Raw genomic sequence first — 112,920 nt, 5'->3', positions numbered from 1 at the left:
GGTGACACAGCCAGCAAACACGCGCACGTCCGTCGTGAAGTTGATGACGGCGCTGCGTGTGGCGATGACATTGTCGAGTGTGGTGGACGGCCTGAAAGGCGCAAGGATCGCGAGGCCGTCTTCGAAACGCACGCCCATGGGCGCGATGTGCGGCCGGCCATCGCTATTCGCTGTCGTGACGATGGTCTCGTAGATCATGGCGGCGCGCGTCGTTCGGTTGTTCATAACCGCACGGGCGAGCCGCATCGTTCTTTGAACTTCGAGCGATGCAGCGCCGTGCGGGTTCATCCGCCTTTAGCGGGTGGCGATATACATCGTGATTTCAAAACCAAAACGCATATCGGTGAAGCTGGGCGTGGTCCATTGCATAGTCGATCCTCCAATAATGACGGTGGTTGCCTCGCTTGCACGTCTGACGGATGCATTCGTCAGACAGCCGGGAGACGCCGGCGCGAACGATTCACGCAAGCGTCATGCCATCCGCGCCGTGACGCCGGCAAATAGCACGGCCGGGCGGCAAAAGGCATTGCAAGCCGGCACTGTGACAAAAACGCAGCAAAGTGTTCCATCGGCGTGGCGAGGCTTCGCGAACGGGACAGTAGATAAGGGATTGCTTAGCCTCGTGCAAGTTAATCGTGAATTCCTTTCTGAAAGCCGCGAGCCTACTCTGCATTCACAGCAGGCGAACACAACAGCGCGGCGGGCGCCATCGAGCGAACGTCCTCTCATCTCCACTGTCGAGGAAACGGAATGAACGACTTCAACAAGGCTGCTGTAGAGGCAGCGCGCAATCCGTCCGATCCGCGCTCGCGTTATGCGGCCGGCGTCATGAAGTATCGCGAGATGGGTTACTGGCAGCCCGATTACGTGCCGAAGGATACGGATGTCATCGCGCTCTTTCGCATCACACCGCAAGCGGGTGTCGATCCTGAAGAAGCCGCGGCAGCCGTTGCGGGCGAATCGTCGACGGCGACGTGGACGGTGGTCTGGACCGACCGTCTCACCGCTTGCGACATGTACCGCGCAAAGGCGTATCGCGTGGAACCCGTGCCCAATGCACGCGCCGACGATCCGCAATACTTCGCGTATATCGCTTACGACCTCGATCTGTTCGAGGAGGGGTCCGTGGCGAATCTCACGGCATCGATCATCGGCAACGTCTTTGGCTTCAAGCCTTTGAAGGCGCTGCGGCTCGAAGACATGCGCATTCCGGTTGCGTATCTGAAGACGTTTCAAGGGCCGCCGACGGGCATCGTCGTCGAGCGTGAACGGCTCGACAAATACGGACGCCCGTTGCTTGGCGCGACCGTCAAGCCCAAGCTCGGCCTCTCGGGCAAGAACTATGGACGCGTGGTCTATGAAGGTCTGAAGGGCGGCCTGGACTTTCTGAAAGACGACGAGAACATCAACTCGCAAGCCTTCATGCACTGGCGCGACCGCTACCTCTTCGCAATGGAAGCCGTGGCGCGCGCACAAGCCGAGACCGGCGAAGTGAAGGGCCACTATCTCAATGTCACCGCGGGCACGATGGAAGACATGTACGAACGCGCGGAGTTCGCCAAGGAACTCGGCTCGTGCATCGTGATGATCGATCTCGTGATCGGCTGGACCGCCATTCAATCGATGTCGAAATGGGCGCGCAGAAACGACATGATTCTGCATCTGCATCGCGCGGGGCATGGCACTTATACGCGGCAACGCAATCACGGCATCTCGTTTCGCGTAATCGCGAAATGGTTGCGCATGGCGGGCGTCGATCATGCGCATGCGGGCACGGCGGTCGGCAAGCTCGAAGGCGATCCGCTCTCCGTGCAGGGCTATTACAACGTGCTGCGCGAGTCGCGTAACGAGGTGGACTTGTCGCGCGGCATCTTCTTCGATCAACCGTGGGCCGGTTTGCGCAAGGTCATGCCGGTGGCGTCGGGCGGCATTCATGCGGGACAGATGCATCAGCTGCTCGACCTCTTCGGCGACGACGCCATTCTGCAGTTCGGCGGCGGGACCATCGGGCATCCGCAAGGCATACAGGCGGGCGCCGTGGCGAATCGCGTGGCGCTCGAAGCGATGGTCAAGGCGCGCAATGAAGGGCGCGACATCGTCAACGAGGGCATGGACATTCTCGAAGCCGCGGCGCGCTGGTGCACGCCGCTCAAGGCCGCGCTCGATACGTGGCGCGACGTGACCTTCAACTATGCATCCACCGATACGCCCGACTACGCGGTGTCGGCGACGCCTGCCTGACGCATCTCATCTTCAAGGGAATCAGACCATGAAACTGACTCAGGGAACGTTCTCGTTTCTTCCTCCGCTGACCGATGAAGAAATCTCCTCGCAGATCAACTACGCGCTCGATCAGGGCTGGGCCTGTTCGGTGGAGTACACCGACGACCCGCATCCGCGCAATACGTACTGGGAGATGTGGGGCTTGCCCATGTTCGACCTGCACGATGCAGCAGGCGTGATGATGGAAGTCAACGCCTGCAGGAAGACGTATCCGCAGCAGTACATCAAGGTCAATGCGTTCGATTCGGTGCGCGGCTTCGAGACCATGCGGCTTTCGTTCATCGTCAACCGGCCATCCGACGAGAAGGGCTTCCGGCTCGAACGTCAGGACGTGCATGGCCGCGTGCAGCGCTATTCGATCCGCACGTATGCCACCGACAGACCCGCGGGCGATCGCTATTGAGCGGGGAGGCAGTCACCATGAGCGCAGAAGCCACGCTCGAAGAACCGTTGAACCTCGAAGCGCAGCCGCAGCCCGGCGCCGACCTCATGGCGCTGTATCGCGAATCGCGCATCGGCGAAGTGCTGGCGGAGCTGGATCGCGACCTCATTGGCCTCGCGCCCGTGAAGACGCGCATCCGCGAGATTGCGGCGCATCTGCTAGTGGAGCGTGCGCGCGAAACGTTAGGCATCGCGTCCGGTGCGCCCACGCTGCATATGTGCTTCTCGGGTAATCCCGGCACGGGGAAGACGACCGTTGCCATGCGCATGGCGCAGGTCTTGCACAGACTCGGTTATATCCGCCGCAATCACCTGGTTTCGGTGACGCGCGACGATCTGGTCGGTCAATACATAGGACATACCGCGCCGAAGACGCGCGAAGTGCTCAAGCGCGCGATGGGTGGCGTGCTGTTCATCGATGAAGCGTATTACCTTTATCGCCCGGAGAACGAGCGCGATTACGGGCAGGAAGCGATCGAGATTCTGCTGCAGACCATGGAGAACCAGCGCGACGATCTCGTCGTGATTCTCGCGGGTTACGAAGGACGCATGGAGACGTTCTTTCAAAGCAATCCCGGCTTTCGTTCGCGCATTGCGCATCACATTGCGTTTCCCGACTATGCGCCCGACGAGCTGTTGCAGATCGCCGAGCACATGCTTTCGTCGATGCATTACCGCTTCGACGGCGACGCGCGCCGCGCCTTCGAAGACTATCTTTCGCGCAGGATCGCGCTGCCGAATTTCGCCAACGCGCGTTCGGTACGCAATGCGCTCGACCGCGCGCGTCTGCGTCAGGCGAATCGCTTGTTTGCCGCTGCCGAACGCGGCAGCGGTCCCGCCGACGCTCATGCACTGATGCAGCTCGACGCGAGCGATATCCGCGCGAGCCGCGTGTTTGCCGAATCCCAACCCTAGAAGGAGAGCGCGATGCAGGACGGACGCACGACCTTATCGAAGTTTCTGATTGACACGCTCGACCGCAAGCCTGGCCCCGATGCCGCAAGCGGGCTCTCGGCCTTGCTGATCGACGTCGCTGCATCCATCAAGACGATCGCGGCAGCGCTCACGCGCGGGGCGCTCGGCGGGCAGCACGGATCGGCGTCGAGCATCAACCTGCATGGCGAAGAGCAGAAGAAGCTCGACCTCGTGACCAACGACATCTTCCTGCAGCATTGCGAATGGGACGGTCTGCTCGCGGGTATGGTGTCGGAGGAAATGGACGGTGTTTATGCAATTCCCGAAACGTATCCGCGCGGCGAATATCTGCTGGCCTTCGATCCGCTCGATGGCTCGTCGAACATCGATATCAATGGCGTGGTCGGTTCCATCTTCTCCGTGTTGAGAAAGAACAGCGCCGACAACGTCATCACCGATGAAGCCGCGTTCCTGCAACCCGGCCGCGAGCAAGTTGCGGCAGGCTACGCGATCTACGGTCCGGCGACCATGCTCGTGATCTCCGTCGGCAATGGCACGCACGGTTTCACGCTTGAGCGCGACGTCGGCAACTTCGTGCTCACGCATTCCGAGATCCGCATTCCCGAGGATTCATGCGAGTTCGCGATCAACGCATCGAACGAACGCTTCTGGGAGCCGCCGGTGCGCCGTTACGTGCAGGAATGCAAGGACGGCAGAACGGGCTGTCGCGGCCAGGACTTCAACATGCGCTGGATTGCGTCGATGGTCGCGGAGGTGCATCGCATTCTCATGCGCGGCGGCGTGTTCATGTATCCGCGCGACTTCAAGACGCCTGCAATGGAAGGCCGGTTGCGTCTGCTCTATGAAGCGAACCCGATGAGTTTTCTGATCGAACAGGCGGGTGGACTATCGACCACGGGTCGCGAGCGCATTCTCGATCTCACGCCGCGCGCGCTGCATCAACGCGTGCCGGTCATTCTGGGATCGCGCAATGAAGTCGCGCGCATTCATCGCTACCACGGCGAGCACGACCGGGGCGAAGACAAGCCGTTTTCGTCACCACTTTTCAACGAGCGCTCGCTGTTTCTGCCGGAGACGCCCGCGTAAAACCGGTTGCAAGCGCACAGAACACATGGATGGCTCGGCTATACATAAGACCGGAGCAGGCGCTTCGATGTGCGCTTCGGTCAACAGGGAGGCAAGCGCATGTCAACCAAACATCCGATCGTCGCCGTGACCGGTTCGAGCGGCGCCGGCACGACCACTGTCATGAAGAGCTTCACGCATATCTTCAGACGCGAGCGCATCAACGCGCAGATCGTCGAGGGCGATGCGTTTCATCGTTACGATCGCCTCGGCATGCGCGAAGCCTTGAAGCAAAGCGAGCGCGACGGTCTGCAGAACTTCAGTCATTTCGGACCCGAAGCCAACCTGCTCGAAGAACTGCAGCAGTTGTTCGCGACCTATGGTGAAACGGGCGGCGGCAAGTTTCGCCGCTACATCCACGACGACGCCGAAGCCGCGCGCTTCAAACAGGACGCGGGCACCTTCACGCCCTGGGAAGACGTCACGGCGGATACCGATCTGATGTTCTACGAAGGGCTGCATGGCGGCGTGGTGACCGACAAGGTGGATGTCGCGCGTCACGCCGATCTTCTGGTGGGCGTGGTGCCCATCATCAATCTCGAATGGATTCAAAAGCTGCATCGCGATCAGAACCTGCGTGGCTATTCGCACGAAGCCGTGGTCGATACGATCCTGCGCCGCATGCCCGATTACGTGAACTACATTTGTCCGCAATTTTCGCATACGCACGTGAACTTCCAGCGCGTGCCGACCGTGGATACATCGAATCCGTTCACGGCACGCGAGATTCCGCAGGCCGACGAGAGCTTCGTCGTGATTCGCTTCGCGCGGCCCAAGGGCATCGACTTCCCTTATCTGCTGACCATGCTGCACGACTCTTTCATGTCGCGGCCCAACGTGATCGTCGTGCCGGGAGGCAAGATGGGACTCGCCATGCAACTCATCTTCACGCCGATGATTCTGCAGCTGCGCGACCGACGCGCGCGCGCTTAAAGATTTCCCACCATTGCATCGAAGGAGGCCGCTCATGAGCGCCGTCGCTGAAGCTTTGCCCAAAGCGCGTCACACACCCGACATTCGACAGATGGCCAACGCGCTGCGCATGCTCGCGGTCGATGCGGTCCAGCAAGCGAACTCGGGACATCCCGGCATGCCGATGGGCATGGCGGAGATTGCCGTCGCGCTGTGGGGCCGTCATCTGAAGCACAATCCCGCGGACCCCGACTGGCCGGATCGCGACCGCTTCGTTTTATCGAACGGTCATGGTTCCATGCTGCTTTATGCGCTCCTGCATCTCACCGGCTACGACTTGCCGATAGAAGAACTGAAACGCTTCCGGCAGATGGGCAGCAAGACGCCGGGACATCCGGAAGTGGGCGTGACGCCCGGTGTCGAAACCACGACGGGACCACTCGGGCAAGGACTCGCAAATGCGGTCGGCATGGCGCTCGCCGAGGCTTTGCTTGCGCGCGAGTTCAATCGGCCGGGGCATGAGATCGTCGATCATCGCACGTATGTTTTCGCGGGCGATGGCTGTCTAATGGAAGGCATTTCGCACGAAGCGGCATCGCTTGCGGGCACATTGGGTCTGAACAAGCTCGTCGTGCTGTACGACGACAACGGCATCTCCATCGACGGTCATGTGCAGGGCTGGTTCACCGACGACACCCCGCAACGCTTCGCCGCTTACGGATGGAACGTGCTGCGCGTAGTCGATGGCCACGACGCCGATGCGGTCTCGCATGCGCTGCAACAGGCGCGCGTATCGACGAAGCCGACGCTCATCTGTTGCAAGACCGTGATCGGCAAGGGCTCCCCGGCGATGTCCGGCACGCACGATGTCCACGGCGCGCCGCTCGGCACGCTAGAAGTCGAAGCGACGCGGCGCGCGCTCGACTGGCCGCATGCGCCATTCGAAATTCCCGCTTCGATACGCGAACGCTGGAATGCACGCGAAGCGGGCGCGGCGGCGCAAGAGAATTGGAACGCGCGTCTGCAGGCTTATCGCCGCGTGTATCCGGATGAAGCGGCGGAGTTTGAACGCCGTGCGCGCGGCGCGTTGCCCGCGAATTGGCGCGATTCGGCGCATGCACTCGTACGCGATGCCGACCGCGCCGGTCAGACGGTCGCGACGCGCAAGGCATCGCAGATAGCCATCGAAGGACTCGCGCGCGCGCTGCCTGAACTGCTCGGCGGATCGGCGGATCTGACGGGCTCCAATCTCACGCGATGGAAGGACGCGAAAGACGTCGTATCGAACGGTGAAGATGGCATTGCGGGCAACTATATCCATTTCGGGGTGCGCGAATTCGGCATGAGCGCGGTGCTGAACGGCGTGGCGCTGCATAAAGGCTATCTGCCGTTCGGCGGCACGTTCCTCACGTTCTCCGACTACTCGCGTAACGCCTTGCGCATGGCCGCGTTGATGAAGACGCGCGCGGTGTTCGTCTTTACGCACGATTCGATCGGCCTTGGCGAGGACGGCCCGACGCATCAGCCTATCGAGCACGCCGCCACGTTGCGCATGATTCCCGGTCTCGATGTCTGGCGCCCGTGCGATACGGTCGAGACGGCGCAAGCGTGGATCAGCGCGGTCGAGCGCGACCGGCCTTCGTGTCTCTTGCTGTCGCGGCAGAACCTGCCTTTCGTGCCGCGCGATGAAGCGCAGATCGATGGTATAGAGCGCGGCGGTTATGTGCTCGTTGACTGGCCACCGACGAGCGAACGCGATGCGCGCCGCGTCGTGTTGATGGCGACCGGTTCGGAGGTGTCGCTGGCGCTCGCGGCGGTCGAGCCGCTGAAGGCGCAAGGCATCTTGGCGCGTGTGGTGTCGATGCCGTCCACCACCGTGTTCGACCGGCAGTGTCAGGTGTGGCGCGAGCGCGTGCTGCCCGAGGGCGTGCCGCGCGTGGCAATAGAAGCGGGCGTGACCGGATTCTGGCGGCAGTACGTCGGTTTGCAGGGCGGTGTGATCGGCATCGACCGGTTCGGCGAGTCCGCACCTGCGAGCGAACTGTTCGCGCATTTCGGTGTGACGACGGAAGCGCTAGTCGATGAAGCGAAGCGCGTCGCTGCCTGATTTCTATTCCCGCCAACGGAGACATGACGATGGCTTTTATCGCATTGAGACAATTGCTCGACCACGCGGCCGAGCACGATTACGGCGTGCCTGCGTTCAACGTCAACAACATGGAGCAGGTGCACGCGATCATGCAGGCCGCCGAGGCGACGCAAAGCCCGGTGATCCTGCAGGCGTCGGCGGGCGCGCGCAAGTATGCGGGCGAGACGTATCTGCGGCATCTGGTGCTGGCGGCCATCGAGGCGCATCCGGAGCTTCCGGTGGTGCTGCACCAGGATCACGGCGCGAGCCCTTCGGTGTGTCAGCAGGCGATCCGTTCCGGCTTCACGTCCGTGATGATGGACGGCTCGCTCATGCCGGACCAGAAGACGCCTGCGGACTACGACTACAACGTCGAGGTCAGCCGGCGCGTGGTGGATGCGGCGCATTCGGTCGGCGTATCGGTGGAAGGGGAACTGGGCTGCCTGGGTTCGCTCGAAACCGGCCTTGCGGGCGAAGAGGACGGCGTGGGCGCAAAGGGCGCGCTCAGTCACGACCGCTTGCTCACCGATCCCGATGAAGCGCGCGCCTTCGTCGAAGCGACGGGCATCGATGCGCTGGCGATTGCCATTGGCACGTCGCACGGCGCTTACAAGTTCAGCCGTCAGCCGACGGGCGATATTCTCGCGATAGACCGCATCGCCGAGATACACGCGCGCATTCCGGATACGCATCTCGTGATGCATGGCTCGTCTTCGGTGCCGCAGGAGTGGCTGACGGTGATACGCGAGCACGGCGGCGAGATTGGTTCGACGTTCGGCGTGCCGGTCGAGGAGATACGGCGCGGGATTGCGAATGGCGTGCGCAAGGTCAATATCGACACGGACATTCGCCTTGCGATGACGGGCGCGATGCGTCGCGCGATGGCATCGGCGCGCTCGGAGTTCGATCCGCGTCACGCTTTGAAGGCGGCGACGGCGGCGGCGAGGGACTTATGTATCGAACGGTTCGAGGCGTTCGGGTGCGCGGGGCAGGCGGCGAGGATCAGGCCGATGGCGTTGGAGGCTATGGCGAGGCGGTATCACTGAGGGGCTGGTCAGTTGCGTGAATAGTCTCTGCTTTGGCTCTCAACCAAAGCAGAGACCGATCAAACGACGGTGACGCAGTCGTGGTACGGCGAGAGAAGTCGATCGGAGGTAATCAATCGCAGAAGCTCGCTCGCAGCTTGCGCGACCAGCAGACGATCAAAGGGATCGTAGTGAAAAAGCGGTAGGTCACGTACTGCAAGCGCATGCATATGACTCACGGTAAGTTCGGCATAAGCAAGGTCATCCACTCCGTTGAGGATTTGCTGCACACGCGGTTCAAGCTTGCCGCGAGCGGCTTTGATAGCCAGTTCCCAGATGCTTGCGGAACTGACGTAGATTTCAGTTGCATCTTCGATCAGACTGCGTGCCTTCTTTGGAAGCCGTCGGTCTTCGGTCACGGACCAGACATAGATGTGCGTATCGAGCAACAGTCGCATTACCGGCCCTCGAACGCGGCGAGTATGTCGTCGGGCAGCGGCGCAAGCAACGCTTCGGTTATCGCATCGACCTCTTCTTGCGAGATGAGTCCCTTCGCGATGCCAATCCTCCTGCCCTTGACTCGACGAATGCAGCTGAGCGTAAAGGACGGGCCCGAGTCGTCTTGTATTTCAACCCTTTCCCCCTTTAGCGCCAGCTCAATAAGTTGCGAAAAGTTAGCTTTAGCATATTCAATGCTGACGGTGTGCATCATGTTGTGCTCCGGATAACTAAGTTAGCGTTTCAACATGCTAGACGGTTTGAAACGCCTCGTCGATATGCCGAACAGCCAATTGGGAGCAACCTCATGCCGACCGAATCTCCGCCGGGCGAACCGGGCGCGGATGCTGCGACTTTTGCGCTCATCGCCACCGACGGCACGACCCGCACGCTCGACAGTCTCAAGGGCGAGCGCGGCCTCGTCATCGTGTTCATGTGCAATCACTGCCCGTATGTGAAAGCTGCGTTGCCAGGCCTCATCCGCGACGCCATCCAGCTACGTGAAACAGGCGTGAACGTCGTCGGCATCAACTCGAACGATGCAAGCGTCTACACCGACGACGATTTCGACGCCATGGTGCGCCTCGCCGAAGATCAACGCCTGCCGTTCCCGTATCTCTTCGATGAAACGCAGCAAGTCGCGCAGGCTTATGGCGCCGTCTGCACGCCGGAATGCTTCGGTTTCGACCATGAGCTGAAGCTGCGCTATCGCGGCAGAATCGATGCATCGCGCAAGGAACCGTTGCCCGATGCGCGCCGCGATCTCTACGAAGCCATGCGCGACATCGCGGTCCATGGCACCACACAGGCTCTGCAGCTCCCCGCGCTCGGCTGCTCGATCAAATGGAAAGCGTCGTGACTCAGCGTTTTCTGGTGGGCCCGGGCGCATGCCACGCGCTCAAGTCCTCTTCGGGCCGATCCACCTCGCATCCCCAATCGAGCGGCTGATCCTGATCGAAGCGCTTGCCGAGTTGCCACGCGATCTCGGCCCGCGCGAGTTGCACGCCCATGTAGAACGCGTGTCCGCCGTCGGCTTCGAGCTTGAGATCGGGATAAAGCGCGAACGGATCGATTGCAAGGCGATGCCCGTCGCGGTTGTAGACGTGAATGCCATCGGCGGAAACCTGCACGCGAAAGTTGGGGTCGCGCACCGCCGCCGCGAGCGCGCCGATCTCCTCGGCGTTATAAGGAAACGGCCGCTTCGAATGCAGCGCCGACAAGTCGCTCGATATGCCCTTCGGCAAGGTCTGTGTCTCACGCGCCGCATGCATCACGCGCCGCGCGACATCGGCTTCACGCACGGCGCGGCGGGCATGCAGACTCACGGAAGTGGTCAGCACGGCCGCGACGCGCAACTCCGCCGCCATGCCGAACAGCACGGCGTTGATGCCGCTCGTGTCCGCCTCGGTCAACTCGGTCACGTTGCCGACGCCCATCATGATCGGCACATCGGCGTAGCGTTCTCGCAGGCCTACATAGCGCGCAATGGATGCCGCGAGCCCGAACGGGATCGGATCGAGAATCGGATCGGCGAGAAACGGACGACCGCGTTGCTGCATGATGTCGATGGCCGCATCGAGCGATGTCACGTCGAGCGGTTCGCGCGGCACGAGTATCGGCGTCGATGCCACTTCGTCGGCGACCCACAACGTATCCACATTCAGGCTCATCACGTAATCGGCGCCCGCGTGTCCGCCGCGCACGAGTTCATCGGTAAGCATGGAATCGACACTTACGCGAAAACCGCGTTCCTTGAGCATCGTCACCGCATCTTCCAGATGCGGAAACGGCGTAGCGGGCAGGCAACCGATATCGATTACATTCGCGCCCTGAGCCTGATAGTCAAGCGCGCGTGCCGCGATGCCAGCGAGATCGAGACGCGGCGCATCGACGATCTCCGCGAAAATTTCCGTCTCGTAACGCGAGAGATCCACCTTTCGCGCCTCGCGGCCGAAGAACTGCGGCAAGTCCTTGACTTCTTCGGGACCGCGCTCGACCTTCACGCCGAAATGCGCGGAGAGCATGTCGAGGTCGCCACGGCATCGGCCGGGCACGATCACGCGGTGCGTGCCTTCGGTGAGCGGTGGCACCACGCGCCGGCGGATCATGTCGGCCGTCATCAGCCCCGCGACCTGCAAGCCGATTTCGCGCACTTCCCACGAAAATGGCGAGTCCTGATTCGAAGTCGGTGCGATGCCTTCCAGCACTTGATGAAGACTGCGTTCGGCGAGCCGCCCGGTCAGGAAGACGATGTGTTCCATGCGAGCTTCAGTTCGGATAGCCGTTGATCGAGAGCGTGGCGCAAGTCGTCGAGCGTGCGCGCGACCGTCGTGAGTTCGAAGCGCGCAAGCCGTTCGACGTTGTCGAATTCGATGGCGCGCGGCCGCAGTTCGACCCATTGACGCGGCGCATGCGTGATGACGCTCGGTTCCGTATCGCATGCATACACGATGCCCGGCACACACTGCTTACCGGCCTGCGCGAAGAGATTGGTCGGGAGCGTATCGGAGATGCCGAACGCGCACTTGGCGACGGTGTTGCTCGTTGCGGGCGCGATCACGACGGTGTGATAGTCGCCCTGATATAGCATGCCGACGGGCACGCTGCTCGCGCTGTTATCGCGAAACACGCGAAAGCGTTCGCGCAGTTTTGCGAGGGTCCAGCCGTAGAGGGGCAGCACTTCCTCGCCCGCGGACGACAAGAACATGTCGACGCCCGGCAAGCGCAGCGCAAGCTCGATGGATTCCTCGAGCATATGACCGGATCCCGTGACGCACCACGCAAAGCGCGCGTCAGCTTTGAATTCGTCGAGCCGGCGCGCGGGCGTGGGTTCGCTGGACCGTTCCGTCATGCGTCGGCTTGATCCGCTGCGTTGGGCGAGTCGTGCGACAACCTGATATGCAGACGATGCATCTTCCGGTACAACGTGTTGCGGCTGATGCCGAGCACCTTCGCCACGTTGCTCACGTTCCAGCGATGTTCGTCGAGCAATTGCAGCACGGTCTCGCGCTCACGCAACTGAATGGCGTTGAGCGTGGACGTATCGGCGTCTTCGGTGAGATGCGCGAACGTAGCGGCGACATTCGGCGTGCGCGGCGCGCTTTGCGTCGCGGTCTGCGCCGACACGCCGTTGACGATTTCCGGCGGCAGATGCGCGCAGCGAATCTCGGGACCGTCGCACAACGCAATCGCCATTTGCAGCACATGCCGCAACTGCCGGATGTTGCCGGGCCACGCATAACTCAGCAGCGCCTGCCGCGCTTCGACGCTCAATGAAGGCGGCTCGGACGTTTCCGTTTCGAGGATATGGCAGATGAGCGCGAGCGCATCGGCCCGTTCGCGCAACGGCGGCAGATTGATCTCGATCCCGTTCAGCCGATAGTACAAGTCTTCGCGAAAGAGGCCGGTCTGCACGAGTTCGATCAAGTTTCTATGGCTCGCGCTGATGAGCTGAAAGTCCACCTTCACGGTGGTTTCAGCACCGAGCGGCGTCACCTCGTGCTCTTCCAGCACACGCAAGAGACGCGCTTGCAGAGCGAGCGGCATGTCGCCGATTTCATCCAGAAACAGCGTGCCGCCATTGGCCTGCACGATCTTGCCGCGCCGGCCTTCGCGCTGCGCGCCGGTGAAAGCGCCCGCGCGATACCCGAACAACTCGCTCTCGATGAGATTCTCCGGCAACGATGCACAGTTCACCGCGACGAACGCACCCGACCCGTTCGGGCTGATGCTGTGCAGCGCATTGGCGAACACTTCCTTGCCGGTGCCGGTCTGGCCGCGCAGGATGATCGGAATCTTGCGCTGGATCACGCGCGCCGCAAGCTGAATCTGCGAAGCCATGCGCGGATCGCCGAATTCCAGATGCGAGAGTTTGTCGAGGCGGCCCGCGCCGGTGCTCGCGCCATCACGAACGTCGCGGACGTCCTGGGCATCGCGTTTCGGCGCTCTTACGCGCGATCCCGGCGCGGAAGAATCGCGCGTGACGGGATCGTTCAGGAGAATGCGGCTCGTGTCGCGCATGCCTTCGCGCGGCGTCTGCGCGGTCAGGAAAAAGCGCGTGTTGGCCTTCGCGCTGTACACGGTCACCGGATGAAACGAGCCGCGAATGCTGCGCGCGATCATGTCTTCGAGCGATGCGTTGAACGCTTCCTCGATGCGCTTGCCGTACAACTCCGCGGGCGAACGCAGGTCGAGCTGAAAGAGCGCGCTGCGGCTCGCGGCGAGCACCACGCCGTCGTCGCTGACAGCGAGCTTGCCCGCGTGCAGCGTGCCGACGAATTCCGGCCGGCTATGAAAATGGATCATGTTCGCGTGACGGTAGCGCGCATCGATCAAACGATTTTCGATCATCTGCCGCGACATGCCGACGAGCACCAGCGAATGCTGCTGCAGGAGCTTCGAGCGGCTCGTGACATCGAGCACGCCGACCACGGTGCCGCGATCGTCGAAGATCGGCGCGGCCGAACACGTGAGCGACGTATAGCGCGGATAGAAATGCTCGTGCTGGCACACGGCAATGCAGTCGCGTTCGATCAGGCACGTACCCATGCCGTTGGTGCCGGCTTCGCGCTCGCTCCACACGGCGCCCACGCGCAGGCCATCGGCGGCGACGGCCTCGCCGAACGGCACCGAGGACACCTGATGAACGATCACGCCGTCCGCATCGACGAGTACGACAGCGAGTTCGGGATCGGCCAGTTGCTGATAAAGCGTCGTCATCTCCAGCTTCGAGCACGCGATGAGGTCGCTCGCGGCCTCGCGGCGCTCGGTGAGTTCGCGCTGCGTGAGCACGGGCGGCATGACGAAATGGCCGGGGTCGAGCCTGAACTCCGTCAGGCAGCGCGTCCACGATTGCGCGACCGAAGCGCTGGTGCGGCGAGACGCCAGCGGATTGTTCACGATATTCAGCACTTCCCTGACATGCGTATCTACGTCTGCTAGCAACGACATGGGGCCGTGTCTCCGTGACGTCCGTTCCGGCTGCGCTCGTACGTGTTTACGCGTACGGCACAGCCGTCGAAAGTCGAATCTGTTGTGTTTTCCGCTGGCGCTGCGGGTCTCGCTACTCTATTGGTACTTGTATTTGCCGATAACCGCACGCGCGCGCCTCGTGGCCGTAGTGCCTGATTGCCTTCAGTCGGCCAGCACGGTTCTCAAAAACTTTACATGCTCTGACGCATTGGTTCAATAAGTAGTCGCATTGGTTTAAGCGTTCTTGCCCGCTTCTTGCTTGGAGCTTACGGATTTTTCGATGCCGATCCGGAGACGACGATATGGGCAGATTCGAACCGATTCGCGACGCCATTCAGGCGGACGCCGATGCATCCCGTGGGGCTCACATGGATATCGTCTATATCGAGGGACTCACGGGCCAGACGGTGATCGGCATCGACAAGAGCGAGCTGCACGACCCGCAGCCGGTGCGCATGAATCTCGCGATCGGCGTGCCCTCGCTGCGCGCGTGCGTCACGGATCGTATCGAAGATACCGTCAACTATGCTGCGGTGCGGGAGGCGATTCTCGGGCTCCTGGCAGCGCACCATGTGCAGTTGCTCGAAGCGCTCGCCGAACAGATCGCGCAGCGCGTGATCGCGGACTTCGGCGCGCATTGGGTGAGGGTATCGCTCGAAAAGCCGGCCAAGTTCGAGGATGTCGAAGCGGTGGGCGTCGTCATCGAAAGGCGGCGGAGCGCGGCGACGGCATCGCCGCGTGGCGGCGTGAGTCTCGCGTGGATCGGACGCGGCTATATGCCGGAATGAGTGTCGAGTCTTGCCGGTGCGTCACTGACGACACCGGCAGCATCTGCATGAAACGGCTGAACCGGCTTATCGAGCCGCCGCCTTCTGCACGATTCCGCAAGCCTTGAATGCGTCCTTCTGAAGCTCGCGGTACTTCTTCGTCTGTGCCTTGGCGCGATCCACGCGAAACTCGCCGCCGCCTTCGCCACCGAGCGAGGCGTACTTGGAGAACGTCATCTGCTCGACGAAATCGTCGTAGGTAAGGCTCTGGGAGATCTTGTCGATGGCGCAGGAGCACTTGTAGACGTTGGCGAAGTCGTGGCCGTTGTCGTCCATGCAGCCGAGCACGTATTCGACGCGTCCCTCGGTCGGATAATCATGTCGCGAAGCGGAAGCGCCGTCCTTGGCCGCGGCCGTCGCGCCGAACGAAAGCGGCGAAGCGAGCGAGAGGCAAGTGAGCACCGTCAACGCGCAGCAACGTGGGGTCATGCGATAAGCCTCGTATTCATCCGTGATTCATGTTTGATTCGAAAGCAGCCGGCGCGGATGTAAGCCCCGCGCCGGCCACGACAGACGATCAGTTCGCTGCGAACGGATGCGCCGCCGATCCCTTCTTCGAAACGACTTCCGAAGCCTTGGGCTCGCCCGCCACCGCACGCTGGAGAGCTTCCTTGGTTGCCTTGTAGTTGTACTCCTGAATCTTCTTGTCGTCATCCGCTTCCCAGTGGATGAAAACCCCGACGCAGATGAAAAGGTCGTCGGCTTCGTCGGCGGGAATGGTGCCGTCCTCCACGCTGTCGGCGACCGCGAGCGCCACCGCATGCTGCGCCGGGCCGAACATCTGCACGGCTTGCTTCGCGCCCTTGATCGTGACCTTGTTGAAGAGAATGGTGTTCGGCTTGGTCAGCAGATTCGGTGCGACCACGGCGAGTAGCGATGTGAAGCCGTCCTTGTTGTTGGTCAGCGCGTTGCAGAACGCGGTCTCGGCAGCGGAACCTCGCGGTCCGATGATCAAGTCGATGTGAGCGACTTCGTTGCCATCGCCGACGAGCGACTCTCCTACCAGAACGCGGTTGATCTTGGCCATGCTCTTCCTCCAATGGATTTGTTTCTAGGGACGTCTGACTCGCTCCCGAAGCACGATCCTCAAACCCGTCTCAAGGCGTTCGCACCGCGCAAAGCGGACTGCATAAACGCGAAGTTCCTAACATGTTCCGTGCCAATTTTTGTCCGCACCCGGCGCGCTTCGTGCAAATCATTCGGCAAACGCGCCCATCGCGAGCGCCACGAACAAGGTTGCAACCGCGAGGTCCGCGCTCGTGCCGGGATTGATGCCGCGCGCCTTCAGTTCGGCGTCCCACGAGTCGAATGCGGGGCAGTCGTGAAAACTTCCTTCGGCGCGCCATCGGTCGTGATGTAAAGCTGCATCGCGCGTGACACTTTGCGCCATCGCCGCGCCGAGCTTGCGCACTATGTGCGAATCGGGCCATGAACGCAGGAAGATGAGGAATGCGTCGAGCATGGCTTCCTGTGCCGTCGATGCATCGATCAGTCGGACGGTATCGAAGATATCGGCGAAGCCATTGGCGTATTGCCGCGCGATGCTGTCGCGGTCGGCGGCAAGCGTCATCGCCGCGCGCAGGTCGATAGCTGGCGCGGCGTGGACGGTTTGTTCCGGCGCGTCGCCGAGGCCGCCCGGATTGGCCAGCGCAATCGCGCGGTAAGCGAGGCGCGCGTCTTCCAGGTCGAGCGCATGCAGCACCCTTTGCGTTGCAGTGCGCCAAGCGGCGATATCGCGTGGAGCGGTTTCTCCGAAAGCCACGCACAGCGGCGCGCACAAGAGCACGATGCCGAGGTTCGTATTGCAGCCTGCAACGTCGAAACTGCGGCGCACCGCTTCGAGAATGCGCGTGCCGACGCTTGCATTCGGCTCGAACAAGCCGATTGCAGCCGCTTGAGCGCTTTCGACGAACTGGCTCGCGATCATTCCGTGTCCGGCGCTCGCCGTGCTCACGTTGCCCGGTTTGCGCGTTTCCACATCGAGCCGGCATGCGCGCAGAAAAGCCGCTTTGATGTGATGAAGCTCAGGCATCGCCGCTCGCCCGCGCAAGGTTTCCTTTCGATGCCGCGAGCTTGCGGTCGAGCAGATCGTCGACGAGCAGCGCGGCGATATCGAGCGATGTCACCGATTGCAGCCCGCGCCACGCTGCCACGCCGTTCACTTCGAGCACGAGCGGCCGGCCGCCTTCCGGCGCGATGAGATCGACGCCCGCGTAATCCAGGCCGAGCGCAGCGGTTGCGCGCACCGCCGTTTCCCCGAGCGCGGGCGTGAGTTCGGCGGGCTCGCAGCGTGCACCGCGCGCGAAGTTATGAATCCAGTCCTCGCCGCCCACGCGCTTCATCGCGGCCACGGCCTGTGTGCCGATCACGAGCACGCGCCAGTCGAAACCGGGCTCGCCGGTATCGACATAACGCTGAAGATATGCGACCTGACTAAAAGGCTTGAGCGATGGCAACGGCGCGCACGCCTGCCCGCGCGAGCGCGCGCCGAGCCGCTTCAAGCCCTTGCCTTGCGATCCGAACAACGGCTTGATGACGACCTGCCGCCCCGCAGCCGCCTCGCGCATCAACACGCGTTGCGCATGCGCCGTGGATTCGCCGGCCCATGTGGCCGGGGTCGGCACGCCGTAGCGGTTGAGCAGAAAGCTCGTCATCGACTTATCCACGCTGCGCTCGATCGCGCGGGCGTCGTTATAGACCGGCACGCCGCATTCGCGCAGCGCATGCAGAATGCCGAGCCGCAACGTGACCTGCTCGAAGGTTCCGCCCGCGATGCCGCGCACGAATACCGCATCGGGCAGGGCGTGGCCGAAGCCGGGAATCGCGAGGCCGAACGGTGGCCAGGTGGTGTCGATACGGCAATCCGCGAGATCGACGCAACGCGCCTCCACGCCGCGCGCGCGGAACGCCTTCTTCAGCCGGCCCGTGTGCCAGCCGGTTTCGTCGGTCATGATGGCGACGCGCGATACCATCGTCATGCCGCGTCCTTCTTGCCGCGCCATTGCGCATCGAGCAGCGCCTGATCGAGCTTGCCGCCGCGATAGGTCGCGCCGCTTTCTAGGCTCGATACCCACGCTTCGGCGGGCGCGAAGAGCGCGCCATCGATCTGATAAAAGTCGTAGTTGAACGACGTGAAGATTTCCGCGAAGGGACGCCCGTAATCGCGCGCATTCGCCGAAGGCAACTCGGCGGCAAGGCGCTTCGCCACGGCATCGCTCTTGACGGTGAGATGCACGCGGCCTCCGTAGAGAATGGCGTCGTTGGTGCGGCCCATCGCCTGAATGGCGTCGGGCGAGGGCGGCGGCAAGGGCGCGGTGCCGCTGCCTTCCACGATCTCGCTCAGGTCCACGCCCAGCACATGCGTCTTATGGAGCGCCACTTCCACCACGCGTGCAACGACTTGCACCGTGCCTGCCACAGACTGCGTCGGCGTGACCGCGATGACGAGCTTGTCCGCCGCGAGCCCGCAATCCGCGAGTACTTTGTCGATGACGATCTGCGGTGGCAAGCGGTCCACTTCCATGACGAGCGCGCCGCGTTCGTGATGGTCGCGATACGCGAGTTCGTCGAAGAGCGGCTCCTTGCCTGCAAGCGCGCGCGCTGGCCCCGAGCCAAGCGAGAAGAACTTCTTGCCGCCGGTTTGTTCCTTCGTCGCCGAAAGACTCCAGCCCGCGTACTGACTGCCGAGACAGGCGAGCACGGGGTTCGAGGTCTGCACTTCGATATAGCTCGGCCAGGAAGGCGCGGCATCGAAAGCGCTGCGCAACTCGACACGCCCGAGCCCGCCCATGCAGATACGCGCGATCAAGAGGCCCGCTTCGGCGCTGCCTGCGGCGTTCACGCCAGCATCGACGATTACGGTGCCAGCCGGCGTGCGCGTGACTTCCACCCGCAAACGCGCGGCGTCGTCGATCATGCGATCCACGAGCCTCGCGCTCGATGCGTTGACGCTGAGTTGATTCGATGAAGTCATGGGCAGTATGAGTCGATGCGTTGCAGAAGCCGCGCGCTTTCATTTGTCAGTGCATTGCGCAAGGCGTCGAGCGTGGGCGCGGCCGCGGTGACCGTGCAGACCGGCATGCCCGCTTCGATGCGCGCGCCGGTGAGCGGCACGTCGTGACACGCGGGGTCTTCGAAACACGCATCGCTGAAGAGGCGCGACACGGTGAACGACGCGGGCGCAAAGACCACGCGCTGGCCCGCTATCGACGCCGGCGTTCGCGACGATGCAAGCGTCGAACGCGGCAACGCGCCGTGCAGGCATGCGTCGAGATGCGCGCCGATCAATCCGCGCGGCCATTCATCGGGCCATGCGGCTTCGTAGAGCGCCATCGTCGAGGAGGGGCGTGTGTTCACTTCGAGGACTTGAAACGTGTCGTCATCGAGCAGAAAGTCGATGTTGTTGAGTCCCGTCAAGCCGGTCTTCCACACGATGTTTTCGATGGCGGCAACGATGCGCTCGGTTGTCCCTGGCGGCAATGCGATCGGCCCGAGCGAACCCGCGTGCACGAAAGGCAGACGCCCCGTTTCGATACTCAACTGTTCCGCGAAGCCGATGATCGCCGCTTCGCGACGCGCCGCGACGAAGAGCGCGGACATCGAACGGCCTTGCGCGAGACGCTGAAAATAGGCATCGGCGGGAGCGTTGTCAGCGTGTTCCGCCCATTCGATATGCGTGCCGCCGCAGCCGTCCGAACGCTTCATGAGCCAGCCGCGCGCATCGGCGGGCCTGTCGAAGCGCACTGCCGGATGCGCGATCTGCGCGTCGTCGAGCAGCGCGAAGAAGCGGCGCGGGTCGCGCACCGCGGCGGCTTCCACGCCATTGCCGATGAAGCGCGGCATATGCGGCATGCGGCTCAGTTCACTCGCGAGCGGTTCGAGCCCGCTCGTCACGATGAGCCCCAGCATGCGCGGCAGACGCGCGGCGCATTCGAGCGCATCGAAAAGACGGGTGCGGTCTATCGACAAGCCATCCCCTCCGATATCGAACCACATGCCCGAGTTCTCGCGCGTGTCGCGGTCGCCGAAGATATCGAGCGCCACGACGTTGAGCCCGGCACGCGCGGCGGATTGCGCGAGCAGCCGGGCTGAAAGCCCCGCCACGGCGACGCGTGGCGCACGCGCTGCAACGGAATGGATCATGAGCCGAGCCCCGCGACGACCGCGCGCGCTTCGTCGAATGCTTCGGGATAGCCGAGATACACGGGCTTGCCGCCGGTACGCATGCGCAAGAAGAGCCGATGCTCCGCCTGATACTTCACATTGCCAATGGCGAGCGCGCCGATGCCGATGGCGTCCGCGCGTGCCGCGCCCGCGAGCGGCTTGCCGTTGTCCATCACGTTGACGCCCGCGATGCCTTCGGGCGGCACCGCGTTGACGTCCGCCGCGATCAGCAGGTTCTTGGCATGCGCGAGATCGGCGGCGCTCATCACCTGCACGCCTGCAACTGCGGTGGCGAAGACGACTTCCGCACGCGCCAGTTCGCGATGCAATTGCTCGGGCGTGCCGGTCGCAACGCCGGACGTGGCAATGTCGAAGCGCCGGTTGATTTCGTCGCTCACCTGTGTCGCGCGTGACTGGCTCGAATGGCTCGCGACGACGACATCCGCACCGAGCGATGCGGCCATCGCGGCCGCGACGCGTCCCACCGCGCCCGTGCCGCCGAGTATCAAGACGCGCTTGCCGCCGAGATCGACGCCATGCACGGCCTTCAGATGTTTTTCCGCGAGCGCGACGAGCGCGGCGGCCGTGGTGTAGGCGCCCGATGGGTCGGTGAAGACAGAGACCTCGAAGGGCGGGACCATCGCCTGACGCGCCTTTTCGAGCATGTCGGCGGCGAGCATGACATCGCGTCCGCCTATGAAGATGCCCGTGCGCGATACGCCCTTCGGTCCGCGTGAAAAGATCGCATCCTGCGTGAGTTGCACGACGATGTCTTCATCGACATTGCAGTAAGGCACGACGATCTGATAGCCGGCATCGGCCGCCATGTTGACATCGAACGGACTCATCTGCGGCGTGCTCGTGAACATGTGGAGCACATAAGGTCTTTCGAAAGCTTCGGACATGGCGATGGACTCGTGGTCGATTTGGAATTGATGAACGCAGGTTCAGGCAGCATCCGCGCCTTGCTCGCGGCGGTTGGCGGCACGCCATGTCGCGCCGCGATTGCGGCCGGTAGCGATGGAAAAGGTGAGGGGTGCGCGAGGCGTCACGCGTTGCGCGGTCGCGAGTGCGCGTTCGGCGTCCTGCGCGCTTGCGACGAACGCGAAGCCGACCGGTCCCCATGACGTCTGCCCGATGCCGGCCTTCTGCTCGGCGGCGACGGCTTCGAGCGCGCGCGCCACGGCGGGGCTTGCGAACACGCCGCCTTGCACGGGCGCGAAGTATTCGCCGATGGTCTGCTGCAAGTCGCTGATGGCGTCGGCGAAGGTATCGAAGTCGCTTTCGGCGGCGGCGGGCAGGATACGCATCAGCGCGAGATGACTGAGATGCGCGGCGAGTGTTTCAGGGAAGGGATCGAGTGCGGCAAGTCCGCGGCTTTCTTCGTCGCCGTGCAGACCTTCGCGCGAGGTGTCGTCGATCAGAAGCACGCGCCAGTCATCGGGGAAGGCCTGGCGCGAGATCAGCGGCGGCAACGTATTCGCGGATGCGTGGCGCATGTCGCGGCCGCCGTCGAGAATGAGGCCGCCGTGATCGAAGCCATGAATGCCGATGCCGGAGCGCGCGCCCCGTTTGAGTATGCGCGCGATGTCCGTGGTGTTTGTTCCGTTGTGACCGGTTGCTCGTGCGAAGGCGGTGCCGAGCGTCAGGGCGAGCTGCGTGCCCGAGCCGAGGCCCGTATGCGAGCGCGGTGCTTCGTGTACGTCTATATCGACGGCACGCGGTTCATTGAGCGCCGCCTGCAATTGCTGAAGGTAATGAGCGATACGCTCTTTCTGCGCTTCCGTGACATGGCCTTCTATCTGCGCCGTCTGCTGCCGCGTGCCATGAGCGATGCGCGCGGTGAGACGCGTGCCGTGTCCTTCTATCGCGAGCCCGAGGCTGCCGAAGGCGCGGCCCGAGGAGCCGTTCGGATCGAGGAAGCCGAGATGCAGGCGCGCGGGTGCTTCGACCGTGATCGCCGGTAAAGGCGATAAGCGTCGGGGTGAGGTTGGCATCGCGGCTCGTGTTCCTTCAGGGGGTTTTGGGCTTCCCTGTTAGGCAAAAGTTATACCAAGACTGCACGCGCCGCGTGGCCGGGCTAGTCGTACTTGATATAGCGGAAGCGTTGATCGTCGGATGGCGTGCCGTCGAGCGGACCGTCTTCCTTGCCTGGCTGCCACTGCACCACGTCTTCGATACGCGTGGCGAGCGCGAAGTCCTTGTCGGTAATGCCCTTCGCCGAATGCGTCTTGAGCTTGACCACGACGAACGCATAAGAGACGGTCAGGTCGGGATGATGCCAGGCCGCTTCGGCAAGATGCCCGACCGTATTGACGACCATGAGCGTGCCCTTCCAGCTCTCGGTCTTGAACTTGCGCCTGAGCCATCCGTCCTCGAGATACCAATGCGCGAGCGGACCCGTAAGCCGTTCCCGCACCTCTTCATCCGAGTAGACCTTCTCTGCTTGAGCCATGACGTTGCCTCCTTATGGAAAACACCGAGTATGCGCCGCGTGCGTTGATCGTGAAGCGGCGCTGCGCAATGCTGCGACGCGTCATGTGACACCTGAGCAAGCGTTGCTGTTCCATCACATGAAGCCTTTCGCGTATTTGACACAGTATGTGTCGCACGCCGCCATTCGCACGCCACAAAACAAGCGTTCGCAAACCGGCATGGAATATGCAAATGCCCGGTCACGCAAGATCCCGGCAATGTACCGGGGCACAAGCGAATCTCGTTACCTGCATTCAGAAGGCGCGCACGATGCAAACGGTAGCGTGGTCATTCCCGGGTCGGAGGCATCATCATTCTGGAGGAGACATGAACTTACGCACCCTGGTTCTTGGACTGGCGGTGGTCGCAACGGCAGGCCTCAATTCGTACGTGGCGCAGGCTGATTCGCAACTCGACACCGCAATCAAGAATCCTTCGAACTGGGCGGCGCAAGCGGGCGATTATTCCAATCACCGCTATAGCACGCTCAAGCAAATCAACGAGAACAACGTCGGCAAGCTACAGGTTGCCTGGACCATGTCCACCGGTGTGCTGCGAGGCCATGAAGGCTCGCCGCTCGTCATCGGCGACACGATGTATATCCATTCGCCGTTTCCCAACAAGGTTATCGCCATCAGTCTGAAGGACCAGACGTTCATCTGGCAATACCAGCCGAAGCAAGACAATCAGGTCATCTCGGTGATGTGCTGCGATACGGTCAACCGTGGTCTCGCATATGGCGACGGCAAGATCTTCCTGCAGCAAGCCGACACGAAGCTCGTCGCGCTCGACGCCAAGACCGGCGACGTCGTATGGACCGCGCAAAACGGCGATGCGAAGAAAGGCGAAACCAACACCAACGCGCCGCACGTCTTCGGCGACAAGGTGTTGACGGGCATCTCCGGCGGCGAGTTCGGTGTTCGCGGCCGGCTTATTGCCTACAACATCAAGGACGGCAAGGAAGTCTGGAAGGCCTACAGCACCGGGCCCGACAATGAGATGCTGATGGACCCGCAGCAAACGATGACCTGGACCGACGGCAAGATGGCGCCCATCGGTGCGGACTCGTCGCTCAAGAGCTGGCAGGGCGATCAGTGGAAGTATGGCGGCGGGACCACATGGGGCTGGTATGCATGGGACCCGAAGCTCAACCTTGTCTACTACGGTACAGGCAACCCCGGCACGTGGAACCCGACGCAACGACCCGGCGACAACAAATGGTCGATGTCGATCTTCGCGCGCGACCTGAATACCGGCAAGGCGAAGTGGGTCTATCAAATGACGCCTCACGACGAGTGGGACTATGACGGCGTCAACGAAATGATCCTGTCGGACCTGAACATCAACGGCAAGAAGACGCCGGCGATCGTTCACTTCGACCGTAACGGTTTCGGCTATACGCTCAATCGAGAAAGCGGCGAACTGCTCGTGGCGCAGAAGTACGACCCGGCGGTGAACTGGGCCAATAGCGTCGATCTGAAGAGCGGCCTGCCGATTCGTAACGCCAGCTACTCCACGCAGGCAGCCGGTCCCGATCACAACGTCAAGGGCATCTGCCCGGCGGCGTTGGGCTCGAAAGACCAGCAACCCGCCGCATTCGATCCGAATTCGAGCCTGTTCCTCGTGCCGACGAACCACGTCTGCATGGACTACGAGCCGTTCCAGGTCGACTACGTGTCGGGTCAGCCGTTCGTCGGCGCCACGCTCTCGATGTTCCCTGGTCCGAACGAGAACGGCGCGATGGGTAACTTCATCGCGTGGGATGCGTCGAAGGGCAAGATCGCATGGTCCAAGACGGAGAAGTTCTCGGTGTGGTCCGGCGCGCTCGCAACCGCTGGCGGCGTGGCGTTCTACGGCACGCTCGAAGGCTACATCAAGGCCGTGCGTATCAAGGACGGCAAGGAACTGTGGAAGTTCAAGACGCCGTCCGGGATCATCGGCAACGTGTTCACCTATCAGTACCAAGGCAAGCAGTTCATCGGCGTGTATTCGGGCATCGGCGGCTGGGCTGGCATCGGCATGGCAGCGGGACTCGAAAAGTCGGCGGAAGGCCTGGGCGCGGTGGGCGGCTATCGTGAGCTTGCAAAGTACACGGCACTCGGCGGCACGCTCTTCGTGTTTGCCATTCCGGGCAGCGCGGGCTGATTACGTATCAGCCGTTTCGTTAGCCTGCAACTAGTTCGATTCGAAGCGTAATGACGCGCGGCGGTCAGGGAGTCCGCCGCGCGTGAAAACCCCACATACGAGATATTCAAGGAGACAAGCGAATGAAAGGCCGATCACTCTTGCTGCTGTCGATTGCGCTCGCGGCGTCCTGCGCTTCGTTTGCCCAGACGAGCCCGGGACAAATGAAGCCCGTGGCGTACAAGGTCGTCGATGGCAACAAGGTCGATGCCGATACGCTGCAAGGATGGCGTACCTGGCGCGCGCTCGCGTGCGAACGTTGTCACGGGGCGAAGCAGGAGGGTCTCGTCGGCCCGTCGCTCGTCGATGCTTTCAAGACGCTGGACAAGAACGAGTTTCATCGCACCGTGTTTGGCGGACGCGTGGATAAGGGTATGCCCGATTTCAGCGCGAGCCAGATGATGCAGAAAAACTGGGAGAATCTCTTTGCGTATCTGAAGGGACGCTCAGACGGCAAGATCAATCCGGGCGATTTACAAGCGCTCGATGCGAAGTGATTGCGTTCGTTGCTTGTCCGATGTTGCATGAAGTTGCATTTGAACCCGGAGGTATCGATGTCAGATCGTAATGGAAGCCGCGCCGCTTCGTTCCGATTCCCGGCCGTATCGAACACGGTATGCGCGGCGTTGCTCGCGTTCACGGCGCAAACGGTCTTCGCGCAGGGCGCGGGTACACCGCCGCCGAACTTGCCTAACAACGACGGCGCGGACGGCGTGCTGCGCGTGTGCGCGGATCCGAACAACATGCCTTTGTCGAATCAGAAGGGCGAAGGCTTCGAGAACAAGATCGCAAGCCAGATGGCAAGCGACTTCGGCTACAAGCTCGAATACACGTTTTATCCTCAACGCATGGGATTCGTGCGCAATACGCTGCGCGACAAGGCACCGAGCACGGATCAGTTCAAGTGCGATCTGATTATCGGCGTGCCCAAAGGTTATGAACTCACCGCGACCACGCGCCCTTATCTGCACTCGACCTATGCCATGGTGTTCCCGAACCGGCCGGAGTACGCGAGCATCAAGTCGCCGGCCGATCTCATGAATCTGCCGCCGGATCAGTTGAAGAAGATGAAGCTCGGCATCTTCGTGAAGAGTCCCGCGACTGACTGGCTGTTGCAACACAATCTGATTGAACAGGCGGTGTCGTATCAGGGGCAAAGCGGCGATCCCGATGCCTTCCCCGGCGAGATGATCGAGCATGATCTGTCGCAAGGCAATGTCGATGCCGCCTTCGTCTGGGGCCCCATTGCTGGCTATTTCGTGAAGCTCTCGGATAACAAGGCGCGCCTCGTGCCGTTCGCACCGCAACCCGGCATTCGCTTCGATTATGAAATTTCGATGGGCGTGCGTTACGGCGAAAAAGCATGGCGCGACAAGGTGGATAACTGGATTGCGTCGAACCAGCCGAAGATCGATCAGATACTGACGAGCTATCAGGTTCCGTTGCTGCCGCTGCAGCCGCTGCAGCCGGCCTCCACGCAATGAGGTTCGCCATTCGAGGTATTGCCCTGGCCTGCGCGCTTGGCGGCTTCATCTCTCTGATGCCGCCGGCCTCGTTCGCGGCGGATACACCGCCTGCTTCCGCGCCTGCCACCGAGATTGCACCAGCCGAACGCTTGTTGTTCATGGAGCCGCATCTGGATGGCGTGGATCAGCAAACCGAGCTCGACTATGCGGTGGATTTTTCCGGGCCGCCAACGAAGGTCAAGGACACGGTCCGCGTGCTCGTGGTAAGCAAGGGCAACACGAAGAACGATGCGCGCGTGTCCGATCGCACGGGCAATGTGGACGTGCCAGGGGGGCTGCCGTGCAATCCGGTGATCATCTATTTCCTGGAGCATGACATCACGGAGATGCAGGAGTTGACGGGCGGCCAGCGTCGCTACTTTCAGCAGCGAGTGAGACTGGCGCTTGCGGCAAACCCGGCGATTACGCCTGTTTCCGGCGAGGCGCTCGGGCTGGCCAGGAACGTGAAAGCGCAGCAGATCGTCATTCAGCCCTTCCTCAACGATCCCAATGCGGAACGTCTGCAGCAATACACGAACAAGCGCTACACCTTCGTCGTTGCCGATGATGTTCCCGGACACGTCGTCTTGATTCGCACCGAAGTGCCGCGCGCGGGGAACGACTTCGCGCATCCGCTGCAGAAGGAAACGGTCGCTTATTCGGGCGCGCTCAAGAACATGGCTACACCGGGAGGAAAGGTCGGCAACGCGCCACGGGCCAGTCGTTGAGGTGGATTGCACGAGCGCCGAGGCAAGCCGCTAAATGGTTCAGGAACGCCTCACGGATACGCCGCTGTGAACTTCATCCGCTCTCTCACCTTGCGCCAGTTGCAGATCTTCGTGATAGCGACGCGCTGTCCGAGCTTCGCACGTGCAGCGGAGGAACTGCATCTGACGCAGCCCGCGGTATCCATGCAGATCAGGCAACTGGAAGAGGCGGTCGGCTTGCCGCTCTTCGAACGCGTGGCGCGGCGTCTTTCGCTGACGGAAGCGGGCGAACGCCTCTCGCATCATGCAAGCAGAATTCTCGGTGAGATCAAGGACGCCGAAGACGCGATGATGTCGCTTACGCAAGCCGACAGTGGATCGATTGCGGTGAGTATCGTGAGTTCCGCGACTTACTTCGCGCCCAAGTTGCTCGCGCTGTATTCGCAGCAGTTTCCCAAGGTCGATGTGCGTTTTTCGGTCGGTAATCGCGAGACCTTGTTGAGGCTCCTGCAGGACAACGCGACCGACCTTGCCATCATGGGCCGCCCGCCGCCCGAACTCGGCACGACTGCAGAGCCGCTCGCTTACCATCCGCATGTGATCATCGCGCCGCTTTCGCATCCGCTGAAAACTGCGCGACGCTTCGATCTGCAGGAGCTTGCCAACGATACTTTCCTCCTGCGCGAACCTGGTTCCGGCACACGCGCCGTCGCCGAGCACGTGTTTAGGCAGAACCTCTTCACGCCATCGCGCAGCGTCACGCTCGGCAGCAACGAGACCATTAAGCAGGCCGTGATGGCGGGCATGGGCGTGAGCCTCATTTCGTTGCATACCTTGGGGCTCGAATTGCGCACGGGTGAGATCGCCGTGCTCGACGTGAATGGCACGCCCGTCGAACGTACATGGCAACTCGTGCATTCGCGCTCGAAGCAACTCTCGCCGACGTGTCTCGCGTTTCGGCGCTTTCTTCTCGAGCACGCCGAGCCTTTCCTCGAACGCGAGTACGAACAGTTCGGCCTGCGCCGAACAAAACGTCTCGCCGATGCGGACAAGGTCCGATGAGCGCTGCTTTACGCTTCGCCGCGTTCCTGGTGCTGTGCGCGGCATCGGCACATGCGTTTGCAGAGGCCTCGTTTACGGTGAAGGAACTCGCGCCGGGGAACTACGTGCATCGCGGACACGACGAGCTTGCCACGCCTGCGAACGGCGGCGATATTGCGAACGTCGGCTTCATCGTCGGCGAGCGTTGTGTGGCTGTGGTCGATACCGGCGGCACGCTCGCGGAAGGGCGCGCATTGCGCGCGGCGGTGCGCAGGGTGACGCCCTTGCCCGTCTGCTACGTGATCAATACGCACATGCACCCGGATCATATCTTCGGGAATGCGGCCTTCAAGGACGACCATCCGCAATACGTGGGCAGCGCCAAGCTTGCGCAGGCGGAGGCATCGCGCGCGGAGAACTACCTGCGTGCGCTGAAACGCGAACTGGGCGATGAAGCGAGCGGCAGCGAAATCATTGCACCGACGATGACGATAGACGGCACGTCCACGCTCGATCTCGGCGGGCGCACGCTCACGCTGCAAACTTGGAAAACAGCGCACACCAACAACGACATGACGGTATACGATGAGAAGAGCGGCACACTGTGGCTAGGCGACCTGCTTTTCGTGCATTGCGTTCCCGTGGTGGATGGCAGCGTGACCGGTTGGCTTGACAATATCGCCCGCATTAAGCAGATGAGTCCGCGGCATGTCGTACCCGGTCATGGCGACCTGGACGCGCCGTATCCGCGCTCGCTCGACGACGAGCAACAGTACCTCGCGAATCTGGCGCGCGATGTGCGTGCGGCCATCAAGCGCGGCGAAACGATTCAGCAGGCCGTGGATACCATCGGTCTCGGCGAGCGCGACAAGTGGCGGCTCTACGATGCCTATCACGCGCGCAACGTCACCGCTGTCTATGCTGAACTGGAGTGGGAGCAGTAGCGGCGCACGCCGCGTTGCAGCAAAGGAGGACACCATGAAGACGATCAGGCTTGGCGCACGCGCAGGCTTAGGGTTTGTCGCGGCGCTCACCATGTTTGCGCCTTACGCTTCGCATGCGGCGCAACCCGACGACGATCCAGACAAGGTGGCGCGCTGGCTCGACTTCAAGGAAGGCGCGTTCAAAGGGCGGCCGATCGACACGAAAGGCGATGCCGTCATCAAATTCGATGCACCCAAACGCGCCGCCGATGCCGCCGTCGTACCCATTGCGATCAGCGCGCAGTTTCCGCAGACGAGCACGCATTACATCAAGAAGATTTATCTCTTCATCGACGAGAATCCCGAGCCCTACGCCGGTTCTTTCGAGTTCACGCCAGACTCCGGACTTGCCAGCATCGAGACACGGGTGCGGGTAGAGGATTACACGTTCATGCGTGCCATCGCCGAAACGAACGACGGACATCTGTATAGCGCGGTGCGTTTCATCAAGGCATCGGGTGGTTGCTCCGCGCCTGCGGGCAAGGACGAAGACGCGGCCGAACGCGCGGCGGGTCAGGTACGTTTGCAGGCGGAAGGCGCCCCTATTGCGGGCAAGCCCGAACTCGCGCAATTGATGGTGCGCCATCCTAATCGCACCGGCATGGCGATGGACCAGGTCACGCGCAACTATGCGACCGCGTACTTCGTGCGCAAGGTTGCCGTGACTTATGGCGGCAAGCCCGTGATGACCGCCAACGTGAATTTCTCGATCAGCGAGAACCCCAACTTCCGCTTCTATTTTCTGCCGACGGAAAACGGTGAATTGAAGGTCGCTATTGAAGACACGAAGAACAAGCGGTTCGACGGCGAGGTTGCGATCACGACGCAATCGGGCACGCAAACCTCGGCCATGAAATGATGGGGCGCGGCTTGCGTGCGCTCATCGGTGCGTTGTTCCTCGCATTTTGCGCCGTCGTTCATGCGGCGATGAGCGGCATGCCCGCGCCCGTCGCAGTGGCGCCGGGCGTGTATGCGTTTATCGGTGACGGCGATGCTGTCGCGCCCGCGAATCACGGCATGGTCGCGAACAACGGCTTTATCGTGGGACCGCGCGGCGTGACGGTAATCGATACGGGAGCTTCATACCGCTACGGACGCGCGATGATCGAAGCCATTCGCAAAGTCACGCCGCTACCCGTCACGCTCGTGATCATCACGCATCAAGGACCGGAGTTCGTTTTTGGCGCGGCGGCGTTCCGCGATCAGGGTGTGCCGATTCTCGCGCATTACCGCACGGCTCGGTTGATCCGGGAACGTTGCCCAATCTGTCTCGCGAACCTGCGAAAGACCCTCGGTGAAGACGAGATGGCAGGCTCGCGCGTCACGGTTCCCGACCAAACGGTGGAAGGCACCACGGAAGTCGTGAATGGCGATCGCAAGCTGCAATTGCTGCACTTCGGACCGGCAAGCACGCCAGGCGATCTGGCCGTGCTCGATACGCAAAGCGGCGTGTTGTTCGCGGGTAGTCTGATCTCGAACGGGCGCATCCCCGAACTGCGCAACGAGGATATTCATGGCTGGCTCGCGGCGCTGGAGAATCTGCGCGGACTCGAATCGAAGACGATCGTTCCGGCGTTCGGACCGCCGTTGAGCAACGACGACATCATGCAGACAGGCCTTTATCTGCGCGAACTCGACAGCGCGGTCAGACGCGCATATCGGAGCGGCATGGGACTGACCGAGGCCATGCATACCGTCGACTTGCCCGCCTTTCACGGCTACAAGCTCTATGGCATAGCGCAGCCGCAGAACGTGCAACGTATCTATCTACAGTTGGAGAAGCAGTAACGCATTGTTGTTCAAGACAAACACTCAGGAGACAAGACGATGGCCCAGCTCGTTGCGCTTTACAAGAATCCGTCCGATACGAAGGCATTCGACGCCTACTACGCCTCCACGCACGCGCCGCTGGCGAAGACGTTGCCGGGGCTAAAGAGTTACCAGATCAGCACGGGGCCGGTTGCTACCGCGCAAGGCGAGTCGCCGTATTACCTCGTCGCGCTGCTCGAATTCGAATCGCTCGAAGCGATCGAGTCCGCGCTCGGGTCGCCTGAAGGCCAGAAGACCGCCGGCGACTTGGCGAATTTCGCGCAGGCGGGCGTCGAGCTACTGATGTTCGACACGAAAGACGCCTGACAGCATGGTTGTTTTTCCGCATACGAAAAGGCCGGCGCTTCGCCGGCTTTTTCGTTGGACGACGGTTCAAGCAGGTTTTGTATCCATCGATATATAATTCGTTCTGTGGCGTCCGATATAAAACGTGACGCAACCATGGAATGGAGCCTGCATTATGGCGCGACCGCGCAATTTCGACGAAGACGATGTGCTGAACACCATAGCCGAAGCGTTCTGGACGCACGGCTATGAGGGTACGTCCACACGTGACCTCGTGCAACTGACGGGTCTCACGCAACCGAGCCTTTACAACGCGTTCGGCGACAAGCGCGCGCTCTTTTTGCGCGCGCTCGATCACTATCTCGAACATACGTTGCGCGAGCGTATCGAGCGTCTCGAAGCCACTTGCACGCCTGCGCACGCCGTTGCAGGCTTCTTTCGCGAGATCGTCGAGCGCTCGGTATCGGATGAACACCGGCGCGGCTGCATGCTGGTCAATGCCGCGCTCGCGGCGCCGCTCGAGGACGAGGCGTTTCACGAACTCATCGCGAAGGAAGTCGAGTTGTTACGCGGCTTCTTCGAGCGCTGTCTTTCCGCCGCGTTCAAAAGCGGCGAGATCGAACGCATGATGTCCGCAACCGATGCCGCCACGAGTCTGCTCGCCGTGCTTCTCGGCGTGCGCGTGCTGGCGCGTATCGATCCTCAGCCGAAGCTGCTCGTGGCGGCTGCCGCTCCCACGCTCATGCTGCTGAAACTTCCGCCAATGCGTGCGAAGTTCGCCACGCGTTAGAACACACGTCACGCCATTCGCTCCGGGAGTCAACATCATGCAGGATCAAGCGTCGGCCTTACGCGCCGGTCAATCGGATTCACTCGACATGCGTTCCATCTACGCCATGCTCGCGGGCTTCTGCGCGAGTCTCGTCGCAATAGGTCTCGCGCGCTTCGCTTATACGCCGCTCATTCCACCGCTTATCGAAGCGCATTGGTTCACGTCGTCGCAAGCGGTGACGTTGGGCGCAGCCAATTTCGCGGGCTATCTCGCGGGCGCGTTGTTCGGCAGGTCCATGGCATCGACGCTCGGCAACCGGCTCGCGTTGCGCCTCTTGATGGCCATTGCCACGGCCGCGTTTTTCGCATGCGCGTTTCCGTTGTCGATTGCCTGGTTCTTCGGCTGGCGCTTTCTTTCGGGACTTTCGGGCGGAGCGATCATGGTGCTCGTCGCAACCACGATCCTTCCGCATATCGCGCCCGCACGGCGCGGCTTTGCAAGCGGCATGATCTTCTTCGGGCTGGGCTTCGGCATCGCGGCATCGGGCACGCTCATTCCGCGGCTGCTGCATTACGGCTTGCAGGCGACGTGGATCGGACTCGGCGTGTTCTCGCTTGTGTTGACGGCTGTCGCTTGGTTCGGCTGGCCATCGACGAATCCTCCCGTGCCTGCCGTGACCAAGGAGGCGCATGGCGCGCGTCATGACGGCACGCGTCTGCGCCTGCTATACGCGCAATACGCGGCGAACGCACTGGGTCTCGTGCCCGCGATGATTCTGCTCGTCGACTATATCGCGCGAGGGATCGGACGCGGCGCCGGCGTCGGTGCGAGCTATTGGGTGCTGTATGGCGTGGCGGCTATCTTCGGGCCGCTCATCTGCGGAAATCTGGGCGACCGGATCGGCTTTGGCCGCGCGTACCGCTGCGCGTTGATCGTGCAGGCGGCTGCAGCCGCGCTGCTCGCGATGTCGGGCCATGCCTATGTGATCGGCCTTGCGACCGTGATTCTCGGGCTCTTCACGCCCGGTATCGTGCCGCTTGCACTGGGCCGCGTGCATGAATTGCTGCCGCACGATCACGCGGAGCAGCGCGCCTCATGGAGTCGCGCGACTTCGGCGTTCGCGCTCTTTCAGGCGGTCGGCGGCTATGGCTACTCGTTTCTCTTCTCGCATACGCATAACAACTACGCGCTGATCTTCGCATGCGGCGCGCTGGCGTTGACTGCCGCATTCGTCGCCGATCTGTTCGTGAATCGTGACTAACGCGATGGGCCCGTGTCGTCCGATTCCATGCCGGGGTCGGATATGCGCAAGTCCTGGCGTCTGTGATTGATGACGATGAATACGCTCATCAGAATCAGAAAGCTGGCGACTAGCATGGCCGAGTTGAAGAACACGCGCTCGTAACCGAGTTCCGCCACGTTGATGAACCAGTAGGGATAGAAGTCGGATGCACTGCCGCGCCATAACGTAATGAAGAGATAGCAGAGCGGATAGACGAGCCATAAGGCGCAGCGCCGCAATGACAGATGAAAGCGCGGCACGAAGAGCACCCAGTAAAGCGCAGCGAGCGCGGGCACGACCGTATGCAGCGATTCATTGACGAGCGCACGATAACCCGATGGCGTCCATAGCCATCGCAACAACGCGTTATAGGCAATGCCCACGAACACGATATACACGACCACCGCCGTTACCACCGTCGGTTGACGAAAGAAGCGCGCAATGGGCGCGTTCGCGCGTATGGCCACGCAGGTGAAGCATAACGCCGTCAAGAACACCGTGAGGTTGGTGAGATAACTGGTGGTACGCGCAATGCCGTCGATCACGGTAAAGCCGCGTCCGACCATGCGCGCGATGGTGATATCCGTCTGCGCCGCCAGCGCGAGCCACGCAATCATGGCGATGGCGGCCGCCACGCCGAGCGATGCGGTGCTGGGCGTGTGCAGCGGCAGGTCGTTTTCGGGTGCGCGCGACGGCGTGCTCGAGGATTGTGAAGACGAGTCGGTCATGCACCCATTTTATCGACGCGCGCCGGCCCTTGCAGCGTTGCAAAAAGCACGGCCGCCTTCCGTGTTCGTTGAAAACGGCAGGCGGCTCGTTCGTCGCTCGATTTCAATGATCCGCTAGCTTGCCGGAAATCGAACGCACCGCGAATGCGCCGATCACCATGAACACCGCAACCGCATAAAGACCGATGCTGTTGTTATGCGTCGTGACATTGAGCCACCCGACCATATACGGCGAAACGAAACCCGCGAGATTGCCTACGCAATTGATTCCCGCAATGCCCGCCGCCGCCGAGGTTCCCGCAAGAAACGCAGCCGGAATGCCCCAGAACAGCGACAGCGCCGACAAGATTCCAGCGGCGGCCACACTCAACGCAATGACCGCAAGCACGGGTTGCTGTCCCACGTATCCGCTTGCCGCAAAGCCTATTGCACCGATCACGAGCGCAATGGAGAAGTGCATGCGCCGGGAGCGGAACTTGTCGGCGCTGATGCCCGTGAGAATGATCGCGGGAATCGCGACGATATACGGAATCGCCGAGAGCCAGCCGATCACTTCGACGTTCTTGAGCCCTGTGTCCTTGATGATCGACGGCAGCCAGAAGCTGATGCCGTAGAGGCCGATGATCTGGCAGAAGTACACGCCGGCAAGCTTCCAGATGTTGCGGTCGGAAAGGAACGCGCGGGCGTCGTGGTGCGCGGTCTTGTCGCCTTCCTCGCGCTCGACTGCTTGCGTCACGAGACGCTTCTCGTCGTCGGTGAGCCAGCGTGCCTTGCTTGGCTTGTCGACCATCATGAAGAGCACGGCGAAACCTACGATAAACGCTGGAATTGCTTCGATGAGGAACAGCCATTGCCACGCCGACATCACGGCCGAATGCTTGAACGCGGTCAGTATCCAGCCCGACAACGGACCCCCCACGATGCCGGCAAGCGGAATGGCGATGTAGTACACACCATAGGCGAAGCCGCGTTTTCTCGCCGGGAACCAGTACGTCAGATACAGCATGATGCCCGGTGAGAAACCCGCTTCCGCGATGCCGAGAAAGAAGCGCACGAGATAGAACTGAAACGGCGTCTTGACCACGAGCGTGAGCGCCGAAACGATCGCCCACGTGATCATGATGCGCGCAATCCAGCGCCGCGCGCCCACGCGATGCAGGATGAGATTGCTGGGCACCTCGAAGATGAAGTAGCCGATAAAGAAGATACCGGCACCGAGGCCATACACCGCATCCGAAAAGCCGAGATCGGAAAGCATCTGCAGCTTCGCGAAGCCCACGTTGACGCGGTCCAGATAGTTGCAGAGATAGCAGAGCACGATGAACGGCATGATGCGCCACGTGATCTTGCGGTAGACGTCCGCACTGCCTGCTTGCGTAACGCCGAGAGTTTCGCTGATTTGGCTCATGTCTCCTCCGTCGCCCTTTGCCGGGCGTTTAGAGATGGCGAACGCCCGGACCATGAGATGGACCGGGCGTGCCGCGGATCAAAATGTCTTCATCGATGAACTAGCTCGCGAGCTTTTGCGCCGGTAGTTCAAGCTTCATCTCGGCGCGAAAGAATTCTTCCATCTCGCGTCGTACCCGCACGGCTTCCTTGCTTGCGTCGAATGCCACATCGCTCCAGCGCACGGGTTGTCCCGCAGGCACGGCGCGTTGCAGCACCATGTTGTGCGCAAGGCCGATAGGCAACGCACCCAGCAGCAACGAGTCCGCAGCGGGCATCAGTTTGCCGTACACGGTGTGGCCGCCTTCGCCGTCGAGCCGCTCGCCCGCGCGCAGATCGCGCTTCGCGGTGGCGGCGACATCGCCATGAAAGCCAGTTGTCGCGCCGGTTGCTTCGCCACGCACGGCGATGCTCGCGATCGACTGGCCCAGTTCCAGGCCGATCAGGTGATACGGCTTGTACATGGCGGCGAAGCGCCCCGTGCTGTCGGTCTTGAGACCGTATTGCGAGAAGCAGTCGCGCACGTAGTCCGTGGGGGCTTCGATGACGACGTAGACGCCCCAGCGCAGATCGCGGAACACGGGCCGCCCATCGCGTTCCAGCGACGACACTACTTCCACGCTACCGCGATGCGGCAGGATCCCGCCTTCCGATGCGGGACGCAGCACGCTTGGCAGATCGTCCACGCCGCATGCGGGAAACGCGAGGCCGTCGGCGGGCGGACGCAGATCGCATCCGTTGGAAACAGCGGCCATCTCGAGCGCGGACTTGGTGCCGTCGAGAAACGAGTTGAACATCTGCGCGTTGAAGTCGCCGGAGCCGACCTGTTCCTCGGTGAATCCGTAATGGCCCCACACGGTATCGGGCGTCGACTGATGGTAGATCGGCAGATACTTCGTGCCCTTGCCCGCGCAGATCACATCGAAGCCGATGGTGCGTGCCCAGTCCACGAGTTCCGCGATGAGCGCGGGTTGATCGCCCGAAGCCATCGAATAGATGATGCCCGCCTCTCGTGCGCGGCGTGCGAGCAGCGGGCCTGCGAGCACATCGGCTTCCACGTTCACCATGACGATGTGCTTGCGATGCTTGCAGCACAGCAGCGCGTGATGAATGCCCGCGGCAGGGCTGCCCGTTGCATCGATCACGATATCGACATGATCGCTTGCGATCATGGCATCGGCGTCGTCGGTGATATAGGTCGAGCCGTTGCCGATGGCTTCGTTCCACGATGCCGCCGAATAACGCGCCTCATCCCAGCCCACACGTTTGAGCGCGGCACGCGCGCGCTCGGGCGAGAGATCGGCCACGCCGGTGAGATGAATGCCGGGCGTGCGCGGCGCTTGCGAGAGATACATCGAACCGAATTTGCCCGCACCGATCAGGCCGACCTTGACCGGCTTGCCTTCCTGCGCGCGCGCCTTGAGTTTCGCAATGAGCGACATGCTGTTTGTCTCCATTCAGGCTTTAGTGTCGTGACGATCGAGCCGCATCGTCTGCTCCGCGTTCGCAGAGTTGAAGAAAAGATAGCAGCGTGTTTCTTGCAATAGAATGGGCAAATCGGCAATCGCTCTGTGCAGAAATCCTCATGCGTGGTTTCGACTGGGACGACATTCAGGCATTTCTCGCCATTTCGCGCGCGGGCAGGCTCACCGTGGCCGCGCAGCAAATGGGCGTGGATCATTCGACCCTGAGCCGGCGTGTGGCTGCGCTTGAAACCGCACTCGGTGTGCGACTGTTCGACCGCAGTTCCTTAGGGTTTGTGCTGACCCCCGAAGGCGAACGCGTACTAAGCGATGCGGAAGGCATGGAGAGCCTTGCATTGCACATGCGGCATCGGCTCGAAGATGCGTCCATTGGTCTGACGGGAAGCGTACGCATCGGCACGCCGGAAGGCTTCGGTACTTACTTTCTCGCGCCGCGTATTTCCAAGCTCTCGGCCATGCATCCGCAACTCGAGATCGAATTGATCGCGAATCCGCGCATGTTCAGTCTTTCGAAGCGCGAAGCCGATCTCGCTGTCAGCATGACGCGGCCGGCGCAAGGGCGCGTCTATGCGCACAAGCTCACGGACTATGCGTTGGGCGTCTATGCCGCGCGCGAATATCTCGCGACACATGCGGCTATCGTCGCGCGTCGCGATCTGCTCACGCATCCGTGGGTCGGCTATGTCGAGGATCAGATGTGGTCCGCTGAACTGAACTATCTGCCGCAGGTATCGAGCACGCTCACACCGACCATTCGCATCTCCAACGTGATCAGTCAGACGGCCGCCGTCGCGGGCGGCGTGGGTCTCGGCGTGCTGCCGTGTTTCATGGCGCGCAGGGAACCGAACCTGGTGCGGCTTTTTGCGGATCAAATTGCGCTGAGTCGCTCTTACTGGCTCGTGACGCTTGCCGAAACGCGCGATGTCGCACGCGTCAAACTGCTTGCGGATTTCATTCGCACCGAGTGCCAAGGCACGTGGTTTCTCGAAGAATAAACTCCCGGCCGCACGCGCCAGGTGATGTATTCATCTAGACGTCTCATCAGCGTCACTTTCTCGTCATGTTGCCTTTCTAGAATTTGCCCAACGTTACAGCGGCAGACGAGGAAAGCCATGGACGCAATTCGTATCGAGCGTCTCACCAAGACGTTTCGCAATGGCCGCAAGGCGCTTGATGCCGTCGATCTGCGCGTGGAAGAGGGCGAAATGGTCGCGCTCATCGGTGCGTCGGGCTCGGGCAAATCGACGCTCTTGCGCCATATCGCGGGCTTTATCGCATCGGATGCGGCGCCCTCGCATGTGACGCTGCTCGGCAGGCCGATTCAGCAGAACGGCAAGATCGTGCGTGAAGTGCGCGCCATTCGTCGCGATGTCGCCTTCGTGTTTCAACAGTTCAATCTGGTGGGACGTCTTTCGGTAATCACCAACGTACTCATCGGCGCGCTTACGCGTGTGTCGCTATCTCGGCGTCTCTCAGGGCGTTTTCCGCGCGACGAACGCGCGCTGGCGATGGGCTCGCTTACCGCGATGGGTATTGGCGAACATGCGCTCGAACGCGCGAGCAACCTGTCGGGCGGACAGCAGCAACGTGCGGCGCTCGCGCGTGCACTCGTGCAGCGTGCGCGCATCGTGCTCGCGGATGAACCAATTGCCTCGCTCGATCCTGAATCTGCGCGGCGCGTGATGGAGCTCATGCAGTCGCTAAATCGCGATCACAAACTCACGGTGATCGTGTCGCTGCATCAGATCGACATAGCGATGAAGTACTGCACGCGCACGGTTGCCTTGCGCGATGGCCGCGTGGTCTACGACGGCGCATCCGCGAAGCTCACGCCCATGCTGTTGCGCGAACTGTACGGCGCGGCCGCCGCCGAATTGCTGGCCGATCACGACGAGCGTGAACATCCCTCCGCGACTTTTGCCTCTGTCGCCACATCCTGAATCGCAATCAAACTACGGACCGCATCTCCATGAAATCAGCCCGTACCTTCCTGGCCGGCGCCGCACTCGCGTCATGCTTCATGAGCTCGGTGGCCTTTGCCGATACGCTCAGCTTCGGCATCATCTCGACGGATTCTTCGTCGGCGCTCAAGCAACGCTGGCAACCGCTCATCGACGATCTGAACAAACAGACCGGTCTCGATGTGAAGGCGTATTTCGCCACGGACTATGCGGGCATTATCGAAGCAATGCGCTTCAACAAGGTGCAGATCGGCTTCTTCGGCAATGCGTCCGCCATCGAAGCGGTGGACCGCTCCAACGGCGAAGTCTTTGCGAAGGTCAAGTACAAGAGCGGCGAGGCGGGCTACTATTCCGTGCTTATCACGAACGCCAACAGCAAGTGGAAGAGCGTCGATCAGGTGCTGAAGAACAGCCACGATATCAATTTGGGCTTCGGCGATCCGAACTCCACTTCTGGCACGCTGGTGCCTTCGTATTATCTCTTCGCGAAGAACGGGCTTTCGGCGAAGACATCGTTCAAGAGCGTGTTGCCTTCGAGCCATGAAGCCAACATGCTCGCGGTCGTCAACGACAAGATCGATGTCGCGACCAACAACACCGACATGCTCGACACCATCAAGACGCAGCATCCCGAGCTATATCCGAAGGTGCGTGTGCTGTGGAAGTCGCCGCTCATCGCGTCAGACCCGCTCGTGTGGCGTCGCGATCTGCCGCAGACAACGAAGGACAAGCTGCTGAACTTCTTCGTTCACTACGGCGAAAAGGACCCGCGCGAACAGTCCGTGATGACGGCTATCTCCGGCTATTCGGGCTTCGCGGCATCGTCCAATGCGCAGCTCGTGCCCATTCGTCAGATGGCGCTCTTTCAGAAGAAGGAACAGGTGCAGAACAACGCTCATCTGGATGACGCCGACAAGAAAGCGCAAATCGCATCGCTCGATCAGCAGTTGTCCGCTCTCGATGGCTCGGCGGCGAAGTGATGAAGCCGCTCGATATCTCGACCTTTGCCGCGGGCGTGAGCAAGCCCGAGGAAGCGCCTGTGCAAGCGCCGCGCGGCAAGCGTAGCTGGGTGTCGATGCTCGGCTGGATCGTGCTTATCGCCGTACTCGGCGCGTCGTGGCAAAGCGCGGACATGCGTCCGCTCGATCTGCTCGGCGCATCCGGCAACATGAGTCAGTTCGCGCGCGACTTCTTTCCGCCCGACTTCACGGAATGGCGCACGTACGCGCACGAGATGATCGTGACGCTCGCCGTCGCTGTCTGGGGCACGGCGCTCGCGCTCATTTGCGCGGTGCCGTGCGGCTTGCTGTCGGCGCAGAACATCGCGCCGGTGTGGATCGCGCAACCAGTGCGGCGGCTCATGGACGCGTGCCGCGCGATCAACGAGATGGTCTTCGCCATGCTGTTCATCGTCGCGGTCGGGCTCGGGCCGTTTGCAGGCGTGCTCGCGCTGTGGGTGCATACCACGGGCGTGCTGGCGAAGCTCTTCGCGGAAGCGGTCGAAGCGGTGGATGCGCGTCCCGCCGAGGGCGTGCGCGCCACGGGAGCGAGCAGTCTCGACGAGATCGTGTATGGCGTGTTGCCTCAAGTGCTGCCGCTGTGGATTTCGTTCGCGCTGTATCGATTCGAGTCGAACGTGCGCTCGGCGATGGTCGTCGGCATGGTTGGCGCGGGCGGTATCGGCGTAGTGCTTTACGAGGCCATCCGCTCGTTCAACTACGCGCAGACCGCAGCGGTCATGCTGATCGTCGTGGTGATCGTATCGCTGATCGACCTGGCGTCGGGATGGGTGCGCGAGCGCGTGATCTAGAAGGCGTTATCGAAGCGACTTGAGCGCCTGCTTCATGCGGCGCTTTTGTTGCTTCTTCAAAGTACGCAAGGCTGGCTTCGCGGCGGCGGCATTGGGCAAGGCGTCGCTCTTGTCGAGGAGATCGCGGCTTGCAACGACATCGTTCAATGCGCCCAGATGCTTTTGCAGACGCTTCAGCTGTTTTAATCCACCGCGTTCCTTCTCGGCAAGCAGGGGCATGAAGAACTCGATCAGATAGCGCACTTTCTTACCCGCTTTGCGCACTTCGTGCAGCGCGGCATATTCCGGGCGCTTCACTTGCCGCGCGCGCTTGATGCGTTTCTTCAATTGTCTTCGCGCGTTTCGAACTCTGTCAGAAGCGAATTGCTCGATAGCCACGCGCTTTTTTGCAGTGTTGAGTTCGCGGTTGGCTTCCGCCACGGCTTCGCGCAAGACGCCCTTGATATCCGCGTTATTGAGTGTCGCTTTGCTGGTCCTCAATGCTGCATCGCGATGGCCGCGCAATGCCTGCGCGAGATCCGGGTCTTCATGCTCGCTCATCAATTCGATCAGGATGTCCCAATCGCGCGTGCTGCCGGCTGCCTGCGCGAGATAACGCAAGAGGGCGCGCTGCTTGTCGTCGAAGGCATCGTCGAGGATCGGGCGATACGCCCAAAAGAGACTGCGCAGACGCCGTAGCGCTATCCTTAGCTTGTGCAGTGTTTCGGCATCATCGCTCTGTTCCAGTTCATGCGCGTGCTGCAGCGCTTCTTCAACGAGCGGTGAAGCATAAGTGCGAAACTGCGATTCGGCGGTGACGCCTGACAACGTGTCTTTCGATCGTCCGGATTTCATAGGTAATCTTTTATCGAAGGAATGTCGTGGGCGTTCGCAAGAAACGTTCCGGCGATTATGAGCCGGTCTCGTCTATGGCGCGGAGAAATTGCGTGCCCGCGTCGGCCAGAAGCCCGGAGTTGTCGATGTTCACCACGCGCGCATGCCTGGGCAGTTCGAGGGAAGGACGGCGAGCAAGACGCGCTTCGATCTGCCGCGCGTCTTCACGTCCGCGCCGTGCTAGCCGCGCGGCCAGCACGGCGGGCGCGGCATCGATATAAACGAAGCATGCATGCGGATAGCGGGCGAGGGCGGCATCCGCGTGTTGACGCGAACCGTTCACGACCACCGGTCTGCCGCGTTCGAGCCATGCATCTACTTCGATGCCAATGCCATAGCTCAGGCCGTGACTTTCCCAATGCATCGAGAAAAGTCCATACGAAAGACGCGCCTTGAATTCTTCATGCGTCAACGCAATATGGTTCTCGCCGTCGCCGACCGCACGCGTGATGTACCGATGCGCGAACATCACGCGTGCGCCGACGCGTTCGCGCGCAAAGCCGAGCAGCGAGTCCTTGCCCGCGCCCGACGGGCCCATGACATAGATGAGTCGTGCGCTATCGAGTGTGTCGTTCTGGCTCATGCCCCTTCCCGTACGTTGTTGAACGGCAGCCGCTGCCACAAGGTGAACGGCTCGCCCGGTGCGCTTTCCACGAAAAGCGCCGCGCCATGCACAGGCAGCGCGCCGAGCGTGTCGATCTTGCGCGTCCATGCCGATACGACCGAACCGCGCGCGTGGGTGTCATCGAGCGAATCGCAGAGGGTCATGTGGAAGCGGTATTCATCGAAGACATAGGGATAGCCCCATTCACGCACGAGTGCGATTTGCCGCTCGCTCATGCCATCGACAATGCGCCGCTCGATGTCCCCTGCCGATGGCATTGCGCGCACTGCTGCGAGCGCTTGCAGCGCGCTTGCGGCCATTGCGCGCAAGCGTTCGTCGTCGCTTTCCTCCGATGCGCGCAACGCGACGAAGCGGCCCATTTGCGCTACGCGCACCGGCATCTCGAAGCGCGTGACCGACGACGCCCAGGCACGCGCGGCCGCGAGCACATCGGCAGGTTGCGCGCCGCTCGCGCAATGGAACGGCGGCACGATGGTCGCATGCCAACCATAGCGGCGCGGCGCGCATGTAATGTCGTGCGCTGCCGTTTCCATCGAGAGGCCGCTTTCCGCATCGCGCCCGAGCCATTCGCAACCAGCACGCCACCATGCGGATGCAGCAGGCGGCGCGTAATACAGTGCGATGCGCGCTTCGTCATTCCATGCAGCGCTCATAGATCGTGCTCGACCATCAACTGCACGCGGTCTGCCGCGAAGTGAGTCACGCCGTACTTGACGGGCACGCCGCGTTCATCGACATCCACATTCTCGACCCACAGCACCGGCTGCTGCCGGTTGATCTGCAAGCGCCGCGCGACATCCGACGAAGGCAACACGCTGCCGATACGGCTCCACTTGCGCATATAGTCCTTGACGCCGAACTCCGCGAGCGCCGCAGTGATGCCGCCTGTCGCTTCGATCACCGTGGGAAGCTCGGGAAAACGCGCGGCGGGATACCAGTTGCGTGCGTAGGTCAGCGGCACGGCGTCGGAGTCATGACGCGTTTCGAGCTGATAGACGAGCGTGCCCGCACGCAGAGCGAGCGCCTTCGCGACGGTAGGGTCGGCCTTCACGCGTTCGGAAGAGAGCACGACGCCCGTGGACGTCTGCTTCTGACGGCGAATGTTTTCCGTGAAGCGCGTGCGCCTGCCGATTTGATAGTCGATCGCTCCAGGCTGCACGAAGGTGCCGCGTCCCTGTTCGACGCTCACGAGACCCGTTGCGGCAAGACGCAGCATGGCGCGGCGCACGGTATGACGATTCACGTCGAAGCGCCGCGCCAGTTCCGCTTCGCTCGGCAGGCGGCCTTCCTCGCCGAAGCTCTTCGAGGCGATCTCCGCCGAGAGTATCTGCTCGATCTGCCGCCAGACCGCGACCCCCGCGCCGCGTTCGACGGCGTGTCCCGGCGCCGCGTTTTCGTTCGATGTCATGTAGGTGTCATTCCCGTCGGTTTGAATATCGCTGTTGGGCATTGTAGTGCGCAAACGGTGATGGAAATGTGAAAGCCCACTTATCCAGACGTCTAGACGACCAGACGAAAGCCGCGTAGCTTAAGATGCCCGCAACGTTCAAATCATCAGGGAAAGCCATGAGTCAGAGAGAGGAGCCGCGCGACGAGGCTCGTTCGTTCGACCGCCGCGAATGGATGGCGGTGCTGGCGCGCACGTCGCGCGAGAGTTTGCAGGCCGCGCTCGAAGGCATGAGTGTGCCGCGCTTCGACTGGTTGCGCGCGCCGGATGTCGGCCTAGCAATGGTGCGGGCGCGCATCGGCGGCTCGGGAGATGCCTTCAATCTCGGCGAGACCACCGTCACGCGCGCCACGCTGCGTTTGCATACTGAAGACGGCAGCGCGCCGGTCGGTGTCGCGGTGCATATGGGCCGCGACAAGGAGCGCGCGAAGCTCGCAGCGCTGATCGACGCGTTGCTGCAGACGCCCGCGCATGCGCAGCGCTTGCAGACGGAAGTGATCGCACCGTTGGCCGCGCGTCTCGCCGACGAACGGCGCCGCAAGGAAGCGGAAGCGGCTACGACCAAAGTCGAATTCTTTACGATGGTGAGAGGGGAATGATGCAGATCGACATGGCCGCTCTCGTGCCCGGCTTCAACGACCCGGTGCACGATGCCCAACGCGTCTTTCGCGCTTTGCTGGAAGCGTTGTCGCGTCCGGGCAGCATCGTCGCGATCGATGCCGCGTTGCCGAACAATCACGCCATGCGCGATGCGCTTGCACACCGCGTGCCGCTTGCAGCTTTCGCCTCGCTGCTGGCGCTCGCCGATTATTCGACGCCCGTATTCATCGATGGCGGGAACGCCGCATTTGGCGATGCCTTGCGCTTTCATGCAAGCGCGCCGCTCACGCCGAATCACAGCGAAGCCGCGTTCGCCTATCTCGGCGATGCAGCCGCGTTGCCCGCGCTCGATGCCTTCTCGTCGGGCGAACCGGAAACGCCGGAAGATGCGGCGACGCTTTTCATTCGCGTGCCTTCGTTGACCGAAGGCGAGCCGCTCGTGTGGCGCGGTCCGGGGATCGAAGACGAGCGCAGTGTCGCCATTGCGGGACTCACGCGCGATTTCTGGCAACAGCGAGCGGCGCTGACGGCGCAGTTTCCATGCGGCATGGATTGCTATTTCGTGGCGGGCGGCGCGCTCGTCGGCTTGCCGCGTACGACGCAAGTGGAGGTGAACTGATGTACGTCGCGGTGAAGGGTGGCGAAAGAGCCATCGAACGTTCATGGGATGTGCTCGCCAAGCATCGGCGCGGCGACTTGCAGGTGCCCGAGCTGCGCGTCGCGCAGATTCGCGAGCAGTTGCGTCTCGCGGTGGCGCGCGTGATGACCGAAGGCTCGATCTACGATGAAGAACTCGCGGCGCTCGCCATCAAGCAGGCGGCAGGCGATCTGGTCGAGGCGATCTTTCTGCTGCGTGCGTATCGCACGACGTTGCCGCGCTTTGGCTACACCTTGCCCGTGGACACGGCAGTGATGTGCGTGGAACGGCGCATCTCCGCTGCGTTCAAGGATATTCCGGGCGGGCAGATGCTGGGCGGCACCTACGATTACACCCAGCGTTTGATCGACTTCAGCTTGCTGGCCGAAGGGGAAGTGATTAGCGATGCAACGACTTCCAGCGACCACGCCGAAGCCACGAACGATATGCCGCGCGTGTTGTCGATGCTCAACAAGGAAGGGCTAATCGAGCAGGAACGCGCGCAGGAAGATTCACCGGAGCCGGGCGACCTCTCGCGCGAACCGCTTGCGTTTCCCGCTGATCGTGCAACGCGTCTGCAAAACCTTGCACGCGGCGACGAAGGCTTTCTGCTGGCAATGGGATACGCCACGCAGCGCGGCTACGCGCACAGCCATCCATTCGCAGGCGAGATTCGTCACGGTGAAGTGGCCGTGGAAATGCATATCGATGAGCTCGGTTTTGCCGTGGAGATCGGCGATATCGACATCTCCGAATGCCAGATGATCAACCAGTTCGCGGGCAGCGGCGAAGTGCCACCGAAGTTCACGCAAGGCTATGGTCTCGCGTTCGGGCATTCGGAGCGCAAGGCCATGGCTATGGCGCTCGTCGATCGTGCTTTGCGAGCGGAGGAGTTGGGCGAGACCATCGGCTCACCCACGCAGGATGTCGAGTTCGTGCTCTCGCATAGCGACAACGTCGAGGCATCGGGCTTCGTGCAGCACTTGAAACTGCCGCATTACGTGGACTTTCAGTCGGAACTGGAATTGCTGCGGCGACTTCGTGCATCGCACGGCAAGGAGAAGACGGCATGAATAACGCGCTGACCGAAGGCTATAACTTCGCTTATCTGGACGAGCAGACCAAGCGCATGATTCGTCGCGCCTTGCTCAAGGCCGTTGCGGTGCCGGGGCATCAGGTGCCGTTCGCCTCGCGTGAAATGCCGCTGCCGTATGGCTGGGGCACGGGCGGTTTGCAGGTGACGTCGGCGATCATCGGCGCGGACGATACGCTCAAGGTGATCGATCAGGGCTCCGACGAAACCACCAACGCGGTCAACATTCGCCGCTTCTTCGCGCGCACGGCGGGCGTGGCCACGACCACGCGCACCGCGGACGCCACTATCGTGCAAACACGTCACCGCATTCCTGAAACGCCGCTCACGGAAGCGCAGATTCTCGTGTACCAGGTGCCGATGCCCGAACCGCTCTACAGGCTGGAGCCGCGCGTGACGGAGTGCAGGAAACTGCATGCGCTCGCGGACTACGGTCTCATCAACGTGAAATATTACGAGGATATCGTGCAGCACGGCAGCATTGCGACGACCTACGACTATCCAGTGCTGGTGAACGATCGCTACCTCGCGGCGCCTTCGCCTATTCCGAAGTTCGACAATCCGAAGATGCACATGAACGCGGCGCTGCAACTCTTCGGCGCGGGACGCGAGCGGCGCATCTACGCCATTCCGCCTTATACGAAGGTGAAGAGTTTGGATTTCGAAGATCATCCATTCAGCGTGCAGAAGTGGGACCATGCGTGCGCGCTGTGCGGGTCGCGTGAGAGCTTTCTCGATGAAATGATCGTCGACGACGAAGGCGCGCGCATGTTCGTATGCTCCGATAGCGACTATTGTCACAGCCGCCGCGACGAGCAAGAGGCAAAGGAGGCGGCGCAATGAAGACGCTCTTGAATGCGCGCGGACTCACCAAACGCTACGATGGACGCGGCGGTTGCGTCGATGTGGACCTCGCGGTCTATCCGGGCGAGGTGTTGTGCATCGTGGGCGAGTCGGGTTCGGGCAAGTCGACTCTATTGAACGCGCTTGCGCTCAGAAGCAGCATCGATGAAGGTGCGCTCGACTACACCACGCGTGAAGGCGAAACGCTGGATCTGCTCACGCTCAGCGAGCCACGCAAGCGACTTTTGTCACGCACGGAATGGGGCTTCGTGCATCAGAATGCACGCGATGGATTGCGGCGCAACGTGTCGGCGGGCGCGAACATCGGCGAGCCGTTAATGGCCATCGGCGCGCGCCACTATGGCCGTTTGCGCGAGACGGCTTCGGACTGGATGGGCCGTGTCGAGCTCGATGCGACGCGCATCGACGAATTGCCTTCGGCTTTTTCGGGCGGGATGCAGCAGCGCTTGCAGATCGCGCGCAATCTCGTGACCGGGCCGCGACTCGTCTTCATGGACGAACCGACCGCCGGTCTCGACGTATCCGTGCAGGCGCGTCTGCTCGACTTGCTGCGTACCTTGACAAACCAGCTGCATCTCGCCGCTGTAATCGTCACGCACGATATCGGCGTGGCACGCTTGCTCGCGCATCGGTTGATGGTGATGAAGGACGGGCGCGTGGTGGAGAGCGGTCTCACGGATCAGGTATTGGATGATCCGCAACATCCTTATACGCAGACGCTGGTGGCGTCCGTGCTGCCGGTTTGAGGTGCAACAGATGACTATGGCAGACGAAGAAGCGTTCGCCACGCGCACGGAGCTAATGCTGCGCGCTCGCGACATAGAAAAGACCTTCACGCTGCATCAGCAGGGCGGTGTGCGCATCGTGGCGCTCGCGGGTGTATCGCTCGATGTGGAACGCGGCGAATGCGTGGTGCTCGCTGGCGCTTCAGGCGCCGGCAAAAGCACGTTTCTGCGTTGCATGTACGGCAATTATCTCGCGACGCGCGGCAGTATCGCCATTCGCGACGAAAGCCGCGCTTCACGACATCTCGTGCTGACCGAAGCCGAGCCGCACGACATCATCCGCTTGCGCAAAAGCACGCTCGGTTACGTGAGCCAGTTTCTCCGCGCCATCCCGCGTGTCTCTTCGCTCGATCTCGTCGCGGAACCGCTGGTCTCGCGCGGTGTCGATGAAGACGAAGCACGTGAGCGCGCGTGCGTCCTGCTCGCAAGGCTGAACGTACCGCGACGCTTATGGTCGCTCGCGCCCGCGACGTTTTCCGGCGGCGAGCAACAGCGTGTGAACATTGCGCGCGGGCTGATCGCGGCGCATCCTGTCTTATTGCTCGATGAGCCCACGGCGTCGCTCGATGCACAGAACCGCGACGTCGTGGCCGATCTCATCGTCGAGGCGCGCGAGCGGGGCGCGGCCATCGTCGGTATCTTTCACGACGAAGATACGCGTGAGCGCGTGGCAACCCGCATCGTGCGCCTTGCAACACCGGTAGTGGTCAACTCATCCGAAGACGGAGCATTGCAGACATGCTGATTACGAATGCGCGCATCGTCACGCGCAACGAGGAATTCACGGGCACGGTGCGCATCGAGGAGGGCTGTATCGCGGATGTATCGCCGGGAAATACGGCGACGCGCGATGCGTTGAACTGGGACGGCGACTACCTGCTGCCGGGCTTCGTCGAACTGCATACGGACAATATCGAAAAGCATCTCGCGCCGCGTCCTGGCGTGCTGTGGAATCACGAAGCGGCGATCATCGTGCATGACGCGCAAGTGGCTTCGGCCGGCATCACGACCGTGTTCGATGCGCTCGGTGTGGGCTCGCGTCCCGAAGACGGCGTGCGTGGCCGCGAACTTCAAGTGCGGTGCGCGCAGTCCATCGGCAAGTTCGTCGAGCGCGGGCTCTTGCGCGCCGATCACTTCCTGCACTTGCGTTGCGAAGTCGGCACGACGGACGTGGTCGAGGTATTCGATTCACTGAGCGCGCATCCGCTCTTCAGGCTCGCATCGGTGATGGACCATACGCCGGGTCAGCGCCAGTGGCAGGACCATGAAAAGTGGCGCAAGTATCAGGAACGTCACGGCAAGTGGAGCGACGAACACGCGAATGACGTGCTCGCGCAACTGGCCGAGCATCAGGCGCGTTACGCGGCGGCGCATCGTGCGGACATCGTCGCGCGTTGTCAGCGCTTGGGCATCTCGCTTGCAAGCCACGACGACACGCTCATCGAGCATGTGGAAGAAGCCGCGCGCGATGGCATTGCGCTCGCGGAATTCCCGACCACGCTCGATGCAGCCCGTGCCGCGCGCGAACATGGCATCGCCACGATCATGGGCGCGCCGAACGTCGTGCGTGGCGGCTCGCACTCGGGCAACGTGTCGGCGCTCGAACTCGCTCGCGAAGGGTTGCTCGACATCCTCTCGTCCGATTACGTGCCTTCGAGCCTGCTCATCGCGGTGTTCGATCTCGTCGAGAAGGCGGGATGGACCTTGCCGCGCGCGGTGGCCACGGTTTCTTGGGCACCCGCGCACGCGGCCGGACTCGCCGACCGTGGGGCCATCGTGACGGGCTTGCGCGCCGACTTCGTGCGCGTCGCGCTGGCGGACGGTCTGCCTGTGCCGCGCGAGACTTATCGCAACGGGCAGCGCGTTTCTTGAAACGCCGACAGCCCCGCGCAAGGCAACCGACATACACGGGTAAGCCCGCGTTGCGAAGGCATGCAGACTTCAGTACTCTCGCGCATGAATTAGTTCGCTATGTGAATCGCTGTTCGCCTGACGAACAATAGTCGAACGACGATTGCCAATCATCGACGAGGGAATGAAGTGAGCCGAAGTCCTGCTGTGAACGTGCAGACGTTCATCAACGAGCACCCGTTTTCGCCCTTCCAGTGGCTGATCTTCGTGATGTGCTTCGTCATCGTGCTGCTGGATGGTTTCGATACGGCGGCCATCGGATTCATCGCGCCATCGCTCGTATCCGAATGGCAGATCAGCCGGCCCGCGCTCGCGCCTGTTCTGAGCGCTGCGTTGTTCGGGCTCGCGGCGGGCGCGCTGCTTTCCGGGCCGTTGTCGGACCGGCTCGGACGACGGCTGATGCTGTTGTCCTCGGTACTGCTGTTCGGCGTGGCGTGCTTTGCATCGGCGTATTCGGCAAGCCTCACGCAACTCACGGCGTTGCGCTTCGTTACGGGCCTCGGCCTCGGCGCCGCCATGCCCAATGCCGTCACCATGATGAGCGAGTTCTGCCCGGACAAGCGCCGCGCGACGCTCATCAACCTGATGTTCTGCGGCTTTCCGCTGGGCGCGGCATTCGGCGGCTTTCTCGCGGCATGGATGATTCCGCATTTCGGCTGGCGCAGCGTGCTGCTGCTCGGTGGCGTGGCGCCGCTCGTGCTCGTCGTGCTGCTCTTCATCAGCTTGCCGGAATCGGTGCGCTACATGGTCGCGAAGAACAAGCCGGCCGAGAAGATTCGTGCGACGCTTGCACGCATTTCATCAGCGGCGGCCAACGCAGGATCGTTCTTCATGACGGAGACGGCGCCCGCGGTGCAGGGGCAGGGCGGCGTGAGCGTGGTGTTGTCGCGCTCGTATATCGTCGGTTCGATCATGTTGTGGCTCGCATACTTCATGGGCCTCGTGATCTTCTATGCATCGATCAACTGGATGCCGATTCTCCTCAAGGAATCTGGCCTGAGTCCGCAGCGCGCGACGCTGATCTCCGCGTTGTTCCCGCTCGGCGGCGTGGGCGCAGTCTTGTGCGGGGTGTTGATGGACCGCTTCAACCCGAACCGCATCATTGCCGCGTGCTATGCGTTGACCGCGGTGAGCGTGTACTTCATCGGGCAGGCGGTGGGCAACGTGGGACTGCTCGTGCTGATCGTGTTCCTTGCTGGCGTGTTGATGAACACGGCGCAATCGTCGATGCCCGCGCTCGCGGCATCGTTTTATCCGACTCAGGGACGCGGCACCGGCGTGGCGTGGATGCTGGGCATCGGGCGCTTCGGCGGTATCGCGGGGTCGTTTCTCGTGGCTGAACTGACGCGATTGCACTTCAGCTTCGGCGGCATCTTCGCGGTGATCGGCGTCGCGGGATTGATCTCGGCGGTGGCGTTGCTGATCAAGCAGGCCGCGCATCCGCAGGCCGCGTTGCCGAGCGATTTGAAGGCTACGGAGCCGGTCGGGCATTGAGGATGGGTTGTGCCTGGATGATGTCGAATCGCCCTGCGTGGACGTTGGTCGCGCGGGGCGAATTGTTTTGGATGTGGGGCTTTGCCGAGAGGCCATGGCCACCAGTCTTTCACTCATCGCACTCCTGTTTGCCAATCGTCAGACCGTGGCATGTCGTGTGCTGATGAAGAACATGCGACTTGCCGCTGCGTGTCAACACCGCATCAGCAAGGAGGCACCACAAGCCGCACGACATCGCATCTTGCAACCGCAAAAAGGAGTTATTCGATATGAAGCGTATCGCCATTTCATGCGCCGCTGGCGCACTCGCCCTGGTTTGCGCATCCGCATTCGCACAGGACAATCCTCCCAGCTCGAATACGGGCCTGCAAGCAGGCGACAACGCCCAAACGACCACGACGCACGCGCACAAGACTCATTCGAAGGCCACGCACAGCAGCCAGTCGTCGATGAAGCCCGGTCCGTCGACCACGCCTGGCGGCACGGCCACGCCCGGCACCGCAGGCGCACCGGTCAGCGCAAGCGGCTCGGGTAACTGAGGTCTGAAATAATCGGCGGAACAGCCGCTGGAAACATGAACGGGACGCTCAAGGGCGTCCCGTTTTACATGGCGATTCAATTCGAAAAAGAATCCGCCATCGAGAAGCGCGCGTATGAACGCGCTATGACAATGCAAAACTGGCCATCATGTTGCGCGCTTCCGCTCACGCAAATCAAAGCCGTATCTTACTTAGCAAACAACGACGCCATATTGGCAAACGCCTTGATCTCGACCGCATTGCCCGACGGGTCGAGGAAAAACATGGTCGCCTGCTCGCCCACTTCGCCCTTGAAACGAACATGCGGTTCGATGATAAAACGCGTGTTCGCCGCACGCAGCTTCTCGGCCAACGCTTCCCACTGCGGGATCGATAGCACGACGCCGAAGTGACGCACCGGCACGGCATCGCCATCTACGGCGCTCGTCGTGCGATTCCCCACTTCCTCGGGCGCCAAATGCGCGACGATCTGATGTCCGTAAAAGTCGAAATCGACCCAGTCCGGTGAACTGCGGCCTTCGGGACAACCGAGTAGATCACCATAAAACTCGCGCGCGGACGCAAGGCTGTGAACGGGGAAAGCCAGATGGAAAGGCGGCATGGCGGCCTTAGTCGTGCTCATGGTGCAACTCCTTTTTGTGGGGTTCGACAGCGTTTGAGCCAAATTCTATTCACAAATAAAAGTGCTGAAAAACGATATATTGCGGGAGTCAGCCCCAAAATTATCGATGAATGAATATGCTGCGCGAACTCACTACTTTCATTGCGGTCGCGCGCCACGGCACCTTTGCCGGCGCGGGCGCGCACATCGGGCTCACGCAGTCGGCGGTGAGCGCGCAGATGCAGCGTCTCGAAGCGCATTTGGGCTTCGCCTTGTTCGACCGCACCGGACGCTCCGCCACACTCAACAAGGCGGGCCGCCGCACGCTGGAACTCGCGGATGAACTCATGGCGCTCTATACGCGCCTCGCCGAACCCGAGGGCGTCGACGGGCGTGGCGGCGCGTTGTCGGTCGGCGCGATTGCATCGGCGCATGCGGCGCTGTTGCCCGATGCCATCGGCGCGTTCAGACGCGTGCTGCCCGCGTGGCGCATCCGGCTCGTGCCGGGCGTGTCGCTGTCGCTGCTCGCACAGGTCGATGCAGGCGAAACGGACATGGCCGTCATCATTCGTCCGCCGTTCGCGATACCTTCCGAATTGCGCTGGCGCACGCTCGTCGCCGAACCGTTCGTGTTGCTTGCGCCCGCCGCCATGAAGCGCGCCGCCTGGCGCGAAGTAATCGAGACGGCGCCGTTCATCCGCTACGACCGGCGTTCGTTCGGCGGACGGCAAGTGGAAACGTTCTTGCGCAAGCAACGCATGGCGGTGCGCGACGCCATCGAAGTGGACGAGTTGCAAGGCATCGCGCAAATGGTCGCGCGCGGCTTGGGCGTTGCGCTCTTGCCCGTATCCGATGGCATCGGCCCGTGGCCTGCCGGCGTCGTCGCGCTCGGTCTGGGCGACGACACGTTCCATCGCGAGATCGGGCTGGTCGAGCGTTCGCGGAAGGGACGGCAAGACGCGGCGGCACAACTCGCGGATTGCATCGCCGATGCGGCCAGTCGCAAGCCGGAAACGCCGCTTCCGGCGCGCAAGCGCGCGCGTGTAAAAAACAGCGCCTAGAATGCGTTGCAGGCGCGGCCCTCGAGTCGTCTCCTTCGTTGTCCGCGCACGCTTTTCCTTTGTCCTTTCGTGGCGGATGTCCATGAGCGACGAGCAACACACTGACACCACTGACGCCGCACCGCCGCTCGGCTTCTTGCGCGCGGGGCTTGCCTGGCTGGATCGCGTGGACCCGGGCACGCATCGGCGTATCAAGGGATTGCGGCTCGTGACCGCGTATGGGCTCGCGGCCGCGCTCGGCGGCTTGCACGACGTGACGCGCGACGTGCCTGCCAGCGTCTCCGTTGGCATGCTGGCCGCCGCCTTCGCGCTTTGGGCAAGCGTGTCAGAAGCGCGCAGCGCGCGCGCCGATTCGAGCCGCGATCTCGCCGTGTTGTGCATCGCGGCCGCGCTTGGCGCCCTCAGCTTTGCGCTCTTCGGGCCGTGGCTGCACGAAATGGGGCGCGGCGGCGCGGAGTTCGTGCTCGTCACGGGCGCGTTCCTCGCGGGCTATCTCAAGCGTTTCGGCCTGCTCGGCGCGGGCGTCGGCTCACAGTTCTACATCGGTCAACTGGTCGCTTACTCGATGAACCTGACACCGGGCGATTCATGGGCGATTACGCTCGCGCTCGTCATCGGCATGATCGCGGCAATCGTGCCGCGTGTGCTGAGCGGGCCGGCGGAGCATCCGGTGGTGTTGCCCGCGCTCGCGTCCGAGCCGGCTTACTGGCGGCGGCAGGTTTCTCCCGCGCTTGCCATGGGTCTGCAGGCGGCGAGCGGCGCGCTCGTCGTGGCGTTGTTGAACGCGGCGTTCGGCATGGCGGAATCGGCGTGGGCGATCACGGCCTGCGTCTACGTGGTCGCGACTTCGGCTGTCGGCACGGCACAGCGCGTGCGGCGGCGCATCTACGGCACGCTCGTGGGCGTGCCGGTCGGGCTCATTTGCCTGCCGCTTGCGGAACACGCGCCGCTCTTCATCTGGGCGATGGCTGCCCTCGCGATGATCGTCTACGCCATGGCGCTGCCCGAGCGCTATGACATTGCGTGCGGCGCTTTCGCCTTTACGCTCATCGTGACGATGGCCGCGAGCGGCATTCACTCGATACCGCTGCTCGCCGCGCGCGCGTGGGAGACGTTGCTGGGCGGCGCTCTTGGGCTCATTGCGGCGAAGTTGATCTTCCCGTTGCGCGAGGTCGGCTACCCACGCGCGGTGGCAGAACGCAGCGACGAAGCGGCATGGCACGGGCCTCGCACGCAAAGCGGAAAAGCACCGCAAAGCGGCAAGCAAGGCAAAGCATGAACCCGTCAGCGCTTACTCGCCTTCGCCACCACCTCGTCGAGCAATTGCAGGTCCACGGGCTTCACCAGATGCCCGTCGAAGCCCGCCTGCGCCGAACGTTCCTTGTCGCCTTCCTGACCGAAGCCCGTCATTGCGACGATCATCGCGCGGCCGACGAGCCGTTGCGAGCGTAGCGAGCGCAGCACTGCGAAGCCGTCGATATCCGGCAACGCCAGATCGAGCAGGATCAGCGCGGGCGGAAAATGCCGGATGACGTCGATACCTTCCGTGCCGTGATATGCAATGCGCACCTCGTGCCCCTTCATCTGCAGCAGCATGGCGAGACTGTCGGCGGAATCGACGTTGTCATCGATCACGACGATACGCAATGTCCCCGATGCGGCCGGCGCTGCCAGCAAACCGGCAATGGGCACATCGTCGGCGGGCGCGTAGGGTAATCGCACGGTGAACGTGCTGCCGCGACCGGTGCCGTCGCTCGCGGCGGAGATGGTGCCGCCGTGCATTTCGACGATCGAACGGCACAACGTGAGACCAATGCCGAGCCCGGCTTCGCCTGGGTTCAGGTAATGATCTTCCTGTACGAAGAGATCGAAGATAGCCGTCAAACCCTTCTGCGAAATGCCACGGCCGCGGTCGGACACTTTCAGCAGCAAGGCGTTGCGCTCGCGTTCCACGCAGATGTGGATGCTGCTGCCGTGCGGCGAAAACTTCGATGCGTTGTTGAGCAGATTCTGCACGACCTGAACGAGCCGCGTGCCATCGCCCAAGACGAAGATAGGCTCGTGCGGCAATTCGGTGGTGATGCTCTGCGCGCGGTCGTCGGTGAAAGGGCGCACGAGTTCCATGCTGCGTTCGACGATTTCGGTCACGCCCACGCGCGCCATGCGCAGTTCGATCTTGCCGGTGGTGATACGGCCCATGTCCAGCAGATCGTCAACCAGTCGGCCGAGATGCGAAGTCTGTCTGTCGATGATGTCGCGGCACGAAGCGAGTCTCGGCGAGATATCCGCTTCCATCTGCATGACGCCGACGGCATTGCGCACGGGCGCGAGCGGATTGCGCAACTCGTGCGCGAGCGTGGCGAGAAACTCGCTGATGCGTCGCGACGATACTTCGAGTTGCTCCAGTCGCTTTCTTTCGCTCATGTCGCGCGTGACCTGGGAGAAGCCACGCAGCGTCCGGTGCTCGTCATACACCGCCGTGATCACCACGTTCGCCCAGAAAAGCGACCCGTCCTTGCGCACGCGCCAGCCCTCGGTCTCGATGCGCCCCATGCGAATGGTGGTCTGCAATTGCAACGCGGGCACGTTCGCGGCGATGTCCTCGGGCGAATAGAAGAGGGAGAAGTGCTTGCCGAGAATCTCCGCCGGCAGATATCCCTTGATACGCACCGCGCCCATGTTCCAGCTTTCGATCTCGCCTTCCGGGCTCAACATGCAAATGGCGTAGTCGCTCACGCTTTCGACGAGCAGGCGGAAGCGTTCTTCGGAAAGCCGCAGCTTGGTTTCCTCCGCGCGCTTCGCGGTGAGATCGCGTGTGTACTTTGCATAGCCGATGATCTCGCCACGCGTGTCGCGCGCCGCCGTGATGACGACATTGGCCCAGAAACGCGTGCCGTCCTTGCGAACACGCCAGCCTTCGTCCTCGAAACGGCCAGTGGCATACGCCTCCTTCAACTCGTATTCGGGCCAGCCCCGCGCCACGGAATCCGCCGTATAGAAACGCGACAGATGCTGACCGATGATCTCGTGCGCCTCGTAGCCCTTGATTTTGCGCGCGCCCGTATTCCAGGTGGTAATGCAGCCATTGAGGTCGAGCATGAAGATCGCGCAATCTTCGATGGCATCGACAAGCGTGTGATAGCGCTCGTCTTCGATAGTCGAGTCATTCGGCTTGTCGGACGCCGGGTCCGCTGGCCTGGCAGTGCGCAAGGTAGTCATGGTTCTGATGGGCGGCGCTCAGGTTGAGAAGTTGCAAAACGCAACGACCGCGATGCTTTCGAAAATCCGCGTTCGTCATGCAGCGGTGTTTTCGACACATGAAAACGCTGCGTGCGCGCCAGCAGTTTAACCCTTCGTGTGCTGCTTCCGCTTCCTGTCGGGATTTCGTCCACCCAATGTTATCCGCGCTTTAGAGGGGATTTCAGCACGGGCGTGCGCGCTTAGACTGCAGGCACATTTCAGGAGGCCGCGACCGTCAGGCAGTGAGAGAAGGCCCGTGAAGTGATTTCGATAACCCTTCATGGAGCACTCACATGACTCGCAAACTCGGCATCATCTTTCTCATCGCGGCGTCGCTTGCCGCTTCTTATGCGCTCGCCAGGGGATTCGGCACGGCTTCGCGGCAATGCGTCACCGTGCAGATGATCGCATCGGACGACGCACCCGCGGACAACGACAATAACGCGGGTACATCGCCTAAGGACAAGGAGGACAGTCCGCTCACTCGTGCACAGGACTGAGCACGGTCTCGCGCCGTGGGCTGATCTTCACGGCGGGCATGAAGAGCATGGAGACGACCGCGCCGAGCGCGACGAAGAACATCGCGGTGAAAGTCAGATGCAGCGCATGGTGCAGTGCAAGGCGGATCTCGTTATTGCTTGCAAAGTCGCCCGGCACGCTCGTCAACAAACGCTTCAACTGATCCGCGTGGACGGCGGGCATGCCGGTCACATGCGTTAGACCGTAGTTCTGCACCGCGCCGAACACCGCCGCGCCGAGCGTGTTGCCGAGATTGCGCGCAAAGAGATTGGATGCCGTCGCGCTGCCGCGTTCGTGCGGCTTCACGATCTCCTGAATCAGGATGAGGCACGAGACGCTCGTCACGCCCATGCCGAAGCCGACGACCGCCGAGCCGATTCCCGCCCACACCGGGCTCATGTCCGGGTTGAGGAACACGAACGGCAGCGAGCCAAGCGGAATGAAGAACGCGCCGCCGATCAGAAGCCGCCTCAGGCCGATGCGCGCGAACGTCCGCGAGGTGAACGTGGCGCCGCTTGGCCAGCCGACCATCATCATGGTGAGCGTGAAGCCGGCTTCGACCGGTGAGCGATGCATCACGCCCTGCACGTACATCGGCAGGAAAGTGGTGAGGCCCATCATCGCCATGCCGGCGAGCAGGGTCGCCGCGTTGCCCGCTGCAATCGGGCGATGTGCCCAGAGGCCGAAGTTGATCATCGGGTCGGCGGCGCGGCGTTCCTGCCAAACGAAGAGGCACGCGCTCGCAATCAGCACCGCCACTTCCACGGCCACACGCGTGTTGCTGGCGTGGCCGGCATCGGTCAGAGCCATCATCAGCGCGGCGACGGCGGCGGTGAAAAAGAACGCGCCAGCGAAGTCGATCGACGGGCGGCCGTGGCGTTTCTCTTCGTGCAGGAACATGACGAACAGCAGCGCGGCGAGGAAGCCGATCGGCACGTTGATCCAGAAGATCCACGCCCACGAGAACTGCCGGATGAGCAGACCGCCGACCATGGGTCCGAGCACGGCCGATACCGCCCACACGCTTGCCAAATAGCCCTGCACCTTGCCGCGTTCATGCGCCGGGTAAAGGTCGCCGACGATAGTCAGCACCACCGGCAAAATGGCGCCCGCGCCCACGCCTTGCAGCAAACGGAACACGATCATTGCGGGCATCGACCAGGCAAAGCCCGCGAGCACCGAGCCGATCAAGAAGATGGCGATGCCCACGAGCACCGCGGGCTTGCGTCCATAAAGGTCGGCGAGCTTGCCGAACACCACGGTAAGCGCAGTCTGCGTGAGCAGAAACGACGAGAAAACCCAGCTGTAGAGATCGAGACCGCCGAGTTGCGTGGCGATTTGCGGCATCGCGGTGGAGACGATGGTGGCCTCGATCGCGACCATTGCCATCGACGCCATCACGGCGGCAATGACGAGCGGACGAACGGTTTGTCTGGCTTGTGGCATGCGTTTCCATGAAAGGAATGGCGCCGCCACGCGAGGCGGATACGGCGCGCGGCAACAGGCGGGCTTACACGAAGAAGGCGATACGGCCAAGGCGAAGCTGCATCAGCCGTTGTGCGGCGGGGCGGCATCGCCGATGAAGTCGATGATGAAGCGGTCGACTGCAATGGTAGCGCCTGCTGAAAAAGCCTGCTCGCTTCGCCCGACTCTTCGTCCTCATTTTTCTCTAACTATCGGGGTATACGCTGGGTTCGTGGACAGAAGGTTGGTTCACATCCTCGTTCTCCTCAGCTTCGAGCGTCGGCTCCGACCCGGACCGGCGCTTCTTTTTTAGCACGTCGATGCCAGAACCCCGCGCCGAAAGATCGAAAAGTCCGAAGCCGCCGAAAGCCGCTAGTAGAATCGAGACGCCAGCCGGTCCGCGTCTTTTCATCTCGATGCGTCTTCACATGATCAAATCGCTGAGAAATCAACTTGTCGTCGCGCTCGGGCTGCTCGTCAGCGCGGTGGGCTTGCTGCAGGGCATCAGCTCGTATCATCTTTGCCGGACCGGCATGGACGCACTGCTCGACATGCGCCTCGAACAAGTGGCGACCCGCATGCGCGACGGTTTCGCCGAAGGCATTCCGCAGAATCCCGCGCGCGGCACGCAGGACGATCGCGATGTCGTGGTCGTCGTGTGGAAGCCGGACGAAGCCACGCCGTTTCGCACGACCGATCCTTCTCTGCGCTTTCCGCGCGATGCAACCGCGGGCTTCGGCAGCTATCAGGTCAACGACGAATCGTGGCGCGTCTTCACGCGTCAGGACCCGACCATGACCATTCAAGTGGCGCAGCGCAACGCCGTGCGCCGCGAACTCACGCGGGAAGCCGCGACGCAGACGCTCTGGCCCATTGTCGTGCTGTTGCCGCTCGTGTGGATCGCGGTGGCGCTCGTCGTGAGCCGCTCGCTGCGCAGGCTCAAACGCCTTGGCGCAAAAGTGCAGGGCATCGATACCGCCAATCTCGAACCGTTGCCCACCTCCGGCGTGCCCGCCGAAATCGCGCCCTTCATCCATTCGATCAACACGATGATCGAGCGCCTCGCGCAATCCATCGAGTCGGAACGCAAGTTCATCGCCGATGCCGCGCATGAACTGCGCACGCCGCTCACGGCCCTGCAATTGCAGGCCGATAATCTCGCGCCGCACATCGCGCCGGGCAATCAGGAGCGTTTTCGCGAGTTGCGACGCGGCATTGGACGCGCGGGCAGCCTCATCACGCAGCTTCTGCGCATGGCGCGCGCCGATGCCCCGATGGGCGCGACGCCGCTTACGCGGGTGAATATCGCCACGGTCGTAACGAGCGCCGTGGCCGATGTCCTGCCGATTGCGCTGCAACGCGGCCTCGATATCGGCGCCGAAGAGATGGTCGAGGCCCACGTGCGCGCGGTGGAAACGGATATCGGCATGGCGGTGAAGAATCTCGTTTCGAACGCGGTGCGCTATACGCCGGATGGCGGCACCATCGACTTGCGTATGCGGCGCGAGCGCGACATGGTATGGGTCGATGTCGTCGATACGGGGCCGGGGATCGCGGAAACACTGTTGCCGCGCGTATTCGACCGCTTCTTCAGGGCTAACCCTGATATCGAGGGTAGCGGGCTCGGCTTGTCTATCGTGAAGGCGATCGCGCAGCGCTACGGTGGCGATGTGTCACTTCGGAATCGCGATGACGGGCGGTCGGGCATCGTCGCTTCGATTGGCTTTCCGGTCGAGGAAAGCGGCGTGGCTACCGAGGCAAACGCCGCGACAGCCACCGCTTAAAAGGAATGGCCGCGCTGTTTTGTGCCTATTACAATGGAATCGCGTGCTGCGCGTGGGTGATGACCGCGTCAGCTTGGTCGCGTCAATGCGGTGTGCGGACTCAACATGCGAATCCTACTGATCGAAGACGACGTACAGATCGGCACCAGCCTGATGCGCGCCCTCAAGGACGTCGATTACGCCGTGGACTGGGTGCGCGACGGCCAGGCGGGACGCGAGGCCATGGACGCCGCCGAATACACGGTAGTACTGCTCGATCTCGGCTTGCCCGGCATGTCCGGCCTCGAAGTGTTGCGTGGTGCGCGCACGGCGGGCAACGCGACGCCGGTGCTGATCCTCACGGCTCGCGACGACCTCGACACGCGCGTGCAAGGGCTCGACCTCGGCGCGGACGACTACCTCCTCAAGCCCTTCGACACGCCCGAACTGCTGGCCCGCATCCGCGCGGTGCTGCGCAGAAAGGCGGGTTATGCCACCTCGCGTCTCGGCGACGAATCGATCAATCTCAACCTCGACCAGCGCACGCTTACGTGCGGCGAGACATCCGGCGTGCTATCGGCGAAGGAATTCGCGCTGATGCACGCACTCATGGAGCGGCCCGGCACCATCTTTTCGCGCGATCAACTCGAAGACCGGCTTTACGGCTGGGGCAAGGAAGTCGAAAGCAACGCTGTCGACGTGATCATCCATTCGGTGCGCAAAAAGTTCGGCGCAGCGGTGATCCGCAACGTGCGCGGCCTCGGCTGGACCGTGATGCTGGGACAGGCGGGACGCGACGAAGCGAAGTGAGGGCGTGTCACGCGTAAGGGTCGTCGGGGCGACGCGGGATCGATCCGCAGAAGGTCATGCTGTACGCGTGGTCGCTTTCCTCGACCTGACGCATGCGGCGCTCGAGTTCGGCGTGATCGCCCGACGAGGCAAAGTAGTCGTCGTGCGAATGGTCGTCGGTGGCGGAAAAGAATCTGGAAAGACGTTCGAACATGATGCGCTCCTTAGGCGGACGGTTGGCGACGGCCTGCGTTCGGTATTCAGTATGGCTCGTCGATGGAAACCAGAATAAGGCGCGCGAATTAGCGTTGAATGATGGCTCGCACATGCAGTCGCCAGCACAGAGTTGAGCCTGCGAAACATGTACGCCAGCGCACGCGAATGGGCTGCCGCGTCGCACCATCGCGTGGTATCTTCTTTCACACAGGTTTCACACAAGGATGGATGTACAGCAGCGCGTTTGCCCTTTCAGTCGAACGTCTCTCGTGAACGCCGCCATGAACGAAGTGCCTCGTACTCTCAGTGCCCGCGACCGTGTCGAACTGCTTTGCTGGCTGACGTGCGGCAGCCTCGGTGCGTACTATCTCAACGGCGACTGGCCCGCGCCGTCATTTCATGTCGAAGCCGCGCGCAAGTGGCTCGACCGGCATAAGCGCGAAGCCGACTGGCTTGCTATCGCCAAACTCTCTGCCATTGCACGCGATCTTGCCGCGCGACATTGCGCTATCCTCGAATCCGACTGGGCGCGCGAAGCGGTCGAAGAGATTTTGGACAGCGAAGACCTCAACTTCAATTCGGGCGTAGTGCGACCCATTCTGGAGGATTGCCGCCGGGCGTTGGCGGAGAAGCGGGTTCCGGAGTAGACCGATTTGCGTAGGCGAGTCGTGAGGGCGGTCGCGCCGCCAACCGCAGGCCACTAGTGCCACGTGCTGTATCTAGCGAAATATAGGAAAGTATAAGGTAGTCAAGATATACTTCGCTATATATTGTTATAGAGTCATAGTCATGGATCCGGTTCGGAACCCATTTGCGCCCGGCGCCGGTAGCCAGCCGCCCGAACTCGCTGGGCGCGAAGCAATCATCGAGGACGCACGTATCGCCATTGAACGCGCGGTGCTCTGTAAGCCTAGCCGTTCGCAAATGTTCCTGGGCTTACGCGGCGTAGGCAAGACCGTGCTGCTCAACGCAGTCGAAGCGCTCGCTATTCAGCGTGGCCACGTCACTTCCATGATCGAGGCGCCCGAGAACAAATCGTTGGGTGAGCAACTGCTGCCACGCATGCATCAAGTGCTTCGAAAACTGTCCGTCGCCGCGAATGCCAAGACGAAGACTTACGACGCGCTGCGAGCGTTGAGGTCGTTTGCCTCCGCATTCAAGTTGGAATATGGCGATGTCTCGATCGCGGTGGATCCCGAAGTAGGAGTCGCGGACAGCGGCGACCTCGAGAATGATCTTCCAGAACTGTTCGTGCGTATCGGCGAGGCCGCTAAAGCTGCCGGTAAAGCCTGGACGCTCCTGATCGATGAAGTCCAGTACCTAAGCGAAAAAGACCTAGCCGCTCTCATCGTGTCATTGCACAAGATCAACCAGGCGCGCTTGCCCGTGCTGTTTTTCGGCGCCGGCTTGCCACAGGTCGCGGCCCTGTCGGGACAAGCCAAATCGTATGCGGAGCGGCTATTTCACTACCCGGAGGTCGGTGCTCTGCCTGAGGACGATGCCAAGGCAGCGATCCGTCAACCAGTGAACGACGAAGGCGCCGGTATCGACGATGCTGCTCTGAAAGAGATTTTCCTCAAGACGAGAGGCTATCCCTACTTTCTGCAGGAGTGGGGCCATCAGTCCTGGAATCTCGCCGTCGGCGACACGATTACCGTAAGCGACGCAAGGCGCGCCGAGTCGACAACGCTCAAGCGTCTGGACGAAGGGTTCTTCAAAGTTCGCTTCGATCGCCTGACGCCCAAGGAACGCGAATACGTCATTGCCATGGCGAAATTAGGCAGTGGCCCTTATCGTTCGTCCGACGTTGCGGATGCGCTCGGCGAAACCCCGCAGAGTCTCGGTCCTCGCCGCGCGCAGATCATCAACAAAGGCATGATCTACAGTCCGTCCCATGGTGATATCGCGTTCACCGTGCCGATGTTCAATGACTACCTGATTCGCAATTTAAGCAGTCTTGGCTGACCGGGCTGCGGATTTGCGCCGAGCGCCGCTAGGGACATAAGGCAGACTAGCGCGAATCACTGTATGAATGTACAGTATGCGCATTTTCCGCGTTCTTCGCGCCCGCGCATGTTTAGCCACGTCCTTCGCACGTCGTCGTCTTTCGGCCTTGTCGGCACGCGTCCGTTCTAGGCAATGGACACGCCCGCCACGCCCACGCCTCGCCGTATCGCGCATCTGGACATGGATGCGTTCTTTGCCTCCGTCGAATTGCTGCGCTATCCCGAACTGCGCGGCCAGCCGGTGGTGGTCGGCGGCGGACGCAATGCCATTCCCGAGACGCTGGCCGACGGCACGCGCCGTTTCAGAAAACTGCGTGATTACGCGGGGCGCGGTGTCGTCACCACCTCCACTTACGAAGCGCGCAAGTTCGGCGTGTTCTCGGCCATGGGCATGATGAAGGCCGCGCAACTCGCGCCCGACACCATTCTTCTGCCCACGGATTTCGAGTCGTATCGCCATTACTCGCGGCTTTTCAAGACAGCCGTCGCGGCGTTCACGTCGCAGATAGAGAATCGCGGCATCGACGAGATTTATATCGACGTGACGGACATGCCGGGCGATTCCGCGAGCATCGGCCGGCGCATGAAGGACGCGGTGCACGAAGCCACCGGGCTTACGTGCTCGATCTGCATCGCGCCGAACAAGCTGCTGGCGAAGATCGGCTCGGAGCTCGACAAGCCCGACGGCCTGACCATCCTGACGATGGACGATCTCCCCACACGCATCTGGCCGCTCGCGGCGCGCAAGGTGAATGGCATCGGGCCCAAGGCGAGCGAAAGGCTGGCGGCACTCGGTATCGAAACGGTCGGTGACATTGCCGCCGCCGACCTGGGATTTCTGCAGATGCATTTTGGCGGCACTTACGCCGCATGGCTCGCGCGTATCGCGCAGGGACAGGACGATCGGCCCGTGGTCGTGAGTTCGCAGCCGAAGTCGATGAGCCGTGAGACCACGTTCGAGCGCGATCTGCATCCGAAGAACGACCGCGCGAAGCTCTCCGAGGCGTTCACGGGGCTGTGCAAGAAAGTCGCCGACGACCTGCAGCGCAAAGGTTACGTAGGCCGGACGGTCGGCATCAAGCTGCGTTTCGACGACTTCCGCACGCTCACGCGTGATCTGACCATTCCCGTTTCCACCGACGACCCCGTCGAGATTCGCCGCGCCGCTACCGAATGCGTAAAGCGCATTACGCTGGATCGACGGCTGCGGTTACTCGGCGTGCGCGTGAGCGCGTTGAGCGTGCGCGGAGAGGACGGCGGCTTCATCGAACCGATTCAAGTGGAACTGCCGTTCGACTGAGGCGTTAAGCGCCAAAGGGAATAAGCAAATCGCGGATCGTTCGTTGGCGGCACGGCTGCGACGAAGTAGATTGGCTGTCTTTGCGCCGTTCAAGAACATCGTGACGACCCTCGCACCGACCCTCGAAAGTTCGCCCCAAGCCGCCGATCGATCCATCGACGAATCCATTCAGATTCGCGCCTTCGACGCGCCGCTCGGCGCCGAGGTCATCGGGCTCGATCTGAGCAAGCCGCTCTCGCAAGCCGATTTCGCGCGCATTCATCGCGCGCATCTCGATCATCACGTGCTCGTGTTTCGCGACCAGCGCATCACGCCGGAACAGCAGGTCACGTTCAGCAAGCGCTTCGGGCCGCTGCAAATTCACGTGCTCAAGCAGTTCGCGCTCGCCGGGCATCCGGAAGTGCTGATCGTTTCCAACGTGCTCGAAAACGGCAAGCCGATCGGTCTCGGCGATGCCGGGCACTTCTGGCACTCGGACCTCTCGTACAAGGAAACGCCGAGTCTCGGCTCACTGCTGCATGCGCAGGAGTTGCCGAAAGTTGGCGGCGATACGCTGTTTTCGAATCAGCATCTTGCGTGGGATACGTTGCCCGAGCATCTGCGTCGCGCAGTCGAAGGACGCCGCGCGGAGCATACCTATCTTGCCAAATACGCCGAGTTGCAGAAACGCAGTCCGTGGCGCCCGAACCTGACGCCCGAGCAAATCGCGCAGGTCAAACCGGTGGTGCATCCCATTGTGCGGACGCATCCGGAGAACGGGCGTCGCGCGCTTTTCGTGAGCGAGCACTTCACCACGCGCATCATCGACATGCCGGAAGACGAGAGCCGCGCGCTCCTCGACGAAATCTTCGCGCATAGCGTGAAGCCGGAGTTTCTTTACCGCCACGAGTGGCGCGATCACGACATGGTGTTCTGGGACAACCGCTCGGTCATGCACTTGGCCGCCGGTACGCCCGACGACGAACGCCGCAAGCTGTATCGCACGACCATTGAAGGCGACGCGCCGTTCTGAGCGCTTATTTCACGGGGTTTTCTCACATGCATTCTCGTTTCGGGAAGCGTTCGTTGCGCGCGCTCGCCGCCGCGCTCGTCGTCTCGTTGGCCTGTTCGGCGACCGCGCAGGCGGAAGGCACGTTGCGCGTGGCCGAGCAATTCGGCGTGGTTTATCTGCTGCTCAACGTGGCGCGCGATCAGAAGTTCATCGAGCAGGAAGGCAAGAAGCAAGGCGTCGATATCAAGGTCGATTGGGCCAAGCTCTCGGGTGGCGCGAGCATCAACGACGCGTTGTTGTCCGGCTCCGTGGATATCGCGGCGGCAGGCGTCGGTCCGTTGCTCACGATCTGGGATCGCACGCACGGCAAGCAGAACGTGAAGGGCGTGGCGTCGCTTGGCAATCTGCCGTATTACCTCGTATCGAACGATCCGCGCGTGAAGACCATCGCCGATTTCAGCGATAAAGATCGAATAGCGGTGCCGGCCGTGGGCGTCTCGGTGCAGTCGCGCATTCTGCAATTCGCGTCGGCCAAGCAATGGGGCGACAAGCAGTACGATCGCCTCGACAAGCTCACGCAAGCGGTGCCGCATCCGGACGCGGCGGCGGCCATCATCGCGGGCGGCACGGAAATCAACGCGCATTTTGGCAATCCGCCGTTCCAGCAGCAGGAACTCGCGGGCAATCCGAAAGCGCATATCGTGCTCAACTCGTATGACGTGCTGGGTGGGCCGAGTTCGGCCACCGTGCTCTATGCAACGGAGAAGTTCCGCAATGAGAACCCGAAGACGTATCGCGCTTTCGTCGATGGCCTCAACGATGCGGCGCGCTTCGTCACCGCTAATCCCGAGAAGGCGGCCGACATCTATTTGCGCGTGAACAACGCGAAGCTCGACCGTGATCTGCTCCTCAAGGTCATCAAGGACCCTGCGGTGCAGTTCAAGGTCCAGCCGCAGAACACCTTTCCGCTTGCGCAGTTCATGCATCGCGTGGGCGCGATCAAGAACGATCCCAAATCGTGGAAAGACTACTTTTTCGACGATCCCGTGACGCGCGGCGGCAGTTGATATTGAGTTGATATCGCGCTGACTGCTTTCCATATTCGCAAAGATTGGTTAGGCGAACGTGCCGCCCTGACTATGCTTGAGGATTGCATTCAGGCATAAGATCATGGCGGCGAATCCCCAAGCCATTTATCCGCGCGAACCCCAGCCCGAAGCCGGGACGAGCGACAAACTGCTGTCGGCCAGGAACGTTTCTCTCGAATACCGCACGCCCGAAAGGCTCGTGCGGGCCACGCACGATGTCAGCTTCGACGTCTACGGCGCCGACCGCTTCGTGCTGCTCGGCCCTTCGGGCTGCGGCAAATCCACCTTGCTTAAGGCCGTCGCGGGCTTTATCGAACCGGTGTCGGGCAGTATCGAAATTGCCGGTGAGCGCGTGAAGGGGCCGGGCGCGGATCGTATCGTCGTGTTCCAGGAATTCGATCAGTTGCCGCCGTGGAAGACGGTGCTGCAAAACGTCGCGTTTCCGCTGCGCGTCGCGCGCAAGCTCAGTCGCGCCGAGGCGCGGGAACGCGCGCTCCATTATCTCGACAAGGTAGGTTTGGCGCGTTTCGCGGATGCCTATCCCCATACGCTCTCGGGCGGCATGAAGCAACGTGTGGCGATCGCACGCGCGCTTGCCATGCAGCCGCGCATTCTGCTGATGGACGAGCCCTTCGCCGCACTCGATGCACTCACGCGACGCCGCATGCAGGAAGAGTTGCTGCGTCTGTGGAGCGATGAGCGCTTCACACTCATGTTCGTCACGCATTCGATCGAAGAGGCGTTGATCGTCGGCAATCGCATCTTGTTACTGACGCCGCATCCGGGACGCGTGCGCGCCGAACTGAATAGCCATCAATATACGCAGGAGAGTCTGGGTCGCGGGGAGTTTCAGCAGAGCGTCGCGCGCATTCATCGCTTGCTGTTCGAAGAGGAGGCCGCGCAATGAGCACGCCGCATCTCGCCGCACCGCCGGTACGCCCGGAATATGAAGTGGAGCCTGCCGCGCCCGCGGACATTCAGTATCAAAGCGAAGTCAAACTGCCGCTCGCGCGGCGGATAGCGGACACGTCGTGGCTGCGCAAGACGCTGATTGCGCTGGTCCTCATCGGCATTTGGGAAATCGCCGCGCGCTTCGTCGATAACGATCTTTTACTGCCGACGTTCAGCGCAACGGCCGTTGCGTTCGTGCAGGGGATCATCTCGGGCGAGCTCATCGACAAGGTTGCCATTTCAATGTCGGTGCTGTTGCGCGGTTATTTGCTCGGCGCGGCGCTCGCGTTCGTCTTGACGTCGCTTGCGGTCTCGACGCGCATTGGCCGGGATATCTTGTCGATGCTCACGGCAATGTTCAATCCGTTGCCGTCCATCGCGCTGTTACCGCTGGCGTTGTTGTGGTTCGGCCTTGGCACGGGCAGCTTGTTGTTCGTGCTGGTGCATTCGGTCTTGTGGCCGCTCGCGCTCAACACCTATTCGGGTTTTCAGGCGGTGCCTTCGACTTTGCGCATGACAGGCCGCAATTACGGGCTGACGGGCTTGCGTCATGTGGTCCTGATTCTCGTGCCTGCCGCGTTGCCGTCGATTCTTGCCGGCTTGCGAGTGGGCTGGGCATTCGCGTGGCGGACCTTGATTGCAGCGGAGCTTGTCTTCGGCGCGAGTTCAGGAAAGGGCGGCCTTGGATGGTACATCTTTCAGAACCGCAACGAGCTTTACACGGATCGCGTGTTCGCGGGACTTGCAGCGGTGATCGTGATCGGTCTTGTTGTCGAGCATCTCGTGTTCGATACAGTCGAGCGTGTCACCGTGCGCCGCTGGGGCGTGCAGAATTAATCGGATTCGTGCATTTGAATGTCGGCCCCGCATGGCGCAGCCAGCGGGGCCGATTTGTCTTTAAAGCTTGGCCAATCCATGCTCGCGTGCCGGCATGAAGGCGCGCACCAGCATGTAAATTCCGGCGATGCCAACCAGCACATAGACGATCCGCGATAGCGGCGAGGCCACGCCGAAGATCGCCGCCACGAGATCGAGCTGCAGCAGTCCAACCAGCCCCCAATTCAACGCACCGATGATGACAAGCGCGCCAGCGACCCAATCGATCGGGCTACGATGAACGCGAACGGTTCCTTTCGATGAAACAGTAGACATTTTTGGTGATCCTAATGAATTACGAGGGAAAAAAGAGCCGCAATCGAGCGGCTCTTTTCGTTCCGGTTCCGCACCGCATTAGCCGCAGAACCGGCGGTTACTACTTAATGCAGCTTAGTTCGAGGTTGCGGCCGTTGCCATGCCGGAGCCGAGATCGGCGCCGGTGGTCGGGTCGCTCGATGGGTCCGATGCAGTACGCGTAGCCATTGCCTGCAACGCATCCACTTCTTCTTTCGACACGCCGACGGTAGCCGTGCCATCGCCGCCATCGACTGCGGGTTGCGGATCTTCGACGAACTTCCAGTCGCCGCCTTCATTCCACGAACCGCGCGCGTCATCGCCCTTCGACATATTGAAGTACACGCTCGTGAATTCCGGCTGACCGGGCAGCTTGCCTTGCGGGAAATTCGGCTGAATGGAATGCAGCGCCTTTTCGAAGGACTTCTGATGCGCGATTTCACGCGTCATCAAAAAGCCGAGCGCTTCCTTGATGCCCGGATCGTCGGTCACGTTGATAAGGCGTTCATAGACGATCTTCGCACGTGCTTCCGCCGCGATATTCGAGCGCAGGTCGGCAGTCGGTTCGCCGATCGTATCGATATAAGCTGCGGTCCAAGGCACACCGGCCGAGTTCGTAAGCGCCGGTCCGCCGCCATAGAGCAGAGCGGTCGTGTGCGAGTCGTTACCGTGACCGGTCATCGAGCGATACAGCTCGGCTTCGGTCTGCACGGCTTCGGCGAGTTGGCCCTTTGCGCCCTTGTTGAGCATGGCTACGATCGAGCCGATGATTTCCAGATGGCTCAGTTCTTCGGTGGCGATATCGAACAGCAGGTCCTTGCGGCCCGGATCGTCTTCCGATACAGCTTGCGTGAAGTAACGGCATGCCGCCGCCAGTTCGCCTTGCGGCCCGCCAAACTGCTCTAGCAAAAGATTGGCAAGACCAGGATTCGGCGCAGCTACGCGGACGGTGTATTGCAGACGCTTATTGTGAACGAACATATCAGCCACTCCTTTGTAACAGCGAGCGCCGTCCTGCAGCGGACGAGCGCACGCATTCAGTTTTAGATGAGTTGTTGATCTCGCGGCGACCGAGAGGACGTTGTTGCGTCACTTGCGGTCATCTTGCTGCGAGCCTCAGCGCATGGTTCGCGCTGGCTGAACGGCCGGGGACAGGGCCGAATTGAGTGTTGAATGGGGAACCAAGTTCATGCAGCCGCGTGGACTGGCATGGCGTCGGCTTGTGAGTACTACAGCAACCGCCGTGCCATTGAATCCGTCATGCAGCTTTTTCCTTCAGCGTTCAGCGAGAAGCACCGATCGCTCGAGAAGTATCTGGACGTTCGCAATCGGTGTGCCGCGACCCGTTGTGATCAGAACTTACGGCACGCGGAATAGCCTTTGCTCTCGGCTAACGACTCTCAAAGCTCAAAGGAAAGTATGCATTCCAGATTAATTGAAACCTTGTCGCGCGCGATGTTCTCCGGCGCAAGCGCGGGTGTGGCGTCGGCGCTTGTCGCAGCGGCGGGCGCGTCGAAATCCGGGCATCGTCCTTATTCGGCGATGAACGCTGTCGCGCATTGCATCTGGCCCGAACAGGCGCCAAAGGAGGAGGCGCCCAGCGTTCGATTTACCGCCGTCGGTTCTGGCATACATCTGGGCAGCGCGGTTTTTTGGGGCGTGCTATTCGAAACGCTGTGCACTTCGCGTGCGCGTCCGCGTGATGTCGTTGCTGCCGCGATTGCAACGTCAGTCACTGCTTATGTCGTGGATTACCATGTCGTCCCTAAACGCTTCACGCCGGGATACGAAGCGCGTTTGAGCAAGCGCGCCTTGGCATCGACTTACGTGGCACTGGGTGCGGGGTTTGCCATGGTGGCGTTGGCGCGCATGGGGCGATCGCGCTAAAGGATGTGAGGTGCGGTCCGTGATGCGTCATACCAAATGAGTCGCGACGCCAGGGCAACGCCGCGACGATTTACAGCGTGGTCAGTCTTGCAAATCCGCCGGCACCTTGCCTCCGTTTTCCGCCAGCTTCTTCATGACTTGCTTATGAAGCCAGATGTTCATGGACGCGGAATCGTCGGTGCTGCCGGTGTAGTGCAACTCGGCGGCAAGCGACTTGCGCGCATCCAGGCTGCTGTCGAGATCGAGCAACTTAAGCAAGTCGACAATCGAGGTGCGCCAGTTCAGGGTCGCACCGCTTTGCTGCTGCTTCTGCGTGAGGATTGCTTCGACATCCACTTCGGGCATCGGCGTGACCGGCGGGCGCGCGGGTTCGGCGCTTGCCGTGCCTGCGGGCGTGCTCGTCGGCGTGCCCGATGCCGTCGGTGTCGCCGGCGCTGCGCCCGGTGAAGCGGGCGGAGTAGCGGCGCCGGATGCGCTCGCGGCCGGATGATCGTGCGGGAAAATCTTGTTCAGGATGCTTGAAAAAATGCTCATGGTTCCTCCGTTGGTTTCATTGGTGTTTTGCGATGAAGCCTGTTATTTCTTCACCGGCCGTCGGACGAGGACGCATAAAGCAAGCCTGCTTCCGACAGACTCGTACGTCATGGTGAGCGAACCATCGGACAGATAGTCTCGAATGGTGGTTGTCGATGCCAATCTCGATCGCCCGCCCACTTGCAGCCATCGACGCGATGGAGTGAAAGACCGCAAACATACATCGGTCGATTGAACACATGACGCTCAAACAGCCGACGTTCATCACTCCGGCTTTCCGAGCACATCCAGAAAAGCCCGTACCTTTGCACTCAACAAACGACGTGAGCTATACAGCGCCCAGATCGCGACGGCCGGACCCGCATCCTCCCCCAACGCGACCAGCCTGCCCGCAGCCACATCCGGCGCAACGAGCAACCCAGGCAGAAGCGCGGCGCCCGCACCATCCAGCACGGCTTCGCGTATCAATAAGAGCGACGACATACGCAACACCGTCCGTGCTTCGATGGTGCGTGACTTGCCATTGGCGGTACGAATTTGCCAAGGCGTGTCGTTTGCGGTGGAAAGCGTGATCGCAGGCAGCGACGCGGGAAGTTCATCGCTGTCGATAAGCGAAGGCGCAGCAACCAGCACGCGCCGGTCGATCGCAATCTGACGGCCCATGAGTAGTACGTCGGCCGCCGGATTCACGCGTATCACGAGGTCATAAGCGTCTTGCACGGGATCGACCAGACGGTCCTCGGCGACGAGCTCCAGTTCGACTTCGGGATAAGCAAGCGCGAACCGGGCAGCCACACGCGCAAGCACCGCATGTGTGAACACGACGGGCCCGCTTACGCGCAGCTTGCCGCGTGGCACGGGTGCGCGCGAGGCGATCGATTCGCCGAGATCGGCGATATCCGTGAGCAGTCCGTGCGTTCCCTGATGCAGCGCCTGACCGTCCTCCGTGAGCCGCAGCGTGCCCGCGCCGCGCTCGATCAGCCGCACGCCGAGCTCCTGTTCGAGTTCGGCGACACGCCGCGAGAGCGTGGCTTTTGGCCGGTCGAGCTTGCGCGCGGCGGCCGCGAAACCGCCATGTTGGGCGACGGCGTTGAAATCGGCGAGAGCGATCAGGTTCATGGCGTTCCATCCGTGAGACGGGGCGTCTTGTTTTACGGGCTTCCGACTCGAAAGCGGAACGCCTATCGTATCAACACCGGGCCTCTTGACGGCCCGATCAACTCGAAAACTGGAGAATCAACATGACTATTCTCGTTACAGGAAGCACGGGCGTGATCGGCACGCAGGTCATCGAACAACTCGCGCGGCTGGATGGCGGCGTCGAGGTGAGGGCGCTGACGCGCAAGCCCGCGGACGCGAAGTTTCCGGCGCACGTCAAGCCAGTGCAGGGCGATCTGAGCGGCCTCTCTTCGTTTGCAGCGGCGCTCGCCGATATCGACACGCTGTTCCTGCTCGCGCCGAACGCTGCCGACGAACTCACGCAGGCCCTGCAGGCTTTGAGCCTTGCACGCGAGGCGGGCGTGAAGGGCATCGTCTATTTGTCGGTATTCAAGGGCGACGAATATGCGGATGTGCCGCACTTCACGAGCAAGCACACCGTGGAGCGCATGATCGAGCGTGAGGCGCTGCCCGTCACCGTGCTGCGTCCGGCGTATTTCATGCAGAACGACGTGCGCCAGAAAGAGCCGCTGCTGAACGCGGGAATCTTCGGCATGCCTATCGGCGATAAGGGGATTTCGATGGTCGATGTGCGCGATATCGGTGAGGCGGCCGCGCGCGAATTGCTCAGACGCGAACACGCAACCGACGCGCTGCCCGCCGAAACCTACGACCTCGTCGGACCGGAGGCGATCACTGGGAGGAGCGTCGCGGCTATCTGGACCGAAGCCTTGCAGCGCCCCATCCGTTACGCCGGCGACGACCTCGCTCCTTTGCAGGCAAGCCTCAAGGCGGCGCCCGAATGGCTCGCATACGACATGCAACTCATGATGCGTCGCTACCAGCGGGAAGGCGCGGTGGCAACGGCCACGCAGATCGAGCGCCTGAGCGCGCTGTTGCAGAGGCCGCCGCGGTCGTATCGCGACTTTGCGCGGGAGACGGCGAGCAGCTGGCTCGACGCTTGAGCGGACGGTTCAGGCGCGCAGATTCCACTTGATGATCGCGCGGGTGTCGCGCTCGAAGCCGAGCACGCTCATCGACGCGGTATCGAGCACGAGATGCGCGCCGAACGTGGCCGTGCCGGTGACCCACTGCGCCGCGAGCACGCGCAGAAAGTGCGCGTGCGAAAAGATGGCGATATGCGTCTTGCCGGAGCCAGTCAGCCGGTCGATCACGGATTGCGCGCGGCGTCCGATATCGGCGGCAATCTCGCCTTGGGGCATGGGGGAAGTCCAGACCGACCAGTCGGGAATCTCCTGGCGGATATCGACGGTCTTCCTGCCTTCGTAGATGCCGTAGTCCCATTCGTGCAGCGACGGCTCGACCTCGGCTTGATCGCCGAGACCCGCGAGCTTGCAGGTCTCCCGCGCGCGGCTCATTGGACTCGTGAGCACGAGATCGAACGACTGGGCGGCGAGCACGGGTGCGAGCGCCGATGCCTGCTTGCGGCCTTCGTCGGTCAAGGGGATATCGGTCGAACCGGTGTGCTGGCCCGACTTGCTCCATTCGGTTTCGCCATGCCGGATCAGCCAGATATGCATGCTGTCGTGGGGTTTGGAATCGGCCATGATGTGGGGAGAGTGGTTCGCGCACACGCGCGGCGTGGCTTGCATGGTAAGGGTTATGGGAGCGTTTGTCAGAGGCGGTGTAAAAGGAGGTGCCGCATGACTATCACGGCGCGGCATCCGAGCTCGTGCTGCCGTTCCTGCGCAAAAACACCCACGCATTAAACCCCGCCCCCATGAACATCAACACGCTCGTCATCGCGAACACCGAATGCATGCCCACGTGCGCCGCGATGAAGCCGCCCGCGAGCGGCCCCGTTACCTGTCCGATGTATTGGGCCGAAGTCGCATAGCCGAGGATATAACCCGCCGCGCTGTCCGGCACGCTATGACGCACCACGCTAGTGATGGCGGGCAAAAGACCGCCGAGCGCAAGCCCCATTAGAAAGCGCAGCACGACGAGCTGCGTGCCGGTCGTGACGAAGATCTGCGGAATCAGCAGCACGCCGCATAACCCGAGACACGCGACGATCACCTTCGTCGCGCCGATACGGTCCGCCAGCCGCCCGACGCGAGGCGCGGCGAGCACGCTACCCAGCGCGGCGGCGGACATCACGAGGCCCGCGACCAGCGTCACGTTCTTCTGGTCCTGCACCAGTTGCGACACGTACACGGTGATGATCGGTTCGATCGACATGTTGGCGAACATCAGCAGCATGGCGCTCGCGAGCATCGCGATGACGGGCGTAAGCTTCGGCACGTCGCGCCAGCCGCTGCTGCGCGCGCGGCCCGGCGAACCCTTCGCGCCATCGGGCAAACGGCGCTCTTCCTTCACGAAGAGCGTCGTCATGATGAACGAGCAGAAAATAAGGCCGCCTGCAAGAAAGAAGGTCGAACGGATGCCTATCAGCCCAGGCAGCAGCCCGCCCACGAGCGGGCCGACGAGATTGCCCGCCATCATTCCCGACGCGTGCGTGCCGAGCGCCCACGCGGTGCGGTGCCGTGGCGTCTGCGTCGCGATCATCACGATGGCGCCGCTCGCATAGCCGCCGACGAGTCCCGCGAGAAAGCGGATCGCCACCAGTTGCCAGACCGTCTGCACGACACCGAGCAGCGACATGGTGATCGCCATGCCGAGACTCGCGCGGATCAAAATCGGCTTGCGGCCATATCGGTCGGCAAGACGCCCCCACAAAGGCGCGACGAGACCCGCTGCCAGAAAGGTCGCGCCGAACGCGACGCCCGACCATTGCACCGCGCTCTCCACGGAGGCCGCGCCTAACTGCTGCACGTAAAGCGGCAAAAAGGGCAGGAGGAGCGTCATCGCCATGATGGTGGTGAACGAACCGAACACGCAGACATAGAGATTGCGTTGCCAGTGCAGCGAGCCATCGGCGTGCGGCGGAACAGTAGCGGACATGTGGATGCGGACAGGAGAGTGAAGTCGAGTTCCCGTGAATGTCGCAGATTTCATGGCGATGCGCTTGGCCACGACGACGCGGCATGCATCGTGCAACGGCCCTGGGCGCGTTACGATGAACGCGCCACGAGTCCACGACCGATGGAGAACGCCGAGTGAAGATCGCGACTTTCAACATCAACGGCATCCGCCCGCGCCTGTCCGCCCTGCTCGGGTGGCTCGAACGCGAGGAGCCGGATATCGTCTGTCTGCAGGAGCTGAAAGCAACCGATGCGCAGTTTCCCGCCGCCGATATCGAGAAAGCGGGCTACGGCGCGCTGTGGCACGGTCAGGCATCGTGGAACGGCGTCGCCATTCTCGCCAAGGGCGCGGAACCGATCCTCAGCCGGCGCGGATTGCCAGGTGGCGAAGACGACACACATAGCCGCTACATCGAGGCCGCAGTCAATGGTTTGCTGATCGGATGTCTTTATCTTCCGAACGGCAACCCGCAGCCCGGCCCGAAGTTCGACTACAAGCTCGCGTGGTTCGAGCGCCTCAACGCGCACGCGGCCGCTTTGTTGAAGAGTGGCCATCCTGTCGTGCTCGCGGGCGATTACAACGTCATTCCCACCGACGAGGATATCTACAACACCCGCTCATGGAAAAAGGACGCGCTATTGCAGCCCGAGAGTCGCGCGGCTTACGAGAAGCTGTTGGCGCAAGGCTGGACCGATGCATTGCGCAAGCATTTTCCGAATGAGCGTATCTATACGTTCTGGGATTATTTTCGGCAGCATTGGCAGACGAACTCGGGTTTGCGCATCGATCATCTCTTGCTGAGCAAGGACCTCGCGCCGAAGCTGAAAGATGCGGGCGTCGACACGTGGGTGCGTGGCGAGCCGCATGCAAGCGATCATGCGCCAACGTGGATCGTGCTGAAGGAAGGGCGCGGCGGCGCGCGCCCGAAGAAGAAGGCGGCGGACGCTTGAGGCGCGTCAGCTCGATCTTTTCGATGCCGCGCGTGTTGCCTTCGTGACAGCGGTCTGCGCGCTCTGTGTGATCTCGCCGCTCGCATCGAGAATGACGCCGCTGGTTTGCTCCGCGGTTGTAGTCGCGGTGTCGGCGAGATCGGTGATGACGGCGCCCGTGGACTGCGCGGCTTCGGTGGCGTCGGTCGTGGCGGTATCGAAGAGACCCTTCAGTTTGATGCCATTTTGCTCATACTGACTGCGCACTTCGCCGACGACGTCAGCTTCCGTCGACGTGATGATCGACAACACATGCTGTCCGTACGATGCCGCTTTCTGCGGGAACTGCGCGAGCATGATCGACTGCCAGCCGAAGACATCGCCGGCGCTGGCTTCATCGCCCGCTTTCAGAAGCGCGTTGCTTTCCTCGACCATTTTATTGACGGTCTGCACGTTGAGTTCTGCGAGCGCCTGCATGGTGCTCGCGAATCGGCCGCTGATAGTGAGAAACGCCTGGAGATTCGCGCGAGCAAGCGATGGCATCTGGTAGGCGAATTGACCGGGGTATTGGAACATTTGGCGCTCCTTGTGGGATTGGTTATGTTCGCGGCGCTCGTGCCGCATGCGATCAATGAGACGTGACGGTGTAGCGCCGGTTCCCTCGATCCCGCGCGAAATTTTGCTGACACTCGTGCTTATGCGACAACGCGAAGAAGTGTCGCTGAACCGTCACTCCTCCCCCTGCCTCAAACTCAACGGCATTTCCCCCGCAATCTCGCGCTCGACATCCGCCGCCGCTCTGCCGCGATTGAAGAACGCATTGAGCAGGATCGCAAACACGGCAGCAAGCGTGATGCCGCTGTGCGTCAACGGCCCGGCCCACGCCGGCATGTGCGCAAAGAACGTCGGCGCGACGAGCGGAATCACGCCCACGCCCAGACTGATCGCGATGATCAGCAAGTTGTTCTTGCTCTCGTAATCGACCTTGCCGAGTATCTTCACGCCCGTGGCCGCGACCATGCCGAACATCGCGATTCCCGCGCCGCCCAACACGACCACGGGAATCGATGCGATCAAATTCGACAGCTTCGGCAAGAGCCCGAGCAATATCAGGATCACGCCCGATACCGCGACCACCCAGCGGCTCTTCACGCCCGTAATCCCGACGAGTCCGATGTTCTGCGAAAACGAGCTATGCGGAAACGTATTGAAGATGCCGCCAATCACCGTGCCGAGGCCATCGGTGCGTAAGCCACGCGTCGCGTCGCCGCGCGATACCGGCCGCCCCGCGAGATCGCCCAGCGCGAGAAACATGCCGAGCGATTCCACCATGATGACGACCATCACGAGACACAGCGACGCAATCGCCGCGATATCGAAAGTCGGCCAGCCGAAAGCGAACGGCCGCACCGGAGAAAACCATGCCGCTTGAGCGGTGCCCGAGACATCGACGAGTCCGAGCGCCAACGCGACTGCGAAGCCAATCGCCATGCCGAGCAGCACGGAGATATTCGCGAGAAAGCCGCGCAGATACTTGTTGATGACGAGAATCGCCAGCAGCACGATGCCCGCGATCATCGAGTTCTTCGGATCGCCGAAATTAGGCGCGCCGCGCCCGCCGCCCGCCCAGTTGATCGCCACCGGAAAGAGCGTCATGCCTATGGTCAGGATGATCGTGCCCGTGACGATAGGCGGAAAGAAGCGCATCAGCCGCCCGAAAAATGGCGCGATGAGTATGGCGAACACGCCCGCCGCGATGGTCGCGCCGAAGATGGCGGTGAGCCCCGCGCCCGACGAAGCCATGGCGACCATCGGCCCGACCGGCGCGAAACTCACGCCCATGATGACCGGCAAGCGAATGCCGAATTTCCATACGCCGATGCACTGCACCAACGTCACGATCCCGCACGCGAAGAGGTCCGAGCTGATGAGAAACGCGACCTGATCCTTCGGCAGCTTGAGCGCCGCGCCAATGATGAGCGGCACCGCAATCGCGCCCGCATACATCACGAGCACGTGCTGTATGCCCACTGCAAGCATGGCGGGCAAAGGCAGCACTTCATCGACGGGATGGATCGTGTGGGCCATGTGTGCTCCGCAAGTTTCATGGTTGTCCTGCTCCGGGCGAGTATTGCACCGGCACGCTCCTGGAAAAATATTCGCGCCGCTATAGATGGCATGCAATGGCGCATCGACGCGCCGACTCAAGCGGCGAACGGCCAAACCTTCGCCGCTTTCGGTACGAATGTGCTGGCGCCAGAGTGGATGGACTACACTCTTTCTCGCGCGCGGCGTCATAGGTTGCTTGGATTTTTTTGCGTACCGCTGGCGCATCGTTTCGGTCGTACCGGAGCCAGTCACGATGAACCTGTTGCTCGTCGACGATAATGAAGCCTGCATCGAGACTCTCGCCGATATCGCGACGAGTCTCGGGCACACCGCTGCCATTGCGTACGACGGCGCCGGTTGTCTGGCGCTCACGAGTCACACGCGTTTCGATCGCATCTTTCTCGACATTTCCCTGCCCGACGCCGACGGCCGCGACATCTGCAGCCGAATTCGCGCCGCCGGTCTTTCGCGCGACGCCCGCATCATCGCAATGACGGGTCACTCCGATTTCGTCGATGGCAGCGGCGAAACGGAATTCGACGGTTATCTCCTCAAGCCCATCAGCCTCCAGGCGCTGGAACTGTTCCTGCTGACACGCTGATTTGGTCTGATTGCATGGGATAGTTTTGACCGGCTTCTGTCCATCCCGGATCGAACGACCGGAAGCAATTGCCGATCGCTTGCGAATCGCTTTATCGAGCTAGCGAAAATGCGCGGTAGGCACGCGCCAAAAGGCTTCGCAGACTGTCGATTTTTGAGACGACGTGCTACATTCCGAGCGCCTTTGCGTTGCTTTCGGTCATTCGCAGTTCTGCGCGGCCGATCGTTGCAGCGCAAAAGCGCTATCGCCCGGCGCGGCTCGCCAGTCATCCTACGGACGCGCGCATAAAAACATTCGCACAGGAATCTCGGCATGGATATGGTCGGCGGAACTCGGCTAGCCCAATTGTTCAACAGCAACCAGGCGGGACTGCTCGCCGAGTGGATCACGCAGCAGCATGCAATCGCATCGCGGCGCGGACTGGTCGGCGAAGCGGAGTTGCGCAATCAGTTCGGGCAGTTCGTCGAACTCATGGTGGCCGCGCTCGGCGCAAGCGACACGGTCGACTTCGAATCGAGCGCGTGGCAGGAAGTGCGCGCATTTCTCGCCGATATGTCCGGCCAACGCGCGCGTCAGGGTTTCTCGCCGGTCGAGACCGCGATGTTCGTGTTCTCGCTGAAGCAGCCGCTTTTCGCGCGCCTGCGCGCATCGCTCGAAGGCGAGCCCGCGACGCTTGCCGATCTCACCTGGACCATCAGCACACTCTTCGACGCGCTCGGCCTCTACACCACCGAAGTGTTCCAGGCGAGCCGTGAGCAAGTGATCGTACGTCAGCAACAAGAGTTGCTCGAACTGTCCACGCCTGTCGTGCAACTGTGGGACGGCATCCTCGCGTTGCCGCTCATCGGCACGCTGGATTCGGCGCGCACGCAGGTGGTCATGGAAAACCTGCTGCAGAAGATCGTCGAGACGGGCGCCGCCATCTCGATCATCGACATCACGGGCGTGCCGACCGTCGATACGCTCGTCGCGCAGCATCTGCTGAAGACCGTGGCGGCGGCGCGTTTGATGGGCGCGGACTGCATCATCAGCGGGATTCGGCCGCAGATTGCGCAGACCATCGTGCATCTGGGCGTGAACCTGTCCAACGTCACGACGAAGGCGACGCTCGCGGCGGCGTTCGTCGTCGCGCTGCAGCGCACCGGCAAGTCGCTCTCCGTCGAAAACACGCAGCGCGGGGGCAAGAGCGGCGCATCCGGTACAGCAGGCCCGGCGGGTTCGTACGACGCGCTGCAAGCCGAATGACGGCGCGCGTCGACAACCGCCACGCACAACGCGATTAGAAAGACCGAACGGGGCCAGCGATGGAACGCATTCCGATTCTCACGATGGGCAAGCTGCTGCTCGTCACCATTCAAGTGGACATGCACGACCGTCTTGCGCTCACGCTGCAGGACGATCTGACGAGCCGTATCGTGAAAGATGGCGCGCGCGGCGTGCTGATCGACATTTCTTCACTCGATGTGGTCGATTCGTTCATCGGCCGCATGATCGGCAACACGGCGGCCATGGCGCGCGTGCTCGATGCGCAGACGGTGGTCGTCGGCATGCAGCCATCGGTTGCCATCACGCTCGTCGAACTCGGGCTCGCGCTGCCGGGCGTGCGCACCGCGCTGAACGTCGAGAAGGGCATGGCGTTGCTCAATCAGAGCATCTACTGACGGCCGCATGTGACGCCTTCCATGACGACCTTCACTTCATCAGCCGCGCAAGCCGCCTCGACGTCGCCCATCACGCTGCCGATCCGCTCCGACGAGCAGATCGTGCGCTTGCGTCAGCTCGTGCGCGAAAAAGCCGTCGCGCAGGGCTTGTCGCTCATCGATCAGACCAAGTTCGTGACGGCCGCAAGCGAGCTGGCACGCAACACGCTCATCTACGGTGGCGGCGGCGACGTGCATTGCTTACTCGTCGAGCGCAATGGGCGCCGTGGCCTCAAACTCGAATTCGTCGATCAGGGGCCCGGTATTCCGGATATCGCCCGCGCGCTGTCCGACGGCTTCACCTCGGGTCATGGTCTCGGGCTTGGTCTGGGCGGCGCAAAGCGCCTGTGCGACGAGTTCGAGATTCGCTCGGCGCCGGGCGAGGGCACTTACGTTTCGATCACCAAATGGAAACCGTTTTGAAGGAATCGATGGCCGCGCAGCAGCGCTTCGAAATCGCGGAGGCGAGTCAGATCGCCTTTGCCCGGCGCGCTATCGGCGAACTCGCGCGCGGCCTCGGTTTCAACGAGACGGTCGCGGGAAAACTGGCGATCGTCGTGACCGAATGCAGCACCAATCTGCTGAAGCATGCCGAGCGCGGCGAGTTGCTGGTGCGGCCGCTCGAAGATAGCGGGCGTTACGGCATCGAAGTACTGTGCATCGACAGCGGACCGGGAATCGCGGATCTTTACCGGTGCTTCGAGGACGGTTACACGACCGCCGGCAGCCCGGGCAACGGCATGGGCGCGATCAAACGTCTGTCCGACGAACTCGACATCTGGAGCCAGCCGGGACAAGGCACGGTGCTGCGCACGGTGTTCTGGAGCGGCGAAGCCAATCATGCGGCACCGGCGCGCGTGACGTATGGCGTAGTCAATCTGCCGCTCGAAACCGAAACCGTTTCCGGCGATGCCTGGTCCTGCCACATGGGCGAGAACGACTTCACCGTGCTCGTCGCCGATGGCCTGGGGCACGGTCCGCTTGCCAATCTCGCGGCAATCGAAGCGGCGAAAATTCTGGGCACGGACGGCGACGCATCGCTCGAACGTATCATGGAACTGGCCAACGGCGCGCTGCGCACCACTCGCGGCGCGGCAGTGGGCATCGCGCGCGTGCCGTTTGCCAGTGACTCGGCGGCGGTCGCGTTTGCGGGCATCGGCAATATTTCGGCGAGTGTGTGGTCGCTCGACACGCACAAGCATCTGGTCTCGCACAGCGGCATTGTCGGGCACGCGGCGCGGCGTGCGCAGCAATTCGCGACGCCTTATCCCGCGCACGCGCTCATCGTGCTGCATTCGGACGGGCTTACGTCGCGCTGGGATCTCGCGCGTTATCCGGGTTTGAATCTGCGCCATCCTTCGCTAGTTGCGGCGCTTTTGTATCGCGATTTCACGCGCGGCCGCGACGACGTCACGGTTTTTGTCGCGCGCATGGGCGTGCGTGCGCCATGACGACGCGCTTCTATTCGATGCGGCTCGAAAGCGAGCACGATATCGTCGCGGCGCGGCGCAAGTCGCGCGATGCGAGCGCGGGACTCGGTTTTTCGTCGCAGGATCAGACGCGCATCGCGACTTCGGTGCTGGAAGCGGCGCGCACGGTGCTGCTCGCGGGCACGTCCGCACGCGCCGATTTTCTCGTCGATACGGACACGCGGCCGGCCCGCTTCGTCGTGCGCTTTTTTGCAAGCGCCGGTGCGGGCGAGCGTCTGCGCGCGGTCAGAACCGACGATTCGCAAGCCGCGCTCGGCCTGCTCGCGGCACAGCGATTGATGGACGAATGCGCCATCGCCGAGGAAGCCGACGGCGGCACGTCTATCTCGCTCGCGAAGGCGCTGCCGGACAACGCGCCCTTCGATGCAACGTCGGCCCGCTCGGTCGCCGACACGCTCTCCGCTTCCACGGACGTCGATTCCACCGCTGAATTGCAGCGTCAGAACCGCGAATTGATCGGCGCGCTGGCCGACTTGCGCGAGCGTCAGGAAGAACTCACGCATCTCACGCGCGAACTCGAAGATACGAATCGCGGCGTGGTGGCGCTTTATGCCGAACTGGATGCACGCGCCGATCATCTGCGTCGCGCGGACGAGTCCAAGTCGCGCTTTTTGTCGAACATGAGTCACGAGTTCCGCACGCCGCTTTCGTCGATCCGTGCGTTGTCCAAGCTCTTGCTCGAACGTATCGACGGCGAGCTGACCGAGGAGCAGGAAAAGCAGGTGCGCTTCATTCGCCGGGCGGCGGAAGACTTGTCCGAAACGGTCGATGACCTGCTCGACCTCGCCAAGATCGAAGCGGGCAAGATCGACGTGCGCCCCGTCGAATTCGAAGTCGATACGCTTTTTTCCGCGCTGCGCGGCATGCTGCGGCCGCTTTCACCGGGCGGCGCGGTCGACTTGATTTTCGATTCGTGCGTGGGCCTGCCGCCCATTCGCACCGACGAAGCGAAGGTCGCGCAAGTGCTGCGAAACTTCGTGTCGAACGCGCTCAAGTTCACGGAGCGCGGCGAAGTGCGCGTAAGCGCGAGTTACGACGAAGCGCGGCGGCTGATCACGTTCGCGGTCGCCGACACGGGCATCGGCATCGCGGCCGAACATCAGCACGTGGTGTTCGAGGAATTCGGCCAGGTCGAGAACCGGCTGCAGCAATACGTCAAAGGCACGGGGCTCGGTTTGCCGCTGTGCCGCAAGCTCTGCAAGCTGCTTGGCGGCGATGTGTCGCTCACGAGCGAACCGGGGCGCGGCTCGACCTTCAGCGCGACCATGCCCGCTTATTACGGCGACGAACACGACATCGCGCATACCGAACATTCCGCCGCCGACGACCCTCGTCCGATGGTGCTCGTCGTCGCGAGCAATCCGATCGAGCGACTCGATTGCGAAGCGGCCTTGCGGCAGTCGCCGTATCGCGCGATGACGGCCGCGACGCTCGACGAAGCGACCCGCGCGCTTACTCGCACACCGCCCGCCGCGCTTTTGTTGACCGTGCGGCCCGCGCCGGTCGAAGCGTGGACGTGGCTCGCCGCGTTGCGCGCGCAGGCGGCCATGCGCAACCTGCCGATCGTCGTGCTCGGCGAGGCCGAGGACCGTGGCGAGGCGGAAGCGTTGGGTGCGGCGGCGTTCATCGGCAAACCGGTGGCGGGCAGTGAACTCGCGAGTGTGCTCGCGGCGGTGACGGACGCGCACCGCGCTTACGGAACAGAGTCATGACGAGCGACTGGAGCGAGGTGCTGATCCTCAACGTCGACGACAACGACGGCGCGCGCTATGCGAAAACGCGCATTCTGTCGCGCGCGGGGTTCAATGTCATCGAAGCCGCTACCGGCACGACGGCGCTCGAACGCGTGCGCGCCGAATCGCCCGACCTCGTTTTGCTCGACGTGAAACTGCCCGATATCAACGGGCTCGAAGTGTGCAGGCTCATCAAGGCTTCGCCGGAGACGGCGGGTACGCTCGTGCTGCAGACATCGGCGGCGGCCGTGCATAGCCTCGATCGCATTCGCGGTCTGGAAGGCGGCGCGGACAGTTACCTCACCGAACCCGTCGAGCCCGCCGAATTGATCGCGCATGTGCGTGCGTTGTTGCGCGTGCGGCTTGCGGAAAGCGCGTTGCGGGAAAGCGAGGAGCGGTTTCGTCAGCTTGCCGAGAATATCGACGACATTTTCTGGATGCTCGATCCCGCGACCAATCAGTTGCTCTACGTGAGCCCCGCTTACGCGCGCCTGTGGGATACGCGCCAGGGCGCGCCGCTGCCCACGCCGGGCGTGGATCACTGGTCCAACGAAGTGCATCCGCTCGACCGCGAGCATGTGGGCGCGGCGTACCGGGAACTGGCGGCGCACGGCACGCCTTATCAGGAAGAGTTTCGCGTCACGGGTGCCGAGGGCGGTCCGCGCTGGATGGCCGAGCGCGCGTTCCCGATACGCGGCGTGGGCGGACGGCCGGATCGCATCGCGGGCGTCGTCAACGATATTTCCGAGCGCAAGGCCGCGGAAATGCTGCTGCGCGACGCCGATCGCCGTAAGGACGAATTCCTTGCGATGCTCGCGCACGAGTTGCGCAATCCGCTCGCGCCAATACAAAACGCCGTCGATTTGCTCGATCCGAAGCGCAAGCCTTCGCCGCAGCACTTTGAAACGGTGCGTACGATCATCGACCGTCAGGTGCGGCATTTGAGCCGTCTTGTCGACGATCTGCTCGATGTCGCGCGCATCACGCAAGGCAAGATCACGCTGCGTCAGGAAGCGGTGGATGTGGCAATGGCAATCGAAGCGGCCATCGAAACCGCGCAGCCCGCGCTGCAGAGAAAACGCCATACGCTCACGACCAAGCTCGGCGATTTGCCGTTATTTATCGTGGGCGATAGCGTGCGGATTGCGCAGGTGTTCGGCAACCTGTTGTCGAATGCATCGAAGTACAGCGTCGAGGAAGGCGAGATCGAGATCGAGACGGCGCGGGTCGGCGACCAGGCGCGCATCAGCGTGCGCGACAAGGGCATCGGAATTGCCGCCGACATGCTGCCGCATATCTTCGATTTGTTCGTGCAGTCGGAGACATCGCTGGAGCGTTCGGAAGGCGGGCTCGGCATCGGCTTGCCGCTTGCGAGGACGCTCGTCGAGTTGCAGGGCGGACGTATCGAAGCGTATTCGGCGGGACTGCAACAGGGCAGCGAGTTCGTCGTGTGGTTGCCGCTTGCGTGTGGACCGCAGGCGGTGCCGGTTCCGCGTGTCGAGATCGCGCCGGGATCGAGCGGCGGCAGACGCGTGCTGCTCGTGGATGACAGCGTGGACGCGGCAACCGCCATGGGTCTTCTGCTCGAAGCCGATGGCTACGATGTGCGCGTCGTCCACGATGCGACGGCTGCGCTCGAGATCAGCGAGACATTCGCGCCGCAGATCGTGCTGCTGGATATCGGCTTACCGGGGATGGATGGATTTCGCCTCGCCTGCGAGATGCGCAAGCGTCCGGCGACCGCGGATGCGCTCTTGATCGCGGTGACGGGTTATGGACAGGCGCATGACCGGCAACGGTCGAAGGAAGCCGGGTTCGATCATCATCTCGTGAAGCCGGTGGCGTTCGAGGAAATTCAGAAGGCGGTGGCGGGGCGGTTTGGGGCTTGAACGCCTGCCGGCTAGCGTTCGCGGCGTGCGCGTTTCATCTCGAGGTATAACCGATTCGCCACTGGGTCGTTCGCCATGTATGCAACGTCTTCGCCGCTGCTTTCCGTTTGGCCATCGAGACCGGGTAACGCGGTGAGATGCGCAAGCAGGCCGGCGTGAGAGACGGCATCGACAATCAACGGCGCGAAATAGCTATCGAGATGCTTGTCCGCCGGGCTCTCGATTTCCTTTGTGAGCGCTTCCAGATAGGCTTCTTTACGCGATGCGCTCCAGTTGATCGCGAAATTGGCCCGGTAACAAAGCTCGGCATGAACGAGCAGCATGGTGCGGCCGTTTCCGTCGAGAAACGGATGCGCCCAGGCGAATGCGCCCATCACGGTTCCAGGCGCTTCTCGCATCTTCAGCGGATGGTTGCCGATGTCAAGACCCCATTCGACCGCGCGCTGACATTGTTCCGACGCTTCGAACTGAATGCGTTGCCCCTTGCCGACGAGTCTTGCCACGCCTAGCGAGTAACGATCTTTTCCCGCCCAGGGATAGAACTCGTCGAACAGAATTCCATGGACCTCGAGGAAATGCTCATAAGCAATGTCGCCTCGCACCGAGCGCAAAAACGTCATTGCCTTTTCGAGGTTTGCTTCGAAGAAGCCGTGCTCCTGATACTTCAGCTCGTCGAGATCCTTGATGCGTTCAATGTTATGCAGATAGCCTGCCGTCTCGTAGTCCCCGAACGGGTCGAACACGCCTCACCTCTTTCAAATGATTGGTCATCAAGCGTGCGAACTGACGCGCGTTGACAATGTCGTTCTTCTTCAGCAACACGAGCAACTTCCCTGTCAAGTCGAAGTCGACGTCGTCTCCAGCGGCGCGTGTCACAGCTTCCGCGAAGTCATCGAGCCCGGAGCGCCGGTATTCAATGCCATGCGACTTCGCAAGGCGCTCTACGAAACTCGCAACGCCTTGAGTGGGCAGCTCGTCGATATTAGCGGGCAGCCCGGGCGTTTTGGTAACGTCTGTCTCGGCGCGCGGACGGACCACGTATTGCACCTGAATGCCGTCCCACCCGAGCTTGCGCTGAGTCCGGTTGGTTCCAATATCGACCAGGCAAACAGCGCGATCGCGTTCGCGTCGAATGGTCAAGCCGATGACATGCACGCCTAGTTTGTCGAACACTTCGAAAAGCAATATTTCCAGCCGCACGGCAAGTTGCGCTTTGCCCGCCGAATCTGGAACGGCCTTTGCAAAAATTCCGGCTCCTAGTCTAACCAGCCGGCCATCGTCGATTTGATGCTGTATTGCCGTACTGAGGTGGGAGGCACTCGCAAGACCACTCAAGTCACGGCGAAGCACGACATTGCCTGCGCGTTTCTTCAATGAGATCGACAGCTTGCTATCCAGGTTCATGAAGCACCTCGGTTCGTCGACAAGGTAGTCATTATAAAACGATAAAAACGATTTAGATACATAAAGTTAGACGCGCATGAATTGCCTGATTACCAGCAACATATGCACGATGCTTTGACGTGTGATGCGCGTTTTCACCTATCAATCCCTCGTTGACTCCACGCCCATCACGTCCCACACTTCACCCCAAGCAAGTGTGATCACAGGTCACACAAACCATACGAAACCAAACCGGAGGCTGTGTTGGCGACTCGCACGACGACAGACCTTCCCGCGCTCGAAGTCGTGGCGCGCGAAACCATGGCCGGGCGCGTCTATGCGCAGTTGCGCGAGGCAATCATGACCGGCCGCTTCGCGCCCGGCCAGTTGCTGAGTCTGCGCAGCGTCGCGGAAGCGGTCGGGTCATCCACCATGCCGGTACGCGCCGCGCTCACGCGCCTGCAAGCGGAAGGCGCGCTGATCGACGGCGCCGGACGCGCGCTGATGGTCCCGCCCATGACGCTCGAATTGCTCGAGGAATTGCGCGACGTGCGCATCGCGCTGGAAGGCGCGGTCGCGAAACGCGCGGCATCGCGCATGAGCCGCGCGCATCTCACGCAATTGCAGGAAGTGTTCGACGAGATGGATGCCTACGTCGAAGCCGGCGATGCATCCGCTTATCTGCGCAGCAACTTCGAATTCCATATCGCGATCTACACGCACGGCGCAAGCGATCTCACGCTCGCGACCATTCAAAACTTGTGGATGCGCATCGGCCCGTTCCTGAACCTCGTCGCGCCGGACATTCCGCACATGCGCAAGTCGATGGCCGCGCATCGGCATATCGTCGATGCGCTTTGGCGCGGGGATGGCGAAGGCGCGCGCGCGGGCATCGAGGAAGATATCGGCGATGCGGCGGCCGATCTACAGGAACGGCTTCCGGCCGCTCATTCGGAAAGCGGCAACGGCGAGCAAAAGGCAAGCGCCTGAGTTTGTATTCAACGATAACAATGACGGAGACATGATGACGGTTCTTCAGATGCTGAAACCGCACGCGGGTTTGCGCGTGCTCGTGACAGGCGGCGCATCGGGCATCGGGCTCGTGATTGCGCGGGCCTTCGTCGATGCCGGCGCGCGCGTGCACGTGTGCGATGCGAGTCAGGAAGCCATCGACGCACTCGCCGAAGCCGAAGCCAGCACGGAACTCAACGCGATTACTTCGACGCTCGCGGATGTGTCGGATAAAGCGGCCGTGGAGCGCGTCTTCGCCGATGTCGAGCGCGAGCTCGGCGGTCTCGACGTGCTTCTGAATAACGCGGGAATCGCGGGACCGACAGGCGGTATCGACGAGCTCGACGAGAAGGATTGGGAAGACACGGTCGATATCAACCTCAACGCGCAGTTCTATTTCGCGCGTCGCGCGGTGCCGCTTCTGAAGCAGGCGCGCGATGGCGGCGCGATCATCGCGCTGTCGTCGGTTGCGGGCAGGCTCGGCTACGCCTTTCGCACGCCGTATGCCGCAACCAAGTGGGCGGTGGTCGGCATGACCAAGAGTCTTGCCATCGAGCTCGGACCGTCGAACATTCGCGTCAATGCAATTCAGCCGGGCATCGTGAAAGGGCCGCGTATCGAGCGCGTGATCGCGGCGCGTGCGAAGCAACTGAATCTGCCTTACGAAGAGATGGAGAAGCAATATCTCGCGAAGATTTCGCTACGCCGCATGACGACGCCCGAGGAAGTCGCAGCCACCGCCTTGTTCTTGTGTTCGCCGGGCGGCAGCGGCATCTCGGGGCAGGCCATTTCGGTGTGCGGCAACGTCGAAGTGCTCTAAACCAAGGAGACGACATGGCAACGAGACGCAAGGTCATCATCACGTGCGCGCCCACGGGCGCAATTCATACGCCGTCGATGTCGCCGTATCTTCCGGTCACGCCGCAAGAGATCGGCGATGCGGCGCTCGCCGCCGCCAAGGAAGGCGCCGCGATTCTGCATCTGCACGCACGCGATCCGAACGATGGTCATCCCACGCAAGACCCCGCCGTGTTCCAGGAATTTCTGCCGCGCATCAAGGCCGAAACGAACGCCGTCATCAATCTGACGACGGGCGGCAGTCCGCACATGACGGTGGCCGAGCGTCTGAAGCCCGCGCATCACTTCAAGCCCGAAGTGGCGTCGCTCAACATGGGTTCGATGAACTTCGGTCTCTACCCGATGCTGGACCGCTTCAAGGATCTGAAGCACGAGTGGGAGCGCAAGCATCTGGAGAACAGCCGCGATCTCGTGTTCAAGAACACGTTCGCGGATATCGAATACATCCTCACGTCGTGCGGTGCGAACGGCACGCGCTTCGAATACGAATGCTACGACATCTCGCATCTCTATAACCTCGCGCATTTCGTCGATCGCGGGCTCGCCAAGCCGCCTTTCTTCGTGCAAAGCGTGTTCGGTCTGCTCGGCGGTATCGGGCCGCATCCGGAAGACCTCGCGCACATGCGCCGTACCGCCGACCGTCTCTTCGGCAAGGACTATGTCTGGTCGATTCTCGGCGCGGGCCGTAACCAGATCACGCTCGGCTCCATTGGTCTCTCGCAAGGTTCGAACGTGCGCGTGGGCCTGGAAGATTCGTTGTGGATAGAACCGGGCAAGCTCGCCGAATCGAGCGCGGCGCAAGTGCGCAAGATTCGTCAGGTTATCGAAGGACTGTCGCTCGACATCGCCACGCCTGACGAAGCGCGTGAGATGCTGAAGCTGAAGGGCGCAAGCGAAACTAACTTCTGAGCCAGAGGGCATCGTGAACGACAGGGCAAAGCTGAAAGTAGTCGCGATGCCGACGGGCTGGCTGACCGTCGATCGCTCGTCGCAAGTGTATGGCCGCTATTTCGGCCAGCAGATCAAGGTGCCGGTGTGGTCCACGGCAATCGTCGGGGCCGGCAAGAAGATCGTCGTCGATACCGGCATTCATGATCCGGGCTGGGTTTCGAACTTCGTGTGTCCGTGCGAGCAGGCGCCCGAAGAGAAGCTCGAACGCGCGCTCAAGGAGTACGTGGGATGGAGCGCGGATGACGTCGAAATCGTCATCAACACGCATCTGCATTACGACCACTCGGGCGGCAACACGCTCTTTCGCAACGCACGCTTCATCGTGCAGGCAAGCGAATGGGAATACGCGGGGCATCCATTGCCGACGCAGGCCACGTATTACCAGGAGTTTCTGATCGGCCGCGAGCCGCTGGCGTATTTTCGGTGGCAGTTCGTGCATGGCGTGGCCGACATCGTGCCGGGCGTGCGCGTGGTGCCGACGCCGGGTCATACGCCGGGGCATCAGTCCGTCGCGGTGGACACCGAAGACGGCGTCGTGCTGATCGCGGGCGACTGTGCGAACTGCATGGAGAACATCGTGGATCTGGTGCCCGTTGGCATCGTGCATGAAACGCTGGCGGAGTTCAGCTCGCTTTCACGGATTCGCCAGATCGCGGATTTCGTCATACCCGGACACGATCCCAACGTCGTGCCCGGCAGCGCGGGTATTGCACTGCCGGCGAGCGCTCGCTTGCCGCATGTTCCGAAGTAAAAGCGCGCAATAGCAGAAGCGGTAAAAACCATACGAAGACCCGGAGGAAGACATGAAAGCATTGACGCAGACAATTCGTCGTGCGAAACGCACGGCGTTCGGTTTGGCGCTCGCGACGACGCTCGGTATCGCGATGACAGGGCAGGCCGCAGCGGCGGACAAGTACAAGGTGTTTCTGTCGATGAGCTATGTCGGCAACGACTGGCAGACCGAAGCCGCGAACATGGTGAAGGCAATGGCCAACACGCCCGCGCTCAAGGACAAAGTCGATCTCGAAGTGCAGGTCGCGGGCACCGACGCACAGAAGCAGATTCAGCAGATCAACTCGATGGTGCAGGCAGGCGCGAAAGCCATCGTGATCTACCCGATCTCGCCGACGGCGCTCAATCGCGCGATCAAGAATGCGTGTTCCAAGGGCGTGGTGGTCGCGGCCTACGACGGCGAAGTGACCGAGCCGTGCGCGCATAACGTGACCATCGATCAGCATCAGGCAGGCACCGTCACCGCGGAATGGCTCGCGAAGACCATCAACGGCAAAGGCAATATCGTGGTCGTCAACGGCGTGCCGGGCACGTCGGTGGACCGCGCGCGCACCGAAGCGGCAAAGGCCGTGTTCGCGAAGTTCCCCGGCATCAAGATAGTCGCCGAAGGCACCGGCATGTGGAGCCAGGCGACGGCGCGCACCGAACTCTCGAAGATTCTCGCGACGAATAGCTGGGACAAGATCGACGGCCTGTGGATGCAGGTCGGCTGCTTCACGGCGGCGTCGATGCAGCTCGAAGCCGGTATCGCCGATGACAAGATCAAGCCGTGCGCGGGCGAATCGTCGAACGGGCATCGTGTGCAGATGCTGCCGCCGGGAACGGTCAAGGGCGAGGGCACGTATCGCTCGATCGGGTATCGCTCGATCTCGTATGGCGCGCCGCCGTACTCGGGCGCCATGGCGCTCAAGATGGCCGTGCAGAAGCTCGACGGAAAGGACTTTCCGCCGCGCGTGACACTCAAGCTCCCGCTCGTGCTCACGCAGGATTCGAAGCTGTGCAAGACGGGCAGTATCGAGGAACTGAAGGCGGGCTGCACGGCCTTCATGCCGGACAAGGTGCCGCCGGGCTGGTTCGCCGACATCTATTCGGAAGACACGAAGGAAGTGGGCTTCAACGCGGCGCTCACCGGCAATCAGGACTGAGCGACATCTAAAGGTTAAGGGAGGCAAGCGATGACATCCCTTGCGATCGACCTGTCGAACGTGACGAAGCGCTTCGGCGCCACTGTCGCGCTCGACGGGGCGTCGTTCTCCGTCAAACGCGGCGCGGTGCATGCGCTGCTCGGCGAGAACGGCGCGGGCAAGTCCACCACGGTGAAGCTGCTGTCGGGTCTCATGCAGCCCGACGCCGGCAGCATTCGCGTGATGGGTCGGGACGTGGCGATGAAAGGCCCGAAGGACGCGCATCGGGCGGGCGTGCAGACCGCGTTTCAGGAGATGACACTCGTGCGCGATCTCACCGTCGCGCAGAATCTGTTGATGTCGTACGAGCCGACCGGCTTTCTCGGGCGCATCAGGAAGCGCGAGGCGCAACGCCAGGCGGCCGAATGGCTCGACAAGCTGGAACTGTCGGACGTGCGTCCTGGCGCTTATATACGCGACCTGTCGTTGCCGGTGCGGCAGAAGATCGAGATCGCCAAGGCCATCGTGCGCGCGCCGCAAGTGTTGCTGCTCGATGAACCGACCTCCGCGCTATCGGGCCGCGACGTGGCGTGGCTATCGCGCCGTATCGACGAGATGAAGGCGCAGGGCGTGACCTTCGTGTTCATCTCGCACCGGATGCAGGAAGTGCGCGAGTTCTGCGACAGCCTCACGGTGTATCGGAATGGCAAGGACGTCGGTGCTTTCGATACCGCCGATATTTCCGATGACGAAGTCATTCGTCTCGTGATCGGCCGCTCGATGGAAGCGAAGTATCCGCCGAAGGTCACGCCGCCTGTGCTGACGGAGAACCACGGCGCGCCTGCAATCGAAGCACGCGGCATACGTGTCGATGGCGTCGTGAGCGAGTTCGACCTCAAGCTGAAAGTGGGCGAAGTGCATGGCATCGCGGCGTTGCAGGGCATGGGCCAGCGCGAGATGTTCGAGGCGCTCTTCGGCGCGAGCTTCATCGACGATGGCGAGATTCGTATCGACGGCAAGCCGGTTACGTTGACGTCCACGGCGGATTCGCTCAAGGCCGGCGTCGCGACGAGCTTCCTGCCCGAAGACCGCAAGACCGAAGGCTTGTTCCTGCGCTTGCCGGGCGGCGAGAACGTATCGCTGCCGGTGATCGGACGCTACTCGCGTTTCGGCTTGATCGACCGCAAACGCGAACAGGCGGCCATACGCCGCTCGCTTGCGCAGATGGAAGTGAATCCGCGTGCGCTCTACAAGCCGTGTCTTTCTTTCTCGGGCGGCAATCAGCAAAAGATCGCGATGGCCAAATGGCTGCTCACGCAAAGCCGCGTGTGGCTCATGTTCGACCCGACGCGCGGTATCGACGTAGGCACCAAGCATCAAATATTCGTTTTGATGCGTGCGTTCGCGGCGGCGGGCGGCTCCGTGCTGTTCTATTCGACGGACGTGCCCGAACTCGTCAACGTGTGCGACTGCGTGTCGGTGATGTATCGCGGCCGCAATGCGGGCGAGCTCGAAGGCGAGGCGCTTACCGAAGAGAACGTGATGCGCAAGATGCTATCCAGTTGAGGAGTTGCATATGAAAATAGCCATAGCGTCGCCAGAAAGCGAGATCGTGAGGCCCGGCGCGCGCGTGGGAATCGGCGCACGCATCGACCATCATCGCGGGCTCATCATCGCGATCGGTGCGTTGCTCGCCATGCTCATTGCGTGGGTCGCGCTATCCGCCACGCCGGTCGGCATGTACGACATCGGTTCGGTCATATCGAGCAGCACGACGCTCGCGCTCGCGGCCATCGGGCAGACCATCGTCGTGCTGTCGGGCGGGTTCGATTTGTCGGCGTCGGCGGTCGTGTCGCTGGCCAACGTGCTCGCGGTGCGCTTCGTGCAAGGCTCGCCCGTCGAGCAGTGGGCGGGCGTCGCGCTCATCATCGCCATAGGCGGCGGCATCGGCCTCGTCAACGGCGCGCTGATCGCGTGGTTCCGCTTGCAATCCATTGTCGTTACGCTCGCGACGATGTTCATGGTGCAAGGCGTCACGCTGCTCATCCAGAACAAGCCGGGCGGCAGCATCGGCGAACAATTCGGCGGCTTTCTCACGGCCGACCTGATTCCCGACAAGATACCGATGTCGGCTGTCCTGCTCGTCGTGGCTTTGCTCGTGTGGTCGTTCATCAAGCGCACGCGCTTTGGCGTCGGTCTCTATGCGCTTGGCAGCGACCCCGATGGCGCGTATGCCAACGGCATGCCGGTCACGCGTTATCGCATCGCGACCTATGCGCTCGCAGGCATGTTCTACGCGGCAGCGGGCCTATACGTGTCGGCGCAGACGGGCTCGGCCGATCCGCTCGTCGGCCGCCCGCTCCTGCTTTCCATGTTCACGGCGGTCGTGCTCGGCGGCACGTTGCTTGGTGGCGGTCGTGGCGGTTGCGTTGGAAGCGTGTTCGCCGCAATGACGCTGATGATCACGGTGAACATTCTGCTCGTCTTGAACGTATCGGCGTTCTTCACGACGATTGCCGAAGCCGTGATCCTGATTCTCGCGGTGCTCGGTTCTTCCATCGGCAAGCAGTCGGCGGCGCACGAGTGCGTGCGGCAGGCTTCGCAATGGCTCAAGGCCGTGCGAACGGGCACGCGTGCACGCGATGACGGCCATGCGCGGCACGTGGCGTTCGAAGTCGGCGATTATCGTCCCATCGAGAACAAGGAGTTGAAGGGCCGCGCGATCCCGGACTGGATCGAGCGCAATCGCGAATGGGTCAAGTACGTGATTCCCGCGTACCTGCTGTTCTTCGGCGTGGTCGTCATCACGGGCTTCGTCTATGGTCCGGGCGTGCTGATCAGCGCGAACTTCTATAGCAGCCTGCTCACGCTGACCTTGTTTCTCGCGGTCCTCGGTCTCGGTCAAGGCGCGGTCATTCTCACCGGCGGTCTCGATCTGTCGATGCCGTGGCTCATCACGCTATCGGGCGTACTGTTGACGGGACTCACGCATGGCTTGAACGGCGCCGCGGTCTGGGCGGTGCCGGTCGTGCTCGGCGTGGGCCTGCTCGTGGGCATCTTCAACGGCGTGGGCGTCGTCATGCTCGGCTTGCCGCCGATTGTCGTGACGCTGGCGGCGAACGGCCTGTTGCAAGGTCTCACGCTCATCTATTGCAATGGCTCGCCGCAAGGCTGGACGCCGTCCGTGATCAGCGAGTTCGTCAATGCTCGTCTCGGTCCGCTGTCGCTAGCCGCCTGGAGCGTGCCGCTGTTTCTCGCGATTGCCTTGTTGCTGTTGCATCGGACGCCGTTCGGCAGGCGCGTCTATGCGGTCGGCAATTCGCCGATTGCCGCGCGTCTTTCCGGCGTGCGCGTCGGCTCCACGTTGATCGCGGTGTATTGTCTTTCGGGTCTGTGTTCCGCGCTCGTCGGCTTGCTGCTCGCGGGCTTCAGTTCGCAGGCGTTTCTCGGCATGGGCGATCCTTATCTCTTGCCTTCCATTGCCGTGGTCGTGGTCGGCGGCGCGCTCATCACGGGCGGACGCGGTCACTATCTCGGCGTGTTCGGCGGAGCGCTTTTGCTTACCGCGCTCGGCACTTTGCTCGCGGGCACGACCGTGCCGCCAGCGGTCCGCGACATCATCAATGGCCTCGTCGTTCTCGCTGCGGTGATCACGTTGCGCGACAAGCGAGGTTGACGAGCCGCTCATAAAAACCGGAGGAGACACAAGAAATGAACCCAAGGCAAATAGCGATCATCGGTACAGGACGCATCGGCAGGGCGTGGGCCATCGTGTTTGCGCGCGCGGGCTTCAGCGTGAATCTGCATGATGCGTCGAAGGACATGCTGAACGGCGCGATCGCTTCGATACGGGAAAGCGTGGACGACCTCGCGTCGTTCAAGCTGACCGACGAGTCGACCGATGCCATCGTCGCGCGCATCAAGACTTGCGAGTCGCTCGAGGAAGCCGTGTCCGACGCGGCTCTCGTGCAGGAGAACATCGCGGAGATGGTCGAACCCAAGCGCGAACTATTCGCGCAACTCGACCGCCTGACTCATCCCAATGCCCTGCTTGCCAGTTCGACCTCGGGCCTGCCTGCATCGACCTTTACGCAAGGCTTGAAGGGCGGCGCGCGCTGCCTCGTCGCGCATCCGGTGAATCCGCCTTCGCTCGTGCCGCTCGTCGAGCTATGCGGCGCGCCGTGGACCGCGCCCGAAGCGATCGAACGAGCGCGCGCCATCTACGAAGCGGCGGGACAGAAGCCCGTGACCGTGAATCGTGAAATTTCGGGCTTCCTGCTCAACCGCCTGCAAGGCGCGGTGCTCGACGAAGCGCTCAGTCTCTATGCGCAGGGTTACGCCACGGCGGCCGACCTCGATACGGTCATGCGCGATGGTCTCGCCATGCGCTGGTCGTTCATGGGTCCGTTCGAAACGATCGATCTGAACGCGCCAGGCGGCGTCGCGGATTACGCGGCGCGCTATGGCGGCACGTATCGCAACATCACGGCGACGCGCGTGCCTTTCGACTGGCCCGAAGAGATATTGACTAAGCTCGACGCCGAACGCCGCGCCGTTCTGCCGCGCGATCAGATCGAAAACCGCAGTAGCTGGCGCGATCGCAGGCTGATGGCGTTGATCGCTCACCGCCTCGCGGACAAGGACAAGGCGTAGCCACGCCACAACCAGGAAGGAGACGACGATGCCCGAAACCCGCTTGCTGGTCGATGCCAACAATCATCTGGGTGAAGGACCGCTTTGGGACGTGAAGGAGGAGAAGCTCTACTGGATCGACAGTACCGCCGCCGAAATCTATAGCTGCCGCGCCGATGGCAGCGAGGTCGAACGCTACTTCGTGCCGCGTCATATCGGTTCCATGGCGCTGCGTGAACAAGGCGGCGCGGTGGTCGCGCTCGCGAACGGGCTGCATTTCTACGACTTCGACTCGCAGACGGTGCAGTTTATCGGCGACCCGGAAAGCGACGATCCCGAAACGCGCTTCAACGACGGCAAGGTGGATCGGCAAGGGCGGTTCATTGCGGGCACCATGTCTTACGACTTCGATCGCTACTTTGCGGATCGCGGCCAGCGTTCCACGAAAAGCGGCGGACTCTATCGGCTCGATACGGACGGCAAGATCGCGCATCTGGACAGCGGCATCAGTTGTTCGAACGGTCCATGCTGGAGCCCGGACAACCGCACTTTCTACTTCACCGACACGTATAGCAAGGAGATGTACGCGTACGACTACGATATCGAAACGGGCGCCATATCGAACAAGCGGCTGTTTGCTTCCGCGCGCGACATGGCCGGCACATTCGATGGCGCGACGGTCGATTCCGAAGGCTACGTATGGTCCGCGCTGGTGTTCGGCGGGCGCATCCTGCGCTTCGCGCCCGATGGCTCGCTCGACCGTGTCGTGCCGTTTCCGGTTCGGAATTTGACGAGCGTGATGTTCGGCGGCCCGAATCTCGACATTCTTTACGTCACGACGATGGGCCGCCCGATGTGGGGCATTCCGCAAAAAGAGCGCGACAAGGGTGGTCTTTTCGCGGTGACGGGACTCGGCGTGACAGGCCTTCCAGAGCCGCGTTTTGCGGGGTGAGATTCGAACGCCCGACGCTTAACTCTTTACGATCCACACCGAGTTGAGATCGTGGGCGTCGCCTTCCGTTACCGTCAACTTGCCTGCCTCGACGAGGCAGGCAAAGCGCCACTTGCAGAAGAGATCGCTGCGTCCCGAATGATGCATAGCCGCGCCAAGCATCTCGCTGCTTGTGAGCTTGGCCGGGGCGCCCGACGCGAGCGCGATGAAGTCCGCGTCGTAATGATCGATGGGATGCGAAGCGAGCTTGCCGTCTTCGCACACACGCACGGCTTCGCCATCTTCCTTGAGCGCGGCCCATTCGTTCGCGAGTTGCGCGCGCAGGCCGGCGCTTGCGGGCTTGCGTGCCGCGACGAGCGCGGCGGCCGCGCCGACATCCAGCGCCAGCGCTTGTCCCTTGGGAATCGCGCGAGCCACGGCGCGCAGGCTCGCATCGATTTCGCTCACGGGCACGTCCGCGTCGCGCAGCCACCAGTGCGCGCGTCGACGCAGCGCTTGTTCCACATCGCCTGCCTCGGCCCAGATCACTACCTCGGACGCCTGAGTCGTCAGGTCGGCGAGGCGCCGGTTCATGTCGCGTAACTCGCCATACCAGTCCATCGACGCTTCGTCTTGCGGATCGAAGCCGCCGCACGCGTAGAGCGCCTTCATGAAGCCGACGCGCGCATCGGGCGAGCCGGTGTCGACATCGACGAGCGGGCCGATCGAGCCATCGTCGAGGATATCGATGACGGGATCGCGCAACGCCGTGCGCAACATGGCCGCGGCCGAGCCGCCCTGACATAGGTGATGGATGGTTTTCATCGGATTCTCCTCTTCAACGACATACCTCAACGACACATCGCCGACCCCTCCGGCGCGTGAAGCCGCAGACTATAGCGGAATTCGTATCTCGAATTTAGCGGTCGGTCCCGGTTTTCTTCCCGGACCGGGTCCCCGCTTTATTCCTCACCGCGCTCATGGGACTAAAGTCCAATACCGGTTCAAGAGCCGCGCGCCTATTCTCCAGCGAGAAATCAAGAGCCGGGGCGTGGACACAGCGCCTCGCGGTGCTGCCGAACTTCACGCCTGATCCAATGAGCGATGCGACGCCAACCGTGGCCGTGGTCGATGACGACGAATCGGTCTGCCGGGCACTCAAGCGGCTGCTGCGTGCGGCCGGCATGGCGTCGGCGAGCTTCGGCACGGGCGACGCGTTGCTCGCCGCACTCGACGAAAACGACGCCGCATGGCGGCCCGACTGCATCGTGCTCGACGTGCAGATGCCAGGCATCAACGGGCTGGAAGTGCAACGGCGTCTGGCGGGCACCGACATGCCGATCGTCTTCGTCACGGCTCACGACGATCCCGCCGTGCGCGATACGGCGCTCGCCGCGGGAGCCGCGGCCTATCTGCATAAACCATTCGACGACGAAGTGTTCATCGGCGCGGTGCGCGCGGCCATTGCACGCGTGCGCGAGGCGCCATGACGTCCTTCCCGGCACCGCATAAAACGACGACACATGGAACGAGGGCCGGTTGCGTGCGCAGACGGTCAGGCATCGACGAAAACACTGAGAGGGAGTACCGAAATGAACAGCACGTTTCAAACCGCGCGGAGCCGGCGCGTGCGCCTGTCATCGAGCTTGGCGCTCATGCTTGCGACCGCGGTAACGCTCGAAGCAGCCGCGCAGCAGGCGATCTATTACCCCGCGCGCGGTCAAAGCCAGAGCCAGCAGGGCAACGACGTATCGCAATGCCAGCAATGGGCGAAGCAGAACACCGGTATCGATCCGATGGCACTCGCGCAGCAGGCTAACCAGCCACCGCCAACGCAGCAACAGGGCGGACGCGTGCGTGGCGCGGCGGGCGGGGCGGCAGCGGGCGCCGCGATGGGTGCGATAGCCGGCGACGCGGGCAAGGGCGCGGCAGCAGGTGCGGCGGGCGGTGCAGTGATGGGCGGGGTGCATCAACGGCAGCAGCGGCGTGCGGCCGCGTCGCAGCAGCAGGCCAATCAGCAACAGGTCTCGCAGGAGATGACGACCTTCAACCGGGCCGTGTCCGCCTGCATGACGGGACGCGGCTACACCGTGCAATAGACGCGAGCCACGCGAGCGGAGACACTTATGCCGACTTCACCTTTGCGGATCTTCAAAGCCCCCGCTCCGGCTTCGTCGGCGTTCGTGCGCTGGCGGCGCGCGGGCATGCGCTTCGTCGGCGTCTCGTTGATGTTCGCCATCGCGGCATGCGAGAAGCAAGCGAGCGCGCCCAAGCCCGCCGCGCCCGAAGTCACCGTGATGACCGTCGAAGGCCACGACACGCCCGTCACGTTCGAATTCGTCGCGCAGACGCAGAGCTCGCGCGAAGTGGAGATCCGCGCACGCGTGGAAGGCTTCCTCGAAAAGCGCCTCTACACCGAAGGCGCGCTCGTGAAAGCAGGGCAGGTGATGTTCCAAATGGATCGCAAGCCGTTCGAGGCTTCGCTGCAAACCGCGCGCGGCCAGCTCGCGCAACAGCAGGCGCGGCTCACCGTGACCAAGGCGAATCTCGCGCGGGTGCGTCCGCTCGAAGCGCTGAACGCGGTCAGCAAGAAGGATCTCGACGACGCCATCGGCAACGAGAAATCCGCACAGGCCTCGGTGATCGCCGCGCAAGGCGAAGTACAGAACGCCGAACTCAATCTGGGCTACACCACCATCAAGAGTCCGCTCACCGGCTTGTCGAGCTATGCGCGCATGCAGGAAGGCAGCTATCTTTCGGCAGGCAATTCGAGCCTGCTGACTTCGGTCGCGCAACTCGATCCCATGTGGATCAACTTCAGTCTCTCGGAAAACGAGGTCTTGAGCTATCGCGATCAGATCGCGAAAGGACGCCTGACCGCGCCCGCTGACAAGCGTTATATCGTCGAAGTCATTCTCGCCGATGGCTCGCGCTATCCGGATACCGGCCCGGTCGATTTCTTCGCGCCTTCGTATAACAAGGACACGGGCACGTTCCTCGTGCGCGCGGTGCTGCCGAACAAGGCCGGGCAGTTGCGCCCCGGCCAGTTCGTGCGCGCGCTGGTGCATGGCCTCACGCGGCCGAACGCCATTCTCGTGCCGCAACGCGCCGTGTTGCAGGGCGCGAAAAGCCACTACGTATGGTTGCTCGACAAGGACGGCAAGACGCCGCGCGAGCAAGTGGTGGAGGTGGGCGACTGGCTCGGCGACAACTGGTTCATATCGGATGGTCTGCGCGCGGGCGACCGCGTGATCGTCGATGGCGCGATACGCGTGTCCGCGGGCGCGCCCGTCAACGTGAAGGGCGATGCCGCGCCCGTTGCGCCGCCAGGCGAAGCGACCATCAAGGTCGAGCCAGCCCAACAGGCGAAGTGAGCGAAGGCCGCCATGAAATTCTCTCACTTCTTCATCGATCGGCCTATCTTCGCGATGGTCGTGTCGATCGTCATCACGCTTGCGGGCGTCATCGCCATGCTCGCGTTGCCGATCGCGCAGTATCCGGATATCACGCCCGCGCAGGTCACGGTGACGGCTCAGTATCCCGGCGCAAGCGCGGATGTCGTCACCAACAACGTGGCCGCGCCGATCGAGCAGCAGGTGAACGGCGCGGACAACATGATCTACATGAACTCGTCGAGCTCATCGACGGGACAAATGACGCTCAACGTGTTTTTCGATATCGGCACCAACCCGCAACTCGCGCAAGTGGACGTGCAGAATCGCGTGAACCTTGCACTGCCGCAGTTGCCGCAATCGGTGCAGGCGCAAGGGGTGCAGGTACAGAAGAAGTCGTCGGCGTTCATGATGGTGATCGCCATCTATTCGCCGAGCAACCGCTACGACGCGACGTATATCGCCAACTACGCGAACATCTACGTGCTCGATGCACTGAAGCGCATTCCCGGCGCGAATCAGGCGAGCATCTTCGGCTTTCCGGATTACGCCATGCGCATCTGGCTCAAGCCCGAACGCATGGCACAGCTCGGCGTGACGCCTTCTCAAGTGCAGAGCGCGGTGTCCAATCAGAACCAGCAGTTTGCGGTGGGCAGTATCGGACAATCGCCGACGGGCACGCCCGTGCAGCAGTCGTTCGCCGTCACCACCACGGGACGGCTCGCCACGCCTGCCGAGTTCGAGAACATCATCATTCGCGCGCAGAACGGAGGCGCCGCTATCGTGCGCTTGAAAGACGTGGCGCGCGTCGAACTCGGACAGAAGGATTATTCGATCCGCAGCCGCTTTCAGGGCAAGCCCGCAACGGTGATCGCCGTGTATCAGCAGCCGGGCGCGAACGCGCTCGATGTATCGAAGCAAGTGCGCGCCACGCTCGAACAGATGAAGAAGTCATTTCCGGAAGGGATCGACTATCGCGTTTCGATGGATACCACCGAGTTCACGCGCGCTTCGATCGCCGATGTGATCCACACCTTCTTCGAAGCACTCGTGCTTGTGGTGATCGTCGTGTATCTGTTCCTGCAGAGCATACGCGCGACGCTCATTCCGGTGCTGGCGGTGCCGGTGTCGATCGTCGGCACGTTCGTGGGCATGTCGCTACTCGGCTTTTCCATCAACATGCTCACGTTGTTCGGGATGGTGCTGGCGATAGGGATCGTGGTGGACGATGCCATCGTCGTGATCGAGAACGTCGAGCGCAACATGACGGTCTTCAAGCTGCCGCCGAAAGAAGCCGCGAAGCGCGCAATGGACGAAGTCTCTGGACCGGTCGTCGCTATCGTGCTCGTGCTGTGCGCGGTGTTCGTGCCCGTGGCGTTTCTCGGTGGCATCACCGGGCAGTTGTACAAGCAGTTCGCCATCACGATCGCCATATCCGTGGTGTTCTCCGGGATCGTTGCGTTGACCTTGTCGCCCGCGCTCGCGGCGCTGTTGCTCAAGCCCGAGCATGGCAAAAAGGCGCGCTTTTTCGTGTGGTTCGACAACGGCTTCGCGAAGATGACGCGCGGTTATTCGCGCTCGGTGGCGTTCGTCATCAAGCGCTCGGTCCTCATGTTGCTGATCTTCGCGGGCATGATCGGCCTTTCGATCTGGATGGTGAAGTCGATACCCACGAGCTTCTTGCCGCCCGAGGACCAGGGGTATCTGCTCGGCGCGGTGATCATGCCCGATGCCGCGAGCCTCGACCGCACCGGAGAAGTCTCGGAACGCGTAACCGATTACTTCATGAAGCAGCCAGGCGTGGACAGTATCACCACGGTGGATGGCTTCAGCCTGCTCGACAGTCAGACGAAGAACAACGCTGGTACGTTCTTCGTCGGCTTCAAGAGTTTCGATGAGCGCTATTCGTCCGCGAACATTCGCACACAAAATGCGCGCGCCGTGCTGCTCGGCGCGTACAAGAATTTGTCCACGGTGAGTCAGGGTATCGTGCTGCCCGTCAATCCGCCTTCCATTCCGGGCCTTGGCACGACGGGCGGTTTGGAGATGTGGATACAAAGCAAGGGCGATGCGGGCAGCGCGCAGATATCGGCCAGGGTGCAGGATTATCTGGCGAAAGCGAAGCAACGGCCCGAATTGCAGGGCGTGACGTCCACGTTCAACGCCAACGCGCAACAGCTTCAAGTCGAAGTGGATCGTGCCAAGTCCGAAACGCTCGGCGTTCCGGTGCAGGATGTCTACAGCGCGATGCAGACCATGTTCGGATCGCTCTACGTCTCGCAGTTCAACAAGGACAGCCGTCTGTGGCAAGTGATCCTGCAGGCGGAATCGTCGGAGCGTCGCACGCCCGAGGACTTGAATCGCATCTTCGTGCGCGGCAGTTCAGGCGAAATGGTGCCGTTGAAATCCGTGGTCACGTACAAGTACGTGACCGGTCCCGATCTGATCACGCGCTTCAACAATTTTCCCGCAGTGAAGATCACGGCCAACGCCGCGCCCGGTTACAGCACGGGGCAGGCCATGGCCGCGCTGCAGGACATTGCGACGAGCACGTTGCCGCAGGACTACGGCATTGCGTGGAGCGGTCAGGCATACGAGGAACAGAGCTCAGGCAGTTCATCGGCGATGGTGTTCGTCTTCGGCCTCGTCATGGTGTTCCTGATTCTCGCCGCGCAATACGAGAAGTGGTCGTTGCCGATGGGCGTCTTGCTCGCCGTGCCCTTCGCCTTGTTCGGCGCACTGCTCGCCATTCTGCTTCGCGGGCTCGACAACAACGTGTACTTTCAGATCGGCCTCACCATGCTCGTTGCGCTCGCGGCGAAGAACGCCATTCTGATCTTCGAGTTCGCGGTGCTCAACCGCGAAGCGGGCAAGTCCATCTACGAGTCCGCGATGACCGCCGCATCCGAGCGCCTGCGCCCGATCGTGATGACATCGCTCGCGTTCATTCTCGGCTGCGTGCCGCTTGCGATTGCGACGGGGGCATCGGCGAATAGCAGGCATTCCATCGGCACGGGTGTGATCGGCGGGATGCTGGGCGCCACACTCATCGCCGTGTTCTTCATCCCGATGTTCTATTACGTCATCGAGACCATGAGCGCCAGGTTCGGGTCGAAGAAGAAAGGCGAAGGTAAGGGCGAACCGGGTTCATCGCCCGCGGCGGACCATGACGGGCCCGCGACGCACGGAGGCGAATGACATGCGCTCAAACATAGCCATGAAACCGTCATCGCGTGTGATCGTGCTGATCGTGTCGTCGATGCTCGGCGGTTGTCTGCTCGGGCCGAATTACGAGCGTCCCGCCATCGAAACGCCCGATAGCTTTCGCTTCGCCGCACAGCAATCGAACGAGATCGCCAACACGGCATGGTGGGAGCAATTTCAGGACCCCGCGTTGAATCAGTTGATCGCCATTGCGTTGCAGGAGAACAAGGATGTGAAGATCGCGGCGGCGCGCGTCGATGAATTCCTCGGGCAATTTCAAGTCACGCGTTCGCAGCTGTTTCCGCAAGTGGGATTGGGCGCGAATGCCGAGCGCGAGCGCTTACCCATCGGGTCCGCGCAATTGCCGCCGGGCGTAGGCACGGTCATCAATCAGTATCAGCTCGCGTTGAATGCTTCGTGGGAAATAGACGTGTTCGGGCGCTTGCGGCGTCAGACGGAAAGCGCACGCGCTAGTCTGCTTGCAAGTGAGGAAGGCCGCCGAGCGACTATTTTGTCGTTGGTGGCTTCGGTGGCATCGACCTACATCACGCTCGTTTCGCTCGACCGGCAACTCGATATTGCGCGAGCCACGGTCAAGAGCCGGCAGGAGTCCGTGATCGTGTTCGGCCTGCGCTTTCAATACGGCGAAGTCTCGCAGATGGAACTGGCGCAGTCGCAGTCGGAGTATCAGGCCGCGCTCGCGACGATTCCGCAACTCGAACAGCAGATCGCCACGCAAGAAAACGCGTTGTCCATTCTGCTGGGCCGTAATCCGCAAGGCATCGCACGCGACCGCGAACTCGACGATCTGGCCACGCCGCAAGTCCCAGAAGGTCTGCCCTCGGAGTTGCTCACGCAGCGGCCGGATCTGCGTCAGGCGGAGCAGAACCTGATCGCGGCGAATGCGCAGATTGGCGCGGCGCGGGCGCTGTATTTTCCGTCGATATCGCTCACGGGCCTCTTCGGCACTGCAAGCACGCAATTCTCGCAACTCTTCACGGGAGCGGCGCGCGTGTGGTCGTTCGCGGGTGCCGTGACGCAGCCCATCTTCACGGGCGGAGCGATCAGCGGACAAGTAAAGGCGGCGGAGGCGCAGCAGCAACAAGCGCTTTTCTCCTATGAAAAAGCGATTCAAGTGGCGTTTCAGGATGTCGACGACAGTCTCATCACGCTAACCAAGAGCCGCGAAGCACGCGATGTGCAGGGCCGTCAGGTCGATGCCTTGCGTACCTATGCCAATCTCGCGCGGCTGCGTTACGAGGGTGGCTACACGAGCTATATCGAAGTGCTTGATGCGGAACGCAGCCTCTTCCAGTCGCAGTTGAGCTATACGCAGACGCAGGCCGCCGCGCTCAATGCCATGGTTTCGCTCTACAAGGCGATGGGCGGCGGCTGGGTCGCGGAAGCCGAGCAACGCACGGCAGTGGTCTACGACACGCGCGGCGCGGTGGTCAAACGCGATGCGAAGGACGAGCCATCGCCATGAACGCGCGCGCCAACATGCGTTTGATCGCCTGTCACGAATGCGATCTCCTGCAACATGAAACCGTGCTGCAAAGAGGCGGCGTCGCGCGCTGTGCACGTTGCGGCGCGCCGCTGTATCGCAATCGTCCCGATGGACTGAATCGCGCGCTTGCCTGCACGCTCGCCGCCCTCACGATGTTCAGCATCGCCAATGCGTTTCCTATCGTGGGACTCGAAGTGAGCGGCACGGTGGTTCAAACCACCCTGCTCGGCGCGGTGCGTGTGCTTTATGCCGATGGCATGTGGCCCATCGCGGGGCTCGTGCTCGCGACCACGTTCATCATGCCGCTTGCCGAGATGTGTGCTATGGCGTGGCTGCTCGTTCCACTGAGCAGGGGTTACGCGCCGCGTGCCGGACGTGCCGCCTTTCGCGCGTTGCATACGGTGCGGCCGTGGGGCATGACCGAGTTGCTGATCCTCGGCTTTCTCGTGGCGCTCGTGAAACTTGCGCATATCGCGAGTGTGGTGCCTGGCCTTGCGCTCTTTGCATTCGGCGGCGTCATGCTGCTGATCTCGGGCGCTTCGGCATCGTTCGATCCGCGCGAGGCATGGGCATTGATCTACAAAAGCAGCCTCGCTGATGCCCCTGCTTATCGCGGCCACGCGCGCACCGCGAAACAAGCGGGCTTCTTCGTCTGTCACGATTGCGCGCTCGTCTCCAAGGCGCCGCCGCATGCACACGACGGAAACTGTCCGCGTTGTCACGCACGGCTGCACTTTCGCAAGCCCGACAGCATCGAGCGAACGTGGGCGCTGCTGATCGCCGCGATGGTGCTCTACGTGCCCGCCAACGTGCTGCCCGTGATGGATACGAGTTCGCTCTTCGGCGCGCAGAAGGACACCATCATGAGCGGTGTTGCGTATCTGTGGACTTCGGGTTCATGGCCGCTCGCGGTGCTGGTGTTCATCGCGAGCATTGCCGTGCCCATGCTCAAGATACTCGCGCTGCTCATGCTCGTCGTCAGCACGCAGATGCGCTCGCGCTGGCTGCCCGCGCGGCGCACGAAGATCTATCGCATCGTCGAGTTCGTCGGCCGCTGGTCGATGCTCGATATTTACGTGATCACCGTGCTCGTCGCGCTCGTGCAGTTCAATGCGCTGGCGACGATACGCGCGGGCGCCGCCGCCATTGCTTTCGGTGGAGTCGTCGTGCTGACGATGTTCGCGGCAATGGCATTCGACCCGCGTCTCATCTGGGACGCCGCGGACCAAGGACATGGCTGAACCTCCCGACATCAAGCGAGCGCCTCCGGATGAATTTCCCGAAGCCTTGCCCGCCCGCCGCCCGCGCTTCGGCATTTCGCTGATCTGGCTCGTGCCGCTCATCGCGGTGCTGATCGGCGGATGGCTCGCGGTGCAGGCCATCCTGGAGAAAGGTCCGACGATCACCATTACTTTCAACACGGGCGAGGGGCTCGAAGCGGGCAAGACCAAGCTCAAGTACAAGAACGTGGATATCGGCACGGTGAAGAGCGTGGTGCTCGCGCCGGATCACAAGCGCGTGATCGCATCGGCGGAAATGGCGAAGGATGCGGAACACATGCTCGTCGACGACACACGCTTCTGGGTCGTGCGCCCGCGCATTTCAGGCGGCACGGTGTCGGGCCTCGGCACGTTGATCGGAGGCGCGTTCATCGGCGTGGATGTGGGCGTGAAGAGCGCGAAGCGGCACGACTATACCGGGCTCGAATCGCCGCCTGTCATCACGGCGGACGTGCCGGGGCGCGAGTTCGTGTTGAAGAGCCCGACCATGGGTTCGCTCGATGCCGGTGCACCGATCTACTTCAGGCGTCTCCAAGTGGGACAGGTGACCGCCTATGAGCTCGATGCGGACGGCATGGGCGTGACCATCCACATCTTCGTCAACGCCCCTTACGACAAGTACGTCAAGCTCGATACGCGCTTCTGGCAGGCGAGCGGCGTGGACGTCAAGCTCGATTCGACCGGTGTGAAGATGGACACGGAATCGCTCGTCGCGATACTCGTGGGCGGGCTCGCATTCGAAACGCCGGCGCCCTTGAAAGAGCTTGCCGATAGCTCGGATCATCAGGATTTGGCGGAAGCGCCTGCGAGCAGCGTGTTCCAGCTCTTCGGAACACGCCCCGAAGCGATGAAGCGGCATGATCGTATCGTCGATACCTACGTGTTCAATTTCAAGGAATCGGTGCGCGGTCTGTCGGTCGGCGCGGAAGTGGATTTTCGCGGTATCGTGCTCGGCGAAGTGACGGCGATCAATACGCAATACGATCCGGTGCGGCGGGAATTCAGCATCCCGGTACGCGTGAACTTCTATCCGGAACGCTTCACCATGCGTATACGGGCAGGCGACAAGACGGGACGTCTCGTGCCCGACCGGCATCAGCTCTTGCAATACATGGTCGAGCACGGCTTTCGCGGGCAATTGCGTACCGGTAGCATCCTGACGGGGCAGCGCTATATCGCGGTCGATTTCTTCCCGAACACGCCGAAAGAAAAGATGGACACAAGCGGCGATCCGCCGGAAATCCCGACCGTGCCGGGCGGCTTGCAGTCATTGCAGGACTCCGTGCAGGCACTCGTGGCGAAGTTCAACAAGATTCCGATCGAAGGGATCAGCAATGACCTGCGCGATACGCTCAAACAGGCGCAGGTGCTTATCAAAACGCTCGACACCGACGTCGCGCCACAAGCGAAGGCAACGCTCGCGGCTGCACGCGATGCGCTCGGCGCGACGAGCCGTGCGTTGCAGAGCGACTCGCCGTTGCAGACCAGCACCGCCGAAACCATGCGTGAGTTGTCGCGCACGGCCGCTGCATTCCGCAATCTCGCGGAGTATCTCGAACAGCATCCGGAAGCGATTCTGCGCGGCAAGCCGGAGGATAAAAGGTGATATACCGTTTCTTCGTTTCAGCGCTCATCGTCATGGTCGGCGCGTGTGGTGCATCGCCCAAGGCCGCGTTCTATACGTTAAGTCCTGAAGCCACACTGCAACCCGCCGCGAATGTCAGGCCCGTTCGCGTGACCGTGGGGCCCGTGACGGTTCCCGACCTTGTCGACAAGCCGCAAATGATCACGCGAACCATGCCGAACGAAGTGACCGTGAACGAGTACGCGCGCTGGGGCGAGCCGTTGAAAGAGAATATCGCGCGTACGTTGGCGGCGGATTTGTCGCGCGTGCTTGGCGTGGATAATGTGTCGATTTATCCGCCGAGTGCGGATATCAAGACCTATCAGCTACGCGTCGATGTGATGCATTTCGAATCCGTCATCGACGATTCCGTCACGCTCGATGCACTCTGGAGCCTTCGCGCCCCCGATGGTGTGTCGCATTTCGACGGGCACACGCTCGTGCACGAAAACACGAAAGGCGATGGTTTCGCCGCCATCGCCGCGGCGCATAGCCGCGCGCTCGCGCAGATGAGCCGGCAGATCGCGGCCGCGCTCGGCGAGATGCGGCAATGAACGAGGAATCATGCCGTAATTGAATCGCCTTCGGGCGCTTCGTGCGGCAGCGTCCAGCCGAAGAATACCTGCGCGTCGTGCAGCTTGCCGGCTCGAATCGAGAGAATCTCCGTGTTGCGAAAGGCCTTGCCGTCGAGCATGCGCGCATCGTACGTGACGAACACATGTTCGCCGTCCTGTTTCATATGAACGAGGTCGAAGGTGACGATTGCGTTCGCGTTCGGCCAGCAACGCGCGAAGTAAGTCGCGCGGTCGAGACGGTTATCGCGAGGACTCGTGAAATGGAAGTCTTCCGCGATGAGCGCTTCGATAGCGGCACGATCCTTCCTCACATACGCTTCATAGACACGTCGCGCGACTTCAACCGGGTCGAGAGTTGCGTCAGGCATGAGTTCCTCCTTTGCGATAGGCTTCGGGTTGCGTGCGCGATTCATCGTCACGTCTCATACGACGTTCGAGCGGTCGCGGAATCGACGCATGGTCACGCGTCGTGCGCAAAATCCAACAATAGCTTCGCATGAGACTTGAGTCGGAGGCGTGTGTTCCGGCTCTTGTCGACAGGAGACGGTTACATGCCAGCAAGACGCCTTATTTCCGCGCTGCTCAGCGCTGCATCGCTCGCCTCATTTCCCATTCAATCAGCCCTCGCGGACGATACCCCCACCGAAACGATCACCGTGGCAGGACTTTCCGAGCCTTCGGACATCCTGGTGGATCGCTGGGGCGTGCCGCATATCTACGCGGCCAACGACAGCGACGCGTTCTTCGTGCAAGGCTTCAACGCCGCGCGCGATCGTCTGTTCCAGATCGATCTATGGCGTCGTCGCGGGCTTGGCGAACTCGCCGAAGTCTTCGGGCCCGCGTATGTCGAGCAAGACAAGGCCACGCGGCTCTTTCTCTATCGCGGCGACATGGAGACCGAATGGAAGCGCTATGGACCCGATGCCAAGCCGGCCGCGACGCGCTTTGCAGCAGGCGTCAACGCGTATATCGACTGGCTTGCCGCGCATCCGGACCGCATTCCTTATGAGTTTCGCAAAGTCGGTTACTGGCCCGCGAAGTGGGGCGCGGACGATGTCGTGCGTATCCGCAGTCATGGCCTGACGCGTAATTTGACGAGCGAAGTGGCGCGTGCGCGCGTCGCATGCAAGAGTTCGCTCGATGCCGATTCGGTGCGCTTCGGTTTGCAGCCACAGTGGAAGCCGCAGATGCCCGCGGGTCTCGATCCATGCCTGCCCGACGATGTTCTCAAGGTCTTCACGCTGGCGACGCAAGGCGTGCGCGTGACGAAGGAATCGCTCAAGAGCGCGGATGCATCGACTTCGATGATTGCCGCTGCCGACAATCCCGAGGAAATCACCGAGGGCAGCAACAACTGGGTGGTCGCGCCGGGCAAATCGGCGACGGGCCGCGCGATCATGGCGAACGATCCGCATCGCGCTTATGCCGCGCCGAGCCTGCGCTATATCCAACAAATCAGCACGCCGACGCTCGATATCATCGGTGGCGGCGAGCCTTCCTCGCCGGGCATATCCATTGGTCATAACGGGTCCATTGCGTACGGTCTCACGATCTTCAACATCGATCAGGAAGATCTCTACGTCTACGAGTTGAACCCCGCCGATGCGCGGCAGTACCGCTACAAAGGTGCATGGGAGCCGATGCATGTCGTGCACGAGACGATCAACGTACGCGGCGCGGCGCCCGTCAAAGCGGACCTACTGTTCACGCGTCATGGTCCCGTCATCTACACGGAAGACAGCAAGCATCGCGCATTCGCCGTGCGTACCGCATGGCTCTCGCCGGGTATGTCGCCTTACTTCGATTCCATGCGCTACATGCGCGCGAAGAACTATGCGCAGTTCAAGTCGTCGCTTGCGACCTGGGGCGCGCCCACGGTGAATCAGGTCTATGCGGACACGCAAGGCAACATTGCTTGGGTGCCAAGCGGCCTTGCGCCTGTTCGTCCGAACTGGGATGGCCTCATGCCCGTTCCCGGCGATGGCCGCTATGAATGGTCCGGGTTTTGGCCGCGCGACGCAATGCCTTCGGTCTATAACCCGTCGCAAGGTTACTTCACTACATCGAATGAAATGAATCTGCCGGCGGGCTATCCCTATGCCGAACGCAAGCTCGGATTCGAATGGACCAACGGCTCGCGGCATCAGCGTATCGACGAAGTGTTGAAGTCGCTGGACAAGGTATCGATCGAAGATTCCGAGCGCTTGCAAAACGATGATCTGTCGATACCCGCACGTCGTCTCGTCGCGTTGTTGCAGCCTCTTTCCAGCGACGATGCCGACACGCGCGCGGCACTCGGCATGCTCAAGGGCTGGGATGCGCATATGCGCGCCGATTCGGCACAGGCCGCGCTCGAAGAGGTCTGGCTCTCGCGGCATCTCGGCCGCGCATTCAAGCAAGCTGTCTTGCCGAAGGACGCGGCGGCTTCATTCGGTGCGCCGGACACGGCCGTGATGCTCGACTCGCTCGAACATCCGGCCGCGCGTTTCGGTGACAACGCTGAAGCGAAACGCGATGCCGTGTTGCTGTCGAGCCTGCGCGACGCTTATGCGGAGATGTCGCGCTTGCAAGGCAACGACGCTACGCGCTGGCAGTGGGGCGGGCTTCAAACCAATCTCAACGCGCATCCACTGGCCGATGCCGTCGATGCCGACACGCGCGCAAAGCTCAACGTCGGGCCCATGGGTAAGGGCGGCAGTGCTTATACGCCGAATCAATCGACGTATCGCGCAAGCGATTTCCGCGAGACCAATGGACCATCGTTTCGCGTGATCGTCGATGTCGGCAATTGGGATGCATCGCGCGCGGTGAATCTGCCGGGCGAATCGGGCGATCCGGATAGCCCGCATTACCGCGATCTCGCGCAGATGTGGCTCGATGGCGAGTACTTCCCGCTGCTCTATTCGCGTAAGGCCGTCGAGGCCGCGACCGAGAAGCGCGTGCACCTTGTTCCAGAGACGCGTTGATCGCGCTTGAGTTTTTAGCAGGACGATGGGAATAGATTCCGGCATGGGCGGGTTTACGAATTGAAGCCTCAGCGCTCGAAGATTCAAGAGAGTCGAGCGTGTTCGATGAGGTTCCTGGGTCGTCATCGATCCAGCCAAACCCTTTCTTGCCGGAGTCTTGCATCATGAACATCATCGCCAAGGTTGTCGTGTCGCTCGTCGTTGTCGCTGCGCCTGCGCTTTCCTTTGCTCAAGGGTCGAGCGAACCGCTCACGCGCGCGCAGGTGAAAGCCGAGCTCGTGCAGATCGAGCAAGCGGGTTATTCAGTTGGGTCGGGCGACAGTACGAACTATCCGGCCGACATTCAGGCTGCGGAAGCAAAGGTCGCCGCGCAGCAGAACGCCAATGAAACGAATGAGGCATACGGCGGCATGCATGAGAGCGGCGCGGCGTCTGGGACTGTGCATCGTGGGGCTGCGTCGCCTTCGTCATCGTCATCGTCGAATGCTTGTGTCGGCCCTGCGGACTTTTGCGTTCCGTTCTTTGGAAGTTAACTTTCTAAGCCGACCAGCCATGCACTTTGCTTTTGTCTTTCGAATAACTTGCTAAAGGGTGCAAACATCGCTTAGTGGCTGCCCGAAAATTATTTTCGAAAAGGGGGTTGCCATGCTGTCTTTCGCCAGTCATAATTCGCCTCCCGTTGAATGACGGCGCGCAAGAAAGCAAGCAGACAAGCGAAGCGATCAAAGCGCAATGCTCTTTAAAAACTAACAGCCGATAAGTGTGGGCACTTGATGGCGCGAGCGGTTCCGACCTTTCGGGGTTGGGGCGTTTAGCGAAAGTTATCAAGTCTCACACAGTATTAGAGGAAGGTTTATCTGTCGAAAGACGGATTAATCATCGTCA

At 62.0% G+C, this 112,920-nt stretch carries 113 protein-coding genes (1 of these 113 only partly in view); 74 read left to right on the top strand and 39 right to left on the bottom strand.

From position 1 onward, the window contains the following. Both NCT03_RS20960 and pqqA read right to left on the bottom strand, forming a co-directional pair. Positions 1-198, bottom strand: partial view of a DUF447 domain-containing protein gene (locus tag NCT03_RS20960; protein ID WP_244829730.1) — the 5' end (the start) only. Its footprint begins 387 nt before the window's first position; 198 of the gene's 585 nt are visible here — the first part of the coding sequence; it begins with the start codon at positions 196-198; its stop codon lies off the left edge, out of view. 96 nt (positions 199-294) lie between these two features. Then, on the bottom strand, positions 295-369 hold the full coding sequence (pqqA, locus tag NCT03_RS20955) for a pyrroloquinoline quinone precursor peptide PqqA (RefSeq protein WP_008354335.1): 75 nt from the start codon (positions 367-369) through the stop codon (positions 295-297). 381 nt (positions 370-750) lie between these two features. Between pqqA and NCT03_RS20950 the strand changes: the two genes are divergently transcribed. The 7 genes from NCT03_RS20950 to fba all read left to right on the top strand — a co-directional run bounded on the left by NCT03_RS20950 (position 751) and on the right by fba (position 8,871). After that, entirely contained in the window at positions 751-2,241 is a 1,491-nt protein-coding gene (locus NCT03_RS20950) for a form I ribulose bisphosphate carboxylase large subunit (protein ID WP_244828822.1), read from the top strand. A gap of 28 nt (positions 2,242-2,269) precedes the next feature. Beyond that, a complete protein-coding gene (locus tag NCT03_RS20945) occupies positions 2,270-2,686 on the top strand; it encodes a ribulose bisphosphate carboxylase small subunit (protein ID WP_244828821.1) in 417 nt (138 codons plus the stop codon). Positions 2,687-2,703: 17 nt separating this feature from the next. Next, entirely contained in the window at positions 2,704-3,639 is a 936-nt protein-coding gene (gene cbbX, locus NCT03_RS20940) for a CbbX protein (RefSeq protein WP_250493753.1), read from the top strand. Positions 3,640-3,651: 12 nt separating this feature from the next. Then, a complete protein-coding gene (locus NCT03_RS20935; RefSeq protein ID WP_244828819.1) occupies positions 3,652-4,746 on the top strand; it encodes a class 1 fructose-bisphosphatase in 1,095 nt (364 codons plus the stop codon). 99 nt (positions 4,747-4,845) lie between these two features. After that, entirely contained in the window at positions 4,846-5,718 is an 873-nt protein-coding gene (locus tag NCT03_RS20930; RefSeq protein ID WP_244828818.1) for a phosphoribulokinase, read from the top strand. A gap of 34 nt (positions 5,719-5,752) precedes the next feature. Then, the gene (gene tkt, locus NCT03_RS20925; protein WP_250493752.1) at positions 5,753-7,804 is read left to right on the top strand and encodes a transketolase; all 2,052 of its coding nucleotides are present in this window, start codon (positions 5,753-5,755) and stop codon (positions 7,802-7,804) included. 29 nt (positions 7,805-7,833) lie between these two features. Continuing rightward, complete coding sequence (gene fba / locus NCT03_RS20920) at positions 7,834-8,871, top strand: class II fructose-bisphosphate aldolase (protein WP_250493751.1); 1,038 nt, start codon at positions 7,834-7,836, stop codon at positions 8,869-8,871. A 59-nt stretch (positions 8,872-8,930) separates the two neighbouring features. On the opposite strand, the gene NCT03_RS20915 is transcribed toward fba, so the two are convergent. Together NCT03_RS20915 and NCT03_RS20910 are read right to left on the bottom strand one after the other, a co-directional pair. Next, positions 8,931-9,308, bottom strand: a complete 378-nt coding sequence (locus NCT03_RS20915; RefSeq protein WP_250467541.1) for a type II toxin-antitoxin system VapC family toxin — start codon at positions 9,306-9,308, stop codon at positions 8,931-8,933. Next, positions 9,308-9,562, bottom strand: coding sequence for a type II toxin-antitoxin system Phd/YefM family antitoxin (locus NCT03_RS20910; protein WP_250493750.1), 255 nt, complete (start codon positions 9,560-9,562; stop codon positions 9,308-9,310). Before NCT03_RS20910 ends, NCT03_RS20915 begins: the two co-directional genes overlap by 1 nt. A 93-nt stretch (positions 9,563-9,655) precedes the next feature. Between NCT03_RS20910 and NCT03_RS20905 the strand changes: the two genes are divergently transcribed. Further along, the gene (locus tag NCT03_RS20905) at positions 9,656-10,207 is read left to right on the top strand and encodes a thioredoxin family protein (RefSeq protein ID WP_250493749.1); all 552 of its coding nucleotides are present in this window, start codon (positions 9,656-9,658) and stop codon (positions 10,205-10,207) included. Position 10,208: 1 nt separating this feature from the next. Here the strand turns inward: NCT03_RS20905 and NCT03_RS20900 are convergent, their stop codons facing one another. From NCT03_RS20900 to NCT03_RS20890, 3 genes are read right to left on the bottom strand one after another with little or no spacing between them, the layout of a single operon-like run. Further along, positions 10,209-11,609, bottom strand: a complete 1,401-nt coding sequence (locus tag NCT03_RS20900; RefSeq protein WP_250493748.1) for a DUF6513 domain-containing protein — start codon at positions 11,607-11,609, stop codon at positions 10,209-10,211. Next, positions 11,588-12,199, bottom strand: a complete 612-nt coding sequence (locus NCT03_RS20895; RefSeq protein WP_250493747.1) for a flavoprotein — start codon at positions 12,197-12,199, stop codon at positions 11,588-11,590. The genes NCT03_RS20900 and NCT03_RS20895 overlap by 22 nt, the downstream gene beginning before the upstream one ends. Continuing rightward, positions 12,196-14,298 (bottom strand): sigma-54-dependent Fis family transcriptional regulator, encoded by a 2,103-nt coding sequence (locus tag NCT03_RS20890; RefSeq protein ID WP_244828810.1) that lies wholly within the window; start codon positions 14,296-14,298, stop codon positions 12,196-12,198. The genes NCT03_RS20895 and NCT03_RS20890 overlap by 4 nt, the downstream gene beginning before the upstream one ends. 323 nt (positions 14,299-14,621) lie before the next feature. On the opposite strand from NCT03_RS20890, the gene NCT03_RS20885 reads away from it, so the two are divergent. After that, positions 14,622-15,107 (top strand): dihydroneopterin aldolase, encoded by a 486-nt coding sequence (locus NCT03_RS20885; protein WP_250493746.1) that lies wholly within the window; start codon positions 14,622-14,624, stop codon positions 15,105-15,107. A 66-nt stretch (positions 15,108-15,173) separates the two neighbouring features. Here the strand turns inward: NCT03_RS20885 and NCT03_RS20880 are convergent, their stop codons facing one another. The 9 genes from NCT03_RS20880 to NCT03_RS20840 all read right to left on the bottom strand — a co-directional run bounded on the left by NCT03_RS20880 (position 15,174) and on the right by NCT03_RS20840 (position 22,764). Next, positions 15,174-15,575 carry a hypothetical protein gene (locus NCT03_RS20880; RefSeq protein ID WP_244828808.1) on the bottom strand — a complete coding sequence of 134 codons (402 nt, stop codon included), beginning with the start codon at positions 15,573-15,575 and terminating at the stop codon, positions 15,174-15,176. 88 nt (positions 15,576-15,663) lie between these two features. After that, positions 15,664-16,173, bottom strand: a complete 510-nt coding sequence (fae, locus tag NCT03_RS20875; RefSeq protein ID WP_244828807.1) for a formaldehyde-activating enzyme — start codon at positions 16,171-16,173, stop codon at positions 15,664-15,666. A gap of 168 nt (positions 16,174-16,341) precedes the next feature. Then, on the bottom strand, positions 16,342-17,178 hold the full coding sequence (locus tag NCT03_RS20870; RefSeq protein ID WP_250493745.1) for a triphosphoribosyl-dephospho-CoA synthase: 837 nt from the start codon (positions 17,176-17,178) through the stop codon (positions 16,342-16,344). Beyond that, positions 17,171-18,118, bottom strand: coding sequence for an ATP-grasp domain-containing protein (locus NCT03_RS20865; protein WP_244829729.1), 948 nt, complete (start codon positions 18,116-18,118; stop codon positions 17,171-17,173). The genes NCT03_RS20870 and NCT03_RS20865 overlap by 8 nt, the downstream gene beginning before the upstream one ends. Before the next feature lie 2 nt (positions 18,119-18,120). Beyond that, positions 18,121-19,119: a methenyltetrahydromethanopterin cyclohydrolase gene (gene mch / locus NCT03_RS20860; RefSeq protein WP_250493744.1), complete on the bottom strand. Its 999-nt coding sequence runs from the start codon at positions 19,117-19,119 to the stop codon at positions 18,121-18,123. Beyond that, positions 19,116-20,288, bottom strand: coding sequence for an ATP-grasp domain-containing protein (locus tag NCT03_RS20855; RefSeq protein WP_250493743.1), 1,173 nt, complete (start codon positions 20,286-20,288; stop codon positions 19,116-19,118). Before NCT03_RS20855 ends, mch begins: the two co-directional genes overlap by 4 nt. After that, complete coding sequence (locus NCT03_RS20850) at positions 20,285-21,214, bottom strand: NAD(P)-dependent methylenetetrahydromethanopterin dehydrogenase (protein ID WP_250493742.1); 930 nt, start codon at positions 21,212-21,214, stop codon at positions 20,285-20,287. Before NCT03_RS20850 ends, NCT03_RS20855 begins: the two co-directional genes overlap by 4 nt. 42 nt (positions 21,215-21,256) lie before the next feature. Then, positions 21,257-22,306: a beta-ribofuranosylaminobenzene 5'-phosphate synthase family protein gene (locus NCT03_RS20845; RefSeq protein ID WP_250493741.1), complete on the bottom strand. Its 1,050-nt coding sequence runs from the start codon at positions 22,304-22,306 to the stop codon at positions 21,257-21,259. Positions 22,307-22,389: 83 nt separating this feature from the next. Beyond that, the gene (locus NCT03_RS20840; protein WP_244828801.1) at positions 22,390-22,764 is read right to left on the bottom strand and encodes a 4a-hydroxytetrahydrobiopterin dehydratase; all 375 of its coding nucleotides are present in this window, start codon (positions 22,762-22,764) and stop codon (positions 22,390-22,392) included. A 347-nt stretch (positions 22,765-23,111) separates the two neighbouring features. Here NCT03_RS20840 and NCT03_RS20835 point away from each other — a divergent pair, with 347 nt between their 5' ends. From NCT03_RS20835 to NCT03_RS20785, 11 genes are all read left to right on the top strand, one after another. After that, entirely contained in the window at positions 23,112-24,929 is a 1,818-nt protein-coding gene (locus tag NCT03_RS20835; RefSeq protein ID WP_244828800.1) for a methanol/ethanol family PQQ-dependent dehydrogenase, read from the top strand. A 122-nt stretch (positions 24,930-25,051) separates the two neighbouring features. Further along, the gene (locus NCT03_RS20830; protein WP_250493740.1) at positions 25,052-25,465 is read left to right on the top strand and encodes a c-type cytochrome; all 414 of its coding nucleotides are present in this window, start codon (positions 25,052-25,054) and stop codon (positions 25,463-25,465) included. Between the two features lie 57 nt (positions 25,466-25,522). Then, the gene (locus NCT03_RS20825) at positions 25,523-26,452 is read left to right on the top strand and encodes a substrate-binding domain-containing protein (RefSeq protein WP_250467531.1); all 930 of its coding nucleotides are present in this window, start codon (positions 25,523-25,525) and stop codon (positions 26,450-26,452) included. Then, complete coding sequence (locus tag NCT03_RS20820; protein ID WP_502800400.1) at positions 26,449-27,201, top strand: hypothetical protein; 753 nt, start codon at positions 26,449-26,451, stop codon at positions 27,199-27,201. Before NCT03_RS20825 ends, NCT03_RS20820 begins: the two co-directional genes overlap by 4 nt. A 66-nt stretch (positions 27,202-27,267) precedes the next feature. Continuing rightward, the gene (locus NCT03_RS20815) at positions 27,268-28,242 is read left to right on the top strand and encodes a LysR family transcriptional regulator (RefSeq protein WP_244828797.1); all 975 of its coding nucleotides are present in this window, start codon (positions 27,268-27,270) and stop codon (positions 28,240-28,242) included. Then, complete coding sequence (locus tag NCT03_RS20810) at positions 28,239-29,165, top strand: quinoprotein relay system zinc metallohydrolase 2 (RefSeq protein WP_250493739.1); 927 nt, start codon at positions 28,239-28,241, stop codon at positions 29,163-29,165. Before NCT03_RS20815 ends, NCT03_RS20810 begins: the two co-directional genes overlap by 4 nt. A gap of 34 nt (positions 29,166-29,199) precedes the next feature. Then, entirely contained in the window at positions 29,200-30,063 is an 864-nt protein-coding gene (locus NCT03_RS20805) for a quinoprotein dehydrogenase-associated SoxYZ-like carrier (RefSeq protein ID WP_250467528.1), read from the top strand. Between the two features lie 11 nt (positions 30,064-30,074). After that, positions 30,075-30,992 carry an MBL fold metallo-hydrolase gene (locus NCT03_RS20800; RefSeq protein WP_250493738.1) on the top strand — a complete coding sequence of 306 codons (918 nt, stop codon included), beginning with the start codon at positions 30,075-30,077 and terminating at the stop codon, positions 30,990-30,992. 39 nt (positions 30,993-31,031) lie between these two features. Further along, the gene (locus NCT03_RS20795) at positions 31,032-31,340 is read left to right on the top strand and encodes an EthD family reductase (RefSeq protein WP_250493737.1); all 309 of its coding nucleotides are present in this window, start codon (positions 31,032-31,034) and stop codon (positions 31,338-31,340) included. Between the two features lie 154 nt (positions 31,341-31,494). Beyond that, positions 31,495-32,109, top strand: a complete 615-nt coding sequence (locus tag NCT03_RS20790; protein ID WP_250493736.1) for a TetR/AcrR family transcriptional regulator — start codon at positions 31,495-31,497, stop codon at positions 32,107-32,109. A gap of 37 nt (positions 32,110-32,146) precedes the next feature. Further along, on the top strand, positions 32,147-33,352 hold the full coding sequence (locus NCT03_RS20785; protein WP_250493735.1) for a YbfB/YjiJ family MFS transporter: 1,206 nt from the start codon (positions 32,147-32,149) through the stop codon (positions 33,350-33,352). Here NCT03_RS20785 and NCT03_RS20780 read toward each other — a convergent pair. The 3 genes from NCT03_RS20780 to NCT03_RS20770 all read right to left on the bottom strand — a co-directional run bounded on the left by NCT03_RS20780 (position 33,349) and on the right by NCT03_RS20770 (position 36,989). Further along, positions 33,349-34,101: a Pr6Pr family membrane protein gene (locus NCT03_RS20780; protein ID WP_250493734.1), complete on the bottom strand. Its 753-nt coding sequence runs from the start codon at positions 34,099-34,101 to the stop codon at positions 33,349-33,351. The two genes, NCT03_RS20785 and NCT03_RS20780, sit on opposite strands and share 4 nt — an antisense overlap. Positions 34,102-34,204: 103 nt before the next feature. Next, positions 34,205-35,509 carry an MFS transporter gene (locus NCT03_RS20775; RefSeq protein ID WP_244828789.1) on the bottom strand — a complete coding sequence of 435 codons (1,305 nt, stop codon included), beginning with the start codon at positions 35,507-35,509 and terminating at the stop codon, positions 34,205-34,207. A gap of 100 nt (positions 35,510-35,609) precedes the next feature. After that, a complete protein-coding gene (locus NCT03_RS20770; protein WP_250493733.1) occupies positions 35,610-36,989 on the bottom strand; it encodes an NAD(P)H-dependent oxidoreductase in 1,380 nt (459 codons plus the stop codon). 143 nt (positions 36,990-37,132) lie between these two features. On the opposite strand from NCT03_RS20770, the gene NCT03_RS20765 reads away from it, so the two are divergent. From NCT03_RS20765 to phnE, 4 genes are all read left to right on the top strand, one after another. After that, on the top strand, positions 37,133-38,026 hold the full coding sequence (locus tag NCT03_RS20765) for a LysR family transcriptional regulator (RefSeq protein ID WP_250493732.1): 894 nt from the start codon (positions 37,133-37,135) through the stop codon (positions 38,024-38,026). Positions 38,027-38,143: 117 nt separating this feature from the next. Continuing rightward, complete coding sequence (gene phnC, locus NCT03_RS20760; protein WP_250493731.1) at positions 38,144-38,971, top strand: phosphonate ABC transporter ATP-binding protein; 828 nt, start codon at positions 38,144-38,146, stop codon at positions 38,969-38,971. 29 nt (positions 38,972-39,000) lie between these two features. Beyond that, entirely contained in the window at positions 39,001-39,972 is a 972-nt protein-coding gene (gene phnD / locus NCT03_RS20755) for a phosphonate ABC transporter substrate-binding protein (RefSeq protein ID WP_250493730.1), read from the top strand. Between the two features lie 95 nt (positions 39,973-40,067). Further along, positions 40,068-40,802, top strand: a complete 735-nt coding sequence (gene phnE, locus NCT03_RS20750; protein ID WP_370652221.1) for a phosphonate ABC transporter, permease protein PhnE — start codon at positions 40,068-40,070, stop codon at positions 40,800-40,802. Positions 40,803-40,808: 6 nt separating this feature from the next. Here the strand turns inward: phnE and NCT03_RS20745 are convergent, their stop codons facing one another. The 4 genes from NCT03_RS20745 to phnF are packed head-to-tail and all read right to left on the bottom strand — an operon-like array spanning position 40,809 to position 43,708. Further along, complete coding sequence (locus tag NCT03_RS20745; RefSeq protein ID WP_250493728.1) at positions 40,809-41,636, bottom strand: CHAD domain-containing protein; 828 nt, start codon at positions 41,634-41,636, stop codon at positions 40,809-40,811. Between the two features lie 55 nt (positions 41,637-41,691). Then, positions 41,692-42,258, bottom strand: a complete 567-nt coding sequence (phnN, locus tag NCT03_RS20740; protein WP_250493727.1) for a phosphonate metabolism protein/1,5-bisphosphokinase (PRPP-forming) PhnN — start codon at positions 42,256-42,258, stop codon at positions 41,692-41,694. Further along, complete coding sequence (locus NCT03_RS20735; protein ID WP_250493726.1) at positions 42,255-42,953, bottom strand: DUF1045 domain-containing protein; 699 nt, start codon at positions 42,951-42,953, stop codon at positions 42,255-42,257. Before NCT03_RS20735 ends, phnN begins: the two co-directional genes overlap by 4 nt. Next, complete coding sequence (phnF, locus tag NCT03_RS20730; RefSeq protein ID WP_250467518.1) at positions 42,950-43,708, bottom strand: phosphonate metabolism transcriptional regulator PhnF; 759 nt, start codon at positions 43,706-43,708, stop codon at positions 42,950-42,952. The genes NCT03_RS20735 and phnF overlap by 4 nt, the downstream gene beginning before the upstream one ends. 158 nt (positions 43,709-43,866) lie before the next feature. Between phnF and phnG the strand changes: the two genes are divergently transcribed. From phnG to NCT03_RS20685, 9 genes are all read left to right on the top strand, one after another. Next, positions 43,867-44,346 carry a phosphonate C-P lyase system protein PhnG gene (gene phnG / locus NCT03_RS20725; protein WP_250493725.1) on the top strand — a complete coding sequence of 160 codons (480 nt, stop codon included), beginning with the start codon at positions 43,867-43,869 and terminating at the stop codon, positions 44,344-44,346. Then, the gene (phnH, locus tag NCT03_RS20720; RefSeq protein ID WP_250493724.1) at positions 44,343-44,966 is read left to right on the top strand and encodes a phosphonate C-P lyase system protein PhnH; all 624 of its coding nucleotides are present in this window, start codon (positions 44,343-44,345) and stop codon (positions 44,964-44,966) included. The genes phnG and phnH overlap by 4 nt, the downstream gene beginning before the upstream one ends. Then, positions 44,966-46,057, top strand: coding sequence for a carbon-phosphorus lyase complex subunit (locus tag NCT03_RS20715; RefSeq protein ID WP_250493722.1), 1,092 nt, complete (start codon positions 44,966-44,968; stop codon positions 46,055-46,057). The genes phnH and NCT03_RS20715 overlap by 1 nt, the downstream gene beginning before the upstream one ends. Next, positions 46,054-46,920, top strand: a complete 867-nt coding sequence (locus NCT03_RS20710; RefSeq protein ID WP_244828776.1) for an alpha-D-ribose 1-methylphosphonate 5-phosphate C-P-lyase PhnJ — start codon at positions 46,054-46,056, stop codon at positions 46,918-46,920. Before NCT03_RS20715 ends, NCT03_RS20710 begins: the two co-directional genes overlap by 4 nt. Then, a complete protein-coding gene (gene phnK, locus NCT03_RS20705; RefSeq protein ID WP_244828775.1) occupies positions 46,917-47,687 on the top strand; it encodes a phosphonate C-P lyase system protein PhnK in 771 nt (256 codons plus the stop codon). Before NCT03_RS20710 ends, phnK begins: the two co-directional genes overlap by 4 nt. 10 nt (positions 47,688-47,697) lie before the next feature. Continuing rightward, positions 47,698-48,471, top strand: a complete 774-nt coding sequence (phnL, locus tag NCT03_RS20700) for a phosphonate C-P lyase system protein PhnL (RefSeq protein WP_250493721.1) — start codon at positions 47,698-47,700, stop codon at positions 48,469-48,471. Next, positions 48,465-49,598 (top strand): alpha-D-ribose 1-methylphosphonate 5-triphosphate diphosphatase, encoded by a 1,134-nt coding sequence (locus NCT03_RS20695; protein WP_244828774.1) that lies wholly within the window; start codon positions 48,465-48,467, stop codon positions 49,596-49,598. The genes phnL and NCT03_RS20695 overlap by 7 nt, the downstream gene beginning before the upstream one ends. Before the next feature lie 168 nt (positions 49,599-49,766). Further along, positions 49,767-51,131 carry an MFS transporter gene (locus NCT03_RS20690; protein ID WP_244828773.1) on the top strand — a complete coding sequence of 455 codons (1,365 nt, stop codon included), beginning with the start codon at positions 49,767-49,769 and terminating at the stop codon, positions 51,129-51,131. 269 nt (positions 51,132-51,400) lie between these two features. Further along, on the top strand, positions 51,401-51,670 hold the full coding sequence (locus tag NCT03_RS20685) for a hypothetical protein (protein ID WP_244828771.1): 270 nt from the start codon (positions 51,401-51,403) through the stop codon (positions 51,668-51,670). Between the two features lie 187 nt (positions 51,671-51,857). Here NCT03_RS20685 and NCT03_RS20680 read toward each other — a convergent pair whose 3' ends face one another. Next, a complete protein-coding gene (locus tag NCT03_RS20680) occupies positions 51,858-52,292 on the bottom strand; it encodes a VOC family protein (RefSeq protein ID WP_250493720.1) in 435 nt (144 codons plus the stop codon). Positions 52,293-52,408: 116 nt separating this feature from the next. Here NCT03_RS20680 and NCT03_RS20675 point away from each other — a divergent pair, with 116 nt between their 5' ends. Together NCT03_RS20675 and NCT03_RS20670 are read left to right on the top strand one after the other, a co-directional pair. Continuing rightward, a complete protein-coding gene (locus NCT03_RS20675) occupies positions 52,409-53,332 on the top strand; it encodes a LysR family transcriptional regulator (protein ID WP_250493719.1) in 924 nt (307 codons plus the stop codon). Between the two features lie 82 nt (positions 53,333-53,414). Further along, positions 53,415-54,611 carry an FUSC family protein gene (locus tag NCT03_RS20670; RefSeq protein ID WP_250493718.1) on the top strand — a complete coding sequence of 399 codons (1,197 nt, stop codon included), beginning with the start codon at positions 53,415-53,417 and terminating at the stop codon, positions 54,609-54,611. 5 nt (positions 54,612-54,616) lie between these two features. On the opposite strand, the gene NCT03_RS20665 is transcribed toward NCT03_RS20670, so the two are convergent. Beyond that, a complete protein-coding gene (locus tag NCT03_RS20665) occupies positions 54,617-56,551 on the bottom strand; it encodes a PAS domain-containing hybrid sensor histidine kinase/response regulator (RefSeq protein ID WP_250493717.1) in 1,935 nt (644 codons plus the stop codon). A gap of 314 nt (positions 56,552-56,865) precedes the next feature. On the opposite strand from NCT03_RS20665, the gene NCT03_RS20660 reads away from it, so the two are divergent. Next, positions 56,866-57,072: a hypothetical protein gene (locus tag NCT03_RS20660; protein ID WP_250493716.1), complete on the top strand. Its 207-nt coding sequence runs from the start codon at positions 56,866-56,868 to the stop codon at positions 57,070-57,072. On the opposite strand, the gene NCT03_RS20655 is transcribed toward NCT03_RS20660, so the two are convergent. Next, on the bottom strand, positions 57,053-58,537 hold the full coding sequence (locus NCT03_RS20655) for an MDR family MFS transporter (protein WP_250493715.1): 1,485 nt from the start codon (positions 58,535-58,537) through the stop codon (positions 57,053-57,055). The two genes, NCT03_RS20660 and NCT03_RS20655, sit on opposite strands and share 20 nt — an antisense overlap. Positions 58,538-58,983: 446 nt before the next feature. Here NCT03_RS20655 and NCT03_RS20650 point away from each other — a divergent pair, with 446 nt between their 5' ends. Both NCT03_RS20650 and NCT03_RS20645 read left to right on the top strand, forming a co-directional pair. Beyond that, the gene (locus NCT03_RS20650) at positions 58,984-60,339 is read left to right on the top strand and encodes a sensor histidine kinase (protein WP_244828764.1); all 1,356 of its coding nucleotides are present in this window, start codon (positions 58,984-58,986) and stop codon (positions 60,337-60,339) included. 105 nt (positions 60,340-60,444) lie between these two features. Next, positions 60,445-61,128 (top strand): response regulator transcription factor, encoded by a 684-nt coding sequence (locus tag NCT03_RS20645; protein ID WP_244828763.1) that lies wholly within the window; start codon positions 60,445-60,447, stop codon positions 61,126-61,128. Positions 61,129-61,135: 7 nt separating this feature from the next. Here the strand turns inward: NCT03_RS20645 and NCT03_RS20640 are convergent, their stop codons facing one another. Beyond that, positions 61,136-61,321, bottom strand: coding sequence for a transcriptional regulator (locus tag NCT03_RS20640; RefSeq protein WP_244828762.1), 186 nt, complete (start codon positions 61,319-61,321; stop codon positions 61,136-61,138). Positions 61,322-61,604: 283 nt separating this feature from the next. On the opposite strand from NCT03_RS20640, the gene NCT03_RS20635 reads away from it, so the two are divergent. The 7 genes from NCT03_RS20635 to NCT03_RS20605 all read left to right on the top strand — a co-directional run bounded on the left by NCT03_RS20635 (position 61,605) and on the right by NCT03_RS20605 (position 68,496). After that, entirely contained in the window at positions 61,605-61,970 is a 366-nt protein-coding gene (locus tag NCT03_RS20635) for a hypothetical protein (protein WP_250493714.1), read from the top strand. Positions 61,971-62,112: 142 nt separating this feature from the next. Then, positions 62,113-63,288: an ATP-binding protein gene (locus tag NCT03_RS20630; protein ID WP_250493713.1), complete on the top strand. Its 1,176-nt coding sequence runs from the start codon at positions 62,113-62,115 to the stop codon at positions 63,286-63,288. A 174-nt stretch (positions 63,289-63,462) separates the two neighbouring features. After that, positions 63,463-64,629: a DNA polymerase IV gene (gene dinB / locus NCT03_RS20625; protein ID WP_250493712.1), complete on the top strand. Its 1,167-nt coding sequence runs from the start codon at positions 63,463-63,465 to the stop codon at positions 64,627-64,629. 154 nt (positions 64,630-64,783) lie between these two features. Beyond that, positions 64,784-65,641, top strand: coding sequence for a TauD/TfdA dioxygenase family protein (locus NCT03_RS20620; protein WP_250493801.1), 858 nt, complete (start codon positions 64,784-64,786; stop codon positions 65,639-65,641). Positions 65,642-65,667: 26 nt separating this feature from the next. After that, positions 65,668-66,687, top strand: coding sequence for an ABC transporter substrate-binding protein (locus NCT03_RS20615; protein WP_250493711.1), 1,020 nt, complete (start codon positions 65,668-65,670; stop codon positions 66,685-66,687). A gap of 103 nt (positions 66,688-66,790) precedes the next feature. Further along, the gene (locus NCT03_RS20610) at positions 66,791-67,615 is read left to right on the top strand and encodes an ABC transporter ATP-binding protein (protein WP_250493710.1); all 825 of its coding nucleotides are present in this window, start codon (positions 66,791-66,793) and stop codon (positions 67,613-67,615) included. Next, positions 67,612-68,496 (top strand): ABC transporter permease, encoded by an 885-nt coding sequence (locus NCT03_RS20605; protein ID WP_250493709.1) that lies wholly within the window; start codon positions 67,612-67,614, stop codon positions 68,494-68,496. Before NCT03_RS20610 ends, NCT03_RS20605 begins: the two co-directional genes overlap by 4 nt. 60 nt (positions 68,497-68,556) lie before the next feature. Here the strand turns inward: NCT03_RS20605 and NCT03_RS20600 are convergent, their stop codons facing one another. Continuing rightward, positions 68,557-68,811: a DUF378 domain-containing protein gene (locus NCT03_RS20600; protein ID WP_250467503.1), complete on the bottom strand. Its 255-nt coding sequence runs from the start codon at positions 68,809-68,811 to the stop codon at positions 68,557-68,559. 114 nt (positions 68,812-68,925) lie between these two features. Then, positions 68,926-69,810: a manganese catalase family protein gene (locus NCT03_RS20595; protein ID WP_244828755.1), complete on the bottom strand. Its 885-nt coding sequence runs from the start codon at positions 69,808-69,810 to the stop codon at positions 68,926-68,928. A 438-nt stretch (positions 69,811-70,248) separates the two neighbouring features. Between NCT03_RS20595 and NCT03_RS20590 the strand changes: the two genes are divergently transcribed. Further along, positions 70,249-70,716 carry a hypothetical protein gene (locus NCT03_RS20590; protein ID WP_250493708.1) on the top strand — a complete coding sequence of 156 codons (468 nt, stop codon included), beginning with the start codon at positions 70,249-70,251 and terminating at the stop codon, positions 70,714-70,716. A gap of 81 nt (positions 70,717-70,797) precedes the next feature. Here NCT03_RS20590 and NCT03_RS20585 read toward each other — a convergent pair whose 3' ends face one another. Together NCT03_RS20585 and NCT03_RS20580 are read right to left on the bottom strand one after the other, a co-directional pair. Then, the gene (locus tag NCT03_RS20585) at positions 70,798-71,250 is read right to left on the bottom strand and encodes a DUF3597 domain-containing protein (protein ID WP_250493707.1); all 453 of its coding nucleotides are present in this window, start codon (positions 71,248-71,250) and stop codon (positions 70,798-70,800) included. Positions 71,251-71,514: 264 nt separating this feature from the next. Continuing rightward, positions 71,515-72,369: a LysR family transcriptional regulator gene (locus tag NCT03_RS20580; protein WP_250493706.1), complete on the bottom strand. Its 855-nt coding sequence runs from the start codon at positions 72,367-72,369 to the stop codon at positions 71,515-71,517. Positions 72,370-72,491: 122 nt separating this feature from the next. On the opposite strand from NCT03_RS20580, the gene NCT03_RS20575 reads away from it, so the two are divergent. Continuing rightward, positions 72,492-73,373: an SDR family oxidoreductase gene (locus tag NCT03_RS20575; protein WP_250493705.1), complete on the top strand. Its 882-nt coding sequence runs from the start codon at positions 72,492-72,494 to the stop codon at positions 73,371-73,373. 9 nt (positions 73,374-73,382) lie between these two features. On the opposite strand, the gene NCT03_RS20570 is transcribed toward NCT03_RS20575, so the two are convergent. Both NCT03_RS20570 and NCT03_RS20565 read right to left on the bottom strand, forming a co-directional pair. Beyond that, the gene (locus NCT03_RS20570; RefSeq protein WP_250467498.1) at positions 73,383-73,976 is read right to left on the bottom strand and encodes a histidine phosphatase family protein; all 594 of its coding nucleotides are present in this window, start codon (positions 73,974-73,976) and stop codon (positions 73,383-73,385) included. 103 nt (positions 73,977-74,079) lie between these two features. Next, on the bottom strand, positions 74,080-75,333 hold the full coding sequence (locus NCT03_RS20565; RefSeq protein ID WP_250493704.1) for an MFS transporter: 1,254 nt from the start codon (positions 75,331-75,333) through the stop codon (positions 74,080-74,082). Between the two features lie 155 nt (positions 75,334-75,488). Here NCT03_RS20565 and NCT03_RS20560 point away from each other — a divergent pair, with 155 nt between their 5' ends. Beyond that, on the top strand, positions 75,489-76,304 hold the full coding sequence (locus NCT03_RS20560) for an exodeoxyribonuclease III (RefSeq protein ID WP_250493703.1): 816 nt from the start codon (positions 75,489-75,491) through the stop codon (positions 76,302-76,304). A gap of 6 nt (positions 76,305-76,310) precedes the next feature. On the opposite strand, the gene NCT03_RS20555 is transcribed toward NCT03_RS20560, so the two are convergent. Together NCT03_RS20555 and NCT03_RS20550 are read right to left on the bottom strand one after the other, a co-directional pair. Next, complete coding sequence (locus tag NCT03_RS20555) at positions 76,311-76,859, bottom strand: phasin family protein (protein WP_250467495.1); 549 nt, start codon at positions 76,857-76,859, stop codon at positions 76,311-76,313. 153 nt (positions 76,860-77,012) lie between these two features. Continuing rightward, on the bottom strand, positions 77,013-78,371 hold the full coding sequence (locus NCT03_RS20550; protein WP_250493702.1) for a nucleobase:cation symporter-2 family protein: 1,359 nt from the start codon (positions 78,369-78,371) through the stop codon (positions 77,013-77,015). 274 nt (positions 78,372-78,645) lie between these two features. On the opposite strand from NCT03_RS20550, the gene NCT03_RS20545 reads away from it, so the two are divergent. The 7 genes from NCT03_RS20545 (at position 78,646) to NCT03_RS20515 (ending at position 85,805) form a co-directional block, all read left to right on the top strand. After that, the gene (locus NCT03_RS20545) at positions 78,646-78,993 is read left to right on the top strand and encodes a response regulator (protein WP_244828745.1); all 348 of its coding nucleotides are present in this window, start codon (positions 78,646-78,648) and stop codon (positions 78,991-78,993) included. Between the two features lie 312 nt (positions 78,994-79,305). Further along, positions 79,306-80,238: an STAS domain-containing protein gene (locus NCT03_RS20540; RefSeq protein WP_244828744.1), complete on the top strand. Its 933-nt coding sequence runs from the start codon at positions 79,306-79,308 to the stop codon at positions 80,236-80,238. Between the two features lie 59 nt (positions 80,239-80,297). Next, positions 80,298-80,654 (top strand): STAS domain-containing protein, encoded by a 357-nt coding sequence (locus NCT03_RS20535; RefSeq protein WP_244828743.1) that lies wholly within the window; start codon positions 80,298-80,300, stop codon positions 80,652-80,654. Positions 80,655-80,675: 21 nt separating this feature from the next. Continuing rightward, positions 80,676-81,116, top strand: a complete 441-nt coding sequence (locus tag NCT03_RS20530; RefSeq protein ID WP_244828742.1) for an anti-sigma regulatory factor — start codon at positions 80,676-80,678, stop codon at positions 81,114-81,116. Then, the gene (locus NCT03_RS20525; protein ID WP_250467494.1) at positions 81,101-82,144 is read left to right on the top strand and encodes an ATP-binding SpoIIE family protein phosphatase; all 1,044 of its coding nucleotides are present in this window, start codon (positions 81,101-81,103) and stop codon (positions 82,142-82,144) included. The genes NCT03_RS20530 and NCT03_RS20525 overlap by 16 nt, the downstream gene beginning before the upstream one ends. Continuing rightward, a complete protein-coding gene (locus tag NCT03_RS20520) occupies positions 82,141-83,895 on the top strand; it encodes an ATP-binding response regulator (protein WP_250493701.1) in 1,755 nt (584 codons plus the stop codon). The genes NCT03_RS20525 and NCT03_RS20520 overlap by 4 nt, the downstream gene beginning before the upstream one ends. After that, positions 83,892-85,805 (top strand): hybrid sensor histidine kinase/response regulator, encoded by a 1,914-nt coding sequence (locus tag NCT03_RS20515; protein ID WP_250493700.1) that lies wholly within the window; start codon positions 83,892-83,894, stop codon positions 85,803-85,805. The genes NCT03_RS20520 and NCT03_RS20515 overlap by 4 nt, the downstream gene beginning before the upstream one ends. Positions 85,806-85,816: 11 nt before the next feature. Here NCT03_RS20515 and NCT03_RS20510 read toward each other — a convergent pair whose 3' ends face one another. After that, positions 85,817-86,548 carry a Fic family protein gene (locus NCT03_RS20510; protein ID WP_250493699.1) on the bottom strand — a complete coding sequence of 244 codons (732 nt, stop codon included), beginning with the start codon at positions 86,546-86,548 and terminating at the stop codon, positions 85,817-85,819. Beyond that, the gene (locus NCT03_RS20505; protein ID WP_250493698.1) at positions 86,502-87,209 is read right to left on the bottom strand and encodes a hypothetical protein; all 708 of its coding nucleotides are present in this window, start codon (positions 87,207-87,209) and stop codon (positions 86,502-86,504) included. Before NCT03_RS20505 ends, NCT03_RS20510 begins: the two co-directional genes overlap by 47 nt. A 300-nt stretch (positions 87,210-87,509) precedes the next feature. Between NCT03_RS20505 and NCT03_RS20500 the strand changes: the two genes are divergently transcribed. Genes NCT03_RS20500 through NCT03_RS20460 form a run of 9 tightly spaced genes read left to right on the top strand, consistent with a single transcriptional unit; the run spans position 87,510 to position 97,508 of the window. Beyond that, positions 87,510-88,178 (top strand): GntR family transcriptional regulator, encoded by a 669-nt coding sequence (locus NCT03_RS20500; protein WP_284503398.1) that lies wholly within the window; start codon positions 87,510-87,512, stop codon positions 88,176-88,178. Positions 88,179-88,212: 34 nt separating this feature from the next. Further along, the gene (locus NCT03_RS20495; RefSeq protein WP_244829725.1) at positions 88,213-89,019 is read left to right on the top strand and encodes an SDR family oxidoreductase; all 807 of its coding nucleotides are present in this window, start codon (positions 88,213-88,215) and stop codon (positions 89,017-89,019) included. Positions 89,020-89,033: 14 nt separating this feature from the next. After that, positions 89,034-89,966 carry a 3,5-dioxohexanoate:acetyl-CoA acetone transferase gene (gene kce, locus NCT03_RS20490; protein WP_250467488.1) on the top strand — a complete coding sequence of 311 codons (933 nt, stop codon included), beginning with the start codon at positions 89,034-89,036 and terminating at the stop codon, positions 89,964-89,966. 46 nt (positions 89,967-90,012) lie between these two features. Then, on the top strand, positions 90,013-90,759 hold the full coding sequence (locus tag NCT03_RS20485) for an N-acyl homoserine lactonase family protein (protein WP_284503397.1): 747 nt from the start codon (positions 90,013-90,015) through the stop codon (positions 90,757-90,759). A 52-nt stretch (positions 90,760-90,811) separates the two neighbouring features. Further along, positions 90,812-91,945 carry a sugar ABC transporter substrate-binding protein gene (locus NCT03_RS20480; protein WP_244828735.1) on the top strand — a complete coding sequence of 378 codons (1,134 nt, stop codon included), beginning with the start codon at positions 90,812-90,814 and terminating at the stop codon, positions 91,943-91,945. A gap of 30 nt (positions 91,946-91,975) precedes the next feature. Continuing rightward, the gene (locus NCT03_RS20475; protein WP_250493696.1) at positions 91,976-93,490 is read left to right on the top strand and encodes a sugar ABC transporter ATP-binding protein; all 1,515 of its coding nucleotides are present in this window, start codon (positions 91,976-91,978) and stop codon (positions 93,488-93,490) included. 10 nt (positions 93,491-93,500) lie between these two features. After that, the gene (locus tag NCT03_RS20470; RefSeq protein ID WP_250493695.1) at positions 93,501-95,600 is read left to right on the top strand and encodes an ABC transporter permease subunit; all 2,100 of its coding nucleotides are present in this window, start codon (positions 93,501-93,503) and stop codon (positions 95,598-95,600) included. A 35-nt stretch (positions 95,601-95,635) separates the two neighbouring features. Next, the gene (locus tag NCT03_RS20465) at positions 95,636-96,577 is read left to right on the top strand and encodes a 3-hydroxyacyl-CoA dehydrogenase (RefSeq protein WP_250493694.1); all 942 of its coding nucleotides are present in this window, start codon (positions 95,636-95,638) and stop codon (positions 96,575-96,577) included. A gap of 28 nt (positions 96,578-96,605) precedes the next feature. Further along, positions 96,606-97,508: an SMP-30/gluconolactonase/LRE family protein gene (locus NCT03_RS20460; RefSeq protein ID WP_250467483.1), complete on the top strand. Its 903-nt coding sequence runs from the start codon at positions 96,606-96,608 to the stop codon at positions 97,506-97,508. A gap of 18 nt (positions 97,509-97,526) precedes the next feature. Here NCT03_RS20460 and NCT03_RS20455 read toward each other — a convergent pair whose 3' ends face one another. After that, the gene (locus NCT03_RS20455; protein ID WP_250493693.1) at positions 97,527-98,312 is read right to left on the bottom strand and encodes a DUF3658 domain-containing protein; all 786 of its coding nucleotides are present in this window, start codon (positions 98,310-98,312) and stop codon (positions 97,527-97,529) included. A gap of 272 nt (positions 98,313-98,584) precedes the next feature. On the opposite strand from NCT03_RS20455, the gene NCT03_RS20450 reads away from it, so the two are divergent. The 8 genes from NCT03_RS20450 to NCT03_RS20415 all read left to right on the top strand — a co-directional run bounded on the left by NCT03_RS20450 (position 98,585) and on the right by NCT03_RS20415 (position 109,048). After that, complete coding sequence (locus tag NCT03_RS20450) at positions 98,585-98,977, top strand: response regulator transcription factor (protein WP_250467481.1); 393 nt, start codon at positions 98,585-98,587, stop codon at positions 98,975-98,977. Between the two features lie 102 nt (positions 98,978-99,079). Further along, on the top strand, positions 99,080-99,586 hold the full coding sequence (locus tag NCT03_RS20445) for a YMGG-like glycine zipper-containing protein (protein WP_250493692.1): 507 nt from the start codon (positions 99,080-99,082) through the stop codon (positions 99,584-99,586). A 27-nt stretch (positions 99,587-99,613) separates the two neighbouring features. After that, positions 99,614-100,861, top strand: coding sequence for an efflux RND transporter periplasmic adaptor subunit (locus NCT03_RS20440; protein WP_502800398.1), 1,248 nt, complete (start codon positions 99,614-99,616; stop codon positions 100,859-100,861). A 12-nt stretch (positions 100,862-100,873) separates the two neighbouring features. Further along, a complete protein-coding gene (locus NCT03_RS20435) occupies positions 100,874-104,077 on the top strand; it encodes an efflux RND transporter permease subunit (RefSeq protein ID WP_250493691.1) in 3,204 nt (1,067 codons plus the stop codon). Between the two features lie 19 nt (positions 104,078-104,096). Beyond that, positions 104,097-105,569 carry an efflux transporter outer membrane subunit gene (locus NCT03_RS20430; protein ID WP_250493800.1) on the top strand — a complete coding sequence of 491 codons (1,473 nt, stop codon included), beginning with the start codon at positions 104,097-104,099 and terminating at the stop codon, positions 105,567-105,569. Next, positions 105,566-106,831, top strand: coding sequence for a paraquat-inducible protein A (locus NCT03_RS20425; RefSeq protein WP_250493690.1), 1,266 nt, complete (start codon positions 105,566-105,568; stop codon positions 106,829-106,831). Before NCT03_RS20430 ends, NCT03_RS20425 begins: the two co-directional genes overlap by 4 nt. Beyond that, the gene (locus NCT03_RS20420) at positions 106,824-108,476 is read left to right on the top strand and encodes a PqiB family protein (protein ID WP_250493689.1); all 1,653 of its coding nucleotides are present in this window, start codon (positions 106,824-106,826) and stop codon (positions 108,474-108,476) included. The genes NCT03_RS20425 and NCT03_RS20420 overlap by 8 nt, the downstream gene beginning before the upstream one ends. Continuing rightward, complete coding sequence (locus tag NCT03_RS20415) at positions 108,473-109,048, top strand: PqiC family protein (protein WP_250493688.1); 576 nt, start codon at positions 108,473-108,475, stop codon at positions 109,046-109,048. Before NCT03_RS20420 ends, NCT03_RS20415 begins: the two co-directional genes overlap by 4 nt. Positions 109,049-109,056: 8 nt before the next feature. Here NCT03_RS20415 and NCT03_RS20410 read toward each other — a convergent pair whose 3' ends face one another. Then, positions 109,057-109,437, bottom strand: coding sequence for a nuclear transport factor 2 family protein (locus tag NCT03_RS20410; protein WP_250493687.1), 381 nt, complete (start codon positions 109,435-109,437; stop codon positions 109,057-109,059). Positions 109,438-109,620: 183 nt separating this feature from the next. Here NCT03_RS20410 and NCT03_RS20405 point away from each other — a divergent pair, with 183 nt between their 5' ends. Together NCT03_RS20405 and NCT03_RS20400 are read left to right on the top strand one after the other, a co-directional pair. Then, complete coding sequence (locus NCT03_RS20405; RefSeq protein ID WP_250493686.1) at positions 109,621-112,035, top strand: penicillin acylase family protein; 2,415 nt, start codon at positions 109,621-109,623, stop codon at positions 112,033-112,035. Between the two features lie 164 nt (positions 112,036-112,199). Beyond that, positions 112,200-112,568: a DUF4148 domain-containing protein gene (locus NCT03_RS20400; protein ID WP_250493685.1), complete on the top strand. Its 369-nt coding sequence runs from the start codon at positions 112,200-112,202 to the stop codon at positions 112,566-112,568. The last annotated feature ends 352 nt before the right edge of the window (positions 112,569-112,920 follow it).

The sequence above is a fragment of the Caballeronia sp. GAWG1-1 genome (assembly GCF_023631465.1).
In the GTDB taxonomy this organism is placed as follows: Bacteria; Pseudomonadota; Gammaproteobacteria; order Burkholderiales; family Burkholderiaceae; genus Caballeronia.
The sequence above is the reverse complement of the archived record's forward strand: the minus strand, read 5'-3'. Positions and strand labels throughout refer to the sequence as shown.

Coding starts and splice junctions, on each gene's coding strand:
- NCT03_RS20950 (WP_244828822.1), top strand. CDS start 751: ATGAACGACTTCAACAAGGCTGCTGTAGAGGCAGCGCGCAATCCGTCC.
- NCT03_RS20945 (WP_244828821.1), top strand. CDS start 2,270: ATGAAACTGACTCAGGGAACGTTCTCGTTTCTTCCTCCGCTGACCGAT.
- cbbX (WP_250493753.1), top strand. CDS start 2,704: ATGAGCGCAGAAGCCACGCTCGAAGAACCGTTGAACCTCGAAGCGCAG.
- NCT03_RS20935 (WP_244828819.1), top strand. CDS start 3,652: ATGCAGGACGGACGCACGACCTTATCGAAGTTTCTGATTGACACGCTC.
- NCT03_RS20930 (WP_244828818.1), top strand. CDS start 4,846: ATGTCAACCAAACATCCGATCGTCGCCGTGACCGGTTCGAGCGGCGCC.
- tkt (WP_250493752.1), top strand. CDS start 5,753: ATGAGCGCCGTCGCTGAAGCTTTGCCCAAAGCGCGTCACACACCCGAC.
- fba (WP_250493751.1), top strand. CDS start 7,834: ATGGCTTTTATCGCATTGAGACAATTGCTCGACCACGCGGCCGAGCAC.
- NCT03_RS20915 (WP_250467541.1), bottom strand. CDS start 9,308: ATGCGACTGTTGCTCGATACGCACATCTATGTCTGGTCCGTGACCGAA.
- NCT03_RS20910 (WP_250493750.1), bottom strand. CDS start 9,562: ATGATGCACACCGTCAGCATTGAATATGCTAAAGCTAACTTTTCGCAA.
- NCT03_RS20905 (WP_250493749.1), top strand. CDS start 9,656: ATGCCGACCGAATCTCCGCCGGGCGAACCGGGCGCGGATGCTGCGACT.
- NCT03_RS20900 (WP_250493748.1), bottom strand. CDS start 11,609: ATGGAACACATCGTCTTCCTGACCGGGCGGCTCGCCGAACGCAGTCTT.
- NCT03_RS20895 (WP_250493747.1), bottom strand. CDS start 12,199: ATGACGGAACGGTCCAGCGAACCCACGCCCGCGCGCCGGCTCGACGAA.
- NCT03_RS20890 (WP_244828810.1), bottom strand. CDS start 14,298: ATGTCGTTGCTAGCAGACGTAGATACGCATGTCAGGGAAGTGCTGAAT.
- NCT03_RS20885 (WP_250493746.1), top strand. CDS start 14,622: ATGGGCAGATTCGAACCGATTCGCGACGCCATTCAGGCGGACGCCGAT.
- NCT03_RS20880 (WP_244828808.1), bottom strand. CDS start 15,575: ATGACCCCACGTTGCTGCGCGTTGACGGTGCTCACTTGCCTCTCGCTC.
- fae (WP_244828807.1), bottom strand. CDS start 16,173: ATGGCCAAGATCAACCGCGTTCTGGTAGGAGAGTCGCTCGTCGGCGAT.
- NCT03_RS20870 (WP_250493745.1), bottom strand. CDS start 17,178: ATGCCTGAGCTTCATCACATCAAAGCGGCTTTTCTGCGCGCATGCCGG.
- NCT03_RS20865 (WP_244829729.1), bottom strand. CDS start 18,118: ATGGTATCGCGCGTCGCCATCATGACCGACGAAACCGGCTGGCACACG.
- mch (WP_250493744.1), bottom strand. CDS start 19,119: ATGACTTCATCGAATCAACTCAGCGTCAACGCATCGAGCGCGAGGCTC.
- NCT03_RS20855 (WP_250493743.1), bottom strand. CDS start 20,288: ATGATCCATTCCGTTGCAGCGCGTGCGCCACGCGTCGCCGTGGCGGGG.
- NCT03_RS20850 (WP_250493742.1), bottom strand. CDS start 21,214: ATGTCCGAAGCTTTCGAAAGACCTTATGTGCTCCACATGTTCACGAGC.
- NCT03_RS20845 (WP_250493741.1), bottom strand. CDS start 22,306: ATGCCAACCTCACCCCGACGCTTATCGCCTTTACCGGCGATCACGGTC.
- NCT03_RS20840 (WP_244828801.1), bottom strand. CDS start 22,764: ATGGCTCAAGCAGAGAAGGTCTACTCGGATGAAGAGGTGCGGGAACGG.
- NCT03_RS20835 (WP_244828800.1), top strand. CDS start 23,112: ATGAACTTACGCACCCTGGTTCTTGGACTGGCGGTGGTCGCAACGGCA.
- NCT03_RS20830 (WP_250493740.1), top strand. CDS start 25,052: ATGAAAGGCCGATCACTCTTGCTGCTGTCGATTGCGCTCGCGGCGTCC.
- NCT03_RS20825 (WP_250467531.1), top strand. CDS start 25,523: ATGTCAGATCGTAATGGAAGCCGCGCCGCTTCGTTCCGATTCCCGGCC.
- NCT03_RS20820 (WP_502800400.1), top strand. CDS start 26,449: ATGAGGTTCGCCATTCGAGGTATTGCCCTGGCCTGCGCGCTTGGCGGC.
- NCT03_RS20810 (WP_250493739.1), top strand. CDS start 28,239: ATGAGCGCTGCTTTACGCTTCGCCGCGTTCCTGGTGCTGTGCGCGGCA.
- NCT03_RS20805 (WP_250467528.1), top strand. CDS start 29,200: ATGAAGACGATCAGGCTTGGCGCACGCGCAGGCTTAGGGTTTGTCGCG.
- NCT03_RS20795 (WP_250493737.1), top strand. CDS start 31,032: ATGGCCCAGCTCGTTGCGCTTTACAAGAATCCGTCCGATACGAAGGCA.
- NCT03_RS20790 (WP_250493736.1), top strand. CDS start 31,495: ATGGCGCGACCGCGCAATTTCGACGAAGACGATGTGCTGAACACCATA.
- NCT03_RS20785 (WP_250493735.1), top strand. CDS start 32,147: ATGCAGGATCAAGCGTCGGCCTTACGCGCCGGTCAATCGGATTCACTC.
- NCT03_RS20780 (WP_250493734.1), bottom strand. CDS start 34,101: ATGACCGACTCGTCTTCACAATCCTCGAGCACGCCGTCGCGCGCACCC.
- NCT03_RS20775 (WP_244828789.1), bottom strand. CDS start 35,509: ATGAGCCAAATCAGCGAAACTCTCGGCGTTACGCAAGCAGGCAGTGCG.
- NCT03_RS20770 (WP_250493733.1), bottom strand. CDS start 36,989: ATGTCGCTCATTGCGAAACTCAAGGCGCGCGCGCAGGAAGGCAAGCCG.
- NCT03_RS20765 (WP_250493732.1), top strand. CDS start 37,133: ATGCGTGGTTTCGACTGGGACGACATTCAGGCATTTCTCGCCATTTCG.
- phnC (WP_250493731.1), top strand. CDS start 38,144: ATGGACGCAATTCGTATCGAGCGTCTCACCAAGACGTTTCGCAATGGC.
- phnD (WP_250493730.1), top strand. CDS start 39,001: ATGAAATCAGCCCGTACCTTCCTGGCCGGCGCCGCACTCGCGTCATGC.
- phnE (WP_370652221.1), top strand. CDS start 40,068: ATGCTCGGCTGGATCGTGCTTATCGCCGTACTCGGCGCGTCGTGGCAA.
- NCT03_RS20745 (WP_250493728.1), bottom strand. CDS start 41,636: ATGAAATCCGGACGATCGAAAGACACGTTGTCAGGCGTCACCGCCGAA.
- phnN (WP_250493727.1), bottom strand. CDS start 42,258: ATGAGCCAGAACGACACACTCGATAGCGCACGACTCATCTATGTCATG.
- NCT03_RS20735 (WP_250493726.1), bottom strand. CDS start 42,953: ATGAGCGCTGCATGGAATGACGAAGCGCGCATCGCACTGTATTACGCG.
- phnF (WP_250467518.1), bottom strand. CDS start 43,708: ATGACATCGAACGAAAACGCGGCGCCGGGACACGCCGTCGAACGCGGC.
- phnG (WP_250493725.1), top strand. CDS start 43,867: ATGAGTCAGAGAGAGGAGCCGCGCGACGAGGCTCGTTCGTTCGACCGC.
- phnH (WP_250493724.1), top strand. CDS start 44,343: ATGATGCAGATCGACATGGCCGCTCTCGTGCCCGGCTTCAACGACCCG.
- NCT03_RS20715 (WP_250493722.1), top strand. CDS start 44,966: ATGTACGTCGCGGTGAAGGGTGGCGAAAGAGCCATCGAACGTTCATGG.
- NCT03_RS20710 (WP_244828776.1), top strand. CDS start 46,054: ATGAATAACGCGCTGACCGAAGGCTATAACTTCGCTTATCTGGACGAG.
- phnK (WP_244828775.1), top strand. CDS start 46,917: ATGAAGACGCTCTTGAATGCGCGCGGACTCACCAAACGCTACGATGGA.
- phnL (WP_250493721.1), top strand. CDS start 47,698: ATGACTATGGCAGACGAAGAAGCGTTCGCCACGCGCACGGAGCTAATG.
- NCT03_RS20695 (WP_244828774.1), top strand. CDS start 48,465: ATGCTGATTACGAATGCGCGCATCGTCACGCGCAACGAGGAATTCACG.
- NCT03_RS20685 (WP_244828771.1), top strand. CDS start 51,401: ATGAAGCGTATCGCCATTTCATGCGCCGCTGGCGCACTCGCCCTGGTT.
- NCT03_RS20680 (WP_250493720.1), bottom strand. CDS start 52,292: ATGAGCACGACTAAGGCCGCCATGCCGCCTTTCCATCTGGCTTTCCCC.
- NCT03_RS20675 (WP_250493719.1), top strand. CDS start 52,409: ATGCTGCGCGAACTCACTACTTTCATTGCGGTCGCGCGCCACGGCACC.
- NCT03_RS20670 (WP_250493718.1), top strand. CDS start 53,415: ATGAGCGACGAGCAACACACTGACACCACTGACGCCGCACCGCCGCTC.
- NCT03_RS20665 (WP_250493717.1), bottom strand. CDS start 56,551: ATGACTACCTTGCGCACTGCCAGGCCAGCGGACCCGGCGTCCGACAAG.
- NCT03_RS20660 (WP_250493716.1), top strand. CDS start 56,866: ATGACTCGCAAACTCGGCATCATCTTTCTCATCGCGGCGTCGCTTGCC.
- NCT03_RS20655 (WP_250493715.1), bottom strand. CDS start 58,537: ATGCCACAAGCCAGACAAACCGTTCGTCCGCTCGTCATTGCCGCCGTG.
- NCT03_RS20650 (WP_244828764.1), top strand. CDS start 58,984: ATGATCAAATCGCTGAGAAATCAACTTGTCGTCGCGCTCGGGCTGCTC.
- NCT03_RS20645 (WP_244828763.1), top strand. CDS start 60,445: ATGCGAATCCTACTGATCGAAGACGACGTACAGATCGGCACCAGCCTG.
- NCT03_RS20640 (WP_244828762.1), bottom strand. CDS start 61,321: ATGTTCGAACGTCTTTCCAGATTCTTTTCCGCCACCGACGACCATTCG.
- NCT03_RS20635 (WP_250493714.1), top strand. CDS start 61,605: ATGAACGAAGTGCCTCGTACTCTCAGTGCCCGCGACCGTGTCGAACTG.
- NCT03_RS20630 (WP_250493713.1), top strand. CDS start 62,113: ATGGATCCGGTTCGGAACCCATTTGCGCCCGGCGCCGGTAGCCAGCCG.
- dinB (WP_250493712.1), top strand. CDS start 63,463: ATGGACACGCCCGCCACGCCCACGCCTCGCCGTATCGCGCATCTGGAC.
- NCT03_RS20615 (WP_250493711.1), top strand. CDS start 65,668: ATGCATTCTCGTTTCGGGAAGCGTTCGTTGCGCGCGCTCGCCGCCGCG.
- NCT03_RS20610 (WP_250493710.1), top strand. CDS start 66,791: ATGGCGGCGAATCCCCAAGCCATTTATCCGCGCGAACCCCAGCCCGAA.
- NCT03_RS20605 (WP_250493709.1), top strand. CDS start 67,612: ATGAGCACGCCGCATCTCGCCGCACCGCCGGTACGCCCGGAATATGAA.
- NCT03_RS20600 (WP_250467503.1), bottom strand. CDS start 68,811: ATGTCTACTGTTTCATCGAAAGGAACCGTTCGCGTTCATCGTAGCCCG.
- NCT03_RS20595 (WP_244828755.1), bottom strand. CDS start 69,810: ATGTTCGTTCACAATAAGCGTCTGCAATACACCGTCCGCGTAGCTGCG.
- NCT03_RS20590 (WP_250493708.1), top strand. CDS start 70,249: ATGCATTCCAGATTAATTGAAACCTTGTCGCGCGCGATGTTCTCCGGC.
- NCT03_RS20585 (WP_250493707.1), bottom strand. CDS start 71,250: ATGAGCATTTTTTCAAGCATCCTGAACAAGATTTTCCCGCACGATCAT.
- NCT03_RS20580 (WP_250493706.1), bottom strand. CDS start 72,369: ATGAACCTGATCGCTCTCGCCGATTTCAACGCCGTCGCCCAACATGGC.
- NCT03_RS20575 (WP_250493705.1), top strand. CDS start 72,492: ATGACTATTCTCGTTACAGGAAGCACGGGCGTGATCGGCACGCAGGTC.
- NCT03_RS20570 (WP_250467498.1), bottom strand. CDS start 73,976: ATGGCCGATTCCAAACCCCACGACAGCATGCATATCTGGCTGATCCGG.
- NCT03_RS20565 (WP_250493704.1), bottom strand. CDS start 75,333: ATGTCCGCTACTGTTCCGCCGCACGCCGATGGCTCGCTGCACTGGCAA.
- NCT03_RS20555 (WP_250467495.1), bottom strand. CDS start 76,859: ATGTTCCAATACCCCGGTCAATTCGCCTACCAGATGCCATCGCTTGCT.
- NCT03_RS20550 (WP_250493702.1), bottom strand. CDS start 78,371: ATGGCCCACACGATCCATCCCGTCGATGAAGTGCTGCCTTTGCCCGCC.
- NCT03_RS20545 (WP_244828745.1), top strand. CDS start 78,646: ATGAACCTGTTGCTCGTCGACGATAATGAAGCCTGCATCGAGACTCTC.
- NCT03_RS20540 (WP_244828744.1), top strand. CDS start 79,306: ATGGATATGGTCGGCGGAACTCGGCTAGCCCAATTGTTCAACAGCAAC.
- NCT03_RS20535 (WP_244828743.1), top strand. CDS start 80,298: ATGGAACGCATTCCGATTCTCACGATGGGCAAGCTGCTGCTCGTCACC.
- NCT03_RS20530 (WP_244828742.1), top strand. CDS start 80,676: ATGACGACCTTCACTTCATCAGCCGCGCAAGCCGCCTCGACGTCGCCC.
- NCT03_RS20525 (WP_250467494.1), top strand. CDS start 81,101: ATGGAAACCGTTTTGAAGGAATCGATGGCCGCGCAGCAGCGCTTCGAA.
- NCT03_RS20520 (WP_250493701.1), top strand. CDS start 82,141: ATGACGACGCGCTTCTATTCGATGCGGCTCGAAAGCGAGCACGATATC.
- NCT03_RS20515 (WP_250493700.1), top strand. CDS start 83,892: ATGACGAGCGACTGGAGCGAGGTGCTGATCCTCAACGTCGACGACAAC.
- NCT03_RS20505 (WP_250493698.1), bottom strand. CDS start 87,209: ATGAACCTGGATAGCAAGCTGTCGATCTCATTGAAGAAACGCGCAGGC.
- NCT03_RS20500 (WP_284503398.1), top strand. CDS start 87,510: ATGGCCGGGCGCGTCTATGCGCAGTTGCGCGAGGCAATCATGACCGGC.
- NCT03_RS20495 (WP_244829725.1), top strand. CDS start 88,213: ATGACGGTTCTTCAGATGCTGAAACCGCACGCGGGTTTGCGCGTGCTC.
- kce (WP_250467488.1), top strand. CDS start 89,034: ATGGCAACGAGACGCAAGGTCATCATCACGTGCGCGCCCACGGGCGCA.
- NCT03_RS20485 (WP_284503397.1), top strand. CDS start 90,013: ATGCCGACGGGCTGGCTGACCGTCGATCGCTCGTCGCAAGTGTATGGC.
- NCT03_RS20480 (WP_244828735.1), top strand. CDS start 90,812: ATGAAAGCATTGACGCAGACAATTCGTCGTGCGAAACGCACGGCGTTC.
- NCT03_RS20475 (WP_250493696.1), top strand. CDS start 91,976: ATGACATCCCTTGCGATCGACCTGTCGAACGTGACGAAGCGCTTCGGC.
- NCT03_RS20470 (WP_250493695.1), top strand. CDS start 93,501: ATGAAAATAGCCATAGCGTCGCCAGAAAGCGAGATCGTGAGGCCCGGC.
- NCT03_RS20465 (WP_250493694.1), top strand. CDS start 95,636: ATGAACCCAAGGCAAATAGCGATCATCGGTACAGGACGCATCGGCAGG.
- NCT03_RS20460 (WP_250467483.1), top strand. CDS start 96,606: ATGCCCGAAACCCGCTTGCTGGTCGATGCCAACAATCATCTGGGTGAA.
- NCT03_RS20455 (WP_250493693.1), bottom strand. CDS start 98,312: ATGAAAACCATCCATCACCTATGTCAGGGCGGCTCGGCCGCGGCCATG.
- NCT03_RS20450 (WP_250467481.1), top strand. CDS start 98,585: ATGAGCGATGCGACGCCAACCGTGGCCGTGGTCGATGACGACGAATCG.
- NCT03_RS20445 (WP_250493692.1), top strand. CDS start 99,080: ATGAACAGCACGTTTCAAACCGCGCGGAGCCGGCGCGTGCGCCTGTCA.
- NCT03_RS20440 (WP_502800398.1), top strand. CDS start 99,614: ATGCCGACTTCACCTTTGCGGATCTTCAAAGCCCCCGCTCCGGCTTCG.
- NCT03_RS20435 (WP_250493691.1), top strand. CDS start 100,874: ATGAAATTCTCTCACTTCTTCATCGATCGGCCTATCTTCGCGATGGTC.
- NCT03_RS20430 (WP_250493800.1), top strand. CDS start 104,097: ATGAAACCGTCATCGCGTGTGATCGTGCTGATCGTGTCGTCGATGCTC.
- NCT03_RS20425 (WP_250493690.1), top strand. CDS start 105,566: ATGAACGCGCGCGCCAACATGCGTTTGATCGCCTGTCACGAATGCGAT.
- NCT03_RS20420 (WP_250493689.1), top strand. CDS start 106,824: ATGGCTGAACCTCCCGACATCAAGCGAGCGCCTCCGGATGAATTTCCC.
- NCT03_RS20410 (WP_250493687.1), bottom strand. CDS start 109,437: ATGCCTGACGCAACTCTCGACCCGGTTGAAGTCGCGCGACGTGTCTAT.
- NCT03_RS20405 (WP_250493686.1), top strand. CDS start 109,621: ATGCCAGCAAGACGCCTTATTTCCGCGCTGCTCAGCGCTGCATCGCTC.
- NCT03_RS20400 (WP_250493685.1), top strand. CDS start 112,200: ATGAACATCATCGCCAAGGTTGTCGTGTCGCTCGTCGTTGTCGCTGCG.